Origin of the sequence: Nocardia sp. NPDC052112 (assembly GCF_040680135.1) — a bacterium.
In the GTDB taxonomy this organism is placed as follows: Bacteria; Actinomycetota; Actinomycetes; order Mycobacteriales; family Mycobacteriaceae; genus Nocardia.
Genome location: NZ_JBFAWD010000003.1, coordinates 115344 through 228419 on the forward strand (window position 1 = coordinate 115344; position 113076 = coordinate 228419).

Annotated in this window: 113 protein-coding genes and 3 pseudogenes (1 of these 116 cut by a window edge); 56 read left to right on the top strand and 60 right to left on the bottom strand. The window is 65.7% G+C overall.

Annotated elements, in window-relative coordinates; all coding sequences use genetic code 11:
- Positions 1-2036 carry the 5' portion of a LuxR C-terminal-related transcriptional regulator gene (locus tag AB0L58_RS06515; RefSeq protein WP_364382123.1) on the bottom strand. 244 nt of this gene lie to the left of the window's left edge, so only the first 2036 of its 2280 coding nucleotides appear in the window; its start codon is at positions 2034-2036; its stop codon lies off the left edge, out of view.
- 79 nt (positions 2037-2115) lie between these two features.
- Positions 2116-3867: a 2-isopropylmalate synthase gene (locus tag AB0L58_RS06520; RefSeq protein WP_364382126.1), complete on the bottom strand. Its 1752-nt coding sequence runs from the start codon at positions 3865-3867 to the stop codon at positions 2116-2118.
- A gap of 169 nt (positions 3868-4036) precedes the next feature.
- Here AB0L58_RS06520 and AB0L58_RS06525 point away from each other — a divergent pair, with 169 nt between their 5' ends.
- The 4 genes from AB0L58_RS06525 to AB0L58_RS06540 all read left to right on the top strand — a co-directional run bounded on the left by AB0L58_RS06525 (position 4037) and on the right by AB0L58_RS06540 (position 7270).
- Positions 4037-4708, top strand: coding sequence for an FCD domain-containing protein (locus tag AB0L58_RS06525; RefSeq protein WP_364382129.1), 672 nt, complete (start codon positions 4037-4039; stop codon positions 4706-4708).
- A 41-nt stretch (positions 4709-4749) separates the two neighbouring features.
- A complete protein-coding gene (locus AB0L58_RS06530) occupies positions 4750-5553 on the top strand; it encodes an ATP-binding cassette domain-containing protein (RefSeq protein WP_364382132.1) in 804 nt (267 codons plus the stop codon).
- 104 nt (positions 5554-5657) lie between these two features.
- Positions 5658-6005, top strand: coding sequence for a YciI family protein (locus AB0L58_RS06535; protein ID WP_364382135.1), 348 nt, complete (start codon positions 5658-5660; stop codon positions 6003-6005).
- Positions 6006-6013: 8 nt separating this feature from the next.
- Complete coding sequence (locus AB0L58_RS06540; protein WP_364382138.1) at positions 6014-7270, top strand: RNA polymerase sigma factor; 1257 nt, start codon at positions 6014-6016, stop codon at positions 7268-7270.
- Between the two features lie 159 nt (positions 7271-7429).
- Here the strand turns inward: AB0L58_RS06540 and AB0L58_RS06545 are convergent, their stop codons facing one another.
- Positions 7430-7924 carry a hypothetical protein gene (locus AB0L58_RS06545; protein WP_364382141.1) on the bottom strand — a complete coding sequence of 165 codons (495 nt, stop codon included), beginning with the start codon at positions 7922-7924 and terminating at the stop codon, positions 7430-7432.
- Between the two features lie 8 nt (positions 7925-7932).
- Complete coding sequence (locus AB0L58_RS06550) at positions 7933-8301, bottom strand: hypothetical protein (protein WP_364382144.1); 369 nt, start codon at positions 8299-8301, stop codon at positions 7933-7935.
- 21 nt (positions 8302-8322) lie between these two features.
- On the opposite strand from AB0L58_RS06550, the gene AB0L58_RS06555 reads away from it, so the two are divergent.
- Positions 8323-8925 (top strand): TetR/AcrR family transcriptional regulator, encoded by a 603-nt coding sequence (locus AB0L58_RS06555; protein WP_364382147.1) that lies wholly within the window; start codon positions 8323-8325, stop codon positions 8923-8925.
- On the opposite strand, the gene AB0L58_RS06560 is transcribed toward AB0L58_RS06555, so the two are convergent.
- A complete protein-coding gene (locus tag AB0L58_RS06560) occupies positions 8912-9565 on the bottom strand; it encodes an HAD family phosphatase (RefSeq protein WP_364382150.1) in 654 nt (217 codons plus the stop codon). The two genes, AB0L58_RS06555 and AB0L58_RS06560, sit on opposite strands and share 14 nt — an antisense overlap.
- A gap of 245 nt (positions 9566-9810) precedes the next feature.
- On the opposite strand from AB0L58_RS06560, the gene AB0L58_RS06565 reads away from it, so the two are divergent.
- Positions 9811-10482 (top strand): PaaI family thioesterase, encoded by a 672-nt coding sequence (locus AB0L58_RS06565; protein ID WP_364382153.1) that lies wholly within the window; start codon positions 9811-9813, stop codon positions 10480-10482.
- 39 nt (positions 10483-10521) lie between these two features.
- Here the strand turns inward: AB0L58_RS06565 and AB0L58_RS06570 are convergent, their stop codons facing one another.
- The 3 genes from AB0L58_RS06570 to AB0L58_RS06580 are packed head-to-tail and all read right to left on the bottom strand — an operon-like array spanning position 10522 to position 13634.
- Positions 10522-11685 (bottom strand): sulfotransferase, encoded by a 1164-nt coding sequence (locus AB0L58_RS06570; protein ID WP_364382156.1) that lies wholly within the window; start codon positions 11683-11685, stop codon positions 10522-10524.
- A 9-nt stretch (positions 11686-11694) separates the two neighbouring features.
- A complete protein-coding gene (locus AB0L58_RS06575; RefSeq protein ID WP_364382159.1) occupies positions 11695-12471 on the bottom strand; it encodes an SDR family oxidoreductase in 777 nt (258 codons plus the stop codon).
- Positions 12471-13634 (bottom strand): hypothetical protein, encoded by a 1164-nt coding sequence (locus tag AB0L58_RS06580; RefSeq protein ID WP_364382162.1) that lies wholly within the window; start codon positions 13632-13634, stop codon positions 12471-12473. The genes AB0L58_RS06575 and AB0L58_RS06580 overlap by 1 nt, the downstream gene beginning before the upstream one ends.
- An 89-nt stretch (positions 13635-13723) precedes the next feature.
- On the opposite strand from AB0L58_RS06580, the gene AB0L58_RS06585 reads away from it, so the two are divergent.
- Genes AB0L58_RS06585 through cysC form a run of 3 tightly spaced genes read left to right on the top strand, consistent with a single transcriptional unit; the run spans position 13724 to position 17414 of the window.
- Entirely contained in the window at positions 13724-14611 is an 888-nt protein-coding gene (locus AB0L58_RS06585) for a helix-turn-helix domain-containing protein (RefSeq protein ID WP_364382165.1), read from the top strand.
- 32 nt (positions 14612-14643) lie between these two features.
- The gene (gene cysD, locus AB0L58_RS06590; RefSeq protein WP_364382167.1) at positions 14644-15576 is read left to right on the top strand and encodes a sulfate adenylyltransferase subunit CysD; all 933 of its coding nucleotides are present in this window, start codon (positions 14644-14646) and stop codon (positions 15574-15576) included.
- Positions 15576-17414 (top strand): adenylyl-sulfate kinase, encoded by a 1839-nt coding sequence (gene cysC / locus AB0L58_RS06595; RefSeq protein WP_364382170.1) that lies wholly within the window; start codon positions 15576-15578, stop codon positions 17412-17414. Before cysD ends, cysC begins: the two co-directional genes overlap by 1 nt.
- Before the next feature lie 9 nt (positions 17415-17423).
- On the opposite strand, the gene AB0L58_RS06600 is transcribed toward cysC, so the two are convergent.
- Together AB0L58_RS06600 and AB0L58_RS06605 are read right to left on the bottom strand one after the other, a co-directional pair.
- Positions 17424-18356 (bottom strand): MerR family transcriptional regulator, encoded by a 933-nt coding sequence (locus tag AB0L58_RS06600; protein WP_364382173.1) that lies wholly within the window; start codon positions 18354-18356, stop codon positions 17424-17426.
- A gap of 57 nt (positions 18357-18413) precedes the next feature.
- Positions 18414-19571, bottom strand: a complete 1158-nt coding sequence (locus AB0L58_RS06605) for an epoxide hydrolase family protein (protein ID WP_364382176.1) — start codon at positions 19569-19571, stop codon at positions 18414-18416.
- Positions 19572-19683: 112 nt separating this feature from the next.
- Between AB0L58_RS06605 and AB0L58_RS06610 the strand changes: the two genes are divergently transcribed.
- A complete protein-coding gene (locus AB0L58_RS06610) occupies positions 19684-22518 on the top strand; it encodes an AAA family ATPase (protein WP_364382178.1) in 2835 nt (944 codons plus the stop codon).
- Positions 22519-22942: 424 nt separating this feature from the next.
- Here the strand turns inward: AB0L58_RS06610 and AB0L58_RS06615 are convergent, their stop codons facing one another.
- The 3 genes from AB0L58_RS06615 to AB0L58_RS06625 all read right to left on the bottom strand — a co-directional run bounded on the left by AB0L58_RS06615 (position 22943) and on the right by AB0L58_RS06625 (position 25169).
- Positions 22943-23209: a hypothetical protein gene (locus AB0L58_RS06615; RefSeq protein ID WP_364382181.1), complete on the bottom strand. Its 267-nt coding sequence runs from the start codon at positions 23207-23209 to the stop codon at positions 22943-22945.
- Positions 23210-24346: 1137 nt separating this feature from the next.
- Positions 24347-24520 (bottom strand): hypothetical protein, encoded by a 174-nt coding sequence (locus AB0L58_RS06620; RefSeq protein ID WP_364382184.1) that lies wholly within the window; start codon positions 24518-24520, stop codon positions 24347-24349.
- A gap of 40 nt (positions 24521-24560) precedes the next feature.
- Positions 24561-25169 (bottom strand): QsdR family transcriptional regulator, encoded by a 609-nt coding sequence (locus AB0L58_RS06625; RefSeq protein WP_364382187.1) that lies wholly within the window; start codon positions 25167-25169, stop codon positions 24561-24563.
- A 110-nt stretch (positions 25170-25279) separates the two neighbouring features.
- Between AB0L58_RS06625 and AB0L58_RS06630 the strand changes: the two genes are divergently transcribed.
- A complete protein-coding gene (locus AB0L58_RS06630) occupies positions 25280-27076 on the top strand; it encodes an acyl-CoA dehydrogenase (protein WP_364382190.1) in 1797 nt (598 codons plus the stop codon).
- Between the two features lie 26 nt (positions 27077-27102).
- On the opposite strand, the gene AB0L58_RS06635 is transcribed toward AB0L58_RS06630, so the two are convergent.
- The 5 genes from AB0L58_RS06635 to AB0L58_RS06655 form a co-directional block, all read right to left on the bottom strand.
- Positions 27103-27648, bottom strand: coding sequence for a hypothetical protein (locus AB0L58_RS06635; protein ID WP_364382192.1), 546 nt, complete (start codon positions 27646-27648; stop codon positions 27103-27105).
- On the bottom strand, positions 27648-28775 hold the full coding sequence (locus tag AB0L58_RS06640) for a hypothetical protein (protein ID WP_364382195.1): 1128 nt from the start codon (positions 28773-28775) through the stop codon (positions 27648-27650). The genes AB0L58_RS06635 and AB0L58_RS06640 overlap by 1 nt, the downstream gene beginning before the upstream one ends.
- Before the next feature lie 31 nt (positions 28776-28806).
- The gene (locus AB0L58_RS06645) at positions 28807-29247 is read right to left on the bottom strand and encodes a FixH family protein (RefSeq protein ID WP_364382198.1); all 441 of its coding nucleotides are present in this window, start codon (positions 29245-29247) and stop codon (positions 28807-28809) included.
- A 47-nt stretch (positions 29248-29294) separates the two neighbouring features.
- Entirely contained in the window at positions 29295-30890 is a 1596-nt protein-coding gene (locus AB0L58_RS06650) for a hypothetical protein (RefSeq protein ID WP_364382201.1), read from the bottom strand.
- Positions 30891-31148: 258 nt separating this feature from the next.
- Entirely contained in the window at positions 31149-31388 is a 240-nt protein-coding gene (locus tag AB0L58_RS06655) for a hypothetical protein (protein ID WP_364382204.1), read from the bottom strand.
- Between the two features lie 117 nt (positions 31389-31505).
- Here AB0L58_RS06655 and AB0L58_RS06660 point away from each other — a divergent pair, with 117 nt between their 5' ends.
- Genes AB0L58_RS06660 through AB0L58_RS06685 form a run of 6 tightly spaced genes read left to right on the top strand, consistent with a single transcriptional unit; the run spans position 31506 to position 38280 of the window.
- The gene (locus AB0L58_RS06660; protein WP_364382207.1) at positions 31506-32291 is read left to right on the top strand and encodes a GntR family transcriptional regulator; all 786 of its coding nucleotides are present in this window, start codon (positions 31506-31508) and stop codon (positions 32289-32291) included.
- Entirely contained in the window at positions 32291-32518 is a 228-nt protein-coding gene (locus tag AB0L58_RS06665) for a ferredoxin family protein (RefSeq protein WP_030519968.1), read from the top strand. Before AB0L58_RS06660 ends, AB0L58_RS06665 begins: the two co-directional genes overlap by 1 nt.
- A 17-nt stretch (positions 32519-32535) precedes the next feature.
- Positions 32536-33963 (top strand): ABC transporter substrate-binding protein, encoded by a 1428-nt coding sequence (locus AB0L58_RS06670; protein WP_364382211.1) that lies wholly within the window; start codon positions 32536-32538, stop codon positions 33961-33963.
- Positions 33960-34853 (top strand): ABC transporter permease, encoded by an 894-nt coding sequence (locus AB0L58_RS06675; protein ID WP_364382214.1) that lies wholly within the window; start codon positions 33960-33962, stop codon positions 34851-34853. The genes AB0L58_RS06670 and AB0L58_RS06675 overlap by 4 nt, the downstream gene beginning before the upstream one ends.
- A complete protein-coding gene (locus AB0L58_RS06680; protein ID WP_364382217.1) occupies positions 34850-35596 on the top strand; it encodes an ABC transporter ATP-binding protein in 747 nt (248 codons plus the stop codon). The genes AB0L58_RS06675 and AB0L58_RS06680 overlap by 4 nt, the downstream gene beginning before the upstream one ends.
- Positions 35593-38280, top strand: a complete 2688-nt coding sequence (locus tag AB0L58_RS06685) for a fumarate reductase/succinate dehydrogenase flavoprotein subunit (protein WP_364382220.1) — start codon at positions 35593-35595, stop codon at positions 38278-38280. Before AB0L58_RS06680 ends, AB0L58_RS06685 begins: the two co-directional genes overlap by 4 nt.
- 14 nt (positions 38281-38294) lie before the next feature.
- Here the strand turns inward: AB0L58_RS06685 and AB0L58_RS06690 are convergent, their stop codons facing one another.
- The 3 genes from AB0L58_RS06690 to AB0L58_RS06700 form a co-directional block, all read right to left on the bottom strand.
- Positions 38295-38738, bottom strand: coding sequence for a hypothetical protein (locus AB0L58_RS06690; RefSeq protein WP_364382223.1), 444 nt, complete (start codon positions 38736-38738; stop codon positions 38295-38297).
- A gap of 200 nt (positions 38739-38938) precedes the next feature.
- Complete coding sequence (locus AB0L58_RS06695; RefSeq protein ID WP_364382226.1) at positions 38939-39304, bottom strand: hypothetical protein; 366 nt, start codon at positions 39302-39304, stop codon at positions 38939-38941.
- A 112-nt stretch (positions 39305-39416) separates the two neighbouring features.
- Entirely contained in the window at positions 39417-40001 is a 585-nt protein-coding gene (locus tag AB0L58_RS06700; protein WP_364382229.1) for an NAD(P)H-binding protein, read from the bottom strand.
- A 96-nt stretch (positions 40002-40097) separates the two neighbouring features.
- On the opposite strand from AB0L58_RS06700, the gene AB0L58_RS06705 reads away from it, so the two are divergent.
- Complete coding sequence (locus tag AB0L58_RS06705) at positions 40098-40592, top strand: phosphoribosyltransferase (RefSeq protein ID WP_364382232.1); 495 nt, start codon at positions 40098-40100, stop codon at positions 40590-40592.
- A gap of 45 nt (positions 40593-40637) precedes the next feature.
- Here AB0L58_RS06705 and AB0L58_RS06710 read toward each other — a convergent pair whose 3' ends face one another.
- The gene (locus AB0L58_RS06710) at positions 40638-41177 is read right to left on the bottom strand and encodes a MarR family transcriptional regulator (RefSeq protein WP_364382235.1); all 540 of its coding nucleotides are present in this window, start codon (positions 41175-41177) and stop codon (positions 40638-40640) included.
- Positions 41178-41438: 261 nt separating this feature from the next.
- Between AB0L58_RS06710 and AB0L58_RS06715 the strand changes: the two genes are divergently transcribed.
- Complete coding sequence (locus tag AB0L58_RS06715) at positions 41439-42947, top strand: FGGY-family carbohydrate kinase (RefSeq protein WP_364382238.1); 1509 nt, start codon at positions 41439-41441, stop codon at positions 42945-42947.
- An 86-nt stretch (positions 42948-43033) separates the two neighbouring features.
- Here the strand turns inward: AB0L58_RS06715 and AB0L58_RS06720 are convergent, their stop codons facing one another.
- The 4 genes from AB0L58_RS06720 to AB0L58_RS06735 all read right to left on the bottom strand — a co-directional run bounded on the left by AB0L58_RS06720 (position 43034) and on the right by AB0L58_RS06735 (position 47405).
- Complete coding sequence (locus AB0L58_RS06720; protein ID WP_364382241.1) at positions 43034-44302, bottom strand: sugar ABC transporter permease; 1269 nt, start codon at positions 44300-44302, stop codon at positions 43034-43036.
- Positions 44299-45123, bottom strand: coding sequence for an ATP-binding cassette domain-containing protein (locus AB0L58_RS06725; RefSeq protein ID WP_364382244.1), 825 nt, complete (start codon positions 45121-45123; stop codon positions 44299-44301). Before AB0L58_RS06725 ends, AB0L58_RS06720 begins: the two co-directional genes overlap by 4 nt.
- A 36-nt stretch (positions 45124-45159) precedes the next feature.
- Positions 45160-46260 carry a substrate-binding domain-containing protein gene (locus AB0L58_RS06730; RefSeq protein WP_364382247.1) on the bottom strand — a complete coding sequence of 367 codons (1101 nt, stop codon included), beginning with the start codon at positions 46258-46260 and terminating at the stop codon, positions 45160-45162.
- An 83-nt stretch (positions 46261-46343) separates the two neighbouring features.
- Positions 46344-47405, bottom strand: a complete 1062-nt coding sequence (locus AB0L58_RS06735; protein WP_364382250.1) for an alcohol dehydrogenase catalytic domain-containing protein — start codon at positions 47403-47405, stop codon at positions 46344-46346.
- Positions 47406-47603: 198 nt separating this feature from the next.
- Here AB0L58_RS06735 and AB0L58_RS06740 point away from each other — a divergent pair, with 198 nt between their 5' ends.
- Together AB0L58_RS06740 and AB0L58_RS06745 are read left to right on the top strand one after the other, a co-directional pair.
- Positions 47604-48578 carry a sugar-binding domain-containing protein gene (locus tag AB0L58_RS06740; protein ID WP_364382253.1) on the top strand — a complete coding sequence of 325 codons (975 nt, stop codon included), beginning with the start codon at positions 47604-47606 and terminating at the stop codon, positions 48576-48578.
- An 18-nt stretch (positions 48579-48596) separates the two neighbouring features.
- A complete protein-coding gene (locus tag AB0L58_RS06745) occupies positions 48597-49223 on the top strand; it encodes a hypothetical protein (RefSeq protein ID WP_364382256.1) in 627 nt (208 codons plus the stop codon).
- 139 nt (positions 49224-49362) lie between these two features.
- Here the strand turns inward: AB0L58_RS06745 and AB0L58_RS06750 are convergent, their stop codons facing one another.
- Positions 49363-51498 (bottom strand): serine/threonine-protein kinase, encoded by a 2136-nt coding sequence (locus tag AB0L58_RS06750; protein ID WP_364382259.1) that lies wholly within the window; start codon positions 51496-51498, stop codon positions 49363-49365.
- A 1374-nt stretch (positions 51499-52872) separates the two neighbouring features.
- Between AB0L58_RS06750 and AB0L58_RS06755 the strand changes: the two genes are divergently transcribed.
- The gene (locus tag AB0L58_RS06755) at positions 52873-54060 is read left to right on the top strand and encodes an FAD-dependent monooxygenase (RefSeq protein WP_364383188.1); all 1188 of its coding nucleotides are present in this window, start codon (positions 52873-52875) and stop codon (positions 54058-54060) included.
- A gap of 238 nt (positions 54061-54298) precedes the next feature.
- Here the strand turns inward: AB0L58_RS06755 and mgrA are convergent, their stop codons facing one another.
- A complete protein-coding gene (mgrA, locus tag AB0L58_RS06760) occupies positions 54299-55342 on the bottom strand; it encodes an L-glyceraldehyde 3-phosphate reductase (protein WP_364382262.1) in 1044 nt (347 codons plus the stop codon).
- Between the two features lie 298 nt (positions 55343-55640).
- Here mgrA and AB0L58_RS06765 point away from each other — a divergent pair, with 298 nt between their 5' ends.
- A complete protein-coding gene (locus AB0L58_RS06765) occupies positions 55641-56552 on the top strand; it encodes a cutinase family protein (RefSeq protein ID WP_364382265.1) in 912 nt (303 codons plus the stop codon).
- A gap of 266 nt (positions 56553-56818) precedes the next feature.
- On the opposite strand, the gene AB0L58_RS06770 is transcribed toward AB0L58_RS06765, so the two are convergent.
- Positions 56819-57562 carry a helix-turn-helix transcriptional regulator gene (locus AB0L58_RS06770; protein WP_364382267.1) on the bottom strand — a complete coding sequence of 248 codons (744 nt, stop codon included), beginning with the start codon at positions 57560-57562 and terminating at the stop codon, positions 56819-56821.
- Positions 57563-57712: 150 nt separating this feature from the next.
- Between AB0L58_RS06770 and AB0L58_RS06775 the strand changes: the two genes are divergently transcribed.
- Positions 57713-58768 carry a zinc-binding dehydrogenase gene (locus AB0L58_RS06775; RefSeq protein ID WP_364382270.1) on the top strand — a complete coding sequence of 352 codons (1056 nt, stop codon included), beginning with the start codon at positions 57713-57715 and terminating at the stop codon, positions 58766-58768.
- Positions 58769-58962: 194 nt separating this feature from the next.
- On the opposite strand, the gene AB0L58_RS06780 is transcribed toward AB0L58_RS06775, so the two are convergent.
- The 5 genes from AB0L58_RS06780 to AB0L58_RS06800 all read right to left on the bottom strand — a co-directional run bounded on the left by AB0L58_RS06780 (position 58963) and on the right by AB0L58_RS06800 (position 63242).
- Positions 58963-59802, bottom strand: coding sequence for an SDR family NAD(P)-dependent oxidoreductase (locus AB0L58_RS06780; RefSeq protein ID WP_364382273.1), 840 nt, complete (start codon positions 59800-59802; stop codon positions 58963-58965).
- Between the two features lie 198 nt (positions 59803-60000).
- Entirely contained in the window at positions 60001-61008 is a 1008-nt protein-coding gene (locus AB0L58_RS06785; RefSeq protein ID WP_364382276.1) for an NADP-dependent oxidoreductase, read from the bottom strand.
- A gap of 271 nt (positions 61009-61279) precedes the next feature.
- Entirely contained in the window at positions 61280-62215 is a 936-nt protein-coding gene (gene ppk2, locus AB0L58_RS06790) for a polyphosphate kinase 2 (RefSeq protein ID WP_364382279.1), read from the bottom strand.
- A 78-nt stretch (positions 62216-62293) separates the two neighbouring features.
- Positions 62294-62626 carry a hypothetical protein gene (locus tag AB0L58_RS06795; protein ID WP_364382282.1) on the bottom strand — a complete coding sequence of 111 codons (333 nt, stop codon included), beginning with the start codon at positions 62624-62626 and terminating at the stop codon, positions 62294-62296.
- A gap of 247 nt (positions 62627-62873) precedes the next feature.
- Entirely contained in the window at positions 62874-63242 is a 369-nt protein-coding gene (locus tag AB0L58_RS06800; RefSeq protein ID WP_364382285.1) for a hypothetical protein, read from the bottom strand.
- A 477-nt stretch (positions 63243-63719) separates the two neighbouring features.
- Between AB0L58_RS06800 and AB0L58_RS06805 the strand changes: the two genes are divergently transcribed.
- Positions 63720-64292 (top strand): LuxR C-terminal-related transcriptional regulator, encoded by a 573-nt coding sequence (locus AB0L58_RS06805; protein WP_364382288.1) that lies wholly within the window; start codon positions 63720-63722, stop codon positions 64290-64292.
- The gene (locus AB0L58_RS06810; protein WP_364382291.1) at positions 64289-64696 is read left to right on the top strand and encodes a hypothetical protein; all 408 of its coding nucleotides are present in this window, start codon (positions 64289-64291) and stop codon (positions 64694-64696) included. The genes AB0L58_RS06805 and AB0L58_RS06810 overlap by 4 nt, the downstream gene beginning before the upstream one ends.
- 33 nt (positions 64697-64729) lie before the next feature.
- On the opposite strand, the gene AB0L58_RS06815 is transcribed toward AB0L58_RS06810, so the two are convergent.
- Positions 64730-65995: an FAD-dependent monooxygenase gene (locus tag AB0L58_RS06815; RefSeq protein WP_364382294.1), complete on the bottom strand. Its 1266-nt coding sequence runs from the start codon at positions 65993-65995 to the stop codon at positions 64730-64732.
- 76 nt (positions 65996-66071) lie between these two features.
- Here AB0L58_RS06815 and AB0L58_RS06820 point away from each other — a divergent pair, with 76 nt between their 5' ends.
- A complete protein-coding gene (locus AB0L58_RS06820; protein ID WP_364382297.1) occupies positions 66072-66635 on the top strand; it encodes a helix-turn-helix domain-containing protein in 564 nt (187 codons plus the stop codon).
- Positions 66636-66767: 132 nt separating this feature from the next.
- Here AB0L58_RS06820 and AB0L58_RS06825 read toward each other — a convergent pair whose 3' ends face one another.
- Positions 66768-67388, bottom strand: a complete 621-nt coding sequence (locus AB0L58_RS06825; RefSeq protein ID WP_364382300.1) for a helix-turn-helix domain-containing protein — start codon at positions 67386-67388, stop codon at positions 66768-66770.
- A gap of 221 nt (positions 67389-67609) precedes the next feature.
- Here AB0L58_RS06825 and AB0L58_RS06830 point away from each other — a divergent pair, with 221 nt between their 5' ends.
- From AB0L58_RS06830 to AB0L58_RS06865, 8 genes are read left to right on the top strand one after another with little or no spacing between them, the layout of a single operon-like run.
- A complete protein-coding gene (locus AB0L58_RS06830) occupies positions 67610-68503 on the top strand; it encodes a metal-dependent hydrolase (RefSeq protein WP_364382303.1) in 894 nt (297 codons plus the stop codon).
- A complete protein-coding gene (locus AB0L58_RS06835) occupies positions 68503-69543 on the top strand; it encodes a PDR/VanB family oxidoreductase (protein WP_364382306.1) in 1041 nt (346 codons plus the stop codon). Before AB0L58_RS06830 ends, AB0L58_RS06835 begins: the two co-directional genes overlap by 1 nt.
- An 18-nt stretch (positions 69544-69561) precedes the next feature.
- Positions 69562-71067, top strand: a complete 1506-nt coding sequence (locus AB0L58_RS06840) for an aldehyde dehydrogenase family protein (protein WP_364382309.1) — start codon at positions 69562-69564, stop codon at positions 71065-71067.
- Positions 71064-72521 carry an NAD(P)/FAD-dependent oxidoreductase gene (locus AB0L58_RS06845; RefSeq protein WP_364382312.1) on the top strand — a complete coding sequence of 486 codons (1458 nt, stop codon included), beginning with the start codon at positions 71064-71066 and terminating at the stop codon, positions 72519-72521. Before AB0L58_RS06840 ends, AB0L58_RS06845 begins: the two co-directional genes overlap by 4 nt.
- Positions 72518-73399 carry a short-chain dehydrogenase/reductase gene (locus tag AB0L58_RS06850; protein WP_364382315.1) on the top strand — a complete coding sequence of 294 codons (882 nt, stop codon included), beginning with the start codon at positions 72518-72520 and terminating at the stop codon, positions 73397-73399. Before AB0L58_RS06845 ends, AB0L58_RS06850 begins: the two co-directional genes overlap by 4 nt.
- A 53-nt stretch (positions 73400-73452) precedes the next feature.
- Positions 73453-74379 carry an alpha/beta hydrolase gene (locus AB0L58_RS06855; protein ID WP_364382318.1) on the top strand — a complete coding sequence of 309 codons (927 nt, stop codon included), beginning with the start codon at positions 73453-73455 and terminating at the stop codon, positions 74377-74379.
- 14 nt (positions 74380-74393) lie between these two features.
- Positions 74394-76223 carry a fatty acid--CoA ligase FadD11 gene (gene fadD11 / locus AB0L58_RS06860; RefSeq protein WP_364382321.1) on the top strand — a complete coding sequence of 610 codons (1830 nt, stop codon included), beginning with the start codon at positions 74394-74396 and terminating at the stop codon, positions 76221-76223.
- Entirely contained in the window at positions 76220-76414 is a 195-nt protein-coding gene (locus AB0L58_RS06865; RefSeq protein WP_364382324.1) for a hypothetical protein, read from the top strand. The genes fadD11 and AB0L58_RS06865 overlap by 4 nt, the downstream gene beginning before the upstream one ends.
- 53 nt (positions 76415-76467) lie before the next feature.
- On the opposite strand, the pseudogene AB0L58_RS06870 reads toward AB0L58_RS06865, so the two are convergent.
- Positions 76468-77099 (bottom strand): annotated as a pseudogene (locus AB0L58_RS06870) (AMP-binding protein); the annotation flags it as partial.
- Positions 77100-77120: 21 nt separating this feature from the next.
- Positions 77121-77366 (bottom strand): hypothetical protein, encoded by a 246-nt coding sequence (locus AB0L58_RS06875; RefSeq protein WP_364382327.1) that lies wholly within the window; start codon positions 77364-77366, stop codon positions 77121-77123.
- 67 nt (positions 77367-77433) lie between these two features.
- On the opposite strand from AB0L58_RS06875, the gene AB0L58_RS06880 reads away from it, so the two are divergent.
- Together AB0L58_RS06880 and AB0L58_RS06885 are read left to right on the top strand one after the other, a co-directional pair.
- On the top strand, positions 77434-78474 hold the full coding sequence (locus tag AB0L58_RS06880) for an AAA family ATPase (RefSeq protein ID WP_364382330.1): 1041 nt from the start codon (positions 77434-77436) through the stop codon (positions 78472-78474).
- A 293-nt stretch (positions 78475-78767) separates the two neighbouring features.
- Complete coding sequence (locus AB0L58_RS06885) at positions 78768-79793, top strand: hypothetical protein (protein ID WP_364382333.1); 1026 nt, start codon at positions 78768-78770, stop codon at positions 79791-79793.
- A 114-nt stretch (positions 79794-79907) separates the two neighbouring features.
- Here AB0L58_RS06885 and AB0L58_RS06890 read toward each other — a convergent pair whose 3' ends face one another.
- Entirely contained in the window at positions 79908-80903 is a 996-nt protein-coding gene (locus AB0L58_RS06890) for an aminotransferase class I/II-fold pyridoxal phosphate-dependent enzyme (protein WP_364382336.1), read from the bottom strand.
- Positions 80904-81048: 145 nt separating this feature from the next.
- Positions 81049-81324 carry a hypothetical protein gene (locus AB0L58_RS06895; protein ID WP_327101563.1) on the bottom strand — a complete coding sequence of 92 codons (276 nt, stop codon included), beginning with the start codon at positions 81322-81324 and terminating at the stop codon, positions 81049-81051.
- A 279-nt stretch (positions 81325-81603) separates the two neighbouring features.
- On the opposite strand from AB0L58_RS06895, the gene AB0L58_RS06900 reads away from it, so the two are divergent.
- The 5 genes from AB0L58_RS06900 to AB0L58_RS06920 all read left to right on the top strand — a co-directional run bounded on the left by AB0L58_RS06900 (position 81604) and on the right by AB0L58_RS06920 (position 84820).
- Positions 81604-82452: an SAM-dependent methyltransferase gene (locus tag AB0L58_RS06900; protein WP_364382339.1), complete on the top strand. Its 849-nt coding sequence runs from the start codon at positions 81604-81606 to the stop codon at positions 82450-82452.
- A gap of 59 nt (positions 82453-82511) precedes the next feature.
- The gene (locus AB0L58_RS06905) at positions 82512-82871 is read left to right on the top strand and encodes a hypothetical protein (protein WP_364382342.1); all 360 of its coding nucleotides are present in this window, start codon (positions 82512-82514) and stop codon (positions 82869-82871) included.
- Between the two features lie 72 nt (positions 82872-82943).
- On the top strand, positions 82944-83399 hold the full coding sequence (locus AB0L58_RS06910) for a MarR family winged helix-turn-helix transcriptional regulator (RefSeq protein ID WP_364382345.1): 456 nt from the start codon (positions 82944-82946) through the stop codon (positions 83397-83399).
- Positions 83396-83818: an organic hydroperoxide resistance protein gene (locus AB0L58_RS06915; RefSeq protein ID WP_364382348.1), complete on the top strand. Its 423-nt coding sequence runs from the start codon at positions 83396-83398 to the stop codon at positions 83816-83818. The genes AB0L58_RS06910 and AB0L58_RS06915 overlap by 4 nt, the downstream gene beginning before the upstream one ends.
- Before the next feature lie 15 nt (positions 83819-83833).
- Positions 83834-84820 (top strand): zinc-binding dehydrogenase, encoded by a 987-nt coding sequence (locus tag AB0L58_RS06920; RefSeq protein WP_364382351.1) that lies wholly within the window; start codon positions 83834-83836, stop codon positions 84818-84820.
- Between the two features lie 15 nt (positions 84821-84835).
- On the opposite strand, the gene AB0L58_RS06925 is transcribed toward AB0L58_RS06920, so the two are convergent.
- Complete coding sequence (locus AB0L58_RS06925) at positions 84836-85852, bottom strand: NADP-dependent oxidoreductase (protein WP_364382354.1); 1017 nt, start codon at positions 85850-85852, stop codon at positions 84836-84838.
- 156 nt (positions 85853-86008) lie between these two features.
- Between AB0L58_RS06925 and AB0L58_RS06930 the strand changes: the two genes are divergently transcribed.
- A complete protein-coding gene (locus tag AB0L58_RS06930) occupies positions 86009-86758 on the top strand; it encodes a hypothetical protein (RefSeq protein ID WP_364382357.1) in 750 nt (249 codons plus the stop codon).
- 12 nt (positions 86759-86770) lie between these two features.
- Here AB0L58_RS06930 and AB0L58_RS06935 read toward each other — a convergent pair whose 3' ends face one another.
- The gene (locus AB0L58_RS06935; RefSeq protein WP_364382360.1) at positions 86771-87652 is read right to left on the bottom strand and encodes an SDR family oxidoreductase; all 882 of its coding nucleotides are present in this window, start codon (positions 87650-87652) and stop codon (positions 86771-86773) included.
- Positions 87653-88090: 438 nt separating this feature from the next.
- Between AB0L58_RS06935 and AB0L58_RS06940 the strand changes: the two genes are divergently transcribed.
- From AB0L58_RS06940 to AB0L58_RS06950, 3 genes are all read left to right on the top strand, one after another.
- Positions 88091-88378, top strand: a complete 288-nt coding sequence (locus AB0L58_RS06940) for a hypothetical protein (RefSeq protein WP_364382363.1) — start codon at positions 88091-88093, stop codon at positions 88376-88378.
- The gene (locus AB0L58_RS06945) at positions 88375-88662 is read left to right on the top strand and encodes a hypothetical protein (protein ID WP_364382366.1); all 288 of its coding nucleotides are present in this window, start codon (positions 88375-88377) and stop codon (positions 88660-88662) included. The genes AB0L58_RS06940 and AB0L58_RS06945 overlap by 4 nt, the downstream gene beginning before the upstream one ends.
- A gap of 230 nt (positions 88663-88892) precedes the next feature.
- On the top strand, positions 88893-90305 hold the full coding sequence (locus AB0L58_RS06950; RefSeq protein ID WP_364382368.1) for an MDR family MFS transporter: 1413 nt from the start codon (positions 88893-88895) through the stop codon (positions 90303-90305).
- A gap of 13 nt (positions 90306-90318) precedes the next feature.
- Here AB0L58_RS06950 and AB0L58_RS06955 read toward each other — a convergent pair whose 3' ends face one another.
- The gene (locus tag AB0L58_RS06955; RefSeq protein WP_364382371.1) at positions 90319-91164 is read right to left on the bottom strand and encodes an enoyl-CoA hydratase/isomerase family protein; all 846 of its coding nucleotides are present in this window, start codon (positions 91162-91164) and stop codon (positions 90319-90321) included.
- Between the two features lie 104 nt (positions 91165-91268).
- Here AB0L58_RS06955 and AB0L58_RS06960 point away from each other — a divergent pair, with 104 nt between their 5' ends.
- The gene (locus AB0L58_RS06960; protein WP_364382374.1) at positions 91269-91733 is read left to right on the top strand and encodes a helix-turn-helix domain-containing protein; all 465 of its coding nucleotides are present in this window, start codon (positions 91269-91271) and stop codon (positions 91731-91733) included.
- A gap of 3 nt (positions 91734-91736) precedes the next feature.
- On the opposite strand, the gene AB0L58_RS06965 is transcribed toward AB0L58_RS06960, so the two are convergent.
- Both AB0L58_RS06965 and AB0L58_RS06970 read right to left on the bottom strand, forming a co-directional pair.
- Positions 91737-92486, bottom strand: coding sequence for a hypothetical protein (locus AB0L58_RS06965; RefSeq protein WP_364382377.1), 750 nt, complete (start codon positions 92484-92486; stop codon positions 91737-91739).
- Positions 92483-92692, bottom strand: coding sequence for a hypothetical protein (locus AB0L58_RS06970; protein ID WP_364382380.1), 210 nt, complete (start codon positions 92690-92692; stop codon positions 92483-92485). Before AB0L58_RS06970 ends, AB0L58_RS06965 begins: the two co-directional genes overlap by 4 nt.
- A 169-nt stretch (positions 92693-92861) precedes the next feature.
- Between AB0L58_RS06970 and AB0L58_RS06975 the strand changes: the two genes are divergently transcribed.
- Entirely contained in the window at positions 92862-94247 is a 1386-nt protein-coding gene (locus AB0L58_RS06975) for a flavin monoamine oxidase family protein (RefSeq protein WP_364382383.1), read from the top strand.
- A 16-nt stretch (positions 94248-94263) separates the two neighbouring features.
- On the opposite strand, the gene AB0L58_RS06980 is transcribed toward AB0L58_RS06975, so the two are convergent.
- The 5 genes from AB0L58_RS06980 to AB0L58_RS07000 all read right to left on the bottom strand — a co-directional run bounded on the left by AB0L58_RS06980 (position 94264) and on the right by AB0L58_RS07000 (position 98356).
- On the bottom strand, positions 94264-94923 hold the full coding sequence (locus AB0L58_RS06980; RefSeq protein ID WP_364382386.1) for a class I SAM-dependent methyltransferase: 660 nt from the start codon (positions 94921-94923) through the stop codon (positions 94264-94266).
- 70 nt (positions 94924-94993) lie between these two features.
- Complete coding sequence (locus tag AB0L58_RS06985) at positions 94994-95818, bottom strand: FAD-dependent monooxygenase (RefSeq protein WP_364382389.1); 825 nt, start codon at positions 95816-95818, stop codon at positions 94994-94996.
- Positions 95819-95974 (bottom strand): hypothetical protein, encoded by a 156-nt coding sequence (locus AB0L58_RS06990; protein ID WP_364382392.1) that lies wholly within the window; start codon positions 95972-95974, stop codon positions 95819-95821.
- An 8-nt stretch (positions 95975-95982) separates the two neighbouring features.
- A complete protein-coding gene (locus AB0L58_RS06995; protein ID WP_364382395.1) occupies positions 95983-97431 on the bottom strand; it encodes an amino acid permease in 1449 nt (482 codons plus the stop codon).
- Between the two features lie 97 nt (positions 97432-97528).
- On the bottom strand, positions 97529-98356 hold the full coding sequence (locus tag AB0L58_RS07000; protein ID WP_364382398.1) for an NADPH-dependent oxidoreductase: 828 nt from the start codon (positions 98354-98356) through the stop codon (positions 97529-97531).
- 111 nt (positions 98357-98467) lie between these two features.
- On the opposite strand from AB0L58_RS07000, the gene AB0L58_RS07005 reads away from it, so the two are divergent.
- Positions 98468-99232 (top strand): siderophore-interacting protein, encoded by a 765-nt coding sequence (locus AB0L58_RS07005; RefSeq protein WP_364382401.1) that lies wholly within the window; start codon positions 98468-98470, stop codon positions 99230-99232.
- A 60-nt stretch (positions 99233-99292) separates the two neighbouring features.
- Here AB0L58_RS07005 and AB0L58_RS07010 read toward each other — a convergent pair whose 3' ends face one another.
- From AB0L58_RS07010 to AB0L58_RS07020, 3 genes are read right to left on the bottom strand one after another with little or no spacing between them, the layout of a single operon-like run.
- The gene (locus tag AB0L58_RS07010; protein WP_364382404.1) at positions 99293-100345 is read right to left on the bottom strand and encodes an ABC transporter substrate-binding protein; all 1053 of its coding nucleotides are present in this window, start codon (positions 100343-100345) and stop codon (positions 99293-99295) included.
- A 2-nt stretch (positions 100346-100347) separates the two neighbouring features.
- A complete protein-coding gene (locus AB0L58_RS07015; protein WP_364382407.1) occupies positions 100348-101235 on the bottom strand; it encodes an ABC transporter permease in 888 nt (295 codons plus the stop codon).
- On the bottom strand, positions 101225-102031 hold the full coding sequence (locus tag AB0L58_RS07020; protein WP_364382410.1) for an ABC transporter ATP-binding protein: 807 nt from the start codon (positions 102029-102031) through the stop codon (positions 101225-101227). Before AB0L58_RS07020 ends, AB0L58_RS07015 begins: the two co-directional genes overlap by 11 nt.
- A 148-nt stretch (positions 102032-102179) precedes the next feature.
- On the opposite strand from AB0L58_RS07020, the gene AB0L58_RS07025 reads away from it, so the two are divergent.
- From AB0L58_RS07025 to AB0L58_RS07035, 3 genes are all read left to right on the top strand, one after another.
- A complete protein-coding gene (locus AB0L58_RS07025) occupies positions 102180-103880 on the top strand; it encodes a sensor histidine kinase (protein WP_364382413.1) in 1701 nt (566 codons plus the stop codon).
- Positions 103862-104533, top strand: a complete 672-nt coding sequence (locus AB0L58_RS07030) for a response regulator (protein ID WP_364382416.1) — start codon at positions 103862-103864, stop codon at positions 104531-104533. The genes AB0L58_RS07025 and AB0L58_RS07030 overlap by 19 nt, the downstream gene beginning before the upstream one ends.
- A gap of 125 nt (positions 104534-104658) precedes the next feature.
- Complete coding sequence (locus AB0L58_RS07035) at positions 104659-105198, top strand: hypothetical protein (protein WP_364382419.1); 540 nt, start codon at positions 104659-104661, stop codon at positions 105196-105198.
- A 3-nt stretch (positions 105199-105201) separates the two neighbouring features.
- Here the strand turns inward: AB0L58_RS07035 and AB0L58_RS07040 are convergent, their stop codons facing one another.
- From AB0L58_RS07040 to AB0L58_RS07050, 3 genes and pseudogenes are all read right to left on the bottom strand, one after another.
- Positions 105202-105837 carry a LysE family translocator gene (locus tag AB0L58_RS07040; protein ID WP_364382422.1) on the bottom strand — a complete coding sequence of 212 codons (636 nt, stop codon included), beginning with the start codon at positions 105835-105837 and terminating at the stop codon, positions 105202-105204.
- Positions 105838-105931: 94 nt separating this feature from the next.
- A complete protein-coding gene (locus AB0L58_RS07045; RefSeq protein ID WP_364382425.1) occupies positions 105932-106129 on the bottom strand; it encodes a molybdopterin dinucleotide binding domain-containing protein in 198 nt (65 codons plus the stop codon).
- Positions 106130-106242: 113 nt separating this feature from the next.
- Positions 106243-107131, bottom strand: a pseudogene (locus tag AB0L58_RS07050) (molybdopterin-dependent oxidoreductase); the annotation flags it as partial.
- 145 nt (positions 107132-107276) lie between these two features.
- On the opposite strand from AB0L58_RS07050, the gene AB0L58_RS07055 reads away from it, so the two are divergent.
- Complete coding sequence (locus AB0L58_RS07055; RefSeq protein ID WP_364382428.1) at positions 107277-108251, top strand: tellurite resistance/C4-dicarboxylate transporter family protein; 975 nt, start codon at positions 107277-107279, stop codon at positions 108249-108251.
- Here the strand turns inward: AB0L58_RS07055 and AB0L58_RS07060 are convergent.
- Complete coding sequence (locus tag AB0L58_RS07060; RefSeq protein WP_364382431.1) at positions 108217-108654, bottom strand: MarR family transcriptional regulator; 438 nt, start codon at positions 108652-108654, stop codon at positions 108217-108219. The two genes, AB0L58_RS07055 and AB0L58_RS07060, sit on opposite strands and share 35 nt — an antisense overlap.
- Positions 108647-109081, bottom strand: a complete 435-nt coding sequence (locus tag AB0L58_RS07065; protein ID WP_364382434.1) for an SRPBCC family protein — start codon at positions 109079-109081, stop codon at positions 108647-108649. Before AB0L58_RS07065 ends, AB0L58_RS07060 begins: the two co-directional genes overlap by 8 nt.
- 98 nt (positions 109082-109179) lie before the next feature.
- Here AB0L58_RS07065 and AB0L58_RS07070 point away from each other — a divergent pair, with 98 nt between their 5' ends.
- Both AB0L58_RS07070 and AB0L58_RS07075 read left to right on the top strand, forming a co-directional pair.
- Complete coding sequence (locus tag AB0L58_RS07070; protein WP_364382437.1) at positions 109180-110229, top strand: Gfo/Idh/MocA family oxidoreductase; 1050 nt, start codon at positions 109180-109182, stop codon at positions 110227-110229.
- Positions 110230-110280: 51 nt separating this feature from the next.
- Complete coding sequence (locus AB0L58_RS07075; protein ID WP_364382439.1) at positions 110281-111081, top strand: M50 family metallopeptidase; 801 nt, start codon at positions 110281-110283, stop codon at positions 111079-111081.
- A 20-nt stretch (positions 111082-111101) separates the two neighbouring features.
- Here AB0L58_RS07075 and AB0L58_RS07080 read toward each other — a convergent pair.
- Positions 111102-111692, bottom strand: a pseudogene (locus AB0L58_RS07080) (phosphatase PAP2 family protein); the annotation flags it as partial.
- A 94-nt stretch (positions 111693-111786) separates the two neighbouring features.
- On the opposite strand from AB0L58_RS07080, the gene AB0L58_RS07085 reads away from it, so the two are divergent.
- Positions 111787-112008 (top strand): hypothetical protein, encoded by a 222-nt coding sequence (locus tag AB0L58_RS07085; RefSeq protein ID WP_364382442.1) that lies wholly within the window; start codon positions 111787-111789, stop codon positions 112006-112008.
- A gap of 1 nt (position 112009) precedes the next feature.
- Here the strand turns inward: AB0L58_RS07085 and AB0L58_RS07090 are convergent, their stop codons facing one another.
- Positions 112010-112549 carry a gluconokinase gene (locus AB0L58_RS07090; RefSeq protein ID WP_364382445.1) on the bottom strand — a complete coding sequence of 180 codons (540 nt, stop codon included), beginning with the start codon at positions 112547-112549 and terminating at the stop codon, positions 112010-112012.
- Between the last annotated feature and the right edge of the window lie 527 nt (positions 112550-113076).

The following is a 113076-nucleotide window of genomic DNA, read 5'->3' on the forward strand; positions in this document are numbered from 1 at the left end:
TAGTCGACGGCCTCCGCCAACCCCAAGGCCGCGCCCGCATCGAAGGCGACCTGAAACTCTTTCTCGCCCATCGCATCACGCACCTGCAGGCGCACCTTGTCCCCCACGAATTCGGTCATCTCATGGGCGAGCCGCTGGGTACTGCCGCGCCGCACCGTCGTCGCGGCACCCATCAATCGCGCCGCACGGCTCAGATCGCCATCGGCCGTCGCCACCCACGCGAGTCCGTCGAAGCCCGAGGCCGTCCACACACACCGGTCGAACAGGCTGAACAGCTCCACCGCCGCACGTAGCTCCGCGATGGCCTTGTCCTGCGTACCGGTACGCCAATAGTCGGTTCCTACCGCCCAGTGTCCCAACCCGCCCAACAGGTGCGAGCCGTAGTCCTCGGTCTTGGCGAGAAACCGGTCCGCGATCGCGCCCGCCCGTTCGTCGTCCAGCACCAAGGCACAGACATACGCGAAGGCCAGACTCTCCATTTCCACGCCGTGGTGGGCGCAGGCTCGCGCACGGTCCGAGGCGGCCTCGGCGATATCGAGTGCCTGTCTCGGTTCGTCGTTGGCGAACGCCAGTAGCGCGGCGAGCAGGGCATGTTCGACGAGCACGTCTTCGGCATCGAGTTCCTTTGCGATATGCAGACATTCGTCCGCGAATCGCATCGCGGTCTGCGGATCCGAAAGCATGGCGGCGATCACCGAGGCGGCGGCCAGTGCCCGCGCTCGATCCTTCGTGCGGTCGAGATCCTTCTCCAACGCCTCCAGCAGCCAGCGATAGCCCTCCAGTAGGAAGCGGTAGTGCTCCCAGAACGGGCGCAGTTCCGTCGCGAGCTCCAGTGCGCGATGGGCGCTTTCCGAATCGGCAAGCGAGAATTGCAGTGCCGCACGCATATTCGGATGCTCTCGGGTGACGTCACGGAACCAGGTGACATCCTCGCTGCCCCAGTACGCGGTGCGCCCACGCGCGGCGATCCCGTAGTAGTAGTCGCGATGACGCACGCGCACCGCCCGCTCACCACCGTGCGCGACCAATCGCGCCAAGGCAAACTGACGCAGCGGCTCGAGCATGGTGTACCGCCCACTACCGTCGCTGTTCTGCCGATGGCCGAGCACCGACTTGTCCACCAACCCGGTCAGTGCGTCCAACAGTGCGTCCGGAACCTCGCAGACCGCCTCCGCGGCCTCCAGATCGAACCCGCCCGCGAAGACAGCCAGCTGCTCCCACAGGCGCTGTTCCTCGGGCGTGCACAGGTCATAGCTCCACCGGATCGCGGCCTCCAGCGTCTGCTGCCGCTCCGGTGCGGTGCGCAAACCGGCGGTGAGCAGCCGCATCGTATCGTCGAGGCGGGCGAGCACCTGATCCGGCGTGAACATCCGCAACCGCAATGCCGCCAGCTCGAGTGCCAGCGGTATGCCCTCCAGGCGACGGCAGATCGCCGCGAGCGCCCCGCGGTTGGCATCGGTGACGTGGAAGTCGGGATTGGCGGCGACGGCCCGATCGATCAGCAGCCGCAGCGCGTCGCTGTCGATATGCGCCGGGCGCGCCCCGTCCTCTTCCGCCTCCGGCACGGCGAGCGGCGTCACGGGCATGACCTGTTCCCCGGCGACCCCGAGCGGCTCGCGGCTGGTCGCGAGGATCCGTACATCGGTGGTCGCCGGAATCAGCCGGTCCACCAGTTCGGCACATGCGCCGATCAAGTGCTCGCAGTTGTCCAGGATCAACAGCAGGCTCTTGTCCGCCAGGAATTCGGTCAGGCCGACGACAGGCGAGGTGGTGTCGTCGCGCAGGCCGAGCGCCTGCGCGACGCTCAACGCCACCAGGTCCCCGTCGTGCACGTGCGCCACCTCGACCAGCCAGACACCATCGGGGAAGGCGCGGCGCACCGTCTCCCCTACCCGCCTGCTGAGCCGGGTCTTCCCGACGCCGCCCGGCCCGGTCAGGGTGAGCACCCGCGTGCTGGACAGCAGCTTGCGCGCCGTGGCGACCTCCGCGTCACGACCGACGAAGCTCGTCACCTCAGCGGGGAGGTTCCCTGTCACGTGCCGCACCACGCTGCATACCTTTTCATGCGCGGCCGCCGTCCCGGGCATTTTGACCGAGATGTCGTATTCGCACTCGTTAGGAGACTATCGCGTTCGCGGCCCGGATGATGGCGGCCAGCGAAGCGGTGAGGACGGAATCGCTGCGTCCGCAGGCCCATCCGGTCCGGGCACCTTTACGGTACTCGAGATAGGTGATCACCGCCCGATCATTGCCCGCACCGATCCACTGCTGGGCCGAGCCGAGCACCTCGACCGGATAGCCCGCTCGGGCCAGTGCCGCGGTGAGCGCCTCGACCGGACCGCTATCGCGGTATTCGGTGCGCTCGGCGACACCACCGATGCCCAGCATGACCTCGGTGTACGCGTCGGTGGTCCGCCATTGCGTCAACGTGACCGACGGCGCTTCGGTATTCAGATAGGTCGCCTCGAACAGCTCGTACAGTTCGGCAGCGGTGATCTCCAGGCCGGTGTCGTCGGTGCGCGCCTGCACGTGCCGCGCGAAATCGATCTGGAGCCGACGCGGCAGTTCCAGGCCGTATTCCGACTCCAGCAGATATGCGATGCCGCCCTTGCCGGACTGGGAATTCACCCGGATCACCGCGTCGTAGCTGCGCCCGATATCGGCCGGATCGATCGGCAGATATGGGACCTGCCAGTCGAGTTCGCCTCCATCGACACCGGTCGCGGCTGCCCGATCGCGATGTTCGGCCATCCCTTTCTTGATCGCGTCCTGATGGGTGCCGGAGAACGCGGTATGCACGAGATCGCCTACGTACGGATGCCTTTCGTGGATCGGCAGGCGCGTGCAGTACTCGACAGTCCTGCGGATCTCGTCGATATCGGAGAAGTCGATCATCGGATCGATGCCCTGCGCATGCAGATTCAGGGCCAGGGTGGCGATATCGACATTGCCGGTGCGTTCGCCGTTGCCGAAGACGCAGCCCTCCACGCGTTGGGCTCCGGCGAGGACCGCCAGCTCCGCGCACGCGACGCCGGTACCCCGGTCGTTGTGCGGATGCACGGAAAGGATGACGCTGTCGCGCCGGGCCAGATTCTTGTCCATGTACTCGATCTGGTCGGCATACACATTCGGTGTCGCAACCTCCACCGTGGCGGGCAGATTCAGGATCACCGGCCGCTGTGGGGTGGCTTCCCACAGGGTCGTCATGCGGTCGCAGATGTCGAGTACGAAATCCGGTTCCGTCAGATTGAATACCTCCGGCGAGAATTCGAACCGCACATTCGGCAGCGCTGCGGTGAATTCGAGGACATCGCGGCCGCCGGATATGACCAGCTCGCGCAGCTCGCCGGTATCCTTGCCCAGCACCACATTTCGCCACGCCGGCGCGGTCGCGGTGTACATGTGGATGACGACCTCGTTCCGGATACCGCGCACCGATTCCACCGTGCGCTCGATGAGGTCGCGTCGGGCCGGAGTGAACACCACGATCGTGATATCCGCCGGCGCGATATCGGTCCGCGCGATCAGACGGACGAAATCGAAATCGGTCTGCGATGCCGACGGGTAGCCCACCTCGATCTCCTTGTAGCCCATGGCGACCAGCAGTTCGAAGAACCGCCGCTTGCGCACCGGATCCATGGGCTCGGCCAGGGCCTGGTTGCCGTCGCGCAGATCCACCGGCACCCACAGGGGTGCGCGAGTGAGCCGGGCGTCGGGCCAATCGCGTTCGGTGAGTGGTACTTCCACGCGATCGTAGACGCTGCGGTAGCGATGCGATGGCATCCGCGAGTGCCGCTGTCTGTTCCAGGCCGGTGCGGCATCCGCAACGGCACCGGTAGGCGTGGCAATGGTGGGGAACGTGGTCATGATTGCTGCTTCCTGGCCTGCGCGGCCGTCACAGAGAACGGTGACCGGCCGCGACGAAGCCCCACGGCGGGCGGCCGGTCGTCAGGCCCCGCCGTGGCGGCTGAGCAGAAGCATGGTGCGCATGATTGCTAGACTATACACAACTCCTCAGACAAGTAGAGAGGTTCGGATGATCTCGCAGGTACGGCGGCATCCCCTCGCGGCACAGGCCGCGGAACTGCTGCTCACCCGCATCCGGAATGGGGAATGGCCACTGGGACATCGCCTTCCGGGCGAAACGACCCTCGCCGCCCAGCTCGGCGTCGGCCGCTCGACGCTGCGCGAGGCGATCCGTGAACTGGCGGGCAAGGGCGTGCTCGACAGTCGTCAGGGCGCGGGGGTTTTCGTGACCGCGCTGGATGACGGACAAGACTGGGATGTGGTGCTGCGCCGGGCCACCATCGCCGCCGTCATCGAGGCACGCATCGCCATCGAGGCCGAGGCCGCCGCCCTGGCGGCACAACGCCGCACCCCCGCCGACCTGCGCGCCATCCGCCGGACACTGGCCGCGCGCGAGGCGCACGGCGAACCGATCGCCACCCATGTCGATGCCGATATGGCATTCCACCGCGCCGTCATCGTCGCCGCCCACAACGATGTGCTCACCCAACTGTTCGACAGCTTCCTGCCCCGGCTACGGGTGGCCATGATCGATATGCTCCACATCCGCCCGATCCCCTCCGAGCCCGCCGACCACGACGCCCACATTCGGCTCGCGGATGCGATCGCACATCGAAATCCCACCGCCGCAGCGGAATTCAGCCGAACGCACCTGACCGCCTTGAAGAGCGCGTTCACCTGACCTGCCGCCTGATATCGCGCCGAACCGAACGGAGATCTCCCGTGCCCGAAACCCCAGTGCTGCAACTGACCGATGTCACCTTCCGCCGCGAGGGCAAGCAGATCATCGACGGCATCTCGCTGACCGTGTACGCGGGCGAACACTGGGCGCTACTCGGACCCAACGGCGCGGGCAAGAGCACCCTGCTCGGCTTCTGCGCCGCGGTCACCTTCCCGACCTCGGGCACCGTCGATATCCTCGGCCAGCGGATGGGGCGGGTCGATCTGGCCCCACTGCGGCACTCGATCGGCCATGTCAATCCGCGCCATCCACTGCGGTATCCCCTGACCGTCCGCGAGGTCGCGCTCACCGGCATCACCGCCACCATCGACACCCCGATGCGCTGGACGCCGACTCCGGAAGATCTGCGCCGCGCCGATGCGATGATCGACACCGTCGGTCTCAAAGGTAAGGCCGATGAAATCTGGCCGACCCTGTCCCAGGGCGAACGCGGCCGCACCCTGATCGCGCGCGCACTCATCGCCGAGCCGCGCCTGCTGCTGTTCGACGAGCCGTCCACCGGACTCGATGTGGCGGCCCGCGAACAACTCCTCGAGACCATCGATGCCCTCGGCGAAACCCACCCCGAGGTCGCGTCGATCCTGGTCACCCATCATCTGGAGGAGCTGCCGAGCACTACGACCCATGCGCTGCTCATCGCCGGCGGCCGCACCGTTGCCGCCGGTCCCGCCGCCGAAACGGTGACGACGGACACGGTGAGCGCGGCTTTCGACCATCCAGTGGCGGTCCGCTACGACGACGGCCGCTGGAGCGCGCGGGCCGCCGTGCGGGCCTGGCCCGCGTAGCAAACTTCCGGAAGAATTTCCGGGAGAATGTCGATTCGAGCCGATGCCGTTCGATGCGTTGAGTGAGGGTCGGACAAGCCGACCACCGAACCAAGGATGGCCAGATGCGACACATGATGCTGATCCGAGTCGATCCGACGAATGCGCCGGTGCCTGACGAGGCCCTGATCGAGCAGGTCAACAAGGTGATCGAGGAAATGACCAAGGCCGGGGTGCTGCTGGATACCGCTGGCTTGCATCCGATCACCGAGGCCACCAAGATCACTCAGAGCGGTGGCAAGCAGACCGTGCTCGACGGCCCTTTCACCGAGTCGAAGGAGGTCGTCGGCGGATACTGCTTGTTGCAGACGAAAACGAAGCAGGAGGCGGTGGAATGGACCTCACGCTTTCTGAGCGTGCACGGGCCGGAGTGGGATATCGAGATCGAGATTCGTCAGGTCGTCGAGGGTTGATCCGATAGATGAGCCGGTCGCCCGAGCAGATTCGCGATGCCGTCGAAACCGTGTGGCGCATGGAATGGCCACGTCTGGTCGCCGGGCTCACCCGGATCGTCGGCGATATCGACACCGCCGAGGAACTCGCCCAGGACGCGCTGGTGGCAGCCCTGGAGCAATGGCCGTGCGACGGCGTGCCGCCGAATCCGGGCGGCTGGCTCATGCTCACCGCGAAGCACCTGGCGATCGATCGGGTGCGGCGCAAGCAGAACCTCGCCCGAAAGCTGACCTTGGTCGGTCATGAACTGCGGGCCGGCTCGGAGCCCGAGGCGGGCGAGGATATCGAAGACGACCTGCTGCGCATGATCTTCACGGCCTGTCATCCGGTGCTGTCGCCACCGGCCCGAGTGGCCTTGACGCTGCGACTGCTCGGCGGATTGACCACCGAGGAGATCGCACGGGCCTTCGTCGTAGCGGAATCAACTGTCGCCCAACGCATTGTGCGAGCCAAACGCACCATCGCCGCCAGGCGCGTGCCGTATGCGGTGCCGCACGGCGACGAGCTGGCGAGGCGTTTGGATTCGGTGCTCGAGGTCGTCTACCTCATTTTCAACGAAGGCTATTCGGCGACGGCGGGCGATGATTGGGTCCGCGTCGAATTGTGCCAAGATGCCTTGCGATTGGCGCGGATGCTGGCGAATCTGCTGCCCGAGGAACCGGAGACACACGGCCTCGCCGCACTGCTGGAGTTACAGGCCTCGCGCTCGGCCGCACGGATGGACCCCACGAAAACCGTTGTCCTGCTGGCGGATCAGGAGCGTGCCCGGTGGGATCAGCTGCTGATCCGACGTGGTTACGCCGCGCTCGGCCGGGCCCATGCGGTCAGCCGCGATCGCGGGATACGACCGGGCCGTTATGCGCTCCAAGCCGCGATCGTCGCCGTGCATGCCATGGCGCCGAGCGCCGAGGAGACCGATTGGCGGCGCATCGCGGGCCTGTACGCGGTTCTCGCCGAACGCTTTCCGTCACCGATCGTCGAACTGAATCGGGCGGTCGCGGTCAGTATGGTGCACGGGCCCGCCGCGGGTCTCGAACTCGTCGACGCGCTCGTCGCCACCGGCAAGTTGGACAGCTATCATCTGCTGCCCGCCGTACGCGGTGACCTGCTGGACCGGCTCGGCCGACCGGACGAAGCGCGAGTCGAATTCGCCCGTGCCGCGGAGCTGACCGGCAACAATGCCGAACAGGCATTGTTGCTGGACCGTATGGCCGGATGTAAATAGCCGCGTGGTGCCCATTACCGAGGGTTGGCGTTCAGGCACGGCGGATCGGTTGGTAGGTGGGTTCGCGTCGGTGGCTCCGAGCTGAACATAATTCGACATGTGCCCCATCCTGCGCCACCCGCGCTGGCCACCCGGAATTGTGTACGGTGCCACACTCGGCTATCGAGATGCCTCGGCGGCACGCGCCTCGGCCTCGGCCAACTCCTTCAACGTCAGCAACTGCTTGCGCATCATGAGCACATCGCCGAGGGCCAGCACCCGGGCGATGAGCCACGGTGCGCCGCAATGCATTCGGACCGTCAACCGGGTGGTGCCGCCCGCTTCGGGTCGCACCGCGTAGGTGACGCAGATCTTGCCGGCGACCAGGGTGATATGGCGGCACAGCACGAAGGAGACGAGGGTGAACGCGGACATGAACCGCTGCCCAACTTCGAGTTCGGTGAGTGCCGGATCGCGCTCGCGTGGGCTGCGCCTGCCGAAGTTGTCGAGCAGGTCGTAGCTGTACGGCGCGACCCGCAGTTGGCAGAGCCAGCCGTAGACCACGCTGGGTGGCGCATCGATGCCGATAGCCCGGTCCGCCTGCAAACCGCCGGGTTGCACCTCGTCACAGGGCAGCGGGAGCTCACATTCGGCCTCGGTGGCACCCCAGACCAACCCCGGGATCATGCCGCGGCCGCGATTCGGCGGAGCATTTCGCGCACCACGATCTTGTGGCCGCCGGTACCGATGACCAGCGCGCGATAGATCTTTCCGTGCAACCCGGGGAACTCGGCCCAGCTGCGCGCTCGCACCACTGTGCGACTCGGTCCCTGCTCGTCCAGTTCGAAGACCAGCGCATAGCGCGCGAACCAGTGCCGCCCACGCAGCGCCAGCCGACCGGGCTCTTCGGCGGCATCGAGCACGAATCCGGTCGGCGCCTTCGGCGGATCGTGCGGATCCTTGCAGACAACTTTCAGCAAGGCCTTCCACGCCCGATCGCGATTCGCGTCCACCGATCTGGCATGCTCATCTATGTAGGACAATCGCTCCATATAGAAGGAACGTACTAGTACATGGCGCCTCCCCGCAAGCACGACACCGACGTGATCCTCGACGCAGCGCGCACCCTGGTGCTCACCGACGGCCCGCGCGCCGCCAGCGTCGCGGCGATCGCGGCGGCAAGTGGCGCCCCGGTCGGCACGCTCTACCACCGCTTCGGCAATCGCAACGGCGTGCTGACCGCGGCCTGGCTGCGCGCGCTCGAACGCTTCCAGGACCGCGTCGAGGCCGCCGCCGACGATCCGGATCCGGTCGAGGCCGGGGTCGCGATGGCCGTGGCCAGCATCCACTTCGGTCGCGAATTGCCCGACGACGCAAAGCTTTTGCTGAACTTGCGCCCCAGCGACCTACTCGACGGCGGACCGGACGCGGAATTCCGTGCCCGCCTCGACCACATGAACGCACCGCTCATCGACCACCTGCGCCGCATCGCCGCCGCCCGCTTCGGCCGCGCCGGCGACCGCGAAATCGATGCCGTCAGCCGCGCCATCGTCGACCTCCCCTACGCCGCCCTACGCCGCCACGCGCACGCCGCCACCCTCCCCGACTGGCTGGAGGACGACCTGACCGCCGCCGCCCGCGCCCTGCTCGAGTCCTACACCCCTAATCACCCGTGACGACAGCGGGAGTGAGTTCGTCGAGGGTGTCGATCACCTCGGCAGCCAGGGCGAGAGCATCCGGGGCCGGTGGATATTCCGGACGCGGTGCGGCGATGACACGCATGCCCGCCGCGTGTGCCGCGCGCAGTCCATTGCTCGAATCCTCGACGGCAGCGCATTCGGTGGACTTGTGCCGCAGGAAGGCGGCGGCCGCCACGTAGACATCGGGTGCGGGCTTACCCCGATCGACCTCCTCGGTCGAGAAGGTGACACCGAAGAATTCGATCAGCCCGGTGCGGCCGAGCACCGTGTCGATCAAGCTCCGCGGCGACGAACTGGCCACCGCGAGCGGCCAGTGTTCGCTGATGCGCTGCACCGCCTCGACCGCCCCCGGCAGCAGCGGCACCGATTGCTCGTAGCGCTGCGCCATGCGATCGATCACATCATTGGCCACGGTATCCGGCGGCGCGCCGACTCCGAGTTCACCGCTGAGATAATCCGACCACTCCCCCGTACTCATGCCCATCAGCCGCTGCTGTGTATCGGGTAGCCAGCGCCCGCCCCGCTCCGCCACATACGCGCGGCGCACCTGCTCCCACACCGGCTCCGAGTCGATCAGAACGCCGTCCATATCGAAGACAACAGCAGCAATGTGCATACGGGACAAAGCCTTTCGCCGGCGACACCGTTCGGCGACGACCCGATGGCCGACCCATCGACCCGCCCCGCGGTGGGGGGTTTCGGAAGACCTGATTCAAGAACAAGTACCCACACTAGGCCAGCCAACCCTGCCCCCGCATCCCACCACCATTTCACCGCCCCATTCGGCGGCTTCGCCGAATTCCAGCGCATCGCGCGGCCCCTCCGAACGAGTATTCGACCGGCAACCGATAACGTGTTCTTATGAACGAAGAGCAGGTCGGCAACTCGCTGCCGAGCGAGGAGCACCACGAGGGCGGGTTCCGGCCGATGTCGGAGCTGATCGACGCCCAGCTGGACGACCTCGATATTTCGCGCGGCGGTCCGCACTACGGCGCATTCATCGAACAGGTGCGCAGCCTGATGGATCGGGCCCGGCTGGCCTGTCCGACCGATGAGCTCGCGCTGGAGACGATCGGCGTCCTCAAACAGCTCAATGACAAGCTGGACGCCGCGATCGTCGACGAATGGTCCGCCCCGACCTGGACCCGGGCCGACCTGCCCTCGCGCGGCAATATCACCCTCCCACCGTTCGTCGTCGACAAGGCGAGCCGCGACGGTGTCGATGCCCGCATCACCTTCCGCACCTTCCACCTGGGCGGCAATAGGGCCGCCCACGGCGGACAGGTCGCGGTCGCTTTCGACGATCTGCTGGGCATGGCCGCGGCAATGCACGCGGGCGAGGTCACCCGCACCGCATCCCTGACCGTCGACTACCGCTCCATCACCCCGCTCAACACCGAACTGCGGGTGCACGCCTGGACCGAACGGCAGGAGGGCCGCAAGGTCTACGTCCGGGCCACCCTGCACGACGGCGAACGCCTCTGCGCCGAGGCGCAGGGGCTGTTCATCGTGCTCAAACCGGGTCAGCAGTGAGAACCGAGATCAGGTGATCACACCCGATCTCGGGTGCCCCTAACTCGTCGGGAAGTGTTTGCTGCGGTATTCGGCGAAGCGGTCGTCGACCTGATCCGCGGTGAGGCCGAAGTCCTCGAGCGTGTAGCGATGCACGGGACGGGCCGCGCCCGAGGTGCTTTCCGCATGCAATTCCGCCATCGCCGCTTCGGCCTCGGAGCTCAGCTCGATATCGAAGTGCCGATAGATCGATCCGACGGTGCCGATCGGGTCGGCGACGAAATCGTCGTAGTACACATCGCAGAACTGAGCGGCATTGTGCCGCTTGCGATCCGCGAGGAACTTATCCGCTCCCCTGGCCCACAGATCCAACTGCGCGGCACCGACGATCGGACCGCGGAACTTCTCCGACCACCCCGCCGAGGCCTGCTCGTTCAGACTGCACACCGAGGCGATGATGGTGCGCGGATCCCGGTGCATCTGGATCACCAGCGCATCCGGATACACCTCGAAGATCGCGTCCAGCGCGAACAGGTGGCTCGGGTTCTTCAATACCCACCGCCGGTCGGCATCGGGCATTCCGATCAACTGCAGGTTGCGCCGATGCCTGCGATAGGCATCGGTCCAATCCTGTTCGCGCAACCACTCGGAATAGCCGGGCAGATAACCGAGGCATTCGTAGGACACCGACATCAGCGACTGCCGTAGCAGCTGCCAGCACTCCTCCACCTGGTCCGCCGAAATATGGTGCACACCCATGAATTCCGGATGCTCCACATGATGCTGCTCGAATGCCGCCTCGATCCGCTGATACACCGGATTGTCCGCCCAGGTCTCGCGCGGCGGCCGCGGCTGTGGCATCTCGGTGAGCCACATTTCCAGGCCCTGATGCGCCGGATCCGCATTGAGCAGCCGGTGCACCGCCGTGGTACCCGAACGCGGCAGGCCGGTCACGAAGATCGGGCGCTCGATCGCGACCTCGGCATGTTCCGGAAAGCGTTGCCACGCGGCCTCACTCAGCAACCGGGCAATCAGCGCACCGCGCAGGAAGGCCCGATTCACCTTATTGCCGAAGGGCGTCAGCTCGGCTTCCTTGGCATAGGACTCGAGCAGCACTGCGAGCCCCTCGCGGTAGCCGTCGTCGCCGAAGTCGGTCAATCCGACGACCTTGGTCGCCGAGGCGTGCAGATCGTCGATGGTGCCGACGTCGTCTCTGCCGATCACAGTCATCTCCTAGTGGTGGAATTCGCCGCCGTTGACATCCAGGCACGCGCCGGTGATCGCCCGCGCCAGATACGAGGCGAAGAACACCACGGCATCAGCGATCTCATCGGGTTCGGGCAGCTTGCGCAGATCGATGGTCTCGGCTGTTTCGGCGTAAACCTCTTCGGGGGTGATCCCACGCTGCTTGGCCTGATAGTTGAAGTACCACTTCAGGTTGTCGGCCCAGATATAGCCGGGCGCAATGGTATTCACCCGAATGCCCTTCGGACCGAGTTCGGTGGCCAGGCTCTGCGCCAGCGCGAGCAGGCTCGCCTTGGCCATCTTGTACGGCCCGAAGGTGCGCCGCGAGTGCCGCAGCACCGCCGAATTGATCATGACCACCGAGCCCTTGGACTCCGTCAACGCGGGCACGAACAGACGCGTCAACCGCAGTGCGGCAAGCACATTCGTCTCGAAACCGGCGCGCACATCATCGAGATCGACATCGGCCAGATCGGTGATCGGCGGAATCGCGAAGGCATTGTTCACCAGCGTGTCGACATGGCCGAAGGCGCTCTGTGCCGTCTCGACCAGATTCGTCACGGCCGCTTCATCATTGATATCGGTCGGCACCACCACCGCGCGCCTGCCGAGTTCGGTGATCTCCTTGGCCACCTCGGTCAGCCGCGATTCGGTCCGCGAGGCCAGCACTACATCGGCACCGGCGCGCGCACTCTGCACCGCGATGGCCCGGCCGAGTCCCGGACCGACTCCGGAGACGACAACCACCTTGTCCTGCAACAACATCAGCCGAGCATCCTTTCTGCCACGGCAACCTGACGCGCCGCGATCCGCTCCCGCCATTCCTCGGGCGTGACCCGAGCTTCCTGGTAGTACGGCAGCCGCTCGGGCAATTCGGCGACCGATACCACCTCCACCTTCGGCCCGTCCTCGGGCTTCAGATCCCGTGACAGCTGTTGCCAGCGGAACTGCAGGTACCCGCGCGCATGCCCGGTGCGCTCGATCCAGTTGGTCAGTCCGGGGTCGTTCTCGCTGATGACCAGCCGGATCATCCCGTCCGGATCCACGCGCGCCTGGTCGGCGGTAAGGCTGGTCTGGTGGTTGATGTAGTCCAGCGACAGGTACCACATGCTGCCGAGTTGGAAACCCTGATACGGCGCATCCGATTTCGGCACCGTGAGGATCATCGCCTGATCGTCGTCGAGTTCGTAATGGCCAACGGAGGAGAACTGGGTGGTGAGCCCGCCCGGCGTGGAGCGCGGTTCGGTCATCGTGTTCACCGGCAGATTGAGATAGAACCACTTCGGGAACGCCAGGAAGGTATTCAGCCGCGAGACCAGCATCTTCCCCGCGATCTCATAACGCTTGCTCATCACGTCCCTGGTCAGCGGCGGCGGTGCGTCGCCGATCGTGTCCACCCGCTGAATGCGAATCGTGCCCGGCTTCTCGGTGGCCCAGTCGCTGTACACCTCGCGAACCACGAGCATGGCGGAGTCGGGCGCGAGATGAACATAGCCGCGGCGCGCCTCGCCCGGTCCGAGACGGAGCTCGTAGGACCCGTCGGCCGCGATATCGAGGGCGCGGGCGTCGAAGGCGGTCTCGCTGTCGGGGACATCCACCGGCGAATAGTTGCCGTTGAGCACCTGGAAGCTGAGGTCACGAGTGGTACCTCGGGTTCCGGTCACCACATACTCGGCGTCGGGGCGCAGATACGAATGAAAGTAGAGGGTGTCCGGGTTGTCCAGACCCATCTTCGTATACGGGCCGGTGGACATGACGAAGAACGGAAAGTCCCGCTCGAAGGCCCACGCCATCTGGATGGAGGCGCGAATACTGCCCGCGAGGTAGTCGTAGCCCTCGACGAGGTCCTGTTCGGTTCGAATATGCGGTGCGCCGGTGATGATTTCCTCGGCGGCGGCGATGGCTTCCGCGAACGGCTGTGTCAGCAAGAGACTTCTCCGAAGTAGCTGTTCCAAATATGTACCGCTCTGGTACATTTCTATATGTGCAAGATTAGAACCTGTTCTAGGAGTTGTCCATGGTTGCCCGCAGATCCGCCCCGACCGCACGGGTGGTCCAAGTGCTGGATTTCTTTGTCGAGCGGCGCGGCAAACGCTTCGGACTCTCCGAACTGGCCCGCGAACTCGACCTGGCCAAACCGACCTGCCTGGGCATCCTCACCGAACTGACCGCGGGCGGCTATCTGATGCGCGACCCGAACACCCGCACCTACGGGCTCGGACCTGCGCTTATCGCTGCGGGCCGGGCGGCTCAGGACAGCTTCGCCATCGCCTCCATCGCGCGCGCCGAGCTGGAGAAACTCACCGCGCTCTACCGCACGACCTGTACCGCATCGGCCGTGGTCGGCGAGCAGATCATGGTGCTGGAGAGCACCGGTCCGGGCCTGGTCAAGGTGGGTGCGGCCTACCATTTCGCACCGCCGGTGGGCCTGATGTACGTGCTCTGGGATACCGACGCGGCCTTCGACGCCTGGTTGCGCAAGCCGCCGACGGTGCCGCTGCGCCAGGACGAGGCCCGGCTGCGCCGGATCGTCGCGGAGTGCCGCGAGCGCGGCTACCTGGTCGAAAGCCTGACCGCCGCCGGACGGCGGCTGTACGCTTTGCTCGCCGGGGTCGCGGCCAGCGACCTGCCCAATGAGGTGCGCGAACTCGTCGGCGAACTGGTGACCAGCCTCGGGGAGCGGGTCTATCTCGGCACCGATCTGCGCCCGCGCAAGGAACATCCGGTCAGCCTGCTCGCGGCGCCCACCTACGGCGGCGACGGCAGGCAGAACATGGTGCTGACGATGTACGTCGGAGCCTCCATCACCGGCGCCGAGATCGACCGTCGCGGAACCGCACTCATCGCGGCCGCGGATCGGGTGACCGCCGAATCCGGGGGACACAAGCCGGATTCCAACCATTGACCAATGACCGAAACGTGTTCTAGTTTTGTGGCGTGAGCCAGTACGCGAAGTCGACGGCGAGCACCTACGAGCTGCCTCATCTGGACGCGCTCGAGGCCGAGTCGGCATATATATTCCGGGAAGTCGCCGCGACCTTCGAACGGCCTGTGCTGCTGTTCTCCGGCGGCAAGGATTCCGTTGTCATGCTGCATCTCGCGGCGAAGGCATTCTGGCCCGCGCCGCTGCCGTTCCCGGTGCTGCATATCGATACCGGGCACAATTTCGACGAGGTCATCGAATACCGCGACCGCACGGTCGAGCGGCTCGGACTGCGACTGGTGGTCGGTAGCGTGCAGGACGATATCGACGCGGGCCGGGTCAAGGAGGAGACCGGACCGCGCGCCTCCCGGAACCGTTTGCAGACAGCCACTTTGCTGCGTTCGATCCGGGAGGGCGGATATGACGCGGTATTCGGCGGCGCGCGGCGCGACGAAGAGAAGGCCCGCGCCAAGGAACGCGTCTTCAGCTTCCGTGACGAATACGGGCAGTGGGACCCGCGCAATCAGCGACCGGAGCTGTGGAATCTCTACAACGGTCGGCACAGCAAGGGCGAACACATCCGGGTGTTCCCGCTGTCCAATTGGACCGAGCTCGATATCTGGCATTACATCGCCGCCGAGGACATCGAGCTGCCGCCGCTGTACTACGCGCACCGCCGACAGGTGGTGCAGCGCGACGGAATGTTGTTGGCGCACACACGATTTCTCACCCTGCTCGACGGCGAGCAGCCCTATGACAGTACGGTGCGATTCCGGACAGTGGGCGATGCGACCTGCACCGGATGTGTCGAATCGTCCGCGGCGACCCCCGCGGACGTGGTCGACGAAGTCGCCGCCACCCGAATCACCGAGCGCGGCGCCACCCGCGCCGACGACCGTATTTCCGAGGCAGGCATGGAAGACCGCAAGCGGGAAGGTTACTTCTGATGACGACCACCACCCTGTTGCGCCTGGCCACCGCGGGCAGCGTCGACGACGGTAAGTCGACGCTGATCGGCCGTCTGCTGTTCGACTCCAAGACGATCTTCACCGATCAGCTCGCCGCGGTGGAGCGGACCAGCAAGGCGCGCGGCGACGATTATCCGGATCTGGCGCTGCTCACCGATGGCCTGCGCGCCGAACGCGAACAGGGCATCACCATCGATGTGGCGCACCGCTACTTCGCCACGCCCCGGCGCAAATTCATCATCGCCGACACCCCCGGCCATATCCAGTACACCCGCAATATGGTCACCGGCGCCTCCACCGCCGATCTTGCGCTGATCCTGGTGGACGCACGCAAGGGCATCGTGGAACAGACTCGGCGGCATGCCTTCCTGGCCAGCCTGCTCGGCATCCCGCACTTGGTGCTGTGTGTGAACAAGATGGATCTGGCCGGATGGTCGCAGGACCGGTTCGAGGAAATCAAGGAGGAATTCGTCGGCTTCGCCACGAAACTCGATGTCGCCGATCTGTCCTTCATCCCGATGTCGGCGCTGCACGGCGACAATATCGTGCACCGTGGCGCGAGCATGCCGTGGTACGAGGGCTCGCCCCTGCTGCATCACCTCGAGGATGTTCATATCGCCTCCGACCGCAATCTCATCGATGCGCGATTCCCGGTGCAGTATGTGACCCGCAGGCACGCAGAGGATTTCCGCGGATATGCGGGCACCGTGTCCGGCGGTGTCTTCAAGCCGGGCGACGAAGTCGCCGTGCTGCCTTCGGGATTCACCACCACGGTCGAGGCGATCTGGGGTCCGGGCGGCACACCGATCGCGGAAGCCTTTCCGCCACAGGCCGTTACCATCCAGCTCACCGACCAACTCGACGTATCCCGTGGCGATCTGATCTGCCGCCCCGCGAACCGGCCGCATGTCGGGCGCGATCTGGACGCGATGGTGTGCTGGTTCGCCGAGGAATCCGAGCTCACCCCCGGCGCCACCTACACCATCCGGCACACCACCCGCACCGCGACCGCCGAAGTGCGCAGCCTGGACTACCGACTCGACGTCAATACCCTACACCGCGACGAGAGCGCGAATTCGTTGTCGCTCAACGAGATCGGGCGCATCCAGCTGCGCACCCGCCAGCCGCTGCTCTTCGATCCGTACCGCCGCAACCGCACCACCGGCAGCTTCATCCTGGTCGACGACACCACCAACAACACCGTCGCCGCGGGCATGATCACCGGACCGACCCTGCCCTCCTCCCGTGTCGTGTGGCATGCCACCGCCGTCGGCCGCGACGAGCGCCCTACGGCGGGACTGACGATCTGGCTGACCGGCCTGTCCGGCTCCGGAAAGTCCTCGGTCGCAGTGGAACTGGAGCGTCGCCTGGTCGCGGCGGGCCGCCCGGCCTTCCTACTCGACGGTGACAACCTGCGCCACGGTCTCAATGCCGACCTCGGTTTCGGCGCCGCCGATCGCGTCGAGAATATCCGCCGCGTGGGCGAAGTGGCGCGACTGTTCGCCGAGGCAGGTGTGGTCGCGGTGGTTTCCCTGATCAGTCCGTACGCCGCCGATCGCAATAAGGTCCGTGCGGTGCACGAGGCCGCTGGCATCCCCTTCGTGGAGATCTTCGTCGATACGCCACTGGAGATCTGCGAGGCCCGCGACCCCAAGGGCATGTACGCCAAGGCCCGTGCCGGTGAAATCCGCGGTTTCACCGGCATCGACGATCCCTACGAGGCACCCACCCGGGCCGAACTGGTGCTGCGGCCCGAGGACGGCGATCCCGCGACCATGGCCGCGGCCATCCTCGCCGAGCTGGCCGATCTGGAATGAGACAACCGGTCACGGATTCGCCCGCAGCGCGGCACCCAACCAGTCGAACACCGGCCCGAGGGTCGGCGGGACGGGCCAGCCGTTGATGACGGAGAGGAGTTGCCAATAGCGTTCGGCGCGTGGGTCGCCCGCGACCTCGAGCCGGGTCAGCAGCCAGTTCCGTAGTTCTGCGTCATCGGCGCGGCCGAAGGTCGTCGCGTATGCGGCGGTCAGTTCGGCGACAATGGGCTGGGCCGCAACGGAATCCGGTGCTGTTCCGGCTGCGAGCGCCTGACCGACTCGTTTCCGGACGAGTTCGGTCAGCTCGTGGTGCAGGCCGGTCCTATCGCCCTCGGCGCGCTGCGCGGCCTGGTATTGCGCCATGCGGCGCACCGATGCCCGGAAATCCGGATCGCGGGTGAGTTCGGCGAGTTCCACCCAGGCCCGCACCTGGGCGGGTTCCGGGTCGTCGGGCAGTTCCGGCATCGCCGAGCGGATGAGATCGACGAATTCCGGGTCGGCATCGGTACCACCAAAGGTGTCTTCGACGAATTCGGTAATGAGGCGGCTTTTTTCGGCGTCGGAGAGTTCGACGAGCTTGTGCATGAGTTCCATCTCCTCGGGGGTCGAGCCCCGCTCGGCGATTGCTCGTAACACCGTGCGCCGCACCCGGAGCGTGCTGATCTGGAATTCCAGGGCGTCGGCGTGCGCGGCCGCGACTTCGGGCACCGTCAGCGTGCGGTCGAGCACCTGTCGGATGGCGGGCAGATCGATGCCGAGTTCGCGCAGGGTGCGCACCAGTTGCAGACGGGTGAGCGCATCGTCGTCGTAGAGCCGGTAACCGGCGGGGCTGTGGGTGGTCGGCGGCACGACACCGGTGTCGGCATAGAAGCGGATGGTCTTGACCGAGAGGCCGGTCCGTGCGGCCATCGTGCCGATCGGATAGAGCGTGTCGCCGTCCATGCCCCTACCCTCCTGTCTCCCCTTGGTGGAGACGCAATCCCCGCGTGATGCTACGGCTCAGTCGATGGTGCGGAAGAACTCGCGGATATCGCCGATGAGCAGGTCGGGGACCTCGAGCGCCGGGAAGTGGCCACCGGAGTAGAACTCCGACCAGTGGGTAATGTTGTGCGCGCTCTCCGCGAAGCGGCGGATCGCGTAGTCACCGTCCTTGAACACCGCCACACCCGTGGGCACGCTGCCTTGCGGTGCGGGCGCGAACATCGCGGCATCGTGGAAGCGCTCGTAGTAGAAGTTGGCCACGCTGCGGGCGGTATCGGTGAACCAGTAGATGCTCACATTCGCCAGCATTCGATCCCGGTCGACGCCCTGTTCCGGCAGGTCGTGCGACTGGTCGATCCACTCCTTGTACTTCTCGACGATCCAGCCGAGCTGCCCGGCCGGCGAATCGGCCAACAACTGGGCGATCGTGTTCGGGCGCGAACCGTTGAGGTTCATATACGCCGAACCGTCCTGCTGGAAGTTCCGCATGCGTGCCAGCCGCTGCTGCTCGGCATCGGTGAGTGCGGCCGTATCGGCCGGATCGCCGGTCGGGAAGGTGACCAGCGCATTGACGTGCACGCCGAGCACATGCTCGCCGTCGAGGCGGGCCAGTCGCGGAGCCAGGAACGCCCCGTGATCGCCACCGTGCACGCCGTACCGGTCGTAGCCGAGACGAGCCATCAGCTCCGCCAGCGCGGCCGCGACCCGGCCGTCGTGCCAGCCCGCCTCGGTGATCGGACCGGAGAAGCCGTGCCCCGGCAGCGACGGAATGACCAGGTGGAAGGCGGGCAGGTCGGCGTGACCGTGTGCCTTCGGATCGATCAGTGGGCCGATCAGATCCAGGAAGTCGATCACCGAGCTCGGCCACCCGTGCAGCAACAGCAGCGGGGTCGCATCGGCTGCGGCGGACCGCACGTGCAGGAAATGCACATCCTGTCCGTCGATGGTGGTGCTGAACTGCGGGTAGGCGTTGAGCTCCGCCTCGACCGCACGCCAGTCGAATTTCTCGGCCCAGTAGCCCGCCAGTTCGCGCAGGTAGGCGGTGGGCACGCCGCGCTCCCAGCCGGTGCCGGGCAGGTCATCGATCCAGCGGGTGTGGGTGAGCCGTTCGCGCAGATCGTCGATATCGGCCTGAGGAATCTCGATGCGGAAGGGGCGGATGTCGTTGTTCGTCATGCGATCGACTCTGCTGGTAACAGGTGTGCCGGCGAATCACGAGATTTCGTTATCTTCGGCTCCACCGCTCTTTACCTTGGCGCCGAGCCCACGATCCGGGCATGATCGCGTGGTGTCGAGCGTTTCCGACCACGGTGCCTTCGTCGGGCGGGCAGCGGAGGTGTCCGCACTCCAGCGCGCGTACCACGACGAATCGGTGCATACCGTGCTGATCGCCGGTGAACCGGGCATCGGGAAATCTCGGCTGGTCGGCGAGTTCACCTCACGGCTCGGCTCGGATGTGCTGGTACTGACCGGCCGGTGTCCGGAATTCGGCGCGAGTGGCGTGCCGTTCGCGCCGTTCGTCACGATCATGCGCGGTCTGTTGCGGCGAATCGGCGTCGACGAGCTGACCGCGCTGCTGCCGATCGCGCGCCCCGCACTTTCGCGCTGGCTGCCCGAGCTGGCGATGCGGACCGGTGCGGCCGAGACCGAAGCGGATCGGATCAGGTTGTTCGGCGAGATCCTCACCGTATTCGAGCAGCTGGCGATCTCGCGGTCGGTGGTGCTCGTGGTGGAGGACCTGCACTGGGCCGATGATTCGAGCCGGGAGCTGCTGACGTTCCTGGTCGCGAATCTGACCCAGCGCGATCTACTGCTGATCAGCACCTACCGGCCCGCCGATTCGGAGAGGCTGCGTCGATTCCTCACGGGGCTGCGCCGCGATCCCGGTGTGCGCGTGCTGCATCCGGAGCCGCTGACCAGACACGAGGTCGGCCGTCAGCTCGCCGCGGTGCTCAACCGCGAACCCGAGCCCGGGGTCGCCACCCGAGTCTTCCAGCGCAGCAAGGGGATTCCGCTATTCGTCGAGGCGCTCGGGCGTGCGCTGCGAGCGGATCCCGACCGCGTGCCCGAGGACGCCCTCGCGGACCTGTCCGACCTGCTGCTCGGCTATCGATCCGGACTGTCCGAGGATGCGGAGGCGCTTTTGCGACTCGCCGCCACCGCGGGCTCGCCCGTGGCGGCCGAATTACTGGAATCCGCGACGGACCGGTCCGACGACGCGCTGCACCTGGCGTTGCGCCAGCTCACCGATCAGCGGCTATTGCTGGCGACGGACACCGGCTACGAGTTCCGACACAGCCTGATCCGCGATGCCGTCTATGACGATATGCTGCCGATCGAACGAAAGCGCTTGCACAGCAGGCTTTCTCAGGTCCTGCTCGCCGAAGGCGCGCCGGGTGCCGGTGAACGGCGGATGGGCGAGCTGGCCTACCACGCGTACGCCGCGGGCGATCTGCCACACGCACTCGTGGCGTCCTGGCGAGCTGCCACGGAATCCGCAGGGGCACAAGGCGAACGCGTACAGCAACTCGATCGTGTGCTCGAGCTGTGGGATCGAGTGCCCGACGCGGCAACGCTGGTCGGGGTCGATCGGCTCGCCGTGCTGGAACGCATTGTCGAGGCATGCTTTCACGGTGGCATCGTCGAGCGCGGCGTTACGGCGGCCGACCAGGCACTGGAACTGCTGGATGCGGCGACGGCACCGGAGCGGGCCGCTCGCCTCTACTACTACCGTGCGGGTCTGGAGAATCAGAGCAGCGGCGGATCCGTCGATGATCTCACCCGGGCATTGGAATTATTACCAACACAGCCGCCGAGCGTGTTGCGCGGCGAGGTGCTCGCATCGTTGGCCGCATCCCGCGTCTTCCACGGTGATGCCGTCGGGGCCGCGCGTGCTGCCCGCGCGGCTGTCGAGGTCGCCGAACAGACCGGCATACCAGCTCTCGCCGCGCGCGGCTACGCCTATCAGGGCCTGGCGGCGGCCGCCGGAAATGGCTCCGCTGTCACGTATTTCGAACAGGCTCACGCCGCGGCGAACGATCCGCAGACATTGTTGACCGTGGTGCTGTGGGAGTCGGCGGCGCTGGTCGCGGCGGGCGAATACCAGGCAGCCATCGAGACGATCCAGCAGGGTTTGCGGGCCGCCCACGAAACCTTCCGCTTCGCCGATGCCGGGCCCATTCTGCTGGTGAAATGGGCGCAGGCGTTGGCCGGGCTCGGACGCTGGCCGGAGGCGCTCGATCTCATCGACGAATCGCTCACCGACCAGCTGCCGCCGCTGAGCAAGGCCGCGCTACTGCTCTGTCACGCGAGAATCGTGCTGGCTCAGGGCTCTTCGACGGCGGCAACCAGCAGTGCCGACGCCGCGGCCGTGCTCTTGAGCGACGGACCGTGGGCGCGCCAGTACCAACTCCAATTGCGCACGGTGCGAACCGATATCGCGATCGCGGACGGACAATCCCGACGTGCGCATGAGATCGTCGCCGAGACGCTGGCGGCCGATGATCTCATCACCCACCACCACGAGGTGTGGCCGTTGCTCGCGACCGCGGCCCGGATCGCGGACGCGGATCTCGCGGACGTTGCCGACCGACTGCCGGTAACCACCGCGGTCGACTCGGCCTATCGCGCCGTCTTCACCGCCACCGGGGACAACGACCCCACCGCCTGGCACCAGGCGGTATCCGCTTGGCGCACCATCGATCAGCGCCATGACCTGGCCCGCAGTCTTCTCGGTGCCGCCGAGGCCGAACTGGTGGTCGGCAATCGCGCCGCCGCCCGCGAGACCCTGCGCGAAGCCGCCGAACTCGCGGCGGGATTGGGTGCGACACCGTTGACCGACGCTGCCGAGCAGCTGGCCGAGCGTGCCCGCGTCGCCCTCCAGGTGACTCGGCCGCAACCGGCGCACGAAACGCCGCGCACCTTCGGTCTGACGCCGCGCGAGATCGACGTATTACGTCTGGTCGCACAGGGGTTGAGCAATCGGCAGATCGCGGCAGAGCTGTTCATCAGCGGCAATACCGCGGGCGTGCATGTATCGCGGATCCTGACCAAGCTCGGTGCCGCGACGCGAACCGAAGCCGCCGCAGTGGCCCGCAAACACGGACTCATCGAGCCCGGCTGAGGCAGCTGTTCAATCCCTGCCGTACGGATCAATTCATTCGTTGTCGATCAAGCCATGGGCGGCGCGGTGATTCGCCCTCCGTCTCTGGTGGTGACACTGATGTGCGGTTCCTCGCTGCCGTAGGCGCGTACCACCGCGAGTGTCAACCCGGTCCGCGCCAATCGGCGCGATGTGTTCCTCGAGCCTCGATACACCGTCACGCAGCCTGCGTCGTCGGCAGCGCGGCCGATCATGGTGAACCCGCCCGCACCGTATCGGTCATCGGTCGATACCTGGAACTAGGTGTGCCTCGCTGATCGCCACGAGCGCAGACTAAATCGGTCTGTCGAACAACGCGCCCCGCCTCCGTTGATTCGGAGGCGGGGCGCAGCCGGACCCCGGACGCGAAGCGGCCCACCCGGAAGGGGACCGGGTGGGTTCTCGATCAGGCCACGAGTGGCCCGGCTAGGACCCGCCGTCCGTCGCGGGTGTTCACGCTGACTTGCGGTTTCTCGCCGCCGGTGGCACGCACGACAGCGAACGCCAATCCGTCGGCCCCGATCGGTGCGACGCGTTCCTCGAGGGTGGACACGACCCGCACCGATTCCGCATCGTGGGCGGCGCGACCGATCACGGCGAACCAGCCCGCGCCGTCGCGGTCGGCTGATTCGGAACGGAAGCGAGCTCCGTACCGCTGCAAGGGCTGATGCACGCTGGTGCGATCCTCGCGCGGCCCTTCCGGCCGAGCCGCACCGAAGGTGATCCCATGCGTCCAAGATGCACCGATCGGGCCCGAGTTCGACGCGCCAAGAGATCGAATCGGCCACTCGCGCAGCCTCTGTGGAAGGTCTACCGTTTGACATTGTGGAGCGACGAGAATTTGTTCGGCTGATGGGTATCGTCGCCGCTCAGATATCCATACCCGCCGCGACCGAGAACATTGTCATGGACAAGCCGCTCTTGGGCCGAGCGGACCTCCGGGTTGATGAAGAGGTCATAGGCAGCATCGAGGCGATGCTGGCGAAGGCCATGGACACTGACGATCAGTTCGGCCCCTGGCTTGTGCTCCGCTCGGTATTGACTCAGCAGAGCCTCGTCGCGTCGCTGCTGCCCGATTGTCCGTCGCAGTTGCGTCCGAGACTGCTATCGGTGTTCGCGAACCTGACGCGGTTCGCTGGCTGGCTTTACTTCGACATGGGCGATTTGGCTTCCGCCTGCAAGTTTTACGAGGAGGCGCGCACCGCAGCCCACGATGCCCAGGACGTGAAGTTAGCGGCATTCACGCTCTCGCACCTAAGCCATCTCGCCCTCTGGCGCCGCCGCCCGCGACTCGCGGTCGATCACGCCACAGCCGCATCGAACTGGGCGCGTCGGACCGATGATCGGCTGCTGGTCGCGGACGCGGCGGAGATGGCTGCTCGCGCCTATGCCGAAATCGGCGACAAGACCGCCTGCCTTGCGATCTTGGACGAGCTGAGTCGGGCGGCAGCGCCTCGACCTTGTCCCACCAGCGGTCCGCCGACTCGAGCGGATACCCATAAGCCGCACCGATCACGACATCGCCCATCTCGGCGGTCACGAGGACGAAGCCCGGCCGGACGAGTAGCGATGCGAGCACATCGCGGTGTCGTGCTGACTCCACCGTGGACCAGCGGTGCGGAGGAAGGGCGAATGCTCGGTCGAACAGCGCACACACCGAGTCCGACAACATCGACGCGCGCCGGGTATCGCAGCGATTCACTTCCGGCAGGTCTACCAACGTGTGCTCCCTCGCTTCGCCCGACCACTGTATCCCGAAGCAAAAGAGAGCCGCCCGGTAACATCCGTGACGGCTGTGCTTGCGTTCGGGCTACCGCTCGTCGTTTCCTTGATGTAATAGGCGCTCGAGGTATCCCGCCCACGGCGGTGTGACTGTGGTGATTGCCGCCCGGATCGCGTAGAAAACGAAATCCTGTGCGCGGTCCTGCTTTCCGTCCCGCTGCCGCGCATATCCGGCCAGCTCGGCATGGGTGATCTGTCCCAAGTCTGCGCGGCCCGCCTGCTGACCGAAAGGACGTGAACGGCTACCGGCCGCCCTGATCGGGATCCAGTCCCAGAATGACCGCCAGCACCGCGCGCAACCGCTGCACATCGCCGCGAATGCCGGTCACCGCATCCCGATACAGGAAGGCTTCGATGAGCCGGACCAACGCATAGGCGAAGGTCTCGGTATCGACCCGATTCTGGTAGCCCTGCGCCATCGCGGTATCCAGGATTTCGGCGACCACCCCGACCACCTTCGGCTGTACCGGCCCATCGCTGGTGGTGATGATGCGGCCGGCGGTGGCCTGTTCGGTCGCGATGAAATATCGGTATGCCTCGCTGCGCGTAAGCCACTGTGCCACCCGGTCCAGTAGGGCGAGGACCCGCGCCGCGCCGGCGCCGTCGGAGCGCGTCTTCGCCGCGACGACCATCCGCTCGAATTCCGACACGATGACCGCACCGAGCAGTCCGTCCCGCGAACCGAACCAGCGGTAGATGGTCGCGCGCGACAATCCGAGTTCGGCCGCGATCGCCTGCACATCGACCCGCTCGCAGGCCAGGAACTGGGCGCTGGCCGCGGCGAGTACCTGGTCCTGGGAGGCGGCGGCGGGACGGCCGACGGGCCGGGCGGCACCGGAGGTGGTAGTCATCCCGGCCCTGGGATCGATTCGCGACACATGCGTAGTAACGTACCAAATCAATCCGAGCGAGTACCGCGCCCGTCTGGGCCAGTGCTCCGCCACCGCGAGAGGATGTGCCCGTGCGCTCGACCCTGATCTCCCGTAGGGACCTGGACTTCCTGCTCTACGAATGGCTGCGGGTCGAGGAGCTCACCGCGCTGCCCCGGTTCGCCGAACACTCCAGGGAGACCTTCGACGGTTTTCTCGACCTCTGCGCGGATCTGGCGACCCAGCATTTCGCGCCGCACAACAAGCGCAACGACACCGATGAGCCGACCTTCGACGGCGAGCGGGTCACCATAATTCCGGAGGTCAAGGCCGCCGTCGAGGCCTTCGCCAAGGCGAATCTCATCGGCGCTGCGATGGACGAGCGGATCGGCGGGCTACAGCTGCCCCGCACGCTGGAGGCGGCCGGATTCAGCTGGTTCCAGGCGGCCAATGTCGGCACCATCGGCTATCAGTTCCTGACCGTCGGCAATGCCAATCTCCTTACCGCGCACGGAACTCCGGAGCAGATCGACCGCTTCGTCAAACCCATGGTCGAGGGTAGGTTCACCGGGACCATGTGCCTGTCCGAGCCGCAGGCCGGTTCGTCGCTGGCCGATATCGTGACCCGCGCCGAACCACAGGCCGACGGCACCTACCGGGTCTTCGGATCGAAGATGTGGATCTCCGGCGGTGATCATGAGCTGACCGAGAACATCGTGCACCTGGTGCTCGCCAAGATTCCGGGTGGGCCCGCCGGAACCAAGGGCATATCACTGTTCGTCGTGCCGAAGTTCCTGGTGGCCGCGGACGGTTCGCTCGGGGCGCGCAACGATGTGGTGCTGGCCGGGTTGAACCACAAGATGGGCTACCGCGGCACCACCAACACGGTGCTGAACTTCGGCGAGGGCAAGCACACTCCGGACGGTGCCGCCGGAGCGGTGGGCTACCTCGTCGGCGAACCGCATCGCGGCCTGTCCTACATGTTCCACATGATGAACGAGGCGCGGCTCGGCGTCGGGCTCGGCGCGACGGCATTGGGCTACACCGGCTATCTGAAGTCACTCGAATACGCCCGCGAACGTCGCCAGGGACGCCCGGTCACCGCCAAGGATCCGGCGACGCCACAGGTACCGATCATCGAGCACGCGGACGTGCGGCGCATGCTGTTGGCGCAGAAGTCTTATGTAGAGGGCGCACTCGGTCTGCTGCTCTACTGCAACCGGCTGGTCGATCTGGAACACACCGCCGAGGATCCGGCCACGAAACGCGATCACACCCTGCTGCTGGAAATTCTCACCGGCGTGGCCAAGAGCTGGCCATCGCAATGGTGCCTGGAGGCCAATAGCCTTGCCATCCAGGTGCACGGCGGTTATGGCTACACCCGCGAATACGATGTCGAACAGCACTACCGCGACAATCGCCTCAACCCGATCCACGAGGGCACCCACGGCATCCAAGGTCTGGATCTGTTGGGCCGCAAGGTGATCCAGCACGATGGCGCGAGCCTGCGGCTACTGGCCGCGCAAATCGAGCGGACCGTACTCGCGGCCACCGAGGCGGGTGGCGAGTGGACCGAATTCGGCGGCCAGCTCGATGCGGTCTGGCAGCGGTTGCTCACCGTCACCGGCTGGATGTTCGCCTCCGGCGATATTGCCGCCGCCATGGCGAATTCCAGCATCTATCTGGAGGCATTCGGACACGTTGTGGTCGCGTGGATCTGGCTGGAGCAGGCACTGGCCGCCCATGGCAAGGACGGCGACTTCTACGACGGCAAGCGCGCGGCGGCCCGCTACTTCTTCCGCTACGAATTGCCCAAGACCACACCGCAATTGGATCTGTTGGAGCTGATGGACCGCACCACGCTGGACATGCGCGACGCCTGGTTCTGACCGCACGCCGCACTACCACGATCGGGTCAGACGACAAGCTGTCGTTCCCCGGGTCGGGTGCGGCGCCAGGCCACCGCGAGAAACACCAGCAGGCCGATCAGCGGCAGGGTGCCGATCGTCCAGCTCAGCGGCAGCGGCGGACCGGGCTGGTCGAGCACCGTGACATTGCCGAGGGTGCCTTCGCCGTGTCCGAGCGGGCCGTCGATCGCGAAGGTGAAGGTGTAGGTACCAGGAGCGTCGAAGGCCTTGACGTCCAGACCCCAGGAGTCACGCTTGCGGGGATGGCGGACCAGCGGCGCAGCGCGGCGACCGGGCCGGACCGCGGGGCCGGTCAAGCGCAGCGTCCCGGACTTGTCGGCGATGCCGCCATCGGGCATGAAGGTGAAGTCCAGCGATTTCATCGCACGGATGGGCCAGGTGGAGAAGCCGACGGTCACGCCGTACGGCCCCGCCTGGACGCGCTCGGTGTGCACGATCTCGACCGGCGCGTAGGCCGAGGCGGGGGCGACCGCGAACAGCGACAGGGTGATCGTGGCGAGTACGGCGACGGCGAGCCTGCGGAGTACGGACATCACGCATCCTTCATTGCGGGCAGCATGGTGGTGAACCGGCCGCCGAGGAACCCGGCGAGCAGGCCGAGCGGAACGCCGAGCAGCGTGATCGTCACGATGTCGCCGACGGCGATATGCGATGTGGCCCGGACCAGATTCAACTGCAGCGGGAACGTCAGGCCGACGATGACGCCCGTCACGGCACCGGCCAGCAATACGATCTTGCGCGCATCGAAACCACGGGCGCGGGCCAGCCAGAACAACCCCTCGACCGCGATCGCCGCGAAGATCAGGAACATCGGCATCATGGCGGGCAGATCCGGCGGTCGTCCGGTGAGGCCGTCCCGCAGCGGCAACCCGATCGCCGACGCATAGGTTTGCGCGGCCCAGGGCGAGAACCACCACAGGATCGCCTGCATGGCGCCGAGCGAAACCGCGATGGCAATGGCCGCGCCCGCGCGCGCCAGCACTGCCGCGCCGAGAATGAGCAGCATCGGCCCGAACGCGACGATGCCGAGGATGGTCGGATCGACGGGCAGATGCAGGTTGTTCAATGCATTGGTGGGAATCGGGGCGAAGGTGATCAAGATCGGAATCGCGACGACGAGGCCGATCCGGCCCCAGCGATGATCGCGGTGGGCGGCGAAAACGATGATGCTGCCGATCATGGTGAGCGAGATGGACAGGAACAGCGCCACATGCGACGGAGTGTTCAGCACGGCGTCGAAACCGTAGATCGAATGCCACTCCAGATCGAGTAGGCCGTAGAGCAGGAACAGTGCCGCACCGGCTCCGGCGATCATATAGCCGAGCGGCGCGGTCAGGTTGCTGCCGAAGACTCGGATGGGTGTGCCGCCGAGCCGGGGCACGGGCCGACCGGCCCGTTGGGCGGCGGTGGCGATGAGAACCATGGCCAGACTGGCGAATCCGGAGATCGCGCTGCCAGAGTACAGGAACAGATGCGGCAGCGTGAAAAAGGTGTCCGGACCGACCTCGTTGTGCCACTGGATATCCCAGCTGAGGCCGATCAATGTGACTGCGGTGCCCAGTAATACGCCCCAGGCGCCGATGCGAGCCGCGGTGGTGTCATCGGTGACATTCGGTCCGGCGACGGCTTCGACCGTCTCCGGTGGTGCTGGCGTGCTCATGCTGGCCATTCCTCCTGATCTGTGCATAATTTCAGCCGCCGACCCAGATCGGCACCACGAGTTCGTCGACGCTGTCGTGTTCGTCGATCGACAGTCGAAGCTCCCACGGGCCGGTCATCATCAGTGGTACCGATGCGGCGTGGAAGTGTCCCGGACCGGTGGCCATCGCCGCGATGGACTGTCCGGCCTGACCCATGAGCGGCTGGTTCGCCTGAATACGAACTGCGGCATGGTCTTTCGTCGCGCCAGTGCGGTCGGTGACGGTGATGTCAATGGCGGTGCTGCCGATTCGCGGGCTGTCGATGGCGATGGTGACGAGGTGTTGCGGACTTCCGGTTTTCAATACGATCGAACCGGATGGGCGCGGCCAGACGAACCAGGCAATGGCCGCCAGCACCAAGACGATCACCGCTGCCCCGGTTAGGACAATGCCCTTCCGGGGTGCGGCCGTGTTCTTCGCTCGCTCGCTCATGCCTGCGCCTCGCTGGCGCTCGGCTGTGTTGATGGTTCGCTCGCTCACTAGGGCCGCGCTCCCGCCGCGACATCGACAACGACGGGGACGGTGAGCACGGCGTAGCGCCGTTCGACCTGGATCCAGAGGCGATAGCGGCCCGCGAGAGGGAAGGTGTAGGTGAACGGCACATCGGGGCCGTATGCGGCGACCGTCTCGTCGGGTGCGCTTTCGCCATTGGCGGGCGGCATGAGCATGGTGCCGCGACTCGCGGCGGGCTCGGTCATATCCATGCCGGGCATCTCCGTCCCCGACATATCGGACATACCCTGCATCGATGTCACCCCCATCGAGTGGCCGTGCCCCCAGATCGGTGAGTTCTGTACGGCCGCAGCGATCTCCGAGTCGCTGGAGAGTGGACCCGCCATGATCAGGTGCCCGACCATGCCGAGCCACGGCTGCAGATCGGCGACATCGCCGAATTCGGCGGTGATGGTGGTCGGCACCCCCGCCACCGGCGTAGTCGTTCTGACAGTGACCTGGTTACCATCGACAATGGTCGACGCGGATTTGTCACCGCCACCGAGATGCACTGCGGCGCTGGCGGATTCCGGTCCCCCCGCACCGGACAGGACGGTGAATCCGTTTGCCGCGCGGACCATTTGCACACCGCCGCCACGGCGCGCCAACTCCGCGGACAACGCATATCGCCCGGCCTCGGGTGCGGCCAGCTGAACCTGATACCGACCGGGTCCGATCCGGATCGGGTGCAGATGCGACAGGCGGCCGGTCGGGCCGACCAGCAGCAGATGCACGAGCGCGCTGTCGTGCACGACCAGATCGTCGACGGGGGCACCGGTGGCGGCATCGATCAGGACGAGGTCGAGATCGCCCGGCTGCCCGGCGGTCACCGGCCCACCCGCAACCGTCAGCAATACCGGCGGTCGCGAAAAGTCCGAAATCAGCGGCTGATTCACGGCATAGGGATCGGTGACATTGTCGAACGTGGGATCGAGCTGACCGCCGGGTTGCGGCGGCAGCGGCAGCGATGCCGAAAGCAGTGCGGCCGTCACCGAAACCGCCACCCCGGCCACCATTCCGGCGGCCGGAACCAGCGCCCATACGCTGCGTCGCGCACGAATCGCGAGCACCACGGCGACGGGCAGCAGTACGCCCGCCACCAGAAACCCGCCGTACACCAAACGCTCGGGCGGCGAGGTCACCTGCGCGGGCACGAGGAACGGAATCCGCGCCACCCGCGTACCGTCGTCGACGGCCAGCTCCCACGGCCCGGCCCGGTCCATTCGGACAGTGGCCGAATACATTCCGGGGGTACCGCCGAGTTCGACGATCGCCTCGGTGGTGGGCGCTCCCGGTGCCGGCCGCGTCGACTGCGTCGATACCCCGGTCGGCGTCGCCGCGAGGGTCAGTCGCCCCGCGGCGGTACCCGCATGGGTGACCACATCCACCCGCAGCGGCCCCGGCACGCTGGTCACCCGGCGCAAAATGATCGTGAGCTCCCGATCACCGAGCGACTGCGCGACCGAAATATCCGAGCCGGAGGACGCCGAATCCGCTGACGCCGAACCCACCCCGATCGAAGCCAACAACGCGCACACCCCTGCGACCAGCAGGGCGCGACCAACACCGGCGATAACAGCCACGCCCGTCATGGTAGGGATGCGTGCCCGCGAGAACATCACCCCCAGCGGTGATTTCGCCTCCCCCGCCGGAGTGATTCCGCCCTGTGCTGGTATCCGGACAATCCCCCACCTCACCGCCGGAACCACAGTTCGGCCACCTGCTGGTTCAACAGCACCAGAATCGCGATACCAACCAGGACCGCGAGCCGGCCGGCGGTTCCGCCACGGTTCGCACCCGGCACATTGACGGAATCATCAGCGAGGCGAACACGATAGCGGTCACCTGGTGCCATTATCGCCACGCCCGAAGAACAGTGAGGTGATGGCCGCACCCCGGACCGGGAAGGCAGGGACACGAGCTGCCCGGCGAAAATAGGAATCGCCGAGCGCGATATTCACCACCACTGCGGTAAAGGCGATCACCGCCGGGCCGATGGCCAGGACCCGCGCGCACCCGCTGTCATTCGAATCTGTGTGATCGAAACTCGCGAACCAGGCGCAGGGTGGCGCAATGGCCACTCCGGGACCTATCCGCCCAGGTCAGAGCCGGAAGGAGGCGGCGAAATAAAATCCGCTGATTCGTGGCGCTCGCTTGCGGGCCTTTGAGCGTTCCCGCGCCAACTATCGTCGCTATCCATGCAGGTCAGCGAGAGAAAGGTGGCGGAGGTGGGAGCCGAGGCGACGCCCGTGCGACGGTTGCGGGCCGACCAGGCGCGCCGAATAGCCGACGTGCTGCGTCATCAGATACATGCGGGGGCCTTCGACGACGTGCTGCCGAGTGAACAGGAATTGGTGGCCGAATACGACGCCTCGCGCAACACCGTGCGCGACGCACTCGCGCTGCTCAAGGACGAAGGGTTGATCGATCGGGTGCCGAAGGTGGGCACCAGGGTCGCCCGGCGCAAATTCGATCACGGCCTGGACGCGCTGCTCGGGCTGCAGGAAACCCTCAAGGGCCACGGCACGGTGCGCAACGAGGTGCGCGCCGCGATGCATATCACCGCGCCACCGGCCGTCGCGCGCAAGCTCGGGCTGAATCCCGGTGAGCGCGTGGTCTATATCGAACGACTGCGCTATCTCGCCGATCTACCGCTGAGCCTGGATCTGACCTATCTCGCACCCGATATCGGCACCGAGGTCCTCGGCCACGACCTCGAGACCAACGACATCTTCGTACTCATCGAACAGATCAGCGGTGGACCGCTCGGCTCGGCCGACCTCGCGCTGGAAGCGATTACCGCGGACGTGCACACCGCCGCCACCTTGGAAGCACCCGAGGGTGCCGCGCTGCTGATGCTCGAACGGCTGACCCGCCTCGACGACGGCAGACCGGTGGATCTGGAGTACATCCGGATGCGCGGGGATCGAATCACCATGCGCGGCAGCCTGATCCGCGGCACATCCGAATGGAAGGTCATCTGATGGCACTGGCGAACCAACGCACCGATATTCCGGTGACCATCGACGAATCACTGTGCATCCAGGGCTGCACGCTGTGCGTCGAGATCTGCCCGCTCGACTCGCTGGCCATCAATCCGGACAACGGCAAGGCCTTCATGCACGTGGACGAGTGCTGGTACTGCGGCCCGTGCGCCGCCCGCTGTCCCACGGGCGCCGTCACCGTCAATATGCCCTATCTGTTGCGCTGAACGATCCGGAAAGTCCCATGAAGAAACGCCTCGCTCCCCTGCTCCTCGCCGTCGCACTCGCCGCGGCGGGCTGCTCACTGCAGAGTTCGGACAGCACCCCCGCCGGAACCGTCAAGGTCGTCGTCGGCTACCAGTCCAAGACCATCAATACCGTCACCGCGGGCACATTGCTGAAGGCCCAGGGCTATCTGGAACAACGGCTACAGAAGATCACCGACAGCGGCGGCGCCGAGTACCAGGTGGAGTGGCAGGACTACGACACCGGCGCGCCGATCACCGCGCAGATGCTCGCCGAGAAGATCGATATCGGGTCGATGGGCGATTATCCGTTGCTGATCAACGGATCTCGCACCCAGTCCAACGAGCGCGCGAAGACTGCGCTGGTATCGGTGACCGGCTACAACCCCAAGGGTGCGCTCAATATGGTTGTGGTGCCCCAGGATTCGACGGCGACCGGGATCACCGAGCTGGCCGGACAGAAGATTTCGGCCAGCGTCGGCTCGGCCGGGCACGGCACCCTGGTGCAGGCACTCTCGCGGGCGGGTGTCGATCCGGCCAAGGGTGTCGAGGTGCTCAATCAGCAGCCGCAGGTCGGGGCGACCGCATTGGAATCGCATCAGGTCGGCGCGCTCGCACAGTTCGTGGCCTGGCCCGGACTGCTCGTCTTCCAGAACAAGGCGAAACTGCTCTACGACGGTGCGGAATTGGGTGTGCCGACCTTCCACGGCGTGGTCGCGCGACGCGCCTACACCGCTGATCATCCCGAGGTGCTGCAGGCCTTCCTCGCCGCCCAGCTCGATGCCACGAAGTTCCTCAACGACAAGCCGTTCGAGGCCGCCGAGATCGTCGCCGACGGTTCCGGATTGCCGCAGGAGGTCGTGTACCTCTACAACGGCCCCGGCGGAACGTCTTTCGATGCCACGCTCAAGCCCGGTCTGATCGACGCCTTCAAAGGCGATGTGCAGTACCTGAAGTCGATCGGCGACTTCGCCGAACTCGATATCGACAAGTTCGTCGATCCCGCGCCGCTGCGCAAGGCCTTCGCCGACGACGCCATGGGCGATTACGACCAGGCGGTGGCGTCCACCGTCAACCCCAGCCGCGTCACCGGCACCGATCCGGTCTGCAACCGTCCGGTGAGCGATGCCGCGCAGGCCGGTGAGCTGTGGCTCGACGGCACCGATCGCCCGCAGCCCGCCGCCGATCCGACCTGCCTGCTGCGCGCGGTCCAGGCGGCCGAGGCGCAGGGCAAGGTGATCCGCGCCGCATATGTGCCCGATGCCGAACTCGGCACGCGCTGGTTCGCCGATAAGGCGGTGTGGTTGCGCGATGGCGACAACTTCCTGCCATTCACGACACCCGCTGCCGCACAGCGCTATCGGCGGGTGCACCCGGCCGCCACGGCGATCTCCTATGACCAGGCCGTCACGGAAGTCCGACCATGACAGCATCGAGCAGCGCTTCGTTGTTGCAGGACGGCCGGGCAACGGGCGAGCGCACCACAGCACTGACCGGACCTACCGTGGCCGAGGGTGATGAAACCGCGGACGTACGTGGGAGGTCCGCATGGCGCACCCGGTTGCTCCAGGTGGCGTCGGTCGCGACCGCCATCGGTCTGTGGCAACTGCTCACCGCCGATAATGTGCGGTGGTGGCTGCGCTTCGACACGCTGCCGACGGTCACCGAGATCATCCGCGAATTCGGCAAGCAACTGCAGTCGGATCAGTTCTATGTCGATGTCGCACAATCGCTGATCCGTATTCTCACCGGATTCGGGCTGGCGGCCGTGGTCGGTGTGCTCGCGGGCATCGGCCTCGGCCGCTCCGGACTCTTCGCCGCGGTGCTCGGACCGCTCACCGAATTGGCCCGGCCGATTCCGGCCATCGCGCTGGTGCCGGTGGCGATTCTGCTGTTCCCGAGCGACGAATCGGGCATCGTCTTCATCACGTTCATGGCATCGCTGTTCCCGGTGCTGGTCAGCACCCGACACGCGGTGCGCGCGCTGCCGACCCTCTGGGAGGACGCGCTGCGCACGCTGGGCGCATCGCGTACCGATGTGCTGGTGCGAGTGGTATTTCCGGGCATCCTGCCCGGCGTGTTCAGCGGTCTGTCGGTGGGCATGGGTGTGGCGTGGATCTGCCTCATCTCGGCCGAGATGATCTCCGGGCGACTCGGCATCGGCTACCGGACCTGGCAGGCCTACACCATCGTCGATTATCCGGCGGTATTCGTCGGCATGATCACCATCGGCATCCTCGGCTTCGGCACCTCCGGAATCGTGGAATCGGCCGGACGCCGGATCACCCGCTGGCTGCCGAGGGAGGTTGCCGAATGACCACGACCACCGCACCTACCGCGGCACTCGAAACCGGAATGCGATTGAGCCTGAACGGAATTCGCATCGCCTACGGCGGCAAGACCGTGCTCGACAACCTCGAGCTGGCCATTACCCCCGGCGAAATCCTGGTCGTGGTCGGCAAATCCGGTTGCGGCAAGTCGACACTGTTGCGTGCGATCGCCGGACTACGCAAGCCGGAGCAGGGCGTGATCCGCGCCGACGGCATCGCGGTGACCGGACCGTCCGCCGATCGCGCCCTGGTCTTCCAGGACGATGCGCTGCTGCCCTGGCGCACCGTGCGCCAGAACATCGAGCTCGCACTGCAATTGCGCAAGGTGGCACGCACCGAACGCAAGGCGACCGCCCGGCATTGGGTGGACGAGGTCGGGCTCACCGGCTACGGCGACTATCTGCCGCGCGATCTGTCCGGGGGTATGCGTCAGCGAGTTCAGTTGGCGCGCAGCCTCGCCGGATCGCCACGCGCGGTGCTGATGGACGAGCCGTTCGGCGCACTGGACACCCAGACCCGAACAACCATGCAGCGCCTGCTGATCGACACCTGGCGCGCCCATCCGACCACCATCGTATTCGTCACCCATGACCTGGACGAGGCGCTGCTGCTCGGCGACCGCATCGCGGTACTCGGCGGCGGCGTATTGCACACCCTGGTCGATGTGCCCGAGCCACGTACCCCGGCGGATCGCCGGTCGGCGAAGGCCGAAATCCTGGAGAAGTTGTGAATATTCCCGAGCTATCCGATCGGATCCGGCTCGACTGCGATGTGCTCATCATCGGCGGCGGCACCGCGGGCACCATGGCCGCACTCACCGCCGCCGAGGCGGGCGCCGAGGTACTGCTGCTGGAGAAGGCGCATGTGCGGCATTCCGGTGCGTTGGCCATGGGCATGGACGGGGTCAACAATGCGGTGATTCCCGGCAAGGCCGAGCCCGAGGACTATGTTGCCGAGATCACCAGGGCCAATGACGGAATTGTCAACCAGCGCACCGTATATCAGACCGCCACTCGCGGCTTTGCCATGGTGCAGCGACTCGAACGCTATGGCGTGAAGTTCGAGAAGGACGAATACGGCGAGTACGCGGTGCGCCGAGTGCACCGGTCCGGGTCGTATGTGCTGCCGATGCCCGAGGGCAAGGATGTGAAGAAGGCGCTGTATCGCGTACTGCGCCAACGCAAGATGCGCGAGAAGATCCGCGTCGAGAACCGGCTCATGCCGGTGCGGGTGCTCACCGATGCCGGTCGCGCGGTGGGTGCCGCCGCATTGAATACGCGCACCGGCGAATTCGTGGCCGTGGGCGCGAAGGCGGTGATCCTGGCGACGGGGCCGTCCGGACGCTTGGGGTTGCCCGCGTCGGGCTATCTATACGGCACCTACGAGAATCCGACCAATGCTGGTGACGGCTACTCGATGGCCTATCACGCGGGCGCGGAGCTCAGCGGTATCGAATGCTTCCAGATCAATCCGCTCATCAAGGATTACAACGGTCCGGCCTGCGCCTATGTGGCCAATCCGTTCGGCGGGTACCAGGTGAACGCGAAGGGCGAACGCTTCGTCGACTCCGATTATTGGTCCGGACAGATGATGTCGGAAGTCAAGCGCGAGATCGAATCCGCGCGCGGTCCCATCTATCTCAAGGTTTCGCATCTGCCCGACGAGACGCTCACCACGCTCGAAGGCATTCTGCACACCACCGAACGCCCGACCCGCGGTACCTTCCACGCCAACCGCGGCCATGACTACCGCACCCACGATATCGAGATGCATATCTCCGAAATCGGTTTATGCGGTGGACATTCCGCATCCGGGGTGTGGGTCGACGAACATGCCCGCACGACCGTCCCCGGGCTGTACGCGGCAGGTGATCTGGCGTGCGTGCCACACAACTATATGATCGGCGCCTTCGTCTTCGGTGATCTGGCCGGTGGCCATGCCGCATCCACATTGTCCGAGGTCGCCGCGCCCGTCGAACTTCCGCAAGATCAGCTCGCCGCGGCACATGAGCTGATCTACCGGCCGCTGCGCCAGCCGGACGGCCCACCGCAGCCCCAGGTCGAGTACAAGCTGCGCCGATTCGTGAACGACTATGTGGCGCCACCGAAGACGGCCGCGAAACTGTCGATCGCGGTCGAGACCTTCGAGCGGATGCGCGGTGAGATCGCCGAAATCGGCGCCCGCACACCGCATGAGCTCATGCGCGCGGTCGAGGTCTCCTTCATCCGCGACTGCGCCGAAATGGCCGCGCGCAGTTCGCTGACCCGCACCGAATCACGGTGGGGGCTCTACCACGAACGTGCCGATCTGCCGCAGCGCGACGATAGCGAATGGCGCTATCACCTGAACCTGCACAAGAATTCCGATGGTGCGATGGAATTCCTGAAGCGGCCGGTCGCGCCATATCTGGTGCCGGTGCCGGGTCTAGACGATCTGCCGTCGACCGACCCCTCTGTGGTCCCGGTGGCCCAGCCGGAACTCATCGGTGGGCGCGCACCGGCCGATGCACCGCGCACCGTGCGCACATCGACGACGCCACCGTCACCGCGGCTGGTCGGTTTGCTGGCTTTGGATTCGCCTACGGTGCAGGACCTTTCGACCTATCTATTCGATGCCGATGCCGGTGTTCGGGTGGCGGCGCTGTCGGTATTGACCGAGAACACCCCCGACGGGTTCACATCGGTATTGATCGGTGCGCTCGACGATACCGCGGCCTCCGTTCGCGCGGCCGCCGCGGCGAGTCTGCGTGAACTCGTGGAAGTGCTTCCCGAATCGACAGGTCTGGCCGACCACCTCGACTCCCCCGACCCGGTCGTCCGGGCGACCGTCGTGGGTCTGCTCCGCGCGCTACGAGCCGGATCGGCGGCGCAATTCATTGCGGCATTGACCGATTCGGATCATCGGGTGCGCATCGAGGCGGTGCGGGCGCTGGTATCGCTCGACGATCGGCAGGCCGTCTCGTCGGCGGCAACCGATGAGAACCGCGAAGTGCGCATCGCCGTCGCGCACGGGTTGTCGGCGATCGGCGGACAGGGTGGCCAGACCGCGCGCACCCTGGCCGACGATCCGGATCCACTCGTGCGCGCCGCCGCCCTGGCAGCCTTCGCGAATCTCGTTGTCGCACAAGATGACACGGCCTTGCTCGTCAGCGCTTTCAGGCACTCCGCCTGGCAGGTCCGGGTGGGTGCCGCGCGGGGTCTCGCGGGCACGGATCCCGATTTCGGTGTCACCCCGCTGTCCGACGCCCTGCGCGATCCGCACCTCGACGTGCGCAAGGCCGCGGTGTTGTCGCTGGCCACCTGGCCGCACAGCAGTGCCGCGCACGATGCGCTGAAGCTGGCGATCGATGACAGCGATGCAGATGTCCGCGCCTACGCGCGCCGAGCGTTGGACAGCACGCACCCGTTGTCGTAGCCGCACGATCCGCATCAGAAGCCGCGGAACACCCCATCCGGGTCGACATTGTCGGAGAAGTCCTCGAAGTCCATATTCGCCAGCGACAAGTTGTTCTCTACGGCGGGCATTTCGCTCGGCACCACCCGAAAGGTCTGAAAGCCCACCACGTCCGCGTTCCCCCGACTCGTATCCACGACGAGAATCGGATGTTCGGGATCGGTGATCGTTCGCTTGTCCACCAGGAACAGATAGTAGGGCGGTGGCGCGGGAACAAGGCTCTCCAACTTCGCCGCCGTCAGACCTGCGAAGCGACGGTCGTCGACCGGCGTGATGCCCGCGTACACGAGTATCCCGTCACCGAGATCCCACGGCTGCAAAGCCGCGTCCAGAGTTTCGGCCCATCCGGCATCGTCGGCGAAATCGGTTCTGATGAACAAGGATTCGCCGTCCGGCAGCATCAAGTTTCCCTCGCTCATCGGGGTCGGTCGCGTATCGCCCGAACACATGGCCAACACGATCACAGCCAACGCAGTCACCGACACCGGACCCGACCTCACGGGCACGAAGCCTACGCGACCTTCGATCGGCTACCGGCATCCACCGGCGGGTTCGCGCGATGGCGGCCTCGTCCAACTCTTGCCAGCGGGCCCGAGCATCCGGCATGGTCGAAATCGGTTCAGGCACAGCGGAATTGGAAGCTCGCGACCGGTGTCGCGCCGGGTGCCACGTCGACCTGGACGTAGGCGATGCTCGCCAGCTCACAGCCGGACGGAACGGAGGTGACCTGCGCCTGGTAACAGCCATGGGGGAAGGCCTGCGTCACGGTTCCATCGCCGCCGGTCGTCAAGGTGGCCAGCACCGGACCGGCGGCGCACGTCGTGATGCCGACCCCGACACCCGTCACCGGCAATTGATCTGTGCCGGTGGTCGCCTGCACCTTCAGCGAGCCGTCGCCCGGTGCCTGAGCACCGGACGTGCCAGCGGGGAGCATCGCCACCAGTGCGGCACCGAGTACGGATGTGACAAGCAGCGTGTTGCGCAAGCTGATCTCCTTCGGTGGATGAGCAATAAATCCGGGCGATCGCCCCCCGCCACCGTATTCCGAACCGACCGGCACGGCCACGACCCGAGACGGCCAGTCGCCCGTCGCGAAATCAGGCAGGATCCGCGATGACCACCACACCACTGGGCGTATCGACCAGCGAAACCGTTCGCGCGGCAGCATCATCCACATGCACGCGCGGATGACCGGGCAGCTCGGATTCGTAATACGTACCCGGACCATAGAATTGGCCGTATTTCACGACCACGCCGCCGATATCGAGCACCGCGGCCTCATGTTCCCGGATGACGGCGCCGCGACCGGCGGGCGGATCCCACGCAATGCTCTGGGCGAGAAAGCGTTTCGCACCCGCGGCCTGTGCGGCGGCGATCAGATTGCGGGTGCCTTCGGAGCGGATGCGCGCATTCGCGCCGGCGAGTTCCGGGAGCAGCGCGGCATCGTCGGGGAGATCGGTGAGCTGATGCATCACCAGATCGGGTTGGCAGGCGACGACCGCGGCGGTGAGTGCGTCGAGGTCGTACACATCGCAGACCACCGGTTCCGCACCGGCGGACCGTACCTGGTCGGCCTTGTTCGCAGAGCGGGTCATCGCCGCGACCTCGTGTCCGGCCTCGATCAGCAAGGGCAACAACCGGGTTCCGATGACGCCGGTCGCACCGGCCAGATAGATCCGCACCCGCCCCACCCTAATTCCCACGTGGATAGTGCGGATCACCACCGCGTAGCTGGTCGTATGCTCTAGCCCAGCGGTATCGAGGGAGATGGAGGATCCATGGCGGATCGGGAAGTGCTGACCTGGGAATTGTTCGGGACCGCGAGCCGCGAGCTCGCAACCGAAATCGCCAAGGACGGGTTCGAGCCGGATCTGATCCTCTCGATCGCGCGCGGTGGCCTATTCGTCGCGGGAGCGCTCGGCTACGCACTGGATGTCAAGAACCTGCACGTGATGAACGTAGAGTTCTACACCGGTATCGATCAGCGCCTCGATCTACCCGTCATGCTGCCGCCGGTCCCGCAAGCGGTCGATCTCGCCGGTGCGACGGTCCTGATCGCCGACGATGTGGCCGATACCGGCGCCACCCTCAAACTCGTGCGCGACTTCTGCATCGACCATGTCGCCGAGGTGCGCTGTGCGGTCGTGTACCAGAAGCCGCATTCCGAGGTCGATTGCGAATACGTCTGGCGGCGCACCGATCGCTGGATCAACTTTCCCTGGTCCACCGAACCGCCGGTTGTCGATCGGCAAGCCCGGGTGCGGGACGCCTGAGCGTGCGCCTCGACGCGCCCACGCGGACGTTGCGTGCGACGGCGACTACCCGCCGGGGCGCTCGGCTATGGCAGCGTCGAGGCGGGCGCCGAGCGCATTGACCTGGTCGCGCAGTTGGATAAGGTGCTCGATCGGATAGCCGACCTCGGCCATCACGGCCTCGATCATCTGTCGGGCCTGCGGTTGCAGTGCGCGCCCGGCATCGGTGGCACACAGTACGACAGCGCGCCGGTCGTTGGTGCTGCGAACACTCTCGACCAGTCCATGTGCCTGGAGCCGCTGGACCAGCGGTGAGACCGTCCCGTAGTCCAGCCGCAACTGTTCGCCGAGTTCCTTCATGGTCATCGCGGGCCGCTCCCACAACACCAGCAGTGCCAGATACTGCGGATACGTCACCCCCATCCGCTCGAGAAACGGCCGATACGCCGCTGTCATCGATCGGGATGTGGAGTACAGAGCAAAACACAGCTGTGCTGCGAGCGAGAGCAGGTCGGCATCGGTTCCCCCGACGGTTGCGGCAACACCATCGGACCCCGCGGCCGCTCCGACACGCACCACTGGTGTGGAATGCGCTTCTTCGGGCATTAGGTCACTGTATCCCAGCGAATTCGCTGAGTTTGTTGCGCTGGCATGACCTTGTCGGAGTTGCCACCGCCGAAAGTGCGACAGAGCCGCCCACTGGACAGACCCTGCGGGCAGAGAGCGAAGTCGCAGAAGCCGCGATGCTATGCGCATCGGATTGGCTGATTTCGGGCAGCGATACGCATCGTTCGGATCGCGAGATCGACCGATCACCAACTAATTTCCGGTTAGGCTGATGGCGAATCCGATGTCGGATACGGAAGTGTGGGTGAGGGTTTGTCGGACCTGCTGCTGGGTGTGGATATGGGTACGGGAAGCACCAAAGGGGTGCTGACGACCAGTGACGGAAGAATCCTCGCAACCGCGGTACGGCGGCATGAAATGAGCCTTCCCAGGCCGGGTTGGGCGGAGGTGGATGCCGAGGACGTCTGGTGGCGTGATCTGGTCGCCGTATGTCGGGAATTGACTGCCCAGGTCGGAGATAATCGTGTTGCTGGCGTTTGTGTCAGCGGTGTGGGTCCGTGCCTGCTGCTGTGCGACCGGAACCTACGGCCGGTTCGACAGGCGATTCTCTACGGAATCGACACGCGGGCTACGAAGGAGATAGCCGAAATTACCGACGGGCTCGGGGCCGACAAGGTGCTGGAACGCTGCGGTAAGGCATTGTCGTCACAGGCCGTGGGTCCGAAAATGCGGTGGGTTGCGCGGAACGAGCCGAACCTGTGGCAGCGGGCTACTCGGTGGTACAACTCCAGCTCGTACGCGGTCGCAAAACTTACCGGGGCCTATATTCTCGATCACCACACGGCGAGCCAATGCGATCCGCTGTACGACCTGAAGGGCCGGGAGTGGGCACAGGATTGGACCGAAGAGATCGTCGAGCATCTCGAGATGCCACGGCTGGCATGGCCGCACGAAGTAGTGGGCTCGGTAACGGCCGCGACGGCGCGCGAGACAGGGCTGCCCTCAGGGACTCCCGTCTGCGCGGGCAGCGTCGACGCGTGGAGCGAGGCGTTCAGTGTCGGAGTCCGGCGGCCCGGCGATCTCATGCTCATGTATGGCTCTACGATGTTCTTCGTCCAGGTTCTCTCCGAGCTCCGAACGCACCCTCTGCTGTGGACGACGGCGGGTATCGAGCCGGGTCAATACACGCTCGCTGCCGGGATGGCGACATCGGGTTCGCTCACGTCGTGGATACAGCAGATGACCGGGAACGCGCCGTTCGAGCAGCTCATCGCCGAGGCCGAGGCCGTGCCGGCAGGATCCGACGGCCTGGTTCTGCTGCCCTATTTCGCTGGTGAACGTACGCCGATTTTCGATCCTCTGGCGCGTGGTGTCCTTGCTGGTCTCACTCTTCGGCACGGTCGGGGTCATCTGTTCCGCGCCGTGTATGAGGGGATCGCTTACGGCATTCGGCAGATTATCGAGTTCCTCGACAGCGAACAGACACCCATCAAGCGAATCGTCGCGGTTGGCGGCGGAACGCAGGGCGGTCTCTGGACTCAGATCGTGAGCGATATCGTCGGCCGTCCTCAGGTGATGCCGAACCAGACGATAGGAGCGAGTTACGGTGATGCGTTGCTCGCAGCGATCGGAACCGGGTTGGTACCCGCGGAGACGGACTGGGCGACCGTTGACCGGGTGATCGAACCGAACCCGGACACCCGAGCGTTGTACGACACCCTGTTCGATGTGTACGACAACCTGTACGGAGCAACGAAACCCCTGGTGCATGCGCTATCGGCGATCCAGGAGTCTGCATTCACCCGCTGACCCCGCCGGCGCGCACACCGAGGGGCGATGAGCCCGGCAGTCTCATCGCCCCTTATGTGGGTAGCTCGGATGTCGGTGAGAGGTGCTCAGGCCTTGCCGTGTGAGACACGAGAGCGGCGCGCCAGCGAATCGATCAGAACGGCCAAGGCCAGAACGGCGCCAGTGATCATGAAACGTGGTGCCGACGAGAGATTCAGCAACGTCAATCCGTTCGAGATCGACTGGATCACCAGGATTCCGAGGAGTGCCGAATACGCCGACCCTCGACCGCCGAACAGACTGGTGCCGCCGATGACGGCGGCGGCGATGGCATTGAGGTTGACATCGCCGGTACCGGCGCTCTGGCTGGCCGAGGCCAGTCGAGCGGCGGTGAGGATGCCACCGAGCGCCGCGAAGGTTGCGGTCAGGACGAAGGCCGACATATAGACACGTTTGACGTTGATACCGGCCCGGCGCGCTGCCTCTACATTGCCGCCGACTGCGAACATGTGCCTGCCCCAACGGGTCCGGGTCAAGGCGTAATTCATCGCTACCACCGCGATCACGAACACCATGAACATCCACGGAACTCCGTTGTCCCTGTTGAGATACCACGTGACAGCAAGCAGCAGCACCAGGACGGCACCGCTCTTGACCAACAGGGCCTGCGGCGACGGCCGGGACAGATTGGCCCGCGTCCGTTCTCGAATGGTGATCAGCCCCGGAACGAGCACGCCGACCGCAGCGATGACGCACAGGCCATAGGCCACACCCGGTGGAAGAAACTGTTGCTGACCGAACGTCACCAAAGATGAGCCGTACGGGAGATTGATCGACCCGTGAGTGCCGAGCAATTGCAACTGAAGTCCGAGGAAGGCGAGTAGACCAGCAAGCGTTACAACGAAGCTCGGCATGCCGAACCGGGTGTAAACCAGTGCGTACAGTAGCCCGATGAATGCGCCGCTGAGCAGGGCCGCAAGGACCGCCACCGGCATCGGCCAGCCCCGGTTGACCCATAGGACACCCAGGAACGCCGCGGAGAGACCGCTCAGCGACCCGACCGACAGGTCGATCTCCCCGAGAATGAGGACCATCACCACACCGAGGGAGATCATTCCCACAGCTGCGCTGTCGTAGAGCAAGTTGACCAGGTTGCCCGAGGTGAGAAAGACGTTATTCAACGCCTGGAAGACGACAGCGATGACAACCAGTCCGACGACAACCGGGAGCTGTCCCAGGTCACCCGAGCGCACTCGGCTACCGAAGCCGGTCAGTGCCCCTCTGGCGCCGCCCACGCCGATGGCTACCCGGCTGTCCTGAAGGTCGAGTGCTGCGCGGTCCGCCGTAGCCGGCATCGTGGGCTTGACCTGACTCATGGCAACTCCTGCGGGGAACTGGGTTTGCCCTCGTCGACGGTGACCGTGCGCCGGGCCGCGCGGCGGGTGACGACGTTGTCACTCGCTCCAGTGATCGCCGCGACGAGTTCGTGGTTGCTGACTTCAGGACCGAAGGTGCCGTTGTTACGGCCGAGTCGGAGGACGACGATCCGGTCGGCAACCGCACGGACGTCCTCCATGTTGTGACTGATCATGATCACGCCCAGTCCCTTGGCACGCACCCGCTCGATGAGATTGAGCACCTCAGCGGTTTGCGCCACGCCGAGGGCTGCGGTCGGCTCATCGAGCATGATCAGCCGGGGGTTTACCAGCAGTGACCGCGCGATCGCGACAGTCTGACGTTGACCACCGGACAGTGACGCGATCGGGATCCGAACGCTAGGGATCCGAGCCGAGAGCTCTCCCAACAACTCCCAGGACCGGGTTTCCATCTCGACTTCGTTCAGCCGCAGTGGACCCAGCTCACGACCGAGGAACAAATTTCCGACGACATCGAGGTTCTCGCACAATGCGAGGTCCTGGAACACGGTGGCTATCCCGAGTTCCAAGGCGGCGTCGGGGGATGGGATCGTGACGGGTTTTCCGTCGAAGAACAATTCGCCCCCGTCAGGCTGATGAACTCCGGAGAGGATCTTGACGAGAGTCGACTTACCGGCGCCGTTGTCGCCGACAAGCGCGACTACCTCACCGGAGTGAACCTCCATGTGTATGTCCGTGAGTGCGGAGACAGCGCCAAAGGTCTTGCCGATACCCCGAAGGCTCAGCACCGGCGTTGCCGGCGGTGATGGTGTATGCGTCATAAAGATTCCACCGATGTCATTGGAGTCAAGAGTGGCTCAGGAGATTCCCAACGCCTTGCATCCGGCAGCGTAGGCACCGGTGCAGAGTTCGGCCGCGGTGTTGATCTTCGAATCGATGATCTCGGTCTTCAGGTTGTCCCGCGTGACGATCTTCGGAACGAACAATATGGTCGGAGCATTGAAGACGGTCGTCAGAGTGCCACCACCGGTGGCCGTGACCTGCTTGCCCTGGACAAGGTCGACAACCACCTGGGCGGCTGCTGCCGCAACGATTTCGCTCGGTTTGGATATCGTGTTGTACTGGTCACCCGAAATCACCAGCTGTAGCCCCGCGTTGGTCGCGTCGTTACCGGTGACCGGCGGGATGGGATTGACATTAGCGGCCTTCAACGCCGCAATGGCTCCACCGGCCGTTCCGTCGTTGGCGGCGACAATGCCGCCGATCTGGGCGCCGAAACGCGAGACTTGGCCCGCTACCCACTGCTGTGCCTTCGTCGGCTCCCAGTCGGGAGTGTCGAACTCCGCGAGAGTCTGGTATCCGCTGTCGGCGAGACCCTCGTGGATGCCTTTCTTGATGAGACCCGCGGCGGCATCGGTTGGTGAGCCATTGACCTCCAGAATCCCCTTGCTCCTGGGAACACCCGTGTCCCTCAAATGCGTGACAAGCGATTTGGCGATAGCCTGACCGATTGCCTCGTTGTCGAAGGACACGTAATAGTCGACCTGCGCATCCGGGATCGGTCGATCGTAAGCGACAACCTTGATCCCCCTGGACTTCGCGCGCGAGACCATCGAGGCCGCGGCCGTGGAGTCCACCGGGTCGATCACAATGGCTTTCACGCCCTGCGAGATGGCGGCATCGAACTGCTGCTGTTGTTTCGATGCGTCGGCATTGGCGTTGTTGTAGAGCGTGGTGCAGGTTTCACACAGCTTGGCGAGCGCGGCCTTGAATCCCGGCGCGTCATGCTGTTCGTACCGAGTCGAAGCCTGATCCGGCATGAGAAATGCGATCTTCGCGCCGTCGATGCTGCCGGGACCTGTCCCCGTGGCAGTCTTGCCGGAGCTGCATCCAGCGAGCGCGGCGGCAAGGGCTGCAACGAGAAAGACAGCGGTCCCGGTGGTTCGCGTGAAATTCATTGTGATGTTCTTTCGACTAGTTGCGACTCAGGGTTGGTCGGGAGCTGATGAAATGCCTGATATCCGTTGGCTGAATCGAGCCTTCACGGGATGAGAGAGACCTTGACCGATTCCTTGCCCGAAGCGACCAAGTCGAGTCCACGTGCGAATTCGGCGATCGGGATCTGGTGAGTGCAGATGCCGTCGAGCGGGAGCTTGCCACTCTCGATGAGCCGAATCGCGGCGGGCCAGCAGTTCGGTCCGAGGTGAGCGCCACGGACGTCGAGCTCCTTGTCGTCACTGATGATCGTCCAGTCCACGGCGACTGCGTCCTTGAAGACGCTGTACTCGACGAATCTGCCGAGTTTGCGTAACAAGTTGAGGCCCTGGAGGACAGCCGAGGGGTGCCCGGTGGCCTCTAGATAGACATCGGCGCCATATCCTCCGGTCAGCGCCATGACGCGGGCGACGGCATCTTCTTTGCTGATATCTATCGTCACCGTCGCACCGGCTCGGGCGGCGAGTTCCAGCTTGCGCGGCTCCAGGTCCAGGGCAATGACCTGAGCTGGAGATTTCGCTGCTGCACCGGCAACCATGCCCAGGCCGATGGGCCCGCAGCCAGCCACGACGACAACATCGGAGAATGTGATAGCAGCTCGCTCGACGGCATGCAGCGCACACGACAGCGGCTCGGCGAACGCCGCGTGCGCGGGTGGAATGTCAGCGCTGATGCGGTGAACCAGCGAGCGCGCGGTGACGACCATGTACTCCTGCATACCGCCATGAGCAGCGCGTTTGAAGCCGTAGATGTCGTGCACCCGACACATGTGGTAGTTGCCTTCGAGGCAATACCTGCAACGCCAGCACGGGACGATCTGTTCAACGACGATACGGTCGCCGACCTCGACGTCCCAGCGTTCGCGGGCGTCGTCGTCGAGTTGGACGATTCGTCCCGCGATCTCATGCCCCGGGACCACCTCGGTTTCGGCCCACGCCGGCCGATGGCGGTCACCCCAAAACTTCGGAGCGCCGTTATAGCACTTCAGATCGCTCGCGCAGATCCCGACAGCCTCGACACGGATCAGCGCCTCACCAGAGCCCGGCGAAGGCACTGGCCGCTTTTCCAGCCGGTAGTCGGCGGGACCATGACATACGACAGCCTGCATCGTTGTGCCTGCGGGGAGGGTTGAAGGGATTGATTGCCGGTCCGCCACAGTGACTCCTTCCATCCGGCGAAGGTTCCCAAAGTGTGTGGTCCATGCCACTATAGACAACCGTGAACAGATGTACAGCACAAATGTTCCAACTTGATCGAATACTCTGAACGTATGTGCCGGTCAATGCCTTTCGATAGGAGGATGCCGATGACAGACCGGGCCGCCGAGGGTGCAGATCCGGGTATTCGTCGCCGATTCGCGCCATCGTTGGTGTATCAAGCTGCGCGCCTGTACTACTTGGACAACGCCACCCAGGCTGAAATCGCACACCAGATAGGCACGAGCCGGGCAACCGTGAGCCGGCTCCTCACCGAGGCGCGTGAGACCGGCATCGTGGAAGTCAAGGTTCGCAACCCGCAGGAACGAGCAGTAATCGAGCTCGAACATGATCTTCGCGAAGCACTGGGACTCGAAGCGGCATATGTCGCACCGGGATCACCGGGCACGGCGCTGGGCACGCTGCTGGCTCCCGGAGTCGCCCGAGCGCTTACCGCGTCTCGCTTGCGTCCAGGCGATTCACTCCTCATCTCAACCGGCGCAACGGTTTTCGCCGTCGCACAGCAGAATCTTCCGTCCCTGCCCGGCGTCGTGCTGTGCCCCATGGTCGGTGGCGTCGAGGAGCCCGAGGCGCATTACCAGTCGAACGAGATCACGAGGGCGCTGGCATCGCGGGTCGGCGCAATCCCGGTCCTGCTCCACGCCCCGGCCATGCCGACACCGTCGCTGCACAAGGCGCTGTTGAGTGACCCGCACGTTCAGCGAGTCGAACAACTATGGCAGTCCGCGCGCGCAGCGCTGCTCGGCATCGGCGCCGCGCCGCTGCACCGCACGTCGCTGCCGAGCGTCATCGCGGCACAGGAGGCGACGCTCGAGGACGCGGTTGGCGACATCTGCGCCCGGCCATACCGATCCGACGGAACGCCGATCGTGTCCCCCGGCTTCGAAAGGCTCATAGCAGTGCCACTGCACGACCTGAGGCGCATTCCGCACACAATCGGTGTCGCAATCGGCGAAGAGAAGGCCGATTCCATCCTGGTCGCGGTTCATGCCGGGTACGTGAATACCCTCGTCACCGACAGCCCAACAGCAGAGCTGCTCCTCAGAACAGCAGCCGTCAGATAAGCAGGCCGGGTTCTGAGCATGCACGTCGACCTCGATCCCGTTGCATCGCCCAGCGATGTCGACGCGAACGGCGACAACCCGCCGCATCCGCATCGAATGGCTCTGAATATGATGGGACACAACAGGTTTCATCTCCTGTGCCGCAGCATCGGGTTCGGCGCGACCGTCACATCGGTCACAGCAGGAGTGGCCCTGTCGACCGAAATCCGATCGGCCAGCCGGTCAGGGATGGTGCGGGTTTCACCCTGGGGTGGGTATTGCGCGATCCGTTCACAGACCAGGATTGACCCAGTCCACGTCGCGATCGATACCGCGCCCAGGAAAGTGATGCAGATGCCTCTTGCTGTTCAGTTTCTGTCGTCTCGTCCCGGGACCGAGTCGCGCTCAGGGAGTCCGACCTCTGCCCCGCAGAGCTCGGACTCGAGCCACGAATCGATCCCTCGCACGCGCTCGCGTGCCCGGCGCGGCATCCTGCTGTCGATGGCCCTTGCCGGTGGACTCATGCTGTTCGGCCCCAGCGTCTCGGGGATGACGGGGTCGCTGCAGCTACCGGCACTACCCACGGCCTACACATCGTCATTCGATGTCGCCCCGCAAAGCCACGGGCATCCGATGCTGCTCAGCTGCCGTCGCTTCGACTGCTGACTCAGTTCCCGACGGCGGGAGTGGCTCTCCTGGTCGCGGAGGGGCGGCTCGAAGACCGGTTGACTTCGTCGGTCCGAATGACGCGAGTTATCGACCTGTGGTCGACGCTGTCTTGCCGACGCGGCGGGGACATCGGCGTCTACAGCGGGTTCTTTTTGAACCAGTCGAACAATCCCTGATCGCTCTTGGGACGGTTGGAGGGGGAATCGGGACCGACGGAAAAAGCTTGAATGGCGATGTTGCTGCTCTGATCCAACCCAACGAGCGTCGGTGAGGGATCGGCGACGTAGGTGCACCGGCCGACGGTCGTGCCGTTTCGAATCGCCGGTTGCTCGGGAACCGTTGTACCGTCGCACGCGCGCCCGCCGGACTTCCTCATGACACCATCGAAAAACTGGGTCGCGATCAGATGGTTGGGGAATTGGAAAAACCTTGCTGTCGGCGCACCGGACTCGTTGCCGAAGCATAGAACGACGGCGGTCGCATCGCTCTCGGGTGCCTCGTGTCGACAGTATCGTGTGTCGTAGGCTTTGGGCAGTTTGGCGATCAGGGCACGGTCGGCCTCAGGTAAGAAGTCCGGGTCCCTCGGAGTGGTCCGGAATTGCGAATTCCCGTCTCCCGTGTCGTGCACTGTCCAGTACAAGCTGGCGCTACCGCCCACCGACTCGGTGAACGAGAAAACCGCCATGCTCATGGCCGCGTCGTCGGTCTGGATCACCTCCGCGGTCGGTGGTGTCGTCGTGTCATTCGTGAAGCAGGCCATTCGCCCGACCTCCCTGCCGGCCCTCGTCGCGGGGCCGTCGGGGCCGGGTGGATAGCCCGGACAGCTGCTGGCCGGTGGCACCAAGCGGTGATAGGCATTGCCTAGTGCGTCGGCGTTGGGAAACAGGGAGAACTCCCCGCTGGGCACACGGATTTCGGGAATCTCGTCGCAGGAGAGATGGGCTTTCTCCCCCATAATCGCCTGTGGGTTCCGGTGGTGACAAATGGTGCTGTTGTACGGGTCTTCCAGGAGCATCAGCAGGGTGACGTCGGCATCGGTGAAACCGGATTTCGCCGCCGGTGGGGTCGGTGGGATCGGTGGTGCGGGCTTGTGGAGCAGCGGCCATGCTCCGAGGGCCGCGACAGCCACAACGGCCGCGGCAGCGGCGATCCAGGGGCGGCGTGGCCGGCGCCTGCGCGCCGAGACGGATCTCGCCTGGGGTGTGGAGGTCGCCCGAGGCGTGCGATGCGCCGCCACGGTGGGATCGTATTTGCACACGGCAAGGGGACTATCGTCCTCGGCGTCGCCGGGAGTCGATGCAAGTGCGGCGTGGGCGGCGGCGGCCAGTTCGCCGGCGCTGGCATAGCGTTCATCGGGCGACTTCGCCATTCCGCGCGCGACGACAGCGTCGATCGAGACCGGGATTCCCGGTGCGTAGCTGCTCGTTCGGGGTGGAAGTTCGATCATGTGGGCCCGCATGATGGCGGCGTCGCCGCCGTCGGTCGAGTAAGGGCGGGTCCCGGTCAGGCATTCGTGCAATACGCACGCCAGGGCATACACGTCGACAGCCGGGGTAGCCGGGCCGGCCCGGAAGCGTTCGGGTGCCATGTAGTTGAACGAGCCGATCGCCGACCCGGTCTGGGTCAGGCGTTCGTCGGTGTTCGTGTTGGCCAGGCCGAAGTCGGCCAGGTAGGCGAACCCTTCGTGGGTGAGCAGGATATTGTCCGGCTTGATGTCACGATGGACCAGGCCGTCGTGGTGTGCGGCGTCGAGTCCGGCTGCGATCTGGCTGATCACCGAGACAGCTCGCTCGGGCGGCAGCGGGCCGTGGTTTCTCACCACGGTGCGCAGGCTTTCGCCGTGCACGAGTCGCATGTCGATGTAGAGCAGCCCGTCGATCTCGCCGTAGTCGTGGATCGGGATGACATGGGGCTCCTGCAGCAGCGCGGCGATGTGGGATTCGCGGCGGAACCGGGCCCGATAGACCGGGTCGTCGGCCAGCTGTTCGGGCAGCACTTTCACCGCGACCACCCGGCCCTTGGTGGTGTCGAGTGCCTCGAAGACCCTGCCCATCCCGCCAGAACCGATCAGCCGGCGCAGGCGATATTTCCCGAACGTCGCCCCTGGCACCAGCGGCGGCCGTAGGTTGTTCACGACTGCCTTGCCTGCGTTGTGGGTAATTTGCGCAGGTTGGTCGGAATCGAGAATCGGCGCTTGGACATTGTCGACTTGCCGGCTGGTCGACAACGCGGCTTCGGCCCTTTCGGCGAAGGTGCGACCCCGCTGCCACACGCTCTATGCCCCTTCACATTGCAGTCCGACGGTGTTGGCCGGCGTGCTGCGACTGCTCGGGTATCGACAGGCTCTCGCGCCGACACATCCAGCGAATGCTGGTGTCGCACTGCTGATGTCGGCACCGTCTCGTTCCACGGACTCGCCGGGAGGATTCGGTTCGCGGCATGCTGCGCGCCGCCTGCGGCACGCGGCCGGTACTGCGATCGCTCCGGCGTACGGGCAGCCGTAGCACGCCCGCACGAACTCGCGTTCGGGCGGATACGGCACCGGCGCGGCCCGATCGGCCGCCGGACGGTTCGGTGGCCGGACCGCCACCGCCCCATGCCTCGGGGTCGGGTACACGATGCCTCACCGCCTCCGCGACCAGTTCGCGGCCCTCCTCGCGGAGAAAGGCGTAGCGCGATAGGCATCGGCTCGGTCGCGAACATCCGCGACAAAGGTGGACGGCATTCGTGAAACTCCTGGGAAGCTGGTTCGTGTGTCGGCGCGCGATGGGTGAGGTCTGCCGCTTCGTTGCTAGCAGCCTTGACAAGAATCTTCGGCGCTGGCGCTCGTCCCGAATAGCCACCGTAGGTGGAGATCGTTTTCACCCCTGGGGCAACATCCCCCGCCCTGGGTGGCGGCACATCGCGGCTGGTCGGCGCCGATTCCACCGCCGTTGTACAACCGGCCGGTCCGCTGCGCGACGCGATTGCGCGCGCCCGATTCCTTGTCAACGCTGGCCCGTCCGCCCTGGATGAGACCGACATGAATCCCTGCGCATACACGACCGCGAGCAGCGAATGTTGCCGAGGTGCCCGGCCCGCGTCGTGGCCGACCGAGCCGATAGCGCCGCGCTCGGCGGATCACCTTCGCCTCCCATGGTGGTCGGCGGGACGGGCGTGGTGGGGCGCCATGTGGTCGAGAAATCGGTCTGGTCGGGGACCGGGTGCGTGTGCCGACGCGCAGGCCGGATACCGCACCCGTGATTGCGAATGGCCGCAGTGTGTCAAGTCCGGCTGAAACGCTGACCCACCCGGTCCGGTTCGGTCGTGCCCCACCACGGGAGCGCCGAAGGCACGAAAATGCCGGGTTCAGGGTGTTCGCAGGAGCGTGGATGCGATCTCGGCTGCACCGATGAATTCTGTGTGGATCCGTCGTCGATACCTGTGGATAGTGGGCCTGTGCCGGGATCGTTCCAGCGCGGGAAGAAACACATGGAGGCACTGGGATGCGGAAGTTGATTCTGGGCTTTTACGTCTTGCTCGACGGCAAAAGCGCTGGCGCGGACAACGGAATCCGGGACGTGATAATGGGCGTCGACGACCCCGAGCAAGAGCAAACGATCCGGACGGGTGAGCGGGGGACGCGGTGAGCGGTATCAGGGTGTTGGTGGCGGGGGCCAGTATCGCGGGGCCCGCGCTGGCCCACTGGCTGCGCCGGCGGGGGGCCGAGGTGACCGTGGTGGAGCGGGCCCCCGAGCTGCGTCCCGGTGGGCAGGCGGTGGACGCGCGCGGGGTGGCCAAGGAGGTCATCCTGCGGATGGGGCTGGACGCGGCGGTGCGCGCGGCCTGCACCGAAACCGCTGGCGCATACACCGTGGATGTGGACGGGAACGTGCTGGAGACCTACCGCGCGGACGACAACGGCGGCGACGGGTACATCGCGGAGATCGAGATCCTGCGCGGGGACCTGTCCCGGGTGCTCCACGACGACACCCGCGACGGTGTCGAGTACATCTTCGGCGACCGCATCGCCGAACTCACCCAGGACGCGGACGGGGTCGATGTGGCCTTCGCGGGCGGCGACCGGCGGCGCTTCGACCTGGTGGTCGGGGCGGACGGGCTGCATTCGGCGCTGCGAGCGATGGTCTTCGGGCCGCACGAGCGGTTCGTCCGCCACCTCGGGCACGTGCTGGCCTTCTACAGCGTGCCCAACGAGTTCGAGCTGGGCCGCTGGCTGATCGACTACCAGGAGTCCGGGCGCTCCGCCGGCCTGCGGCCCATCCCGGACGCCACCCGGGCAATGGCCATGTTCTCCTTCGCCGCGGCCGACCTCGAGGTCGACTACCGCGACGTCGCGGCGCAGAAGCGCCTGCTGCGCGAACGGATGGCAGGCCTGGGCTGGTTGACCCCGGACATCCTCGCGCATCTGGACGACACCCCGGACTTCTACCTCGACCAGGTTGCCCAGGTGGTGATGGACCGCTGGTCGAGCGGACGGGTGGCGCTGCTCGGGGACGCGGCGTTCAGCTCGTCGCCGATGTCCGGGGCGGGCACCGGGCTGGCCCTGGTCGGCGCCTACCTGCTGGCCGGAGAGCTGGCCGCCGCCGGGTGGGACCCGGAGGCCGGGTTCGCCGGCTACGAGCGGAGGATGCGCTCGTTCGTCGAGGCGAACCAGGAGATCGGCCGGCTGCACGCGCGCAGCCGCGATGTCCCCGGGCCGGACGCCGAGCCGAGCCTCGATTTCGCCGACGAATGGTTCACCGAACTGATCGAGCGCGCGATCAACGGCGTCGAGCTGCCCGACTACGCTGGTGTGCCGGACTCCGGGGCCCCGGCCGGACCGCCGATCACCTGACCTTCCTCAGCGCGGCGCTGGAGGGTTGCCGCACAACAATATTCGAGATATCGCGGTTGGCCGCCCGCGGAGCCGTACCCGTCCTCGGTCACGTACGGGTACGGCGTCGCGCGGATGCGGTGGCGGAGACAGGATTCCAGCCGATGATGTGACACAGACCGGCGAAGCGTTCGCGGCAGGCGCTGTGGCGGCGTATCCCTGCCGCCCGTGGTGACCCGACTGAACCGCTTCGATCCTTTCAGAGTGTGCCATCGCGCGCTGCTCGCCACAGGTCGACCGCACCGTCGTCGTCGAGCAGTGCGTCGATCTCGGCCAGCTCGTCCGCGCTGAGATCGAGATTGTCCAGTGTGGCGACGTTCTGCTCGAGCTGTTGGGTCGAGGACGCGCCGATCACCAGTGCGGTCACGCGCGGGTCGCGCAGCGCCCACGCCAGCGCCAATTGTGCCAGCGTCTGTCCGCGGCGGGCGGCGAGCGCGTCGAGCTTGCGCAGCCGCTCGATCATCTCGGCGGTCAGCAACTCGGTCTGGAACGACTTTCCCTGTGTGGCTCGCGATCCCGCCGGCACGCCGTCGAGATATTTCGATGTGAGCAGGCCCTGCGCGAGTGCGGTGAACCCGATGACCCCGAACCCTTCCTCGGCGGCGATGTCCAGCAGCCCTTCGGTCTCGATCCAGCGGTTGAGCATCGAATACGACGGCTGATGGATGAGTAGCGGCGTGCCCATTTCGCGCAGGATCCGCGCGATTCTCGCGGAGTTCTCGGCGGTGTACGACGAGATCCCCACGTACAGTGCTTTCCCCTGCCGTACCGCGGTATCCAGCGCCGCCGCGGTCTCCTCGAGCGGAGTTGTCGGGTCGAAACGGTGCGAGTAGAAGATGTCGACGTAGTCCAGGCCCAGCCGGCTCAGCGACTGATCGAGCGAGGCCAGCACGTACTTCCGGGAACCGCCGCCCTGTCCGTACGGTCCGGGCCACATGTCCCACCCGGCCTTGGTGGAGATGATCAATTCGTCGCGGTAGGCGGCGAGTTCCTCGCGCAGCAAGCGCCCGGCGTTGATCTCGGCCGACCCATAGGGTGGACCGTAGTTATTGGCCAAGTCGAAGTGTGTGATTCCGAGATCGAAAGCGCGCAAAGCGATCTCACGCTGGATGTGGTACGGGCGATCGTCACCGAAGTTGTGCCAGAAGCCGAGTGAGAGCAGTGGCAGGTCGAGGCCTGACCTGCCACTGCGGCGATAGCGCATTCCGCCGTCGTAGCGGGCCGGATCGGCAACATATGTCATCGGTACTCCTCCCGGGACGCGCGGCCGTCCCGATCTGATCGAACCTTCGAGCCAGATTTCCCAAGTACCGAGTATGCACGCCGCATATGGTGGATGCATCAACCAGTTGGCGTCGAGTCGAACGCCCGCAGCCACGACATCGCGCCGGTGGCGATCGCCTCGGCCGGAACGATTCGATGCGCCCGGGCATGGCACGACTATCCTGCTACCTCAGCGTTATCGCGACACGCCCTTTACACTCGCGAAGTAGCCTTCGTCGATGGAACGATGCGCAGCCGTGACACTCTCGGAGTAGACGATGCTTTCTCGATGGAAGAACACCGCCGCCTGCGCGGCTGCCCTGGTGAGCGCCGCCCTTCCGGTCGGCGCGGCCTCGACCGCCCAAGCAGCCCCGCAGCAGTGCCCGGACGTGTATGTCGTGGCAGTTCCCGGCACCTGGGAAACGTCGAAGTCCGAACCGGGCCAAGGGATGCTCGCCGCCGTCGCCAACGGCTTGCCGGGTAACGTCCAGACCGACTACGTCGCCTACGCAGCGACCGCGTTCCCTTGGGAAGGCGACGTGTACGGCCGTTCCAAACGCGAAGCCCTCGACAATGCCCGTGGCCTGGTCAGCGCGATGGCTCAGCGCTGTGGCGCAACACGATTCGCGCTGCTGGGCTATAGCCAGGGCGCCGACGCCGCCGGTGATCTGGCCGCGGAGATCGGCACCGGGCTCGGTGTCGTGGCGCCGAGCCGCGTGGATTTGGTCGGGCTGATCTCCGACCCCCGCCGCTCTCCCGGCGACAACCTGATCGGCCCGCCCGTCGCGGGCGCCGGCGCCGGCGGTCCTCGCCTGGGCGGTTTCGGCTGGCTCACCCCGAAGACCTACACCTTCTGCGCCGTCGGCGATCTGTACTGCGCAACCCCCGACGGCGACTTCGCCGCTCGCATCGCCGGATTCTTCGCCCAGATCTCCAACCCCGACCCCGCCCAGTTCGGTATCTATCAGCAGCAGGCGAGCAACCTCATCGCCGACGCCCTCGCCGCCGGCGGCCTCGGCCTGCTGAACGACCAGCTCAATAACTCCGCCTACGAACAACGCAAACAACAGATCGACGACTTCCTGAAGTCCGGGATCCACCAGAGTTACCCGCACTACGCGATCGGACCCGGCGGCGCCACCCCCCTGACCTGGCTGCACCAACAGTTGATCAACGTCGCAGGCAACTGACCGCTGGCCCTCGTTTTCCCGGATCTGTCCCACGGTTCCGCCGGACACGCAACCAGACCGGCGCTTGCGGGTGGGCTGAACACGAACGGGTTCGCCGGGTTCGGTGACACGACGACGGAAGTTCGTCCTGGGCGACGTCGTCGATGAACGGGGATGTCCACACCGGCGGGCCGACGTCCGAGGCCAGTGCGGCCGCAACAATCCGCCACGCCTGCAACCTTTCCCGTGACGACCGGGTGTTGACGGTCGCAGCGCGGAGCTGCGACTTACCGGTCGACTTCGCCATGGCGTTCGTCGCCGCCGCACTGTGGAACCAGGTGGCTGGTTCGGTAGCGGCCGGGTGTGGTGCCGATGATGTTGGTGAAGGCTGCGATGAAGCCGCTCGGGTTCGCCCATCCACAGGCGTGGGCGACGTGGGTGGTGTCGTGGCCGTCGGCGAGGAGGACGAGGGCGTGATAGATGCGTAGCTGTGTGCGCCACTCGTAGAATGTCATGCCGAGTTCGTTGTGGAACAGTCGGCTGAGCGTGCGGGCGCTGGCTCCGATCGTTTTCCCGAGTTCGGCAAGTGGGGTGCTGTCCGCGGGCTGCTCGTAGAGCATCCGCGCTATCGCCTGCAATCGATCATCCTGTGGCTCGGGCAGCTGTAGCGGCTGCTCGCGCGCTTCGTGCAGTTCATCGACGAGCACTCGACGGAGGCGAGTGCGCGCGGCTCGGTCGTGCTCGCCCGGGACGCGGTCGTAATTGCGTGGGCCGGTGAGGGTCAGCAGGATTTCGCGGGCGAGCCCGGAGACCAGGAATACGGCGGGATGGCCTGGTACGAGCCGAGCCAGGGATGCCGGTAGGAAGACAATCCGCATATCGGTGTGGCCGTGCGCGCGGTGGTAGTGCATGAAACCGGCAGGGGTCCATGCGACTCGATTGGCCGGAACGATCGATGTACCGCGTTCGGTGTGGACCGACAAGACACCACTGGCCGCGTACACCAAATGACCACGTGGATGGGAATGCACCGAACTCGTACCCCCGGATGGCCATTGATGAACCCCTCCGGACGGCCACAACCGGGACGTCCCACCGGGCCGGGGAAGTTGGCGGCCAACGGGCATAAGTTGGCATTCTATCGGTGGTCGGCCGCCCGTTGTTCCGGCGACAGTGAACATATGCGCAATGACCTTCGCTCCGACGGCTCCGCCGACACGATGCTCCGCAATGCAACGAGCCATGCCACGCTGACGACAATGCGCGCAGCGGTCTGTGTCAGGCCAGGTGGTCCGGATGTGCTGCAGCTCCGTGAGCTGCCGGTACCAGCGGTTCGGGAGGGCTGGAGCCTGGTACAGGTGAAGGCCGCGGGCTTGAACCGGTCGGAGCTGAGGACCCGCCAAGGGCATTCCCCCAACGTGACGTTCCCGCGCGTGCTCGGGATCGAATGCGTCGGAATCGTCGCAGCCTCAACCGATCCCACGGTGCCGGTGGGGACGACCGTTGCGGCGGTGATGGGTGAGATGGGCCGGGAGTTCGACGGCGGCTATGCGGAGTATGCGTTGTTGCCGAATTCGCTGCTGATGCCGGTCACCACCACATTGCCTTGGGACGTCTTGGCCGCGCTACCCGAAACGTATCTGACCGCACAGGGCTCGCTGGACGCGGTGGGGGCCGTGTCGAGTGGCCAGGGCCGCTTGCTGATCCGTGGCGGGACCTCCTCGGTGGGGATGGCGGCCGCGTCGATCGCGACCAGCCATGGGATCGAGACCGCGGCCACGACTCGGCGGCCGGACAAGATCGATGCGTTGACCGCGGTCGGCGTCGACCACGTACTCGTCGACGACGGTGGATCGCTGGCGGCGAGCGTGCATTCGCTCTGGCCCGAGGGTCCCGACTATGTGCTGGATCTCGTCGGGGCGGATACGGCGGTGGACTCGCTGCACTTGGTTCGGCGTGGCGGAACGGTGTGCGTGGCGGGCTCGCTCAGTGGATGGCTGATCTCGGACTTCGAACCGATAGCGATGATCCCGTCCGGCACCAAGCTCACGGCCTTCCACAGCGGCAACCTCGCGGGCAGCGCGGGCGCGACTGTATTGCAGCGGGTCGTCCACGAGGTCGAGGCCGGTGTCTATCGCCCCAATATCGACCGCCTCTTCGGCCTGGACGACATTGTCGCGGCGCACCGGTACATGGAGCACAACCAGGCCATCGGAAAGCTCGTCGTCGTGCCATAGTGCTCGGCGATTCGACCCCGTAGCTACCGAGGCCCCGCGACCGGAATCCCGAGTCACGCCGACGGCGAACAGAATTCGTGCGTTCGAGAACCTGAATGGAACTACTCGAGGAAAACATGCATGCACCGGCGACCCGCGCAGGCGTCAGCCGAGGTGGATCCCGAACTCGCACAGCGATCTTCGAGACAGGCTCCTCAGTGGTGCGGCCCCACGTACACTCCCGCGATGCGGCGTCGAGCGATCGCCGCCGACATGCGGAGCGCCAGCCGCTGCGCGGCGACGGCCAGACGAGCGATGCGACCCGGCACGATCAATCGGCTGCCCGACTCGACACCGTCGATGATCTCGTCGGCGATCCGGCCGATCGGCAGCTTCGGAATCAACAACGTATGTCTGCGATTCTCCGGAGTGCGGTGCTGTTCGAGCGCATCGACCATCGGCGAGTCGAACTCGCCCGGACACACCAAATGTAGTGCGATACCTTGCGGTTCGAGTTCATAGCGCAGAGATTCGGTGAACCCGACAACGGCGTGCTTCGCCGCGCAATACGGGGTGTAACCGAACACGCCGGTCAGACCGGACACCGACGCAATATTCACGATGCGTCCGCGCTCGGCGCGCTCGAGGTAAGGAAGCGCGGTACGTATGGTGTTCACCGTCCCGAAGAAGTTGGCTTCCATCACTTCTCGGAAGTCCGCGTCGTCGAGCCGTTCGAAGTATCCCTCCCGCAGGATTCCGGCGGAATTGATCAGGATGTCGATGCCTCCGGTCGCGGCGAGCAGGCTGCGGAATTTTTCCTCGAGAGCAGCGCTGTCGGAAACATCCACGGCCAGCGCGCGGATATCGGCACCCGGTGCGGCAGCGGTGATGGTGGCGACCGCGTCGGCGAGTTTGACCGGATCGCGCGCGAGAAGTGTGACACGCAGCTTGCGCTGGGCCAGTCGGCGAGCAAGCTCCAGACCCAGCCCCGAGGATCCCCCAGTGATGACGGCGTGATCGCCGCTGTTGAGCGCATTGGATGGGGTGTGGGTCATCGGGCGGCCTCGGCGGTGCGGCGCAGTTCGACAATCGCGATGGGCCGCTCGGTCTTGGTCTGATACTCCATGTATCGGCCGTTGTTGAGGGGTGTCTATGAGCGTCCAGCGGCGGGCGTAGTCGGGGTCGCTCGGAAGAGTAGCACGGACGATGACGTGATAGTGGGTACGGCCGAGCCGAATTCGGCCAGCCGCGGTTCAGTGTGGTTTCAACGCGAGGATCAGCTTGCCGAGGTTGCGGCCATTGAACAGTTCGAGCAACGTTTCCGGGAAATCACCGACCTCGCCGTGCACGATGTCCTCTTGTGCGCGCAGTTCGCCGGTTCGCAGCCACTCGGCAAGTTGCGCAACGCCTTCGGGATAGCGCTCGGCGTAGTCGAAGATGACAAATCCGGTCATTGTCGCGCGGGCGACGAGCAGCTGCATGTAATTCGCCGGCCCACGCGGCGCGGCGTTGTATTGCGATACCGCGCCGCAGAGTACGACGCGGGCACCGCGCGCCAGGCGGTTCAGGCCGGCTTCGAGTGCTGCGCCTCCAACGTTGTCGAAGAAGACATCGATTCCGTCGGGTGCGTGGGTTTTCAGCTCCGCGCGCAGATCAGCGGTCCGGTAGTCGATGGCGGCGTCGAATCCGACCTCCTCGACCAGCCAACGGCATTTCTCTTCACCGCCGGCGATGCCGATGGCGCGAGCACCTTTGATCCGCGCGATCTGTCCGACGATGCTGCCCACCGATCCGGCGGCCCCCGACACCAGGACGGTTTGGCCGGGCGCGGGCTTGCCGATATCGAGTAGCCCGAAGTATGCGGTAAGACCGCTGATACCCAAGGCGCCCAGATGCACCGGCGCCGGTGCGAGAGCGGGGTCGACCGAGGTCACCGCGGCACCACTGGTCACCGCGTAACGCTGAACACCGAACGGGCCGGACACCACGTCACCGGCGGCGAAGCCACCGTCACGTGAGTCGATGACGTGGCCGACGCCGAATGCGCGCATCACCTCGCCGATCTGGACCGGCGGTACGTACGAGCGCCCGGCATTCATCCAGGTTCGCATCGCGGGATCGATCGACAGGTAGTCGACCTCGACGACGATCTGGCCATCACCGGGCTCCGGCAATGGTTCCCGCACGATCTGCCAGTCCGTGGTCTTCGGCAGGCCGATGGGCCGGGCCGCCAATCGGCATTGGGTGTTGAGGGTTGTCACGAGGCAATCTCCTTCTCGGATGCGGTGATTCGGCCGAGCGCACAGCGACTGCCCCAAGACGAAGCCGTGCAGCCGCTTACACGGCCCAGCACCGGCCGTCGCCCGACCTCGGCCCGGACGATCTCCAACCCGATCCGCAGGCGACCGCCGTATGACCGACGCGGTAGACCTGGCCGTCCTGCACGGCGCGACCTGGCCCTGACCGTCACCAACCGCAACCCGTCCACCGTGCGCGCAAGAATATCAATGACACGCGCGCCGGGCTCGACGGTCAGGAGCCGATGACGTCGCAGGCACGGCCGACGAGGAGTGGGTCGGCGGGGGTGACGATCTCGGGGTCTTTGTTGTCGTAATCGAACAGGCCGAGGACGTGGCGCATCGCGTTCAGGCGGGCGCGTTTCTTGTCGTTGCTCTTGACCACGATCCAGGGGGCGTAGTCGGTGTCGGTGTGCTCGAAGTTCTGTTCTTTGGCGGCCGTGTAGTCGTCCCACTTGTCGAGCGAGGCCAGGTCCATCGGGGACAGCTTCCACTGGCGGACCGGGTCGACTTGGCGGATGGCGAAGCGGGTGCGCTGTTCCAGCGGGGACACCGAGAACCAGAACTTGACGAGGTCGATGCCGTCGTCGACGAGCATGCGCTCGAAGAGCGGAACCTGAGCGAGGAATCGCCGATGTTGTTCGAGGGTGCAAAAGCCCATGACCTGCTCGACGCCGGCACGGTTGTACCAAGAGCGGTCGAACAACACGATCTCCCCGCCCGCCGGTAGGTGTTCGACGTAGCGCTGGAAGTACCACTGAGTCGACTCGCGAGTGGTCGGTTTCTCCAGTGCCACTACGCGTGCGCCGCGCGGGTTGAGGTGCTCCATGAACCGCTTGATGGTTCCGCCCTTGCCCGCGGCATCACGGCCCTCGAACACGATCACCAGCCTGCGTCCCTCGGCCTTGACCCAATTCTGCAATTTGAGCAGTTCGATCTGTAGCAGGCGTTTGTCGGCCTCGTACCTGTCGCGGGCCAGACGCTGGTCGTAGGGGTAGCCCTCGCGCCAGGTATCGACGGCGAAACCACCCTGTGCGGTGATCAGGATCGGGTCGTCGTCATCGAAATCATCGACGAGGAAACCGGCAGTGTCGGAGAGGTCGACCACGGACTCGAGGTCGCCGATCGCACTGAAGTCGGTCAATGGCTGCCGCGGCGCGGAGTCGGTCATTTCCGAGACATTATCGATGGATTCTGACCGAAAGGTGAACAGCCGGAGGCACCGGCCGCACGCCTCATCGGGCGCGTATCACCTGCGGCGTGGGCCTTTCCTGGTCATGCGCAGACCCCATACTTCAAGAGTTGTCGCGATCGCCATGTATTGCAGATAAGCGGCAATGACCAGCCAGGTGCCGTAATCGTTCAGCCAGCCCCGCAATGGCATCAGCGCCACCACACCGAGGCAGATCAGCAGTGTGCCGAGCACCAGCGCCGGGGTCCGCAGTGGCGCGAGCTGCTCATCGAGGAGGGCGTGGGCGGATCGTGCCGAATCCGCGGCGGTCCGCGAGCCCGACTGGGAGGCAGCGGAAATACCGGTGCCGACTCTGTCGAAGGAATTGGGTATGGACGCTGGATTTGCCATAGCGTTCTCCGGGTCGACGCTGCGATCGACCGAGGTAGCGATTCGATATGGAAGATGGCGATGGAAGATTGTGCAACACGGGTGATCGCCGTCAGCGGCGGTCGATCCGTCCTACCATGCGGCGCAATTGCCGCTCCCCGACGTTCATGAGGCTAACTATTGGTTATCAATAGCGTGCCTGTAATCGAGCTTCGAAGAAAGACCGAATTTGGCGCACGACTCCATGCGTTCACTCGTGACCGAACCGTTACCTGGCGTACATATATGGTCCTGAACTAGGGCGATGACGATCCGAATGGCAGAATTCGGAAGCTGCCGGGAGGGCAGGCTGCCCGCTGAAGTTACCGAACCGATATCCAACAGCGACTCGGCCGAGCGGTGCCGCCGGATGATCCGGACCATTGCAGCAAAGCTGAACGATTGACCAAATAGTCGCGCAGAGCAGCATGCCGTTGCGCACCGCCGGCACCACAACTCCCGACCAGCTCCCGGTGGCTACCCGGTCGTAGAGAAAGGGGAATTCCAGCTGGCTCAACAACGCGGTCGCCAGCACCAGCAGCAGCACCGGCCGCTGCGTGCTGCGCGAGTCGAGCGCGCAGACCGAAGCGACCGCCACCGCCCACACCAGGTACTGCGGGCTGACACCCGGCTGGTCACCAAGGCGAGCAGCACCGCGGCCAATACGAGATCCGGTGCCGGAGGCCGCGCACGCCACCAGACGAGCAGCAATACCGCGCCGCCGACAACCGTGGCCGCCACGCACCCGAGAGCCACGTCGGACACGTCCCAAGTGGCGGAGGCGACGCCTGTCCGGCACCGCCACCGAATTCGGAAGCGTCTCAGGCCCGGATGATCCGTGTGGTTCGAACCGGTACGGCTGCTACGAACCCTACGGTGCCTGCGACAACTACCGGCCGGGGTGCGCCGGTCCGAACGACTCCGGCTACAAACCGTACGACTACGAGCAGAATCGACAGAACTACGGCGGATATCGCTGATCCGGCCCGCGTTCACTCGACGTACCCCGGGACTGTCCGGCGATCAGCCCCGGGGCTCCGTCGGGGGCCGCGCTGATCGATCCTGGCGCCATTCAATGGGCTCGAGGTCCGTCAACGGTTGCCGGAATCGGTGCGGCAGCGGTTCGGTGATCGCGGTGAGTGCATCCCCGGCCACCGATCGAGGCTCTACCCGGGGAATCACGTGTTCATCGGCTACCGGCTGTGGCCGGAGCAGACGCCGACCAGCTCGGGTTGCGGACGCGGTTGCCGCACGCACAGCATGCGGAGGCGGCAGCAGCCGGGAGGGCGTCGCGAGCTTCAACAGAGAGTTCGACGTACTGACCAATGTCGCCGCAGGACTGTCGAATACCGCGATCGCCGCCGAACTGAATCTGACGCCGAAAGCAATCAGCAACTACATATCCCGCATCTTCGCCGAGTTGGGCGTGGCCGATCGCGCCACGGCGATCGTCCTGGCACGAGACGCGGGCCTGGGGCGGACATGGTCAGAACGCACACATACCGCCGCAATGCGCGATTCGAGCGGTTTCCCCACCACTGCGGGCAAAGGGTTGGACCATGGATGCGGCGGTGCGACGTGTACCGCATCTCTTCCCGTTGTGTTCCGCGATCTATGTCCGCCACACAGGAGGAATGAAGCTCGATGATGACTACCCCGAACCCTCTGCGCCCTGCCGGCATCGCGACTGTCTTCATCGCGACGGCAGCGGCCTCGGTCGTGGCTGCCGCTCCCGCGCTTGCCGCCACGAATCTCGACATCACCGGTGCCGGATCGAACATGGTCCAAGTCGACTACAGCTGCGACGACTCCGCCGGGGTGGTGAGCATTCAGGCGATGATGGGCGAGACCAATGCCGACCGTCCCGCCGCCCAGGGCGCCCAGAACTCCGTCGACTGCAACGGTTCCCCGCAGAGCGCCGTCGTCCCTCTGACGGCGGATCCGAGCCAGCCACCGCTGACCTCGGGTTCCGAGGCGCAGGTGCGGGTGGCGCTCGTCGACGGCAACGGCACCGTGGTCTCCGGACAGGCAAAGAAGTTCACCGTGCAGTAGTGCGCGCCCGATTCCGTACTGGTGCAATTGATTTCACCCCACCCCGAACCCGCCTCCCGGGTCGCCCGCGAAGCCGACCCGGCTGCCTGATGTGGCGGGCGAGGGCGGGTAGTCGGCGACGGTCATGGAGTTGTAGAGGCGTGCGCTCTTGGTAGTGAGGCGCAGCAGAGCGCGGCTGGGCCCCGCGGGCAGGGCGGAGATCAGGCGACTGCCCTGAACCAGGCCCGATACACCGAGGCGGGACGTGGGGACCAGGGTCTTCGCCGCGCTCAGCGCGACCGCGTGGCTGCCGCGTACGTGCTCGGCCATCGCGCGCTCGTAGGCAGGGAAGGCGCGCTCGTGGTCGCCGCCCGCCCGCGCCAGCTCTCCGGCGAGGACGTACGCGCCGACGACGGCCAGGCTGGTGCTACCGCCGACGGCCGGGCCGGGGCAGTAGCCCGCGTCGCCGACGAGCGTCACCCGCCCCCGCGACCAGTTGTCCATGCGGAGCTGGGTGATCGAGTCGAAGTAGAACGCCGGAGTGCGGTCGAGCTCGTCCAGCCAGCGGTCCACGTCGGTATGCATGCCGCCGAACGCATTGCGCAGCAGGTCCTTCTGCCTTGGCACGTCGCGGTGGTCATAGTCGAGCTCGCACTCGCTCCGGAACAGGAACAACGCCCGCGCGTCGCCGAGATGCCGCGCGCCGTACACGCCTGCGGTACGGCCGACACCGACGTGCATGCGAAGTTCACCGTCGAGGCCGGAGGCGTCGGGCAGGTTCAGCACCCCGAAGTAGGCCCCGATGAAGGCGCTGAAGCGGGACTCGTCGCCGAATGCGAGGCGGCGCACGTTGGAGTGCAGCCCGTCCGCGCCGACGACGAGGTCGAAGCGGCGCGGCGCGGCGTTCTCGAACCGCACCGCACCGTCGGGGGAGATCGCGGTGATCGAGTCGCCGAAGACATACTCGACGTCCTCGCGCGTTGCGTCGTAGTAGATCTCGCTCAGGTCATCGCGCATGATCTCGACGTGCCGGTCGGAGGTGGCGCCGAAGATCTTGGCGAGGTCCACCCGCACGCAACGCCGTGCGCCCTCCGGGTAGAGGGTCATCCGGTTCGTGCCGGTGGCCCGCGCCTCGACGCGCGGGAGCACGCCCATCTGCTCCGAGATGTTCATCGCGGGCCGAAACAGGTCGACCGCGTGGCCGCCGGTCTTGCGCAGAGCCGGTGCGCGCTCGACGACGGTGACGGAGAAACCGTGCCTGGTGAGCCAGTACGCCAGCACCGGACCGGCGATGCCGGCGCCGGAGATGAGAATCCGCATGAGCCCGTCTCCTTACTTAACGATAGGTAAGCATACCCGGTTATTTACCTATCGTTAAGTCAGATAGGCTGGCGGCATGCCGCGTCCCTCTGACACCAAGCAGCGGATCCAGGAGGTCGCCCGCGAACTCTTCGCCCAGCGTGGTGTGCAGCGGACCGGCCTGCAGGAGATCGCCGACCGGCTCGGCATCACCAAACCGGCGCTCTACTACCACTTTTCCTCACGCGAGGAACTGGTCCGCAGCATCGTGCAGCCGATCATCGACGAGGAAGAGGCATTCCTGGCGGATCAGGAGGCGCTGCGCAAGGTCGAGCCCCGCGCCCTACTGGAGGGCTACTTCGACTTCCACTACCGCCACCGCAAAGACATGGTGCTCATGCTCGGCGAGCTGACCACACTCGCCGACCTGGGCCTGATCGAGCTCGTCCTGGCCTGGCGCGGGCGGCTGGTGCGGCTGTTGTACGGACCCGACCCCACGCTGGAGCAGGCCACCCGTGCCGTCATCGCCTTCGGCGGCATCCAGGACTGCACGATCCAATTCGCCGACACACCAGAAGACGAGCTCCGCCGGGCGGCGGTGGACGGCGCCTGCGCGGCCCTCGGCATCAAGACGCGGCGCGCAGCCGGGCGAAGGGCATAATCGCCTCGTCCTCGCTGCGCCACTCATCTATCCGCAGGTCACCGCGGAACCTGGATGGAAACCGCACCTTCCCGTGTCGGCCCCGCCGGTCACCGCCGAACGAGCTCGATGCAGGCGGACCAAACGTGTGCGCTAGCCGCGAGCATTGGCGATAAGCGGCACCAGATACCTGCGCGCGAATTCGGCGAGCTCGTCGTAGGACCGCAGCTGGGCCGTGCCGTGCGGGGCGAGGATGAGTGAATGGACTACGCGGCAGACGATTTCGGCACGGGTCACCAGGTCGTCGGAGTCGGCGAGTAATCCGCGCTCTACCGCGCGTTCGAGCGTGGTGGTGGTCGCGGTGACGCACATGGTGAAGGTCGTGGCACCGTCTACCGTGAGCTTCATGATCACCCGCTCGGGTTCTATCGCAAGCATCCGCTCGACCATCGGATGGGTGCGCCAGCGGGTGACGACCGTGACGAATATGTCGGCGACGAGATCGTCGATGCTGTCGTGACGTTCGGGCATTGCGGCGAGTTCGGCCAACAGGGTCGCGACCTCGCGACTGATCACCGCCTGCACGAGATCATCGCGCGAGCCCACCCGCCGGTAGACCGTGACACGATCCACCCCGGCCTGCCGGGCGACGTCCTCGATCGTCGTCTTCTTGACGCCGACTTTCGCGAATTGAACCAAGGCGGCGTCGAGGATCCGCGCCTCGAGATCGGCCGCATCGTCGCGGCTCAGGGGTGCTTTCGACGCCGTCTTCACGCAATCGACGCTAGCAGACAGCACGCGCCGTGCAACAATCCCAGCGAAATGTGGCGCACACCCGGCTAGCGACCGCGACCTCGACGGTGCCGACGATCGTCCCGGCGACCATGCCCTCCGAATAGTGTGGCCGTGCTTGCGGGCGGCACGCTTCGCAACATTTTTGGACGATTTGTTGCTGCCACATTGCAATGGAATTTGTGGCGCTGTACGGTCACAGTATGGCTGACACGGCTGGCGCGACGAAGCGCACCTACGGCGACGACGCGCATGCGATCAATGCGCGCGATGTCCATTTCGAGTTCGACTCCGTGCCCATGCACTACATCCCCGACGAGGTGCTGGCCACCCACATCGTCAATGTCATGCATCTGGTGCTGCCCGAGGGTGAGCGGGCCATGGCGCAGGCATTGTCCGAGGCCCTGCCGCATATCCACGACGAACGACTCCGGGAGGAGGTCATCGGGTTCGTCGGACAGGAGACCATGCACGCCTACAGCCATGAGGCAGCACGCCGGCATCTGCAATCCATCGGACTGGACGTGAACTCCTATGTCCGCAAGGTGGCGTGGCTGGTCGACCGCATTCTGGGTGATCACGGACTGACCGGACGGGCGAAGGAGCAGTGGCTCAAGGAACGCCTCGGCCTGTTCGCCGGGATGGAGCACTACACCGCTGTACTCGGCGAATGGCTGCTCAACGCCGACATTCTCGCGGAGAAGGGCATGCATCCGGCCATGCTGGATCTGGTGCGCTGGCACGGCGCGGAGGAAGTCGAGCACCGCAGCGTGGTCTACGACGCCTACATGTACGTCGACGGCAGTTACGCCCGCAGAGCACGGACCGCGATCCTGGCAAGTCTGACCCTACTGCCGCTGTTCATCGTGTCGACGGCGTATATGTACCGAAAGGACCCCGAAGCCGACAAAGGCCGATTCTGGTTGCTGCAGTTCGCCAGCGCCACCCGCCGCGGCGTGATCCCCAGTTGGACCGTGTTCCTGACCGAGATCCCGCGCTATCTGCGGCCGGGTTTCCATCCTTCGCAGCTCGGGCCGATGGACAAGGCACTGCGGTATCTCGGGCACTCGCCCGCCGCACGGGCGGCGGGTCACTGATGGGTGAGCCGACCGATGACACGCAGATGGGTCTGCGGCTGCTCGGCGGAATCATGGACGCCTACAAGCGCGTCTTCGTGACCGGCGGCGCCGCATCACTGCTGTCGCGGCCGAAGCCGGTGCGGCGCACCGGATTCGAGCTGGATATGCGCATCGAGAGTGTGGCACGCGAGACCGATGATGTGGTCGGTCTGACGCTGCGCGCGACACGGGGTGGTCCGCTGCCGAGGTGGCGGCCGGGCTCGCACGTGGACGTGTTTCTGCCGTCCGGACGGCAGCGACAGTATTCGTTGTGCGGGGATCCGTCGGATCGGTTCCGCTACCGGATCGCGGTGCGACTCATCCCGGACGGCGGCGGGGGCTCCCGAGAGGTGCACGAGACACTGCGCACCGGCGGCGGGCTGCGAATTCGCGGCCCCCGCAACGCATTCACCTTCATCGATGCCCCGTCGTATCTGTTCCTGGCCGGTGGCATCGGCATCACACCGATCCTGCCCATGGTGCGCGCCGCCGGCTCGCGTGGCCAACTGGTGTACGTCGGCCGTTCCCGCGACACCATGCCGTTCCTGCACGAGTTACCCGGCGCGGATGTCCGCCCCGACGACGAATTCGGGGTGCCCGATATCGCCGAACTCATCGCTCGTGCCGAACCCGGTGCGGCCGTGTATGTCTGCGGACCGCCGCCCATGCTGGCGGCAGCGCAGCGGCACATGTTCGAGCTGAATCCGACCGGGTCGTTGCACACCGAGCGCTTCTCGGCGCTACCGGTCGTCGACGGCCGCGCATTCGATATCAGCCTCGCCCGCACCGGCGGCACCGTACACGTCGCCGCGGACGAGACCGCACTGACCGCGCTGCGCCGTCGGCTCCCGGACATTGCCTACTCCTGTCAGCAGGGGTTCTGCGGCACCTGCAAGGTCGGCGTCGCCGCCGGATCCGTCGATCACCGCGACCGCCTGCTCATCGAATCCGAACGCGCCGATCACATGTTGGCGTGCGTATCGCGCGCCGTCGGCGAAGAACTCGTACTCGACCTCTGAACGACCGGAGACCGACTGATGACTACATCGACGAAACCCCAACTCCTCGACGCGGTGACAACCTTCGAGGTGCGCGATCCGGCCACCGGCACGACGGTCGGCCACTACCCCATCCACCGGCAGGCCGAGGTCGACCAGGCGGTCGCGATCGCGCACGAGGCGGGAATCTGGTGGTCTGCACTCGGATTCACCGAGCGCGCACGACGACTCGACGCCTGGCGCGCCGAAATCGCCCAGGGCCGCGACGAATTGGCCCGGATCATCCACGAGGAGATGGGCAAGCCGGTCTCCGATGCGAAACTCGAGATCGCCATGGCCCTTGAACATCTGCGCTGGGCCGCGCACAACGCCGAACGCGTGCTCGGTCGCCGCGGCGTGCGGTCGAGCCTGCTCACCATCAACCATGCCGCCGAGGTCGAGTACCGGCCCTTCGGTTTGGTCGGGGTGATCGGCCCATGGAACTACCCGGTTTTCACACCGCTCGGCTCGATCTCGTTCGCATTGGCCGCCGGGAACGCGGTAGTGTTCAAGCCGAGCGAATACACCCCCGGTGTGGGTGTCTGGCTTGCCGCTGCCTTCGCCCGCACCACTGCCGAGCGACCGGTGCTGCAGGTGGTCACCGGTCTGGGTGAGACCGGAAATGCGCTGTGCCGCAGCAAGGTCGGCAAGATCGGTTTCACCGGTTCCACCGCCACCGGCAAGAAGGTCATGGCGGCCTGTGCCGAGAATCTGACCCCGGTGCTGATGGAGTGCGGCGGCAAGGACGCGCTCATCGTCGATGCCGACGCCGATCTCGACGCGGCCGCCGAGGCCGCGGTGTGGGGCGGGATGTCCAATGCGGGCCAGACCTGCCTGGCTGTGGAACGCGTCTACGTGCACGCCGAGGTGTACGACGCCTTCGTCACGAAACTGGTGGCGCTCGCGAGCACCATCGATGCCGGTCGGCCCGAGTCCAAGATCGGCCCGATCACCATGCCCAGGCAGCTCGAGGTCATCCGAGGTCAACTGGAGGAGGCGATCGCGCGCGGTGCCCGCCTCCTGCTCGGCGGCATCGACACTGTGCCAGGACAATTCGTGCAGCCGACGATCCTGGCCGAGGTACCGGACGATGCCGCGGCGAGCACCGAGGAGACCTTCGGCCCGACACTGACGGTCACGCTCGTGCGCGATATGGATGAAGCGGTCGAGAAGGTGAACGCGAGCGCCTACGGCTTGGGCGGCACGGTGTTCTCGCGGCACAATGGCCGCGCCATCGCGGATCGCCTCCGCGCCGGTGGCGTTTCGATCAACTCGTTCGTCACCCATGCCACCATTGCGACACTGCCGCTCGGCGGAGTCGGCGACTCCGGGTTCGGCCGAGTACACGGACCCGACGGGCTCAAGGAATTCACCTACGCCAAAGCGACCACCAGGCAGCTGTTTCCATCGCCGCTGCCACTGACCACCTTCCGGCGTACCGCCCGCGTAGACGCCGTGGCCGACCGACTGGTGGCGCTGCTGCACGCAAGGAGCCGACAGGGATGAACGCGGAACACACCCATATCGCCGTAGTCGGCGCGGGATTCGGCGGCATCGGACTAGCGGTGAAACTGCGGGAGGCCGGATTCGAGGATTTCGTCATCCTGGAACGCGCCGCCGATCTGGGCGGAACCTGGCGCGCCAACACCTATCCGGGTTGCGCCTGCGACGTCCCCTCACAGCTGTACAGCTACTCGTTCGCGCCCAATCCGGACTGGTCACGCACCTACGGAAAGCAGACCGAGATCCTCGAATACCTCCGTTCGGTGGCCCTCGACCACGATGTGATCCGCTCCATTCGCTTCGGCGCGGAGGTCCTCGACGCCCGCTGGGACGAGTCCGCAGCGCTGTGGCGTATCACGACCACTCAGGGTGCGCGTACCGCGGACTTCCTCGTGTCGGCGACGGGCATCTTCGCCGAGGCGAAGTTCCCTGACCTGCCGGGTCTGGACACCTTCGCGGGCAAGAGCTTTCACTCACTGCATTGGGATCACGACCACGATCTCACCGGCGAGCGCGTCGCGGTCATCGGCACCGGAGCATCCGCCGTGCAATTCGTGCCCGAAATCCAGCCCCGGGTCGGCAAATTGCTGTTGTTCCAACGCTCCGCGCCCTGGATTGTGCCGCGTATGGACCGCAGGACGCTGCCCGCCGAAAGGTATCTCCTGCGCAATATTCCCTTGGCGCAGCGGGCCGTACGCGGCCTGTGGTACTCGGCCATCGAGGCGTTCGGGCTGATCTCGCTGGTGGACCAGCGCTTCCGGCATCCCTACGAGGGGCTGGCCCGGCTACAGCTGTTGCGCCAGGTACGAAACCCGCTGTTGCGCAAGACCTTGACGCCCGACTACGTGATCGGCTGCAAGCGCGCCATCTTCTCCGACGCATATCTGCCCGCGCTCGACCAGCCCAATGTCGAGGTCGTCACCCAGGGCATCGCCGAGGTGCGGCCGCATTCGATCGTGCTGCGCGACGGCACCGAATACGAAGTCGACACCATGATCCACGGCACGGGATTCACCGCGATTCCCACCGCATACGAACGACTCATCGGCCGAGACGGAATCTCGCTCGCGGAGCTCTATCACAAGCAGCCGCAGAGCTACCTCGGCGCGGCGGTCGCGGGATTCCCCAACTTCTTCTGCACGCTGGGCCCCTTCGGCGCGGCCGGAAACCAGTCCGCCATCTTCATGATCGAATCGCAGATCACCTACATTGTCGATGCGCTGAAATCGGTGCGCCGCAACGGAGCTCGCCGCGTCGAGGTGCGGCCGGAAGCCCAGGCAGACTTCCTCGCCGAGATGGCGCGACGTAGTGCTACCAGCGTCTGGCTCACCGGCGGTTGCACGAGCTACTACACCACGCCCGACGGGCTCAATGCCGGACTGTATCCGAACTGGAGTTTCGAATACCGCCGTCGTACGCGCACTTTCGATTCCGACGCTTATGAGGTGACAAGATGACGATCGGGGGCCGCCCCTACGGCCTGGACGGCAAGGTCGCGTTGGTCACCGGGGCCGCACAGGGTATCGGGCGTGCACTGGCGAACATCCTGCACACCCGCGGCGCATCGGTCGCGCTGGTCGACATCGACGGCGCGGGTGTCGCCGCGGACGCTGCCACCCTCGGCCCGCGCGCCCTGCCGCTCGCCGCCGATGTGGCGGATCGAGAAGCCATGCGCCAGGTGATCACCGACACGGTCGATCACTTCGGCTCCCTGAACGTGGTGGTGGCCAATGCCGGTGTGGTACCGCGCCCGGCCACCCTGCGCACGATCGACGGCAAGGACTTCGACCGCGTCATCGATATCAACCTGACCGGCGTATTCAACACCGTGCGCCCGGCGCTCGATCACCTTGTCACCACCCGCGGCCATGTCGTCGTGGTGTCCTCGTGCGCGGCCTTCGCGCCGGGCATGGCGGGTGCGCCGTACATGATCAGCAAGGCGGGCGTGGAGCAGCTGGGTCGGGCGCTGCGCGTGGAGCTCGCACCATTCGGCGCGACCGCGGGCGTCGCCTATTTCGGCATTGTCGACACCGCCATGACCCACGCCACCCTCGATGGCGACGACCTCGGTCGCGCCCTCGACGACCTGCTGCCGTGGCCGCTGAGCCGACGGATCACCGCGGATCAGGCCGCGCGGGCGGTAGCCGACGGCATCGAGCAACGTGCCGCACGCACCATCGCGCCCGCGACCGGCTGGGGTCCGTACGCGCTGCTGCGCGGTGCGGTGAACGTGGTGCTCGACACCCGCCTCGCGCGCGATCCGCGCGTGCACGACCTGGTGCGTGCGGTCGAGGCGCGGGTGCGGTCTCGAGCGAGCGAAGCGAGCGGTCGATGAACGCAGCCGCCCCGGGCGGTCATGACGGAGCCGAGCGTCAGCGAGGCGCGGTCATGACCGCTGAACCCGCGTCCCTGCGGGCGCGAGCGCTCTGGCAGATCTCGAGCCACACCGTGCGTCCGGTCTCGGCCGTTATCCCGGTCAACGAGCACACGCTACCGGCGGCGCGGATGATCATCGATCGGGTCATGCGCGCGGTCGCGCCGGTGCTGAACGGCACGGTCGTCGAGACCGTCGAGAGCGGTCCGGTGCACGCCGAGTGGGTGCGGGGTCCACGTGCGACCCGCGACGACGCCGCCATCCTGTATGTGCACGGCGGCGGTTTCGTCGCCGGGTCCGCACGCTCGTATCGCGGTGTCACCTCACGGCTTTCGACCGCAACCCGCCTGCCGGTGTTAGCTGTCGACTATCGACTGGCGCCCGAAAACCCGTACACCGCTGCGGCAGCCGATGTTTCGGCCGCCTATCACCTGCTGCGCGAGCGAGGTTTCGCCCCGGACCGGATCGTCACCGCGGGCGACTCCGCGGGCGGCTACCTCGCCGCCGATTTCGTGGTCGGCAGCGCCGATCACGGGCGGCGCCGCGCGGCGGCGCTGCTCTTGTTCTCGCCCATGACCGACCTCGCATTGGACCTCGCGCACCGTGGTGACGGCCATGACGCCCTGTTCGGCCTGGCCACCGCGCGTGCCGCGGTCGCACACCTCGTCGACGCGCCGCGACAATTGCGCCCACGCGCGGGAACACCGTTGCCGCCCACCCTTATTCACGCCAGCAGCGATGAACTCTTCGCCGCCGACGCGGTCGCATTCGCCGATCGCCTCAGCACCGCGGGCGCACGCTGCGATCTGCGATTGTGGCCCCGACAGATGCACGTCTTCCACACCCTCGCGGCGTTGGTGCCCGAATCCCGAACGGTTTACCGCATGTCGGGCCGGTTCGTCATCGATACCCTCGAATCTACTGCCGCACAGGCGATCTGAAGAAAGTATCTGTCATGAGCGCTCCCCGTTTCGATACCCTCTGCGCCGCCTTCCAGCACACCGCGGGCACCGATCCCAACGCTGTCGCTGTGCGAACCGTGGGTGGCACCCAGGAACTCACCTGGGGTGAATACGCCGCGCAGGTGCGCCGCATCGCCGCAGGTTTCGCCGCGCTCGGCATCGGCCGCGGCGACACCGTGGCCCTGATGATGGGCAACCGCGTGGAGTTCTACCCGATCGACGTCGGCGCGCTGCACGCCGGAGCCACCTCCTTCTCCATCTACAACACCCTGCCGCCCGAAGGGATCGCCCATGTGCTGCGCAATGCGGGGGCATCGGTGGTGGTGTGTGAGGCGCGATATCTCGACCGCATCCGACGCTCCGGCGCCGCCCCCGCACACGTCGTCGTACTGGACGGCGACCCGACGCACAGCCTCGAGGGCACAGTGACGCTGGAGCAACTGCAGACGCTCGGCACCAGCGACTTCGATTTCGAGATGTCCTGGAAGGCTACCGAGCCCGACGACGTCGCCACCCTCATCTACACCTCCGGCACCACCGGCAACCCCAAGGGCGTCGAGACCACGCACGCCAACCTGCTGTTCGAGGCCCATGCGCTGGCCCAGGTGCTGCCGATCGAATACGGCGACCGCATCACCTCCTTCATGCCCTCGGCCCATATCGCCGACCGGTTGACCGCGCTGTATCTGCAAGTAGTGTTCGGCACGCAGGTGACGGTGGTGGCCGAACCCGCGCTCATCGCGGCGGCGCTGCCGGACTGCCGCCCGACCATCTGGGGTGCGGTACCACGCGTATGGGAAAAGCTGAAAGCCGCAATAGAACTCGGTGTCGCCAACGAACCCGCTCCTGTGCGCGCCGCCGCCCTACGCTGGGCCCTCGACACCGCACGCGAGCGCATGGACCTACTGCGCACTGGAGCACCCGTTCCGGCCGAACTGGCCGCCGAATTCGAGCGGGCCGATGCCACCGTACTGTCGGCGCTGCGCACGAAACTCGGCTTCGGCGAACTGAAGTGGGCCATCTCCGGCGCCGCCCCGATCCCCGCCGATACCCTCGCCTTCTTCGCCGCACTCGGAATACCCATTTCCGAAATCTGGGGCATGTCCGAACTCACCTGCATCGCGACCGTATCCCCTTACGAACCAACCGAACTCGGCACGGTCGGCCGACCGGTGCCCGGCATGCAGATGCGACTCGCGGACGACGGTGAGCTGTTCGTGCGCGGCCCGCTGGTCATGAAGGGGTACCGCGGCGAACCGGAGAAGACGGCCGAAGCCATCGACCCGGACGGCTGGCTCGCCACCGGCGATGTGATGACTTACGTCGACAATGGCTGTCTGCGCGTCGTCGACCGCAAGAAAGAACTCATCATCAATGCATCGGGAAAGAACATATCCCCCGCGAATATCGAGAACGCGGTACGCGCGACGCCCGGTCTGATCGGCACCGTTGTCGCCGTGGGCGACGCCCGCCCCTTTGTCACAGCCCTGGTGACGCTGGACCCGGACACCGCCGCGGATCTCGCCGCCGAGCACGGACTACCGGTCACCGTCGACGCACTCGTCGAACATCCTGAGATTATCGAAAGGGTCGCTACCGCTATCTATTCCGCGAACCAGGCCCTGTCTCGCGTCGAGCAGATCAAACGCTTCCGCCTGCTACCGACCTTCTGGGAACCCGGTGGCGTCGAACTCACCCTCACCATGAAGCTGCGACGCAAGCCCGTCACCGAGACATACGCCGCCGATATCGACCTGCTCTATGCCGACCCGCAGCCCGTCGGCGTGCACACCCCCGCCGCGAAGGAGACCGCCGCCCGTTGACTCGCTGGTGCCCGCTCACCGACAGCGACGACACCCTCATCCGGTACGCCCCCATCCGCTTCCGCCACAGCGTGATCGTGCCCGCCGAGGCAGAGCCTTGGTTCGCCGCATTGCTGTTCCCGGTCCGACCGCTCGTCAATCGAGCGACACGTTCCTGGACCGAAGGGGTCACCGCACGGGTTCTGCGCTGAGAGCCGCTCACTCCATGCGGGTACAGGCGCATCGGCGTGGTTGTCGTTGCTGCTCATGCGAAGTCCAGTTCCTCCAGTTTGCGGCGCAGCACCTTGCCGGTGGCGTTGCGCGGAAGTTCGTCGACGAAGAACACATCGCGCGGCACCTTGTAGCGGGCCAGGTTCGACTTGATGTGGTCCTTGACCATTTGCGCGCCCAGTTCGGCTCCGGCGGCAGCAACAATGATGGCGCGCAGCCGTCTGCCGAACTCGGAATCGTCGACACCGATCACGGCGACGTCGTCCACACCGGGCAGTTCGGCGAGCAGATTCTCCACTTCCAGCGGGTAGACGTTCTCGCCGCCGGAGACGATCATCTCGTCGTCGCGTCCATCGATGAAAGCAGTCCGTCGGAGTCGAAATGGCCCATATCACCGGTGGACATATAGCCGTCGATGATCTGCTTGTGGCGCCCGTCGGTATATCCCTCGAACGGCGCGTCCGAGCGCACGAACACCCGGCCCTTCACATTCACCCCCGCGATTCGGCGATCATCGTCGTCGAACAGCGCGATGCGGGTGGTGACCGGCGGCCGACCGACGGCGCCTGGGGCCCTGCGCAATTCGTGCGGTTGGGCGACCGAGGCGATCGCGACGTCGGTCGAGCCGTACAGGTTGTAGAGCACCTCGCCGAAAATGTCCTGCACCCGCGCCCACCATTGAAATCCCTATTCGCCGTCGGCGGTGATCAGCTCCGCCATCTCGTTTTCGATCGCTTTCGCCGCGAAATGCAGGCCCATGGATCGCAGTTCACGAACGCGCCTGTGTAATGCCGGAATACCCCCCGGGTCAGCCGCGATATAGGCAATACCGATCGGCGCGCCGAGGGGAGTCGTTACCGGTCGGATCGACATGCCATCAAACCTTTCTGCGCTGATGGAGCAATCATCGACGGATAGGTAGATATCGCGCATCGGCAGTGTGGCGACAGTAAGCGATTACGATCGCCGCAGGCCCGACCGACCGACTAGCCTGCTCGATGTGTCCGCGCAACGTCCACCGGTCAGTGCTTCGCTTCCAGCGCGGACCAGCGATTTCGTCGGACGAGAACGCGAGCTGGAGAAGATCACAACGCTGTTTCTGTCATCGACGCGGTTGATTACCCTGATCGGCTCGGGCGGTATCGGCAAGACCCGGCTCGCGACCGAGGCCGCCCACCGCTATCACAAGGCTCGCCGGGCGCCGATCCACTGGGTCAGGCTGGCCCGACTCCCGGCGGGCTCGGACGCGACAGCGGTCGAGGACGAACTCGCACACTCGATCATCGACGTCGACTTCTCGAACCGATCGAGCTGGGATGCCCTGATCGATACGTTCACCAGAACCGATGGCGCCAGCCGTAACCTGCAGACGATTCTGGTGATGGACAACTGCGAGCACGTCCTGGACGGCGTCGGCCGGGTGATCACCGGATTGCTGGATGCGGTACCCGGGCTGACCGTGCTGGCCACCAGCCGGGAGGCGATCGGCTGGGTCGACGAGCAATTGGTGCCGGTCCCGGCGCTGTCGCGCGAACAAGCGCTGACCTTGTTCCGCGCGCGAGCGGAGTTGACCGGTCACCCCATCGCGGGCGATGACGATGCCGCAGTGGCCGGATCGATCTGCTGGCACGTGCACAACCATCCCCTCTACATCAGGCTGGCCGCGGCCCGGCTGATACGGCAGCCGTTACCGATGATCCTGCGAGATCTCAGTGGGGAGGACAGCGACCGGCGGCTGCCAGGGCGTGCACGACGATGCCGCGCGGATGCTCGACGAATGCGTCGCCGCCTGCACCGCGGATACACAAGTCGGCGCAAATTGGCGGACCGATCCGTCGGCCGATCTCGGACTACCCGCGCCCGTCGACTTCGCCTGGGGCGCCGAATTGCTATTTGCCCGCGATCTGAATTGCAGATATCACAAATCTGCATTACGACCTCATTGGACTCGGCTTCGAGCAGTGTCAACCACTCGAAAAAGGGATGCCGATCTCGGTGGGCAACAAGGTACTCGGCACACACCTACCGGTTCAATAGGTAATTCATGTAGGTAGTCGGCGCGCACAGATTACCTACGAGCGGCTACTACCTAAGAATAACTATCATTTCGCGTTCGTCGCGCCGCTGCTGTCCGATCTCGCATGACGCGCGACCTGCCGCATGCGAATGTCCTTGTGGCGAGCGGCAGGGCCCGGATAACCATTGAACTCCGCACACGCAGCAGGTGCGGCCATTATCTACCCGGGAAGGACGACCGGTAGGGGCGCCGATGCCCGTTGGAAGGGAGTGGGTCGCCACGTCAGCTCCTGTGTCGAGCCACCGACAGTGCCGCGCGTGGTAAAGATGGATATGCGCCAGTGGAATATTCGATGGAGCTATTCCCATGCCACCGATCCCGACGACGAGTACCTGGTGGCGTATGGTGCGATCGCCGTCCTTCCCGGCACGTCGCCGCGGCTGCTGGTGACCGAGGAGTGGGGTTCGCCTCGGGTGGGCTGGCTCAGGGGCGACAACACATTTCTCTACGAACCCGAAACGGGTGCCGAAGGCGAGTATCTGATCATGTTCGAGTATCCGATCGAGACGCCGCGGATCGAACTCGTTTCCGGTGTCGGCGGCACTGCGGCGCTGTTGAATTCGTCATACGGAGTCCGAAGCCATGTGTTCGGGCGCGGCAACGAGATCGCCGCTGGATTCGGACCGGACCGCCCCGCGCTCGACTTCACCGTGGGCACGATCGATGACCGACGGGTGCTGATGCGAGCCGACGGCGACGACGACCCGTCCCTGACTGCCTACGACCTGATCACCGGAGAGCAAGTGATCAATCAATGGAGTCCCCTGCAACTCGAGGATCACGAGGGCCCCTGGCGCCTCGGCCGCGGGCACGGCCGCCCACGAGTTGCCGAGGTATTCGAAAACCGGATTCAGCTCTACGGTTCCGATGGGTACATCGAATCGTTGATCGACATGTTGGACGCGTGTGCCTGTTGCCTTCCGATCGTGCTGGTATTCGACGACGCCGCTGGTCCATCGCTGGTGGTGAGCCGCGAGCACGCCGGTGCTGTCTGGTGTTACGGCGCCTCGGCCACATCGGCCCCCGATGCCGACTTCGTACCGTTCAGCGGGCCGATCGCCGACTATCCGGGCAAGGTCGTCGGTGCGCGACTGGGGCGCTGGCGTGATGTCCCGGTACTGGCCCTTCGCACCGATGTCGGTATCTCGTTGTGGGACTTGGAATCAGACGAATGGGTCTGTCATATCCCGGTTCCCGCCCGCGTCCACGATATCGCCTTCGGCCGCGACGGCACCTTGGCGGCCATCGCCGAAACCGGCCCGCTACTGATCGACATCACCTGATTCAGCGATCGCGCCGGGGAGGAGCCCGTCGGCGCCCGTCAGCGATCCGCAGCGTTCGAATCGCCTCCCGCGGTGTGCACTCGGGTGACCTCGGACCACTCCCGCCACCGGAGATCAGCACGACGCGGCAAGCACCGCGTCGGTCGCCGCGGCATTGCCGACGGTTATCCTGATGCCCGATCCGCAATGCTTGGCCCGAATCCCCGATCGCACGAAAGCCGTACGGAGCCGGTCGATTTCGGTAGCGCCGCAGGCGGTAAGGTACACGAAATTCGCCGCACTCGTCGGCACCGTGAAGCCCAGCTCGCGCAACCCCTCGGTGAGCCGACCACATTCGCGGGTGATCGCCGCGGTGCGCACCGCCAATTCCGCCTCGGCGGAATAGCACGCCCGCACACCGGTCTCGGCCGGTGCGGTAACCCCGAACGGCAACTGCCACCGTCGAATTCGCGCAATCATCGGGACCGCACCGATCGCATACCCGACGCGTGGGGTCGCCAACCCGTATGCCTTCGAGAAGGTTCGCGTCACAACCAGATTCGGATACCGCGTCAACAGATCGGCCGTGGCCACCCGATCCGCCCGCGCGACGAAGTCGATGTACGCCTCGTCGAGCACTACCGTGACCGAAGGATCGATCCGATCGAGGAAATCCGCCAGGTCCCCCTGTCCGATGCAGGTGCCGGTCGGATTGTGTGGACTGCACAGCACAACCACCCGCGTGCGCGCATCGATCGCATCGCGCATAGCGTCGAGATCCTGCCGACCGTCCGCGGTGAGCGGAACCTCCACCGCCCTACCACCTACGTTTCCGGTCAGCGCGGGATATCCGTCGAAGGTCGGCGTCGCCATCACGACGCCGTCATCGGGTGTGACGAACTCCCGCAGGATATACCGGATAACCCCGGTAGCCCCCTCGCCGACGACCACCTGCTCGGGCGGCACGCCGAGCCGTTCGGCGATCAGCGCGGGCAGCCTGCGCGGCAGGTACTCCGGATAACGGTTCGTCGCCACCATTGCGCCCCGCAGCGCGGCACGCACGGATGGTAAAGGGCCATAAGGATTTTCATCGAGCGCGAGCCGATGCTCCAGTTCCGAGGTCGGTGACATGTCGAATCCCCTCGCTCAGTGTCCGGCGACCACCGCAACGGTTACCGGACGTTCGATGAACGGTTCCGTCGAATTCGACGGCTAAAGCGAGCGCCCGCACAGCTGTACGTGCGGGCGCTCGATTCGAATGAATGCTGCGCGGTCGCTAGAGCACGGTATTCATGATCGTGCCGGCACTGGTCGCGACCGCGCCACCGGCCATGGCACTGGCAATCATCTTCGGCGACTGCAGTCCACCCCCGGACCATTTCTCCCAAGCGAACCGACCGCCACCGTAGGTAATGGCGGTGACACCGGACAACTGAATCAGCCAGGTGAAATACCGGCCCATTTGCATCAGTTTGTCCGCCATCGGCGGCGCCTCCGGTTCCGGATTACTGACCTCGGCTAGCACGGTGTCGTGTAACGCGGCGAGAATCATGCTCACTTTCATGCTCCTTGTCGCATGCCGGTACTGGGATAAGAGACTTCGCAATGGACCGCTACAGCGCGTTGACCTCCGTAGATTCAACCTCATCAAGATCATGCGACGGAGCCGACACACCGGAATCGATCCCCTAATGCCATCCGAATCCCAGCCTGCGCGGCATTCGCCGCGCCTATCCTGAGGCGACGAAATTCGCCGAGTGGGCTGCCGACCGTGGGCAGTTCGGCGGTTACGGGCACCCGACGGCCCGACGCGCCACAGGAGGGAATCGTCATGCCGGATAGCTGGTCCGAAGCTGGCGTTGGGGTGCCGACCAAAATCGACACGAGCGTGGCACATGAAGCTCGTGTTTACGATTATTGGCTCGGCGGAAAGGACAATTACCCGGCCGACCGGGCACTCGGCGATGCGATAGCAACCCATATTCCGGCAATCCGGAGTATGGCCCGCGCCAATCGGACCTTCCTGGGCCGCGCGGTGCGCTACGTCGTCGATGCGGGCGTCACCCAGTTCCTCGATATCGGGACCGGTATCCCGACCGCGGGCAATACCCACGAAATCGCCCAGGCCATCGCCTCGGGGGCGTGCGTGGTCTACGTGGACAACGATCCCATTGTCCTGGCACACGCGCGGGCGCTCATGTCCGGCACCCGAGAGGGCAAAACCGCCTTCGTACACGCGGATCTGCACGATCCGGCGGCGATTCTGCGTGCACCGTCCCTGACCGCCACCCTGGACCTGGACCGGCCCGTCGCCATCATGCTGGTCGCGATCATGATGTATTTCCGCGACAGCGACGATCCGCACACCATTATCGATAGCCTGCTCGAAGCGGTCCCGTCCGGCAGCTACCTCGCGATCACCCATCCCACCGCCGATTTCGACGCCCGCGCCATGGCGAGGGTGGTGGCCTCGGCCGAATCCGCCGGTATCACCTTCAATCCACGCAGCCGGGCCGACACCGAAAGCCTGTTCGCCGGAACGAAAATCGTCGAGCCCGGGGTAGTCCCCGTCGTCACCTGGCACCCGGAGTTGATCGGCGGCCGATCGGGTCGAGCACAAGCGATTCCAGCCGATCCGGAATCGGCGTGGTACTGGGCAGGCGTAGGGCGCAAGGCCTGATCACCGAGCGACGTTTGCGTTGGCGTCGGTCGGCAACTCCACCAGTGAGGTGATCGATCATGGTCAATGATCTGGAGAAGCGGTGGACGGCGGATGACCGGACCTTTCACCGGGTGGCGATCTATGTGGCGGCGGTGCTCGCAGTGGCCGCGCTCGTCTTCGTGATCACCGCGATATGGGCGGCCGAACGGAGGCCCTGTGCGGGCGCGGAGACAATGCTGTGTGATACCGCCGCGAAATCCGCGATCCTGGCCGGACCGACCCTGGTGCTGATGTTCGGCGGCATCGGCGCCTTCGTACAGACCTATCGCGAATGGCGGCGCGGCCGGAGCTGGCCGATCTGGCAGGGCGGCGGCTGGTTCCTGTTCACCATGATGATCGTCTATCTCGGCATCGGCGGCGGCAGCGTAGCGGGCTGAGCGCCTGGAGTGTGACATGAAGCACGCCACATTAGGTTGTGCACAATTTAATTGCCCACTATCGTAATCGGTGTGGCCGATCACCTCACCCTCGACGAGCAGTTGTGCTTCCGGCTGTATGCCGCGTCGCGGGCGATGACTTCGGTCTATCGCCCGAAGCTCGAACGCCTCGGGCTGACCTACCCGCAGTACCTGGTGATGCTGGCACTGTGGGAACGCGACGGTCGCAGCGTCGGCGACCTCTGCGAGGCACTGCTGCTCGACTCCGGAACGCTGTCACCGCTACTCAAGCGGTTGGAGGCGGCGGGCCTGGTTCAACGGCGCCGAGCCGCGGCCGACGAACGGCGCGTCGATATCCAACTCACCGAGCGCGGCTGCGAACTGCGGTCCGAAGCCCGTTGCCTGCCGATGGAAATGGGCGAGGCCAGCGGCCTGTCCCCCGATGAATTCACCGGCCTCCGCGAAACCCTTCGGCGACTTGCCGATTCGCTGATGTCCTACCCTCGATCGAAAGAGAGTCAGCCATGACCGCCCTCTACACCGCCGAAGCCCTCGCGACCGGCGACGGACGCAACGGCCACGCCCGCACCTCCGACGGTAAGATCGACGTCGCACTGAACACCCCCAAGGAAATGGGTGGCAGCGGCGTGGGCACCAACCCGGAGCAGCTCTTCGCGGCGGGCTACGCGGCCTGCTTCCATAGTGCGCTGCGGCTGGTCGGCAAGCGCGAAGGTGCGAATGTCGATGATTCCGCGGTCGGCGCGAAGGTCGGCATCGGCCCGAACGACGAAGGCGGCTTCGAACTGAACGTCATCCTCGAGATCTCGCTGCCGCACCTGTCGCCCGCCGAGGCGCAGACCATCGCCGACAAGGCGCATCAGGTGTGCCCGTACTCCAATGCGACCCGCGGCAATATCGACGTCCAGATCACCCTCGCCGACGACTGACGAAAGGAATCCACCATGCGTGCCGTAGTCATCGAAAACTTCGGCGAACCGAAGGATGTGCTCGCCACCGCACAGCAGCCGACGCCCGAACCAGGTGCCGGACAGGTGCGGATCGAGTTGATCCTCGCGCCCATTCACAACCACGACCTGGCGACCATTCGCGGGGTCTACGGCTACAAGCCATCACTGCCCGCTATTCCGGGCACCGAGGCCGTTGGCCGGATCGATGCACTGGGAGCGGATGTCACCGGACTGGAACTCGGTCAGCGCGTGAGCGTTTCCGGCATCCACCAGGTGTGGGCCGAGTATTTCCTGGCCAAGGCGACGCAGGTGGTTCCGCTGCCCGACAGCATTTCCGATGAGACGGCGGCTCAACTGCTGGCAATGCCGCTCAGCGCCCTGATGCTGTTGGAGGATCTGCGGGTTTCGCCGGGCGACTGGATTGCGATCAATGCCGCCAATGGCGCGGTCGGTCGCCTGGTGAACATGCTTGCGCGGGAACGCGGACTCAATGTGCTCAACCTTGTTCGCGGCCCGGCCTCCGTCAAAGCGTTGCGGGAGTTGGGTTTCGAACCGGTCTTCGATACCGAGTCCGAGGGTTGGCTCGACCAGGCCGTCGCGGCGACGGCGGGCGCGCCGATCGTGCGCGCGGTGGACCAGGTAGGTGGGCGGACGGCCGATGCGCTGCTTTCGCTACTCGGGCAAGACGGTGAGCTGATCTCGTTCGGTGCGCTGTCCGGTCAACCGCTGTCCATCAATCCGGGTCCGCTGATCTTCAAACAGGCTGTGGTCAAGGGCTTTTGGGGTTCCAAACGAGCCGAGCAGACCAGCGGTGCGGAGATGCGCCGCCTGATCAGCGAACTCGTGGGGATGGCGGCGACGGGTGCATTGCGCCTCGATGTCGAGGCCGTCTATCCGCTGGAGTCCGCCGCCGATGCCGCCGCCGCGAGCGAAACACCGGGGCGGTCAGCAAAGATCGCGCTGTCGCCGCAGCCGGTCTGATCCGATCCGGGTCCGCTACCCGACCCGCACCACGAGTTTGCCGAAGTTACGGCCCTCGAGCATGCCGATGAACGCGTCCGGTGCATGCTCGAGGCCTTCGACAACATCCTCGCGGTAGCGGACCCGACCCTCGGCGATCCACCCGGACATCTCGCGCAGGAAGTCCTTGTACATCTCCCGAACGAATTCGGTCTGGATGAATCCGCGCACCGTGAGACTCTTGGTCAGAATGCGACCGTAGAAGCCGGGCAGGCGATCTGGGCCCTGGGGCGTGCCGGTCGCGTTGTAATTCGCGATAAGACCGCAAACAGGCACGCGCCCATAGGTATTCAGCAACGGGTAGACCGCGTCTGCCACCGCACCGCCGACATTTTCGAAGTAGATATCGACGCCATCGGGCACCGCGGCGCGCAGTTGATCGACGAAATCCGGCGCGCGATGGTCGATTGCGGCATCGAAGCCCAATTCCGCACGCACATAGGCGCATTTCTCCGGGCCACCCGCGATCCCGATCGCTCGTACGCCCTTGATGCGTGCGATCTGACCGACCGCGGAACCCACGGGGCCACTGGCCGCAGCGACCACCAGGGTCTCCCCCGCCTCGGGCTGCCCGATCTTCAGTAGCCCGGAGTACGCCGTGAACCCCGGCATACCGAGCACACCGAGCGCGGTCGATATCGGCGCGTTGTCCGGATCCAGTTTGCGCAGCCCCGCCGCGGACGTGACCTGATGGGTCTGCCAGCCGGAATAGGCTTGCACCACATCACCTTTCGCGAGTGAAGGAGCGCGCGATTCGAGCACCTCGGCGACGGTGCCGCCGACCATCACATCGCCGATCTCGACCGGAGCCGCGTACGACTCGGCGGCACTCATCCGCCCACGCATATACGGATCGAGAGACAAATACAAGGTGCGCAGCAGCACCTCGCCCTCGCCGGGCTCGGGAAGTGTCGCGGTCTCGATGCGGAAATTCGCCGGGGTCGGTGCGCCCTCCGGCCGGGATGCCAGCACAATCCTCGTCGACTCGACCATATGGCTTACCCTATCGCTAGCCAGTCACCCAGGCACGGAATAGCTAGTTCGGCTAACGGATATCGCGCCGCCACCGATAGCGGACTGTCGACTCCCTGAGACAGTTCGCGGCTTCACCGAAGTTCGTATTCGACTACGACCTGCTCAGGAGTTAATTTGGCACCGCAATTTCGCATCGGAAGCCCCACACGGGCGGCAATCACATCGACCACCGCCGCAGTGGTGTTGCTGCTGAGCGTCGGCCTCGGCATCGCGACGGCACGCCCCGTCGGTCCGTTCGACGTCGGCGGAGCCATCGAGGTCGAATACGACCAGGTAGGCGGCCCCGGCGTACTCGGCGACCCGACCGGCCCCGAACTCGATGCCGCCAACGGCGGCCGGTACCAGACATTCGAGCGCAATGCCTCGATCTACTGGCATCCCGATACCGGCGCCAACCAGGTCGGCGGCCCGATCCGCGACAAGTGGCGTGACCTGGGCTGGGAGACCGGCGTGCTGCGCTACCCCGTCACCCGTCAGCTGTCCACGCCGTCGGGATCCGGCACCTACAACGTTTTCCAGGGCGGGTCCATCTACTGGTCCCTCGGCACCGCAGCGCACCAAATCGGCGGCGCGATCCGGGACAAGTGGGGGTCCTACGGCTGGGAGAGCGGCGCGCTCGGGTTCCCGCTCACCGACGAGGCGGCCGCGCGCGCCGACAACGGGCGCTACAACCTGTTCCCGGGCGGCGCGATCTATTGGTCCCCGCGTTACGGTGCGCATGTCGTCTGGGGCGCGATCCGCGATCTGTGGGTGTCCAACGGCGCGGAATCCGGGCGCTACGGGTTCCCGACGGGCGATGAATACGACTACGAAGGCGGGAAGGCGCAGGACTTCCAGGGTGGTCGGATCACCTGGCAGCCCTGATGCAAACAGACCCTAGTCTTCGCTGAGCGCCTGCGTCCGGGCGCTGAGCGAACGACCGAGCCCGGCCACCTCGGCATCCATCTCCGGCAGCCATATGGGAATGGTCTTGCCGTTCGCGCGCTCGGCGAACGGCGTTTGCAGCAGCGGCCGCAGCCAGCGGAGCGCCCCCACCCAGGCGGGCACGTTGATCCGCCTGGCGCGCCGCTCGATCCCCCGCTCGAACCTTGCGGCGCAGGTCTGCACCGAAGTCGTCTTACGGATCGGCCTCGGCAGTTCGGCGAGCGCTCGTGCCACCGCGGGCAGGTCGGCGAAACTTTCGCGCACGAGTGAGGTGTCGATCCACGACATGTGCGCGGACCCGACACCGACACCGCGGTGCGCGACCTCGAGCCGCAACGCGTTCGCGAAGTGCTCGACCCCGGCCTTGGCGGCGTCGTAGGCCGCCATCCCCGGCATCGCCAGATAGGCCGCGACGGAGGAAACGATCAGCACGTACCCCCGCCGCTCGATGACCGATGGCAAAGCGGCGCGAACGGTGTGGAAGCAACCGACGAGGTTGACCTCGATCACCCGCCGGAAGGCGGCGGGGTCGACCGCCAGGACCGACCCGTAGCTGGCGATACCTGCGTTCACCACGACGATGTCGATGCCGCCGAACCTCTCGATCCCCTGCGCGACCGCGATCTCCATCGCCGCGAAGTCACGCACATCGGCAGCGACCGCCACGACATACTCGTCGCCGCCGAGTTCGGCCGCGAGCTCCCGCAACGGGAGTGAGTCGACATCGATGAGCACGAGATGCGCGCCGCGCGTACGCAATCGACGAGCAACCTCGGCGCCTATGCCACGCGCACCGCCGGTGATGAGTACGACCTTGCCGGTGAAGGCGGCCATGGTCCTGAAGTCTAATCCGTCCGCTATCTGACAGCATCCACACCGCCGAATCGTCACGGGTTCGGCCGCATTCCGTTACCTGTACCTGTGACGGGCTATCGACAAGCGGCTGAGACGACCCGACTTTTCAGGCCCACCCTGGAGGATTGATGCCCAGGAACCAGTGATCGTCAGCGATCCGTGGTCGGTGCGTGGCCGCGCCGGTTTGTCACCGAGCCAGACCGCGGCGATGCGCAGTGCGCGTTGCAGGGTGCGGACGGCGGCGCCTGCCAGAGTGCGCCGCCTTGGCATCGAGGAACGAATTGATCCTGACCGCAAGGACTTTGCCCAGTCCTTCACCGCAAGTTTCGTTATGCTGACCGCAATACGGGGAACGCGCGGAGTCGTGTCGGACCGCGGGTCCCGTATCATCGGGATGCGCTTGTTCTAGGGGGTTTCATGCGATTCGATGTCAAGACATCGGTACGGGTACTAGCGGTGGTCTGCCTTGTGGCCCTGGCGGGTTGCTCGAACGACTACAACGACAAGCGGGGCAGAGGAGACGCCCCGGTGAAGGACGGCCAGGGCGACAATACACCCGCCGAGGTGTTCAATATGCCGGACGGTTTCGGCAATGTCGCCACCAAGTGCGTCGGCCACGGATATCGGGCATACGTCACCACGAACGCCACCGGACCGTCGAACATCAATATCGTTGCCGACGACACCTGCAAAACGAAACCATGAAGTACCTAGCAGTCACCGCCTGCCTGCTGCTGTTGGTCGCAGGCTGTTCCCGCCAGCACTACGAAGAGCGCGGCAAAGCCGATGCGCCGGTCAGCGGCCAGCACGGGGAGAACTCCGCCGCCGAGGTCTTCGATTTCCCAGATGGTTTCGGCAACCTGGCGACCAAATGTGTAGGCAAGGGCAAGCGCGGATACGCCACCACCCGCTGGATCTCCTCGGACGACAAGCACCCCGAAATCGTCCCGGCCAATGCGGTCCTCGTGGACGACCCGAACTGCAGCTAGCCACCGCCCCCGCACACCGAGAATCAGGCGTAAGAGGTGCCGGGCACCCTGTCCCCTGACCGGGCACCCCTTGCATGAGTTGCCCGGCCGCGAGACGTGGTGCCCAGTATCGCGAGGAGGTCGCGGTAGCGGCTGGCCGATTGGTAGCGGAATGATTCCGGGCGGGAATAGCTGTGGGCGGGATGCGTTGCTTGGGGGTGGTTAGTGGTGCGATGGAGAGGGGTCGGTCGGTGGCAATCGAGGCAGTGGAGTCGTCTGTCGGTCTGCGATCCGATCGGGGGGCAATCCTCGGTTCGCTGATGCTCGCTACGGGGCTGGTCGCGCTGGATTCGACCATTATCGCGACCGCGGTGCTGACCATCACCAACAGCCTCGGCGGGTTCTCGCAATTTCCGTGGCTGTTCTCGATTTACCTGCTGACACAGGCGGTTACGGTTCCGGTATACGGCAAGGTTGCCGATACGGTCGGGCGCAAACCGGTAATCCTGTTCGGCATTGCGGTTTTCGCGCTCGGGTCGCTGCTGTGCGGTGTGGCGACGAGCATGTTGGGGCTGATCATTTTCCGCGCGGTGCAGGGCATCGGCGCCGGCGCCATCATGCCGATGACTATGACCATCGCCGGAGATCTGTACACCCTGACCGAACGCGCCAAAGTGCAGGGCTATCTGGCCAGTGTGTGGGCCATCTCGGCGGTGGTGGGACCACTGCTGGGCGGGCTGTTCGCCGAATACGTCAGCTGGCGCTGGATCTTCCTCATCAATATCCCGCTGTCCGCCCTCGCCGGGTGGATGCTGGTGCGCAACTTCGAGGAGAGCGCGCAGCGGCGCGAACAGCGCGTCGACTATCTCGGTGCGGCGCTGCTCACCGTCGGCGCGGGGGCGCTGATTCTCGGATTGCTCGAGGGCGGACAGGCCTGGGCCTGGTCGTCGCCGATCGGCATCGGCATCTTCGTCGGCAGCGCGCTCGTGCTGGTGCTGTTCGGTCTGGTGGAGCGCCGGGCGGCGAATCCGATTCTGCCGCTGTGGGTTTTCACGCGACGGGTAATCATCGCGAGCAGTCTGGTTTCGGTACTGGTCGGCGCGATCCTGCTCGGCATGACCTCGTATGTGCCGACCTTCACCCAGGGTGTGCTCGGTACCGGGGCGCTGATCGCGGGTCTCACCGTCGGTGCGCTCACCCTCGGCTGGCCGCTGGCCGCCTCGCAGGCCGGAAAGGTCTACCTGCGCATCGGTTTTCGCGCGACCGCGCTGATCGGCAGCACCCTGGCCACGGTAGGTGCCGCGACCACCCTGCTGATCGATGAGAACTCCACGCTGATCCAGGTCGCAGCTTCGTGTTTCGTGATCGGCACCGGTATGGGCTTGGTCGCCACACCCACCCTGATCGCGGCCCAGACCACCGCGGAGTGGTCCGAGCGCGGCGTGGTCACCTCGGCGAATATGTTCGCCAGGTCATTGGGCAGTGCGGTCGGTGTCGCGATATTCGGCGCGATCGTGAACTCGCGCGTCGGCGACACCGACCATCCGGCTCCGGCACTGCTGTCCTCGGCGGTGCATCTGGTCTTCCTCGCGGTGGCCGCAATGGCCTTGGTCATGGTGACCGCATCCGCGATGATGCCGCGCCGAGGCGCGAACGCCGCCTGACGCCTTTCGCAGGCTAGGCATCCACCCAGAAGTCGCGGGCCAGGCCGCGGCGCAACTGCCACAGCCGGCCCTTGGCCGCGAAGTCGCGCAGTCCGTCGCCCTGATCCGCATCCGCGGCACGCCAATTGCCGTTGACCGCGGTGGTGATGCCGGCCGACAGCACCTCGAAGCCCTGGGCGGTATAGAGATCCGCTTCGACACCGCGGTTGATGATGAACTTCAGCTGCCGCAACATTTGCTGGTTCTTCGACCGCAGTACCTCGATGAGCGCGTCCACTTCCGGTTCGAGCCGGTCATCGGCGACCACGCGGTTCCAGAGGCCGAGTTCGCGGGCACGCGCGGCCGGATACAGGCCGCCGAGCATGTTCACCTCCTTGGCCAGCCGCCTACCGATCAAACGCGACAGCCGGGTGGTCCCACCCCAACCCGGGGTGATGCCGACATCGACCTCCGGCATGCCCCAGCGGGCGCGTTCGGTGGCGACGACGAAATCGCAGGCCATGGTGATCTCCAGACCACCCCCGACCGCATAGCCGTCGACCGCGGCGATCGTGATCTTGTCGAGTTCTTCGAGCGCGTTGGCCGTCGCCTGGTAGCGCCGGACCATCCGAATCGCGTCATCGATATCACCGGCACCGTCGAGCAGACCGGCGAATTCGACCAGATCGTCACCGGCACAGAAGGTTTCACCGGCACCCGTGATCACCAGGACCTTGATAGTCGTCGATTCCTGGACCATGGTGATCGCCTGGAAGAGTTCGGCGCTGAGCGCAATCGACAGCGCATTGCGGACCTCGGGCCGATTCAGCGTGATCCGTGCGATCGGTCCCTTTTCCTCGAAGTGCAGTAGTTCGAACATGAATCCTCCTCTGTCACCGAATATCGGCATTCGGTGTGGACAATTCAGTAGTAACCAGCAGAGACTGGTTACACAAGGAGACCACACACCCGAGGAGAAACCAGGTGCCCGCCAGTAACCAGCCCACTGCCGCACGGCCGCCGGACGGGATCGCCAGCGCGGCGCATGTGCTCGGCGACCGCTGGACCATGCTCATCATCCGCGAATGCTTCTACGGCATCCGCCGCTTCGGCGATATGGTGCGCAACCTCGGCATAGCCCGAAAAGTCCTGGCCGCGCGCCTGAAGGAACTCGTCGAACTCGGCCTGCTCGAACGGCGGCGGTACCGTCGCGATCCCGACTGGTACGAGTACGTCCTCACCCCGGCTGGCCGCGATCTGTACGGCGCGATCCTCGCCCTGTTGCACTGGGCCGATGTCCATCGACCCGCTTTCGGCGAACGTGTCCGCCTCCATCACATGCCCTGCGACCACGACACCCACGCGGTCGTGGTCTGCGCGGTATGCCGTCAGGAACTCGATCCGCGCGAGGTGGAGGCGCGGCTGCCCCACCCGACGACCACCGAGTAGACGCTATCGGCCACGTCGCTCCGCGATTTCGGCCAGCGCGCGGGTCCGCTGCTCGGCGGGTAATTGTTCGGCGGCGACGCGGACCACGTCGACCGCGGCTTCGGAGAGGGCGTCCAGTATGCCGCGATACTCCGACCAGAGGTCATTTTCGGCTGTGGCACACAGCATTTCGGTGAGCTTGTCGGGGGAGACCAGGTTGACGAAGCGTGCCAGCTGCGTGGCGTCGTCGACAAGGCAGGCCGAGCGGACGAGCGCGATGCCATCGAGCGCGGATTCGGTGGCGCGGGCCACAATATCGGAGATCGAGGCAACCAGATCGCCCAGGGTGATCCAATCTTCGCGGGCCGCGAGCTCTTTGCCGATCGCGACAACGGTCGCCTCGGGCAGGCCACCGTTTATGGCCGCGGAATGACGGGGATCGAGCCGCGCGGCGATATCGGCGAGGAAGTCGACCGGCAGGCGCTTGGCGACATCCACCGCGTGCGACGGGTCGAGCACGCCCGACATTCGAGCCGCGAGTAGGGCACCGCGACTGCGCGCCACCATTTTCGCGGTAATCGGCGTCGGAATAACCTTGGACGCCTGGGCAACCCGCCGCAACCCAGGCTCCTGCCCGGCCACGAACAGATCCGTGACCTGGCGCCGGAATGCCTGCAGATCCGCGTCGGACACGTCGCCGAGATAATCGAGCTCTTCAACCGGAACACCCAGTGTCCGTGCGAGTTTCAGTAACTGCGCCGTCGGTGCCGTCACAGTCCGGCCGCCTTCTTGACCGGGCCGCGGAGCAAGCGCGGCAGGAAGTCGAGCATGCCGAAGGCGGCCTCCCTGAGCTCGCCCCCCTGCCGCCATCGGGCATCCTCGATCACCTGGGCGAGTTCGGCTTGGTGCTCTGGGCTCAGCGCGGCAATGCCCGGGGGTAGATCATCGGGTATCAGCTCCGCCAGCGTGTGCTCTGCCATAGTTGCCTCCGTCGGGCACATCGGGTTCGCTCATGATCAACAGTGGGGTGATTTGCGGCTGGATGCAAGAACCAGCGCTGTCCGGGGGTCATTGACGCCGGTCGCGCGCCGGTCCTACCGTCGGAGCATACGACCGAGTCGATCGGTCACGGGTGGATCGGTGGTCGCCATGGGTGTCGAGCGCACGGTGGATATCGCGGTGATCGGCGGCGGACTGGCCGGATTGACGGCGGCTCGCCAGTTGCGCCGCGACGGATTCGATGCGGTGGTCGTCGAGGCACGGGATCGGGTGGGTGGTCGCACATTGAACCACCCGATCGGGCAGGACAAGATCGTCGAGGTCGGTGGGCAGTGGGTCGGTCCCGGTCAGGACCGGGTGCTGGCGCTGATCGACGAATTGGGACTGGAGACGTTTCCCACCTATACCGCCGGTCGGCATCTGTTCGAACATCGCGGGAGGCTGCGGCGCTATCGCGGTCGGATTCCGTTGATCGCCTCCCCCGCCCTGCTGGATGCCTATATCGGTCTACAGCGGTTGGATCGGATGTGTCGTCTGGTCCCGGCGAACACACCGTGGTCGGCGGCGCGGGCACGGCAGTGGGATAGCGAGACCGTCGAATCGTGGATGCGACGTAACCTGCATTCGGATATCGCGCGCCGCGCCATCACCATGGTCTGCAAGGCGGTGTGGGCCGCCGATCCCGCCGATGTGTCGCTGCTGCATCTGCTCGCGTATCTCAATGCCGGTGGCGGGGTGGATGCGATGATCGAAACCGACGGTGGCGCACAGCAAACCCGGATCATGGGCGGTTCGCAGCGGATCGCGCTGGCGCTGGCGGAGCAGTTGGGCGAACATGTGCTGCTGGATACGCCGGTGCGCAAGATCGAGCACACCAACGGGTCCGTCGTCGTGTACGGCGACGACATACGGATCCTGGCCCGCCGAGTGATCGTGGCAATGAGTCCGGCACTGGCTGGTCGGCTGGTGTACTCCCCCGCACTGCCCGCCGATCGCGACCAGCTCACTCAGCGCATGCCCAACGGCTCGGTCATCAAGACCATGGCCGTCTACGACACCCCCTTCTGGCGTGCCGACGGGCTGTCCGGACAGGTGACCGCCGCCACCGGACCGGTGAAGGTCACCTTCGACAATTCCCCGCCGGACGGGGATCCCGGTGTGCTGCTCGCCTTCCTGGAGGGCGGCGATGCGCGGCGTCTGGGCCGCTACCCACTCGAGGAACGCCGCGATATCGTGATCTCCAGCCTCACCAGATTTTTCGGCCCGGCGGCAGCCACCCCCATGGACTACATCGAGAAGGACTGGTCCGCCGACGAGTGGACGCGCGGCTGCTACGGAGCCTTCATGCCGCCCAATACCTGGACCGAATACGGGCCGGCCCTACGCGCCCCGATCGGCCGAATCCATTGGGCCGGAACCGAAACCGCGACCATCTGGATGGGCTATATGGACGGTGCCATTCGTTCGGGTGAACGCGCCGCTGCGGAGATCACGGCTTTGGTCGGGACAGCCCGAAGGCCGCCGGCAGTCATTTGAGTCTTGCGGTCCTGCCTTACCCCTCAGCCGAGCGGCTGAACTCGGCGCACCACCGTTGTGTCTCGCAATTCGCCTCGATATTCACGGTCCGAAATTCCTCGGCCGCGAACGCATTGAGCTGCGACCGGGTGAGTGGCCACGGTGGTCCGCTGACCTGCTCCCCCTCGGCTCGAATTCCGGCGATAACGATCAGCTGACCACCGGGCGCCACGGCCCGTCGGATATTGGTGATCGCGGTGTCACGCACCGACTCCGGCATCGACTGCACCGTAATCGACTCGACGACGAGATCGAACGCATCCCGCCACGCAGCGGGCGGATCCAACAGGTCGGCCACCACATATTCCACGGCCGATGCCGGAAACCGTTGGCGGACTTCGGTAATCGCGGTCGACGAAATATCGAAGGCGGTAGTCGCGAAGCCGAGCCGCGCGATGTATTCCGCATCCTGCCCGTATCCGCAGCCGATCACCAATGCCCGCCGCCCGGCACCGTTCGACGCGCGCCTCTCGGCCCATTCGACCAGCATCGGATTGGGCTGGTCGCGATCCCACGGCACAATCGCCGCCCCGGCGGCCGCCGCCGCATACAGCCGCTCGAACCACCCGGTCGGATCGTCCTGTGCGAGCGACTCCGCGGCCAACCTGCTGGCGTCGGCGTCTCGATTCACCGCCATCCAGCCAGTCTCGCACGCGGAGTCGACCGCTCGACGATGCTTGATGCGCCGGACGCCACGCCCACCGACATCAGAACCGGCCGCGCCGGAAGGCTTCGGCGACCTCGGCGCGCTCGGCGCGGATCCGACTGCGCCGGGTCGCCATGGTCTCGGCGATCGAGGTTCCGGCGACGAGTGCCCGGTACAGGGCGACGGCGTCTTCGATCGCATCGCGGGCGCCGACACCCGCGGCGGGGGTGATGGCGTGATCGGCGTCGCCACAAAGGATTACATCGTCTCGAGGTGGGCGCGGATGCGTCAGCGGCACATCGCGGGCATTGCTGACGTGCACCGTATCGGTGATCGCGAGCAGCGAGTCGATCAGTCCCGGAATGGCGGGCAATGCGGCGTGGATCTGCTCCGCCCAGGCCGCGACCGGGTGGAAACCGCTGTCCGCCATCGGGATCGGCAGACGACGGATGCTGGCGAACCAGACCGCCGCCTGGTCGTTCCACAGGTGCCCGAAGGCGTCGGTCGGCCGGGCATTTCCGGTGCGATGGAAGTGCAGTACCGATTCTTCGGTCGGCAGCGTGATCGGGGCAGTGGTGACCCCGTAGATGACGACCTGACCCGCATAGACGGCGGGGCGGTCGGGCTCGAGGCGGGCGCGCACGAGCGAGTCGATACCGTCCGCTGCGATGACCGGCCCGTCCGATGCCACCGATTCACTTGTCAGCGACAGGGTTCCGCTTTCGAGGTCCAGATCGGTCACCGGACGGTCGTAGTGGAACTCGGCGGCCGTGGCGTGGGCGAAGTCGGTGAGCACTCGTAGTAGATCCGGGCGGAAGTAAAGCCGCCGATCGGCACCGGGCTGGGCGCGATACCCGGCGAGGTCGTGCAAACCGACTGCGCGCACCTATGAGGCGGCATCCAGGTCCGCGCGATCCAACCCGAGCTCACCCAGTGCCGCATGCGCCCGGCCGTCGAGGGTGAGAAACGCACTGCCGTCGACCACGGACCGCCGCTCGTCGAGCACGGTACCCGCGATACCGCCGCCGATGATCGTGACCATGTGACTCCTCAGTCCGGCACGGACCATCCGGCCACCGGTTCGGTGACCGCGCCGCCCTTGCCGAGCTTGGTCATCGCCAGATAGCCGCCGCCGACCAGTACACCCCAGACCACTCCGACAATAATCGCCGTGCGCCCGCTATCGGTCCAGAACAGCAGGACGACAACCAGACCCAGGAAGGCCAGCGCCAACCAGGTGGTGATCGGAGCACCGGGCAGGCGGTAGTCGCTGGCGGGCAGTTCGCCACGGCCGACCTTGGCACGGTAGATCAGATGGCACACCAGGATTACGCCCCAGACGAAGATGATGCCGATGGTGCTGACCGAGGTGATGTAGTTGAACGCCTTGTCCGGCGAGATCACATTCACGATCACACCGATGACCATCGCCGCCGCCGAAGCGGTGATGCCGACATACGGGACCGCGCGCGAACTGAGCTTGTTCAGCCCGGCGGGCGCCTCCCCGTGCAGCGACAGGGTGCGCAGCATGCGGCCGGTGGAGTAGATACCCGAATTGCACGACGACAGCGCGGCGGTGAGCAGTACGAAGTTGATGATGCCCGCGGCGCCGGGAATGCCGATCTGCTGGAACACCTCGACGAACGGGCTCTTGCCCGCGTGGAAGGTGCGCCAGCCGGCCACCGACATGATCACCACGAGCGCGCCGACGTAGAACAGGCCGATGCGGAACGGCAGCGTGTTGATCGCCTTGCGCAGCGTCTTGCGCGGGTCCCGAGCCTCGCCCGCGGTCACGCCGACCAGTTCGACGCCGACGTAGGCGAACAGCACGATCTGCAGCACCAGTAGCGACTGTCCGAACCCGTTCGGGAATACACCGCCATCGGCCCACAGGTTGGTGACCGTCGGATCGGCGGCATGGCCGAACCCGATCGTCAGCACCCCGATGCCGATGAGGATCATCGCGATGATCGCGGTGACCTTGATGGTGGAGAACCAGAACTCGCCCTCACCGAACAGCCGCACCGAGATCAGGTTGGCGCAGAACATCACCGCCAGAACCACCAGCGCGGTCAGCCATGGTGCGATATCGAACCAGTACTGCACATACTTCCCGGCGACCGTGATCTCGGCCATGCAAGTCGCCACCCACACCGCCCAGTAGGACCAGCCGGTGACGAATCCCGCGAAGCGCCCGAGGAATTCGTGCGCGTATTCGGCGAAGCTGCCCGAGATCGGCCGATAGGTCAGCAACTCTCCGAGTGCCCGCATGATCACGAAGATCGCCAGACCCGCCGCGAGATAGGCCAGGATCAGCCCGGGGCCAGCCTGCTCGATCGCGCCGCCCGCACCATAGAACAGGCCCGTGCCGATCGCACCACCGATCGCGATCATCTGAATGGTCCGCGGACTCAACCCTCGGGCGTACCCCTCTTCACCGGATACGGTCGGGTCGGTGGGCGCCACATCAGCTTGTAGCTGACGGTCAGAGGCTGTCATGGGTGGTGCAGTCCTTCCCCTGGAGCTCGAGAGCGATCAGCCCGCCAGGCTACCGGCCGTACCACCGGCCCGCCGCTCGGCCCGAACTCCACCGCGATCAGCGCAAGCGGAACCCGTGATTCGCCAGGGACTCGCGGAGCCGGTGGCGGCCGTTGAGGCTGGTCGCGGAGGCCAGACGGGCCAGGACGCGTTCGGTCCAGGAGTGGGCGAGTTGCTGTTCGGCGTAGAACGCGGCGATGCGGACTTCATAATCCGCGACATGGGGGCGTTGGGTGGGCAGGTCGTAGGTTTCGTGGTGTAGGACGGCCGGTTGCGGGAGGCGCGGTTTGACGCGGGCGTCCTCGCTGGGATCCGGGTGTCCGACTACGAGACCGAAGACCGCGAAGACCTGTTCGGGCAGTCGCAGTTCCGCCGCGACCTGTTCTGGATTGTTGCGGATCGCGCCGACGTAGACGGTGCCGAGGCCGAGGGATTCCGCGGCGACGACGGCATTCTGCGCGGCCAGGGCGGCGTCGATAAAGCCGACGTAGCTCGATTCGAGATAGTCGGCACCGGCCAGGGGCGCGTCGTGGTCATCGGCCAGTTGACGCAGCCGGGCGAAATCGGCGGTGAACACCAGCAGCACCGGGGCCTGTTCGACATGTGCTTGCCCGCCCGCCAGCGCGGCGAGGCGCGCCTTGCGCGCCGGATCTCGGACCGCGATGACGCTCCACACCTGCAGATTGGAGGAGGTCGGCGCGGACTGGGCCGCCGAGATGAGCAGGCGCAGGGTGTCGTCGGAGACCGGACCGGCGAGGTAGCGGCGCACCGAGCGGTGCTCGTGCAGCACCTGCAGCACCGGATTCCACTCGGCGGGCTCGGTCGGGTTCGGATCCCGATAGCGCTGCTGGATGGCGTTGGCGGCGCTCGGCACAGTCTGCGTCATGCCGATCATCCTGTGGCATGGACGGCGCGCCCGTCTGCGGTAACCCTCACCATGAACAGAACCGGGTACGGTTGGTAAGGCAAGCCTAATTAGAAACTAGTGGAGGTTACCTTGGCACGACCCCGCACCACCCTGACGGTGCAGCGCACCGAGCGGTTGACCCCGCATCTGATCCGGGTACATTTCGGCGGGCCGGGATTCGCCGCGTTTCGGCCGAGCGAGTTCACCGACTCGTATGTGAAGTTCATTTTCCCACGCGACGGGATCGATGTGCTGCGCACCTACACGGTGCGGTCGATCGATCCGGATGCCGGTGAGCTGGCCGTGGACTTCGTCTACCACGGCGATGAGGGCATTGCCGGGCCGTGGGCGGCCTCGGTGCGACCGGGCGAAACCATCGACTGCTTCGGGCCGGGCGGAGCCTACGCCCCGCGCGCCGACGCCGACTGGCATCTGCTGGCCGGTGACGAGGCGGCACTGCCCGCGATCGCGGCCGCGCTGGAGGGGATGCCCGCCGATGCGATCGGACAGGCCTTCGTCGAGGTCGCCGGACCGGATGACGAACTGAAGTTGGACAAGCCGACCGGCATCGAGCTGACCTGGCTGTATCGCGGCGCCCGCGAGCCGGGCGATGTGCTGGCCGAAGCCGTGCGCGCGGCGACATGGCGCGACGGCCGGGTTCAAGTCTTCATCCATGGCGAGGCCCGCGCCGTCATGCAGGATCTGCGCCGCTACGTTCGCCGCGAGCGTGGCGTCTCCGCCGAGTGGGCGGCCTCGATCTCGGGCTATTGGCGCCGCGGTCGCACCGAGGAGGGCTTCCGCGAGTGGAAGGCGGAATTCAAAGCCCAGGACACCGCGGATGTGCCGAACGGGTGAACGGCCGAAATCCCATGGCAGCCGGATGTTCGCCGGTCGCCATGGGATTTCGTGGTGTCGCTACTGCTGATTCGCGCGCAGCGCCTCCTGCACGAACTTGGTCGTGTAGGTCTTCGACAGATCAATGCGGTCCCGGACAGGTGCCACATTCTTGGAGTACTTGCCGAGCACGTTCAGCACATTCTCGGCGCCTTCGGATTTCATCAGGCCGGTGCCGTTGAACATGCCGATCGAGTCGCGGATGGACTGGACGTAGAGATCGCGGCCCGCGCTCGCGTATTGCGCGGGCATCTTGTCGGCGATCTCGTCGGCGGTGTGCGTCTTGATCCACTGCAGCGTCTGCACGAAGGCGGTCGCGATCTTCTGCACGATGTCCGGATGCGCGTCGACGGTGTCGCAGCGCATGTACAGCGACGACGCCGGATACAGCCCGCCCAATGCCGCGCGGGTGCCTTCCTCGGTGCGCATATCCACCAGAATCTTCGCCTCACCGGAGTTCACCATGGTGGCGACCGTCGGGTCGGTGGTCATACCCGCATCGATGCCGTTGTGGTTCATTCCGGCGATAAAGGTCTGTCCCGCACCGACTTTCACGCGAGTGTAGTCGGCGGTGGTCATACCGACCTGCCCGGTGAGCGCCTGGGTGAGAAAGTCGGTCGAGGAGCCGAGCGAGGTCACACCGAGATTCTTGCCGCGCAGATCCGCCAGCGATTTGATACTCGCCGCATCCGCCTTGGAGACGAGCTCGACTTCACCCGGCACATCGGCGAATTGGACCACCGAGGTCAGGCACTGTTCCTTGGCCTGCAGGTCGATGGTGTGATCGTAGAAGCCGACCACGGCCTGCACATCGCCGGTCAGCAGCGCGGTTTCGGCACTCGCGCCGGACTGCTCACCGAGCAATTTGACGTCGATATCGTTCTTTTCGAAGTAGCCGAGCCGCTCGGCGAGCATAGCGGGCAGGTAGATCACCTTCTCCAGTCCGCCGACCATAATGGTGATCTGGGGCCGACCGTTGGCCATCGGAATGGTTCGGGAGTCCCGGCAACCGGTCGCCAGCAGCAGTGCCGCGATGACTCCGACAATGACCGTCAGATGTTTGACGTATCGCATGATCAGATCCCGTGGCTCGCGGCCGCCTGCGACGGACGCCATTTCAGCAATCGGCCCTCGGCGGCACTGATCGCCCATTCGGCGAGCAGCGCGATGACGGTAATGATGATCATGCCCGCGTAGATTCCTGCCGAATCGAAAGTACCCTGGGCATTGCTGATCAGCAGACCCAAACCCTTACTCGCACCGGCATATTCACCGACCACCGCGCCGATCAGCGCGAAACCGAAGGCGGTGTGCAGGCTGGACAGAATCCAGGTGGTCGCGCTGGGCAGCACGATCGAGCTCAGCACCTGACGCTTGCTGGCACCGAGAATGCGGGCGTTGTTGATGACATTGCCGTCGACCTCACGCGCACCGGTGAAGGCATTGAAGAAGACGGCGAAGAACACCAGCACCACGACCGTCGCGACCTTCGAGCTGAGCCCGAGACCGAACCAGATGATGAACAGCGACGCCAGCACGATACGAGGCACAGCGTTGAGCGCCTTGATGAACGGCGCGAGCACCTCGGCCCAGTACCGGCTGCGGCCGAGCAGCGTGCCGAGTACGACACCTGCCACCGCGCCGATGACGAAACCGAGCACCGCCTCCTGCACGGTGGTGTACATCTGCAGCCAGATCGAGCCGAATTGTGTCCCCTCGGTGAACCATTCGACCAGGCGGTCCCAGATCAACGAAGGCTTGGAGTAGAAGAACGGGTCGATCCACACCGTGGCGGTGAGTTCCCACGCGCCCAGCCACACCGCGATCAGGGCGATCCGCAGGCCCCAGGTGCGCAGCCGGTTGCGCCGGAGGTTGGTCCGCACGCGCGCGAGAATCTGTTCCTCGGTTTCGACTTCGACCTCGGGCGCGGACTTCGCCACGTCTTCGAGCACGTTATGCGACACGGGAGGCTCCCTTGCCTCGGGCTGCCTCGACCTGATCGCGCAGCGTTTCCCAAATTTCCTTGTAGATATCCCGGAACTCGTTGGTGAGCCGGACCTCCTCGACATTGCGCGGACGTTCCAACGAGACCGGGAAGTTGCCGCAGACCGTGGCCGGGCTGGCGGTCATCACGACGACCCGGTCGGCGAGTACGATCGCCTCTTCCAGATCGTGGGTCACGAAGATGACGGCCGCGCCGGTACCCGCCCATACGCGCAGCAGTTCGTCTTGCATCAACTGCCTGGTCTGCACGTCCAGCGCGCTGAACGGCTCGTCCATGAGCAGGATTTCGGGATCGTTGACCAGGGTCTGCGCCAGCGCGACGCGCTTGCGCATGCCGCCGGAGAGCTGATGCGGGTAGTAGCTCTCGAATCCGGCGAGACCGACCTTGCGCACCCAGCCGCGGGCCTGTTCACGCGATTCGGCCTTGGACTTGCCGCGCAGGCGCGGGCCGAGGGCGACGTTATCGATCACGCTCTTCCACGGCAGCACCGCGTCCTGCTGGAACATGTAGCCGATGCCGTCGGGGATGCCGTGGACATCCTTGCCGCGCACCAGCGTCCGCCCGGCCGAGGCCGGCTCCAGCCCGGAGACCAACGACAGCGTGGTCGACTTGCCGCAACCCGTCGGGCCCACGACCGCGACGAATTCGCCGGGTTGTACCGCGAGGTCGAGATTGCGGACGGCAGTGTGGATTCCGCCGCCGGTGCCGGGGAAGCGCTTCGTCGCGCTCCGCAGCTCGATGAGTGGTTCGGTCATTTTTTCTTGCTCCTAGCGGATCAGGTAGAGCGAACCTACGTGGGCCGGGTCACACTTCGAGGCTTGTGCGCACAACCGGCGCAAACGACCGATTCGAAGGTTGTGCGCATTCTGCTCACGCCCCGTGTGCGTGGTTTATGCTGCGGAAATGGCCAACGACGGCAGAGCACGACGGAGCGCCACCGGACACTTCCGGTTGCGCACCCAGGTGCTGCTGCTGCAGATCGTGATCGTCACAGTGACCCTCGCCGCCGCGTTCGCGGTCTTCGGCTATGTCAGCGAGCAACGGCTCAACGATCAGTACGGACAGCGCGCGCTGGCCATCGCACGCAGCATCGCGGCCGAACCGGTGGTGCGCACGGAGGTCGCCCGGTACGCGCCCGGGACGGTGACGCCCGAGCTGCGGCCGGAGCTCACCGCGGGGCCGCTGGAGCGGATCGCGATCGATACGACACAGCGCACCGGCGCACTGTTCGTGGTCATCACCGACGATGCCGGAATCCGGTTGGCGCATCCGGACAAGGCGCGACTGACCGAACATGTGAGTACCGATCCGTCGGAGGCGCTGGCGGGCCGGGAGGTGATCGTCAAGGAGCGCGGCACGCTCGGCTCGTCGGTGCGCGCGAAAGTACCTGTGGTGGAACTCGATTCGACTCGGGTTGTCGGTGCGGTGAGCGTCGGCATCTCGACCACGGCGATTCGCGGGCAATTGCTCTCCGATCTGCGCACCGCGGCGCTGTTGATCGCGGCGGCACTATTGATCGGCATCGCGGGATCGGCATTTCTGGCGCGCCGGTGGCGCGGGTTGACGCTCGGACTCGAACCCGCCGAACTGGCCGAACTCGTCCAAGGTCAGGCGGCAGTGCTGCACGGCATCGGTCGCGGTGTGCTCGCCGTCGATTCCGCCTGGCGCACCACGTTTGTCAATGACGAGGCGCGGCGGCTGCTCGGCATCAGCGCCGATATCGGCAGGCCGGTCGACGAGATCGGTTTGACGCCACGGGTGCTGGAGGTTTTCCGAGCCCTCGACGAACAACCGACACCTGCCACCATCGGCTCACATATCGTGGTGGTCGCTGCCCGACCGGTCACCCGTGAGGGGCGCGATCTGGGTGCGGTACTCACCGTGCGCGATCGCACCGATGTCGAGGCACTGACTCGCCAACTCGACGCCGTGCAGTCGATGAGCACGGTGCTGCGCGCCCAGCGCCACGAGTTCTCCAACAAAATGCACCTGCTCAGCGGCCTGCTGCACAGTGGGCGCACCGGGGAGGCGTCACATGTCATCGATGAACTGATCGGTGCGGGCCCGCTGGGTGCGGCGACGCCCGGCATCGATGCGATCCACGACGCGTATCTACAGGCCTTCCTCGCGGCCAAAGCGGCGCATTCGCGCGAGAGCGGCGTCGAACTCGTCCTCGGACCGAATACCTGGGTAGACGGCAATCTCGCCGAACCCGTCGATGTGACCACGGTTCTCGGCAATCTGCTCGACAACGCGATCGAGGCCGCACGCATCGCCGACAACCCGACCAAGCAGGTGGAAGTCGAACTGGTGCAGGAGGATTCGACACTGCACATCGCGGTAGCGGACAGCGGTGACGGTGTCGCGCCCGAAATGATCGACACCCTGTTCACCGAGGGCACCTCCACCCGTGCGGATCGCGGCGTACCGGGCGGGCGCGGTGTCGGCCTCGCGCTGATCCGCCAGATCGCCCGCGCACACGGCGGCGATGTCCGACTCGCCAGTGCGCGCGGTGGTGCGCCACCGCTCACCGGAGCCGAATTCATCGCCCGAATCCCCGGAGTACTCGTAGACAGCGAAATGCCATGGCCGCAACAGATCTGACCGTGCTGGTGGTGGACGACGACTTCCGCGTGGCCAATCTGCACGCCGGAATCGTCGAATCCATCGCGGGTTTCACCATCGCGGGTACCGCGAACACCCTGGTCCGCGCGCGCGAACTCAACGCCGCCCATGCGGTCGACCTGGCGCTGGTCGATGTCTACCTGCCCGACGGCTCGGGCATCGATCTCATACGCGAACTACATTGCGACGCGATGGTATTGACGGCGGCCACCGAAAGCGCCACCGTTCGTGCCGCATTGGCCGCGGGCGCACTCGCCTATTTGGTGAAACCGTTCCCGCACACCATGCTCGCGGCCCGTCTGGCCGGATACGCCCGCTATCGCCGCACCCTCGCCGCACCGCAGATCGATAACGCGGGCATCGAAGCCGCACTCCACGCGCTGCGTCCGACCTCGACACCCGCTGCGGCCACCGTCATCGCCTCCCCCACCAAAGACCTTGTCCTGCACACCATCCTCGAGGCCGTCGCACCCCTGTCCGCCGCCGAGGTGGCCACCGCCATCGGCATCTCCCGCGCCACCGCCCAGCGCTATCTCGCCACCCTGGTCGCGGCGGGCACCATCCAGATGCGCCTGCGCTACGGCACCACCGGCCGCCCCGAACAGGAGTACACCGCCATTCCGCGCCGCTGAATACCCCCTGTCGATCTCGACCGAAATCGGAGACACTAGCATTAGGCGTGCCTAACCTTAACCAGGTTGGGTGAGTTGTGTGAGTGAGGATCGACAATGCAGGGCCGTGATGTGGGGTGGGGCCGATGACGGCGCTGACGAGTGGGTCGCGAACCCGGCGTGGTTTCGCGATCCGGACCGTGACCACGTGCGCCGCGCTCGCGACGGCGATCTGGTTGTCGACCCAGTTGCACTGCACACCGGCGCTGCAACATGCGGCCTTGCTCATCCACCTGGCCTCACTCGTCCTTGGCTTCGGCGCGGTGCTGGCGGTGGATTATTTCGCCATCGCCTGGGTCCTGCGCCGCACTCCCCTGCGCGAGATGCTGACCGTCGCAGAGCGCCTCCAACTGCCCATCTGGCTGGGCGTCATCGGTCTGGTCGCCAGCGGTGTACTGCTCGAACCGAATATCGCCGACCACACCACCCAGACAAAGATGGTCCTGGTCGTTGCCCTGACTCTGAACGGCCTTCAGGCATCGGCGTTCACCGACCGCGTCTCGGCCCGCGGCGGTGTACTCGACCGTGCTCTGATCGTCCGAGGCGCACTCACATTGCTGATCTCCCAAGCCTGCTGGTGGGGCGCTCTCTGGATCGGCTTCTGGAACACCACCAGCCGCGCGTGATCCTCAGTTGGCACCGCTGAGCGCCACGCTCGCACCAACGCCGATGATCATCAATCCGCCGGTGGTGCCGACGGATTCGAGGCGACGCGGTGAGCGGACGAACCAGGCGCGCGCGGTACCCGCGATCATGGCCCAGGTTCCGTCGGAGAGTATTTGGATGCCGAGCCCGACCGCCCCGAGCGTCAGCAACTGTAGTGGCAGGGCACCGGCCGATGGCTCGGTGAACTGCGGTAGGACGGCGGCGAAGAACACGATGGTCTTCGGATTCGTCGCACCGACCAGCACACCTTGCCGGAACATACGCCGCGGATTCGCATCCGGAGCCTGCGAACGCAGCGCGCCCGCGAGACTCTTGCGCTCGCGAATCGCCATGACACCCAGGTAGATCAGATAACCCGCGCCCACCACCTTGACGATGGTCAGCAGCGCGGCCGACGCCGCCAGCACCACACCCAACCCCAGTGCGACGGCCATCAGCGGAACCGCCGACCCCGCCGTCGCCCCCAACACCGAAAGCAATGCCGTGCGACGCCCGTGCGCCAAGGCCCGCCCGATCGCGAAAAGGACATTCGGGCCGGGAATCACGATGATGATCAGCGCCGCCACGGCGAAGGCGGCCAGATGGGAGACAGGCACCATCCATCGGACCTTACCGCTCCGATGCGGCCGTGCGCATGCCCATATTCGCGGACAGCAGCCCAGTCCTGCGCGCCGACCGGCATCCGGTGCGATATTATCGCCCGCGCCGCCACCACCCATTGCGGTTCACCGCTTCGATCCAGTCGTTGTCGGCGACGCCGATCACGGCGGCATCCTGCGGCGATATCCAGATGACCTGTCCGCGACACGATAGCGAGAGCATGAACAGGTTGTCCTGGCATTCGGAGTGGATAGACCACTTGTTGTGCGGGGTCAGGTAGCGCACGGTCACCTCTTGTGCACCGTCCGGTGCCAGCGACGGTTCGCCGAAGAGTCGGTGCATATCCAACGGCGGCCGGTATACCGGCAGTGCCTCGCCGAATTCGTGCATCCAGTCGTGGTCGATTCATCCGCGAATTTCGCCTTCTCGGCGTAGTCGGGCGCGACCACCACCACCTTCTGTCCACGATAGCGTGCCCCGGCCATCCTGTGCGCGTCGGGAATACGGGTAATCGGTACATTGGAGCCCCACATGATGAGATATGCGGCATCCCAACAGTCCCCTGATTCGGGTACATCGGTCCGATCGCCGAAGACCTGCGGCGACGCGATCGGTAAATCGGCATACCAGTCACAGAACCAGAACATCGGCGCACCGATCAGTCCCATGAAGCGCGCGCCCACCGCATGCGAAACCATCGACATCGCCGGAATCGGCGAGTAACCCGCGATGCGGTCCGGTTCATACGTTTTGATGGTGTGCACGTGGGCGGCGGCGATGATTTCGACGAACTCATCCCAATCAGCACGGACCAGACCATCTTTGCCCCAAGCTTGCTGATATTCCCGACGCAGTATCGGATCAGTTTGTATTTCGGCCCATGCGATGACCGGATCGCCGGTGCGACGCTTAGCTTCCCGATACATTCGCAACAGCACGCCGCGAATAGGGATAGCGGATCCGAGTCGGCGAATAGGTGTACCAGGAGAATGCGGCACCGCGTGCGCAACCGCGCGGCTCGCATTCAGTCCGGTCCGCGTCGACCGATGGATGGTCGGTCGCCCGCGTCTCCCAGGTGATGACCCCGTCCTTGACATAGACCTTCCAGCGACAGGGCCTCGTGCAGTTCACTCCGCATGTCGGGTACGCGACCTCGTTGCGGTTCCAGCGGTCGCGGTTGAAGGTGTCACCGTCATGGCCGCCGATGTATTGCCGGGTGGGCAAGTCGGGCGATAGCCGCTCGCGATGGAAGAATTTGCCGGTCCGCAATAGCAGCGCTTCCGGTTCGGTCATAGATCCTGCCACCTGCCTTCGGACGGTGTGCACGACTATCCAGCTCCATCAAAACCCAATTGCGCCGCATTCCGCGGCCGCCTCGCCGAAATCGCTTGCCGTCGAGTTGCTTGACCATGATCGCTACTCGAGATGAAATATCCGGATGGCACAGCGATGGCGGCAAGAGCTACCGCCGGTGGCGGGGTCATTTGTCATGGCGACCGGAATCGTGTCGGTAGGTCTGTATCGCACCGGATTCGAGATCGTCTCCTGGCTGATATTCGCGCTCGCGACGGCGGTCTGGCTGCTACTCGCGATAGACTTCGGAACGCGGCTGCTATGGCATCGTTCGCAATGGGAGGGCGAGGCCGATACCTCGCCCGCATTGACCGGGGTCGCGGCGACGACGGTGCTCGGCACGCGATTGTCGCTGTCGGGCTGGCAAATAGCGGCTTGCACATTACTGGCACTGGCCGCGGCGGTATGGCCCGGATTATTGCTCGCGGTGCTGCGGCATCGGAATCAGCGGATGCCGGGCGCAGCATTCCTGGTTTGTGTTTCTACGCAGGGTCTCGCGGTGCTGTCGGGGACGCTGGCGCTGGCCGGTATCGGCGATTGGCTCGCCTGGGTGGCGTCGGCGTTGTTCTGCGTGGGAATGCTGCTCTATATCGCGGCCTTCACACATTTCGATATCCGGCAGGTATGGATCGGAGCGGGCGACCAATGGGTCGCCACCGGTGCGCTGGCGAGTTCGACGTCGGCGGCCGCCGAACTCGTTGGCGCACACCAGTGGACCGGCACCCCGCATCGACTGCTGGAGGTGGTTGCGCTGCTCGTCCTCGGTCTCAACCTGTTCGGCTACGTGATTTTGCTGCTCGCCGAGGTGATCCGCCCACGGCCCGAGTACGACATCCGGCGCTGGGCCACGGTTTTCCCGCTCGGCATGACCGCCGTCGCGACGCTGGCCACCGGTGCGGCCACCGACCTGCCCGCACTGCGCACGCTCGGCGAGCTGCTGCTGGTAGTCGCGGTGGGTGCGTGGGTACTCACCTTCACGATATTGCTCGCGAGTCTCCGCTCAATTGCCACATCATCTCCCGCCGTCAATGCGCAATACGTTGCGCCGCGATCGATTTGAGGCGGTCGCGGAGGGCTTCGCTGTCGGGGCCGAAGATTTGTTCGTCGGTGTCCACGACGATGCGGATGGCACGGCGGGCGAGGGCGCGGCCTTCGGAGCTGACTTCGATGCGCAGGATTCGGGCGTCGTCGGGGTCCGGGCGGCGGGCGAGGAGGGCGCGGTCTTCCAGGACACGGATTACGCGAGAGCCCATCATGCGGTCGGCGCCCGCCATATCGACCACCTGCTGTTGCGTCGGTGGTTCACCCTGTCTGCCGAGCCAGCCGGCCGAGGCCAGCAGATTGAATTGAGTAAGGGTGAGACCCAAGGGGCGGAGGTTGCGTTCGACGGTCGCGCGCCATTCCAACGCGGCGTGGTGCAGCCAGAAGCCCGGACTCATCAGCGGGCCTTGCGGTTCAGCCACGTTGGACCCCCAGTCGTCGCGCTTCGAGTTCCAGTGCCGCGATGGTCAGTTGCATATCGGCGCGAATGCCGCGCTCCCAGATCAGCCGGAAGATCGGCCGGAACGGGCCGTGCACCTCCATCCGCTTCGCGACACGCACGGTGTCGTCGCCGAGCGGTTCGTAGGTGTAGTGACCGCGGATCTTGCCGAACGGAATCCCAGCCTCACTGGTCCACGAACGTCCCGAATCGACGGCGGTGACGATGAACGGACCAGCCGGTGCGCCTTTGGGTTTCACCCAGCCGGTGGTTCCCGGCGCGAACGGACCGTCGATCCGAGCCTTCTCCTCGTGTGGATCCCAGGACGGCCAGTTGGCCACATCGGTAGCGACGCGCCAGATCTCCTCGATCTCGCCGGAGATTACGGCTTCTTCATGGATCACATACATCGGAACGCTCCCGTGGTCCTCGTTGTTGTTGCGACAACAGTATCTGTTGTCGCAACAACAAGTCAAGCGGTCCATCGCGACCAGGTAGCGTCGCAACGATGAGCATCCTGCAGGTCGCCATAGTCGGGTACGGATTGGCCGGGTCGGTGTTCCATGCGCCGCTGATCGCCGCGCAGCCGAGGATGCGGGTGGCGGCGGTGGTCACGGGGTCGGCAGAGCGAGCGGAGCAGGCGCGACGCGCGTATCCCGGGGCGCGAGTGCTCGCGAGTGCGGCGGAACTGTTCGCCGAACCGGCTGGTGTCGATCTCGTAGTCATCGCGACCCCGAACGCGACGCATGCGCCGCTGGCGCGGCTGGCTTTGGACGCCGGGTTGCCGGTGGTTGTCGACAAGCCGTTCGCGGTGAGCGTGGCCGAGGGCGAAGAGCTGATCGCGCGGGCCGAGCGCACCGGATTGGTGCTGTCGGTATTCCAGAATCGACGCTGGGACGGCGATTTCCTGACGGTGCGGCAGCTGATCGCGGACGGGCGGCTCGGCGAAGTGCGCCGTTTCGAATCCCGGTTCGAGCGGTGGCGGCCGGTGCCGAAGGGCGGCTGGCGCGAGGTAGGTTCCGCTGAGGAGGGCGCCGGATTGCTGTTCGATCTCGGCAGTCACCTGATCGATCAGGCGGTGACGCTGTTCGGTCCGGTGCGCACGGTGTACGGCGAACTGGACCGGCGACGGCCGAATATCCAGACCGATGATGATGCCTTCGTCGCGCTCACCCACACCTCGGGCGTCAGATCGCAGCTCTGGATGAGCGCGGTAACACCGCAGCTGGGGCCGCGATTCCGGGTGCTCGGCGCCGACGCCGGTTACGTCACTTACGGATTGGATCCACAGGAGCAGGCGCTGCGGTCGGGTCAGCGCCCCGGTGCCGGCCCCTGGGGGGCCGTCGAGCCCGAGCGGTGGGGTCTGCTCGGCGCGGAACCCACCGTCGAACCGGTCCCCACGATCGCGGGCGACTACCCCGCGTTCTACGACGGCATGGCCGCCGCACTACTGGACGGCGCACCCGTTCCGGTCGATCCGCGCGACGCCGTGACGACCCTGCGTTTGCTCGATGCCGCCCGCAGATCGGCGGATCTCGGCGAGTTCGTCGGCACCTGACCGGCTCGCGACGACTCGGCGAAGCTCGCCGCGGCCGGTTAAGGTGCGGCGGTGCAAACAGCGGAATTCGTCGAGCGCGGCGCCTCCATCGCGGACCGGCTCACCACAACCCAGGCCGCACCGCCGTGGTGGCTGGTCCTCGCGACCGCAGCCGCGGCCCTGATAATGATCGGATACGGCCCGCTGTGGCGGATCACCCGCAATGTGGTCACCATCGCGCACGAGGGCGGCCATGCGCTCACCGCGCTGCTCACCGGCCGCAGACTCAATAGCATCACACTGCACTCCGACACCTCCGGCCTGACCGTATCGAGCGGAAAGCCCTACGGCCTCGGCATGATTCTGACCGCGATGGCAGGCTATCCATCGCCACCGCTGCTCGGTCTCGGCTTCGCCGCACTGCTCGGCGCCAACCGGATCACCCTCATGCTCTGGACCGCGATCGCCCTGCTCGCCGCCGTCCTGATCAAGGTGCGCAACTTCTACGGACTGCTGACGGTATTCGGCTTGGGCGCCATCGTCTTCGCCGTGTCCTGGTTCGGAACCGATACGGTGCAAGCCGGTTTCGCATATCTCGGCGCGTGGTTCCTCCTGCTCGCCGGCACCCGGCCGGTAATCGAATTGCAGCGCGGGCGGGTCCGCCGCTGGAATATGCCGCAGGGCGCGGACTCCGATGCCGATCAGCTCGCGCGGCTCACTCACGTCCCCGCGCTGCTGTGGGTATTCGTCTTCGGCGCGATCGCGGTGGCGGCGCTGGTCGGCGGGGCACTGCTGCTGTCCGAGGCCGCGGGGGTCTGCATTCCCGATGTCTCCGGCGGCACCTGCACCACACCGGCCCTGCCGACCAGATAGCTTCGGTACGCCGCCAGACACAATGCGAGCCACAGCGCGCCGATACACCAGCCGCCGAGCACGTCGGTCGGCCAGTGCACGCCCAGATACCAGCGGGAAAGACCAACGGCCACAATGAATACCGCCGCCGCGGTCACGGCGACGCGGCGGGCGGCAGGGCCGTGCAATCGGGCAAGCATCAGCACGGCGAGGAGTCCGATCACTACCATCGATCCGAGACTGTGTCCGGAAGGAAATGCCTGATTGGTCACGGTGACGAGGTGGTCTGCCGGGGGCGGACGAGTTCGCCCGACGATATGTTTGCCGACCACGACGAGCACCCCCGCGCCCGCGCTGGCGACACCGGCCAGCACTGCCTCCGGCCATCTCCGACGCCAGACCAGCACGAGACACAGGACCACCGCCAGCGCGGTCATCGCAAGCGTGCCGCCCAAGTTGCTGACGCCGATCGCGACCGGCGTCACCAGGCCGGTACGCCGCTGGACCACCCAATCGGTCCCCGGCTGATCGATCGCAGTGATGCCACCGTGCCCGAGCACGCTGCCGGTTATGCCGACGACCGCCGCGGTCAGTGCCGCGACGCCCCATATCGGTGGCCGGCGATTCGTCATACCCCCACGATGCCACTACCGCAGCTGTGAGATTGCTGAGTGTCCGGCCGAGGAACTACCGGAAATACCGATCCGATGTCGTAGGGTGTTGGCCGTGAATCGATGGCCGGACCACGCCAGCACCGGACCGGACGAGCACTCGCCAGTAGCAGAGTTGGCTCGTGCCCTGATCGACGCGATATGCGACACCATCGCGGGCTGGCTGCATCCGCTCGCGGGTGCGGCGACGGTACCGCTGCTGCTGCTCACCCCACTGCTCATTCTCGGCGTGGCCTGGCTGGCGGCCCGGGTGGTGCGACGACGCACGAACACCTGAGTCAACGCGACTCCCAGGCGGTCACCGCCTCGCGGACCAGTTCGGCGGGATCCTCGGTCGCGGCCACCGTGATGCCGCATTCATCCGGGGCCAATGGCTGCAATGCGGCGAGCTGCGAGTCCAGCAATGTCGCGGGCATGAAATGGCCACGGCGGGTCTCCATTCGGCGGGCCAGTTCCGCGCGCGACGCGGACAGATGCACGAAGAACGCTTCAGGTGCGGCCGCCCGCAGCCGATCACGGTAGCTGCGCTTGAGCGCCGAGCAACTGACCACCCCACCGCGCTCGCGCCGCTCCCCCAGCCAAGCCGCCACGATATCGAGCCAGGGCGCGCGATCCGCATCCGTCAGTGGCACACCGGCCGCCATCTTCTCGATATTCGAGGCCGGATGGAAAGCGTCACCCTCGGCATATTCGACCCGCAGTGTGTCGGCAAGCAGCACACCGACCGTGGACTTTCCGCATCCGGAGACGCCCATCACAACGACAACCGGCCGATCGAGCCCACCCGTCATCGAATCGCTGCGCGATGCTGCCGCCATGTGACCTCCAGTGACTCGCCGGGCACCCGCGACCCTATCGGTAGCCCGAACCAGGACGCCGCGAGGACGAAGTCTTGGCCACTTTGTCATGCCCGCCCTGCCGGGCGACACGATCGATCTACGGCGACACCGCACAGGCCACACCCCGGATACCGCACAGCACGCTCGGGAGCACGAGCCTCGCCCAGCGGATCCGAGGCCGCCGCGGGGCACCGCTACCCTCGCCCGGCGCGTCGGCGGTGTCGATCCGCGCGACGCGAATGCCCAGCGCTCTTGCCGAAGGTCGCGCCCTGTGTCGCGGTCAAGCCGACCCCATGGGCGATACCGGCCCAGCGGCGGGAACAGGAGTCGTACCCACCGAACTCCCCTCCATATGGCCCGGCCGATGTGACCCCTGTTCCCGCTCGACGACCGGACGTTATGTGGCGGCGCGCGCACGCAGCTACCGACCGATGGGTCGAGCTGCGCATCTGCGCAGTTCACGGGCGCACACCGGAATTCCGGACCGGAATGCCGGGCGGCGATGC

What these genes read in the sequence shown, in the direction of transcription:
- AB0L58_RS06810 (WP_364382291.1), top strand. Translation starts at nt 64,289, where the DNA reads ATGATGACTACCCCGAACCCTCTGCGCCCTGCCGGCATCGCGACTGTC.
- AB0L58_RS06840 (WP_364382309.1), top strand. Translation starts at nt 69,562, where the DNA reads ATGACTACATCGACGAAACCCCAACTCCTCGACGCGGTGACAACCTTC.
- AB0L58_RS06805 (WP_364382288.1), top strand. Translation starts at nt 63,720, where the DNA reads ATGGGCTCGAGGTCCGTCAACGGTTGCCGGAATCGGTGCGGCAGCGGT.
- ppk2 (WP_364382279.1), bottom strand. Translation starts at nt 62,215, where the DNA reads ATGACCGACTCCGCGCCGCGGCAGCCATTGACCGACTTCAGTGCGATC.
- AB0L58_RS06970 (WP_364382380.1), bottom strand. Translation starts at nt 92,692, where the DNA reads ATGGCAGAGCACACGCTGGCGGAGCTGATACCCGATGATCTACCCCCG.
- AB0L58_RS06640 (WP_364382195.1), bottom strand. Translation starts at nt 28,775, where the DNA reads ATGAGCACGCCAGCACCACCGGAGACGGTCGAAGCCGTCGCCGGACCG.
- AB0L58_RS06735 (WP_364382250.1), bottom strand. Translation starts at nt 47,405, where the DNA reads ATGCAGGCTGTCGTATGTCATGGTCCCGCCGACTACCGGCTGGAAAAG.
- AB0L58_RS06835 (WP_364382306.1), top strand. Translation starts at nt 68,503, where the DNA reads ATGGGTGAGCCGACCGATGACACGCAGATGGGTCTGCGGCTGCTCGGC.
- AB0L58_RS06940 (WP_364382363.1), top strand. Translation starts at nt 88,091, where the DNA reads ATGCGATTCGATGTCAAGACATCGGTACGGGTACTAGCGGTGGTCTGC.
- AB0L58_RS06720 (WP_364382241.1), bottom strand. Translation starts at nt 44,302, where the DNA reads ATGAGTCAGGTCAAGCCCACGATGCCGGCTACGGCGGACCGCGCAGCA.
- AB0L58_RS06900 (WP_364382339.1), top strand. Translation starts at nt 81,604, where the DNA reads ATGCCGGATAGCTGGTCCGAAGCTGGCGTTGGGGTGCCGACCAAAATC.
- AB0L58_RS06690 (WP_364382223.1), bottom strand. Translation starts at nt 38,738, where the DNA reads ATGAGCGAGGGAAACTTGATGCTGCCGGACGGCGAATCCTTGTTCATC.
- AB0L58_RS06675 (WP_364382214.1), top strand. Translation starts at nt 33,960, where the DNA reads ATGACAGCATCGAGCAGCGCTTCGTTGTTGCAGGACGGCCGGGCAACG.
- AB0L58_RS06935 (WP_364382360.1), bottom strand. Translation starts at nt 87,652, where the DNA reads ATGGCCGCCTTCACCGGCAAGGTCGTACTCATCACCGGCGGTGCGCGT.
- AB0L58_RS06990 (WP_364382392.1), bottom strand. Translation starts at nt 95,974, where the DNA reads ATGGTCACGATCATCGGCGGCGGTATCGCGGGTACCGTGCTCGACGAG.
- AB0L58_RS06745 (WP_364382256.1), top strand. Translation starts at nt 48,597, where the DNA reads ATGCACGTCGACCTCGATCCCGTTGCATCGCCCAGCGATGTCGACGCG.
- cysC (WP_364382170.1), top strand. Translation starts at nt 15,576, where the DNA reads ATGACGACCACCACCCTGTTGCGCCTGGCCACCGCGGGCAGCGTCGAC.
- AB0L58_RS06855 (WP_364382318.1), top strand. Translation starts at nt 73,453, where the DNA reads ATGACCGCTGAACCCGCGTCCCTGCGGGCGCGAGCGCTCTGGCAGATC.
- AB0L58_RS07055 (WP_364382428.1), top strand. Translation starts at nt 107,277, where the DNA reads ATGGCACAGCGATGGCGGCAAGAGCTACCGCCGGTGGCGGGGTCATTT.
- AB0L58_RS06925 (WP_364382354.1), bottom strand. Translation starts at nt 85,852, where the DNA reads ATGGTCGAGTCGACGAGGATTGTGCTGGCATCCCGGCCGGAGGGCGCA.
- AB0L58_RS06775 (WP_364382270.1), top strand. Translation starts at nt 57,713, where the DNA reads ATGCGCAATGACCTTCGCTCCGACGGCTCCGCCGACACGATGCTCCGC.
- AB0L58_RS06670 (WP_364382211.1), top strand. Translation starts at nt 32,536, where the DNA reads ATGAAGAAACGCCTCGCTCCCCTGCTCCTCGCCGTCGCACTCGCCGCG.
- mgrA (WP_364382262.1), bottom strand. Translation starts at nt 55,342, where the DNA reads ATGACATATGTTGCCGATCCGGCCCGCTACGACGGCGGAATGCGCTAT.
- AB0L58_RS06830 (WP_364382303.1), top strand. Translation starts at nt 67,610, where the DNA reads ATGGCTGACACGGCTGGCGCGACGAAGCGCACCTACGGCGACGACGCG.
- AB0L58_RS07090 (WP_364382445.1), bottom strand. Translation starts at nt 112,549, where the DNA reads ATGGCGGCAGCATCGCGCAGCGATTCGATGACGGGTGGGCTCGATCGG.
- AB0L58_RS06915 (WP_364382348.1), top strand. Translation starts at nt 83,396, where the DNA reads ATGACCGCCCTCTACACCGCCGAAGCCCTCGCGACCGGCGACGGACGC.
- AB0L58_RS06765 (WP_364382265.1), top strand. Translation starts at nt 55,641, where the DNA reads ATGCTTTCTCGATGGAAGAACACCGCCGCCTGCGCGGCTGCCCTGGTG.
- AB0L58_RS06975 (WP_364382383.1), top strand. Translation starts at nt 92,862, where the DNA reads ATGGGTGTCGAGCGCACGGTGGATATCGCGGTGATCGGCGGCGGACTG.
- AB0L58_RS06780 (WP_364382273.1), bottom strand. Translation starts at nt 59,802, where the DNA reads ATGACCCACACCCCATCCAATGCGCTCAACAGCGGCGATCACGCCGTC.
- AB0L58_RS06730 (WP_364382247.1), bottom strand. Translation starts at nt 46,260, where the DNA reads ATGAATTTCACGCGAACCACCGGGACCGCTGTCTTTCTCGTTGCAGCC.
- AB0L58_RS06600 (WP_364382173.1), bottom strand. Translation starts at nt 18,356, where the DNA reads ATGGACGGCGACACGCTCTATCCGATCGGCACGATGGCCGCACGGACC.
- AB0L58_RS06905 (WP_364382342.1), top strand. Translation starts at nt 82,512, where the DNA reads ATGGTCAATGATCTGGAGAAGCGGTGGACGGCGGATGACCGGACCTTT.
- AB0L58_RS07040 (WP_364382422.1), bottom strand. Translation starts at nt 105,837, where the DNA reads ATGGTGCCTGTCTCCCATCTGGCCGCCTTCGCCGTGGCGGCGCTGATC.
- AB0L58_RS06845 (WP_364382312.1), top strand. Translation starts at nt 71,064, where the DNA reads ATGAACGCGGAACACACCCATATCGCCGTAGTCGGCGCGGGATTCGGC.
- AB0L58_RS07025 (WP_364382413.1), top strand. Translation starts at nt 102,180, where the DNA reads ATGGCCAACGACGGCAGAGCACGACGGAGCGCCACCGGACACTTCCGG.
- AB0L58_RS06890 (WP_364382336.1), bottom strand. Translation starts at nt 80,903, where the DNA reads ATGTCACCGACCTCGGAACTGGAGCATCGGCTCGCGCTCGATGAAAAT.
- AB0L58_RS07070 (WP_364382437.1), top strand. Translation starts at nt 109,180, where the DNA reads ATGAGCATCCTGCAGGTCGCCATAGTCGGGTACGGATTGGCCGGGTCG.
- AB0L58_RS06945 (WP_364382366.1), top strand. Translation starts at nt 88,375, where the DNA reads ATGAAGTACCTAGCAGTCACCGCCTGCCTGCTGCTGTTGGTCGCAGGC.
- AB0L58_RS06575 (WP_364382159.1), bottom strand. Translation starts at nt 12,471, where the DNA reads ATGTTGTTGCAGGACAAGGTGGTTGTCGTCTCCGGAGTCGGTCCGGGA.
- AB0L58_RS07035 (WP_364382419.1), top strand. Translation starts at nt 104,659, where the DNA reads ATGACGGCGCTGACGAGTGGGTCGCGAACCCGGCGTGGTTTCGCGATC.
- AB0L58_RS06820 (WP_364382297.1), top strand. Translation starts at nt 66,072, where the DNA reads ATGCCGCGTCCCTCTGACACCAAGCAGCGGATCCAGGAGGTCGCCCGC.
- AB0L58_RS06795 (WP_364382282.1), bottom strand. Translation starts at nt 62,626, where the DNA reads ATGGCAAATCCAGCGTCCATACCCAATTCCTTCGACAGAGTCGGCACC.
- AB0L58_RS06895 (WP_327101563.1), bottom strand. Translation starts at nt 81,324, where the DNA reads ATGATTCTCGCCGCGTTACACGACACCGTGCTAGCCGAGGTCAGTAAT.
- AB0L58_RS07020 (WP_364382410.1), bottom strand. Translation starts at nt 102,031, where the DNA reads ATGACCGAACCACTCATCGAGCTGCGGAGCGCGACGAAGCGCTTCCCC.
- AB0L58_RS07030 (WP_364382416.1), top strand. Translation starts at nt 103,862, where the DNA reads ATGGCCGCAACAGATCTGACCGTGCTGGTGGTGGACGACGACTTCCGC.
- AB0L58_RS06815 (WP_364382294.1), bottom strand. Translation starts at nt 65,995, where the DNA reads ATGCGGATTCTCATCTCCGGCGCCGGCATCGCCGGTCCGGTGCTGGCG.
- AB0L58_RS06520 (WP_364382126.1), bottom strand. Translation starts at nt 3,867, where the DNA reads ATGACCACGTTCCCCACCATTGCCACGCCTACCGGTGCCGTTGCGGAT.
- fadD11 (WP_364382321.1), top strand. Translation starts at nt 74,394, where the DNA reads ATGAGCGCTCCCCGTTTCGATACCCTCTGCGCCGCCTTCCAGCACACC.
- AB0L58_RS06540 (WP_364382138.1), top strand. Translation starts at nt 6,014, where the DNA reads ATGAGCCGGTCGCCCGAGCAGATTCGCGATGCCGTCGAAACCGTGTGG.
- AB0L58_RS06560 (WP_364382150.1), bottom strand. Translation starts at nt 9,565, where the DNA reads ATGCACATTGCTGCTGTTGTCTTCGATATGGACGGCGTTCTGATCGAC.
- AB0L58_RS06635 (WP_364382192.1), bottom strand. Translation starts at nt 27,648, where the DNA reads ATGTCCGTACTCCGCAGGCTCGCCGTCGCCGTACTCGCCACGATCACC.
- AB0L58_RS07000 (WP_364382398.1), bottom strand. Translation starts at nt 98,356, where the DNA reads ATGACGCAGACTGTGCCGAGCGCCGCCAACGCCATCCAGCAGCGCTAT.
- AB0L58_RS06920 (WP_364382351.1), top strand. Translation starts at nt 83,834, where the DNA reads ATGCGTGCCGTAGTCATCGAAAACTTCGGCGAACCGAAGGATGTGCTC.
- AB0L58_RS06955 (WP_364382371.1), bottom strand. Translation starts at nt 91,164, where the DNA reads ATGTTCGAACTACTGCACTTCGAGGAAAAGGGACCGATCGCACGGATC.
- AB0L58_RS06550 (WP_364382144.1), bottom strand. Translation starts at nt 8,301, where the DNA reads ATGGAGCGATTGTCCTACATAGATGAGCATGCCAGATCGGTGGACGCG.
- AB0L58_RS06535 (WP_364382135.1), top strand. Translation starts at nt 5,658, where the DNA reads ATGCGACACATGATGCTGATCCGAGTCGATCCGACGAATGCGCCGGTG.
- AB0L58_RS06705 (WP_364382232.1), top strand. Translation starts at nt 40,098, where the DNA reads ATGGCGGATCGGGAAGTGCTGACCTGGGAATTGTTCGGGACCGCGAGC.
- AB0L58_RS07010 (WP_364382404.1), bottom strand. Translation starts at nt 100,345, where the DNA reads ATGCGATACGTCAAACATCTGACGGTCATTGTCGGAGTCATCGCGGCA.
- AB0L58_RS06565 (WP_364382153.1), top strand. Translation starts at nt 9,811, where the DNA reads ATGAACGAAGAGCAGGTCGGCAACTCGCTGCCGAGCGAGGAGCACCAC.
- AB0L58_RS07065 (WP_364382434.1), bottom strand. Translation starts at nt 109,081, where the DNA reads ATGTATGTGATCCATGAAGAAGCCGTAATCTCCGGCGAGATCGAGGAG.
- AB0L58_RS06625 (WP_364382187.1), bottom strand. Translation starts at nt 25,169, where the DNA reads ATGACTACCACCTCCGGTGCCGCCCGGCCCGTCGGCCGTCCCGCCGCC.
- AB0L58_RS06995 (WP_364382395.1), bottom strand. Translation starts at nt 97,431, where the DNA reads ATGACAGCCTCTGACCGTCAGCTACAAGCTGATGTGGCGCCCACCGAC.
- AB0L58_RS06555 (WP_364382147.1), top strand. Translation starts at nt 8,323, where the DNA reads ATGGCGCCTCCCCGCAAGCACGACACCGACGTGATCCTCGACGCAGCG.
- AB0L58_RS06680 (WP_364382217.1), top strand. Translation starts at nt 34,850, where the DNA reads ATGACCACGACCACCGCACCTACCGCGGCACTCGAAACCGGAATGCGA.
- AB0L58_RS06980 (WP_364382386.1), bottom strand. Translation starts at nt 94,923, where the DNA reads ATGGCGGTGAATCGAGACGCCGACGCCAGCAGGTTGGCCGCGGAGTCG.
- AB0L58_RS06605 (WP_364382176.1), bottom strand. Translation starts at nt 19,571, where the DNA reads ATGACGAACAACGACATCCGCCCCTTCCGCATCGAGATTCCTCAGGCC.
- AB0L58_RS06665 (WP_030519968.1), top strand. Translation starts at nt 32,291, where the DNA reads ATGGCACTGGCGAACCAACGCACCGATATTCCGGTGACCATCGACGAA.
- AB0L58_RS06850 (WP_364382315.1), top strand. Translation starts at nt 72,518, where the DNA reads ATGACGATCGGGGGCCGCCCCTACGGCCTGGACGGCAAGGTCGCGTTG.
- AB0L58_RS06725 (WP_364382244.1), bottom strand. Translation starts at nt 45,123, where the DNA reads ATGACGCATACACCATCACCGCCGGCAACGCCGGTGCTGAGCCTTCGG.
- AB0L58_RS06740 (WP_364382253.1), top strand. Translation starts at nt 47,604, where the DNA reads ATGACAGACCGGGCCGCCGAGGGTGCAGATCCGGGTATTCGTCGCCGA.
- AB0L58_RS06645 (WP_364382198.1), bottom strand. Translation starts at nt 29,247, where the DNA reads ATGAGCGAGCGAGCGAAGAACACGGCCGCACCCCGGAAGGGCATTGTC.
- AB0L58_RS06585 (WP_364382165.1), top strand. Translation starts at nt 13,724, where the DNA reads ATGGTTGCCCGCAGATCCGCCCCGACCGCACGGGTGGTCCAAGTGCTG.
- AB0L58_RS06525 (WP_364382129.1), top strand. Translation starts at nt 4,037, where the DNA reads ATGATCTCGCAGGTACGGCGGCATCCCCTCGCGGCACAGGCCGCGGAA.
- AB0L58_RS06660 (WP_364382207.1), top strand. Translation starts at nt 31,506, where the DNA reads ATGCAGGTCAGCGAGAGAAAGGTGGCGGAGGTGGGAGCCGAGGCGACG.
- AB0L58_RS06875 (WP_364382327.1), bottom strand. Translation starts at nt 77,366, where the DNA reads ATGCGCGATATCTACCTATCCGTCGATGATTGCTCCATCAGCGCAGAA.
- AB0L58_RS06710 (WP_364382235.1), bottom strand. Translation starts at nt 41,177, where the DNA reads ATGCCCGAAGAAGCGCATTCCACACCAGTGGTGCGTGTCGGAGCGGCC.